At 67.5% G+C, this 111,265-nt stretch carries 109 protein-coding genes, 1 tRNA gene and 1 pseudogene (2 of these 111 running past the window's edge); 61 read left to right on the forward strand and 50 right to left on the reverse strand.

What is annotated here, in order from left to right:
- From MAA8898_RS03295 to MAA8898_RS03355, 13 genes are all read right to left on the reverse strand, one after another.
- Positions 1-47, reverse strand: partial view of an extracellular solute-binding protein gene (locus MAA8898_RS03295; protein WP_094019564.1) — the 5' end (the start) only. The gene continues 1,009 nt to the left of window position 1, outside the view; 47 of the gene's 1,056 nt are visible here — the first part of the coding sequence; its start codon is at positions 45-47; its stop codon lies off the left edge, out of view.
- A 198-nt stretch (positions 48-245) separates the two neighbouring features.
- A complete protein-coding gene (locus MAA8898_RS03300) occupies positions 246-653 on the reverse strand; it encodes a universal stress protein (protein WP_094019565.1) in 408 nt (135 codons plus the stop codon).
- 22 nt (positions 654-675) lie between these two features.
- Positions 676-1,722, reverse strand: a complete 1,047-nt coding sequence (locus MAA8898_RS03305; RefSeq protein ID WP_094019566.1) for a YeiH family protein — start codon at positions 1,720-1,722, stop codon at positions 676-678.
- A complete protein-coding gene (locus MAA8898_RS03310) occupies positions 1,715-2,719 on the reverse strand; it encodes an Ldh family oxidoreductase (protein WP_245853226.1) in 1,005 nt (334 codons plus the stop codon). Before MAA8898_RS03310 ends, MAA8898_RS03305 begins: the two co-directional genes overlap by 8 nt.
- 48 nt (positions 2,720-2,767) lie before the next feature.
- A complete protein-coding gene (locus tag MAA8898_RS03315; RefSeq protein ID WP_094019567.1) occupies positions 2,768-3,949 on the reverse strand; it encodes a UxaA family hydrolase in 1,182 nt (393 codons plus the stop codon).
- Positions 3,950-3,997: 48 nt separating this feature from the next.
- On the reverse strand, positions 3,998-4,288 hold the full coding sequence (locus MAA8898_RS03320; RefSeq protein WP_094019568.1) for a UxaA family hydrolase: 291 nt from the start codon (positions 4,286-4,288) through the stop codon (positions 3,998-4,000).
- Between the two features lie 9 nt (positions 4,289-4,297).
- Positions 4,298-5,266: an alcohol dehydrogenase catalytic domain-containing protein gene (locus MAA8898_RS03325; protein WP_094019569.1), complete on the reverse strand. Its 969-nt coding sequence runs from the start codon at positions 5,264-5,266 to the stop codon at positions 4,298-4,300.
- The gene (locus tag MAA8898_RS03330; protein WP_094019570.1) at positions 5,263-6,033 is read right to left on the reverse strand and encodes an SDR family NAD(P)-dependent oxidoreductase; all 771 of its coding nucleotides are present in this window, start codon (positions 6,031-6,033) and stop codon (positions 5,263-5,265) included. The genes MAA8898_RS03325 and MAA8898_RS03330 overlap by 4 nt, the downstream gene beginning before the upstream one ends.
- On the reverse strand, positions 6,026-7,333 hold the full coding sequence (gene hisD, locus MAA8898_RS03335; protein WP_094019571.1) for a histidinol dehydrogenase: 1,308 nt from the start codon (positions 7,331-7,333) through the stop codon (positions 6,026-6,028). Before hisD ends, MAA8898_RS03330 begins: the two co-directional genes overlap by 8 nt.
- Before the next feature lie 10 nt (positions 7,334-7,343).
- A complete protein-coding gene (locus tag MAA8898_RS03340; RefSeq protein ID WP_094019572.1) occupies positions 7,344-8,675 on the reverse strand; it encodes a TRAP transporter large permease in 1,332 nt (443 codons plus the stop codon).
- 10 nt (positions 8,676-8,685) lie between these two features.
- Positions 8,686-9,201, reverse strand: a complete 516-nt coding sequence (locus MAA8898_RS03345; protein ID WP_094019573.1) for a TRAP transporter small permease — start codon at positions 9,199-9,201, stop codon at positions 8,686-8,688.
- 113 nt (positions 9,202-9,314) lie between these two features.
- The gene (locus MAA8898_RS03350; protein WP_094019574.1) at positions 9,315-10,457 is read right to left on the reverse strand and encodes a TRAP transporter substrate-binding protein; all 1,143 of its coding nucleotides are present in this window, start codon (positions 10,455-10,457) and stop codon (positions 9,315-9,317) included.
- A 32-nt stretch (positions 10,458-10,489) separates the two neighbouring features.
- On the reverse strand, positions 10,490-10,663 hold the full coding sequence (locus tag MAA8898_RS03355; RefSeq protein ID WP_176445055.1) for a hypothetical protein: 174 nt from the start codon (positions 10,661-10,663) through the stop codon (positions 10,490-10,492).
- 152 nt (positions 10,664-10,815) lie between these two features.
- On the opposite strand from MAA8898_RS03355, the gene MAA8898_RS03360 reads away from it, so the two are divergent.
- Positions 10,816-11,856: a LacI family DNA-binding transcriptional regulator gene (locus MAA8898_RS03360; RefSeq protein ID WP_245853227.1), complete on the forward strand. Its 1,041-nt coding sequence runs from the start codon at positions 10,816-10,818 to the stop codon at positions 11,854-11,856.
- 5 nt (positions 11,857-11,861) lie between these two features.
- Here MAA8898_RS03360 and murJ read toward each other — a convergent pair whose 3' ends face one another.
- The 3 genes from murJ to MAA8898_RS03375 form a co-directional block, all read right to left on the reverse strand.
- Entirely contained in the window at positions 11,862-13,160 is a 1,299-nt protein-coding gene (gene murJ, locus MAA8898_RS03365) for a murein biosynthesis integral membrane protein MurJ (protein ID WP_176445056.1), read from the reverse strand.
- A gap of 2 nt (positions 13,161-13,162) precedes the next feature.
- Positions 13,163-14,941: an SLC13 family permease gene (locus MAA8898_RS03370; RefSeq protein WP_094019988.1), complete on the reverse strand. Its 1,779-nt coding sequence runs from the start codon at positions 14,939-14,941 to the stop codon at positions 13,163-13,165.
- A gap of 308 nt (positions 14,942-15,249) precedes the next feature.
- Positions 15,250-15,335, reverse strand: a tRNA-Leu gene (locus MAA8898_RS03375).
- A 204-nt stretch (positions 15,336-15,539) separates the two neighbouring features.
- Between MAA8898_RS03375 and MAA8898_RS03380 the strand changes: the two genes are divergently transcribed.
- From MAA8898_RS03380 to MAA8898_RS03415, 9 genes are all read left to right on the forward strand, one after another.
- Positions 15,540-16,118: a YqaA family protein gene (locus MAA8898_RS03380; protein WP_094019578.1), complete on the forward strand. Its 579-nt coding sequence runs from the start codon at positions 15,540-15,542 to the stop codon at positions 16,116-16,118.
- Positions 16,115-16,582: a disulfide bond formation protein B gene (locus tag MAA8898_RS03385; RefSeq protein WP_094019579.1), complete on the forward strand. Its 468-nt coding sequence runs from the start codon at positions 16,115-16,117 to the stop codon at positions 16,580-16,582. Before MAA8898_RS03380 ends, MAA8898_RS03385 begins: the two co-directional genes overlap by 4 nt.
- 194 nt (positions 16,583-16,776) lie before the next feature.
- The gene (locus tag MAA8898_RS03390) at positions 16,777-17,028 is read left to right on the forward strand and encodes a PepSY domain-containing protein (protein WP_094019580.1); all 252 of its coding nucleotides are present in this window, start codon (positions 16,777-16,779) and stop codon (positions 17,026-17,028) included.
- 60 nt (positions 17,029-17,088) lie between these two features.
- Positions 17,089-17,628, forward strand: coding sequence for a cytochrome b/b6 domain-containing protein (locus MAA8898_RS03395; protein ID WP_094019581.1), 540 nt, complete (start codon positions 17,089-17,091; stop codon positions 17,626-17,628).
- On the forward strand, positions 17,625-18,128 hold the full coding sequence (locus tag MAA8898_RS03400) for a helix-turn-helix transcriptional regulator (RefSeq protein ID WP_094019582.1): 504 nt from the start codon (positions 17,625-17,627) through the stop codon (positions 18,126-18,128). The genes MAA8898_RS03395 and MAA8898_RS03400 overlap by 4 nt, the downstream gene beginning before the upstream one ends.
- 108 nt (positions 18,129-18,236) lie before the next feature.
- Positions 18,237-18,380: a glyceraldehyde-3-phosphate dehydrogenase gene (locus tag MAA8898_RS03405; RefSeq protein WP_094019583.1), complete on the forward strand. Its 144-nt coding sequence runs from the start codon at positions 18,237-18,239 to the stop codon at positions 18,378-18,380.
- A gap of 165 nt (positions 18,381-18,545) precedes the next feature.
- The gene (gap, locus tag MAA8898_RS03410) at positions 18,546-19,547 is read left to right on the forward strand and encodes a type I glyceraldehyde-3-phosphate dehydrogenase (protein WP_094019584.1); all 1,002 of its coding nucleotides are present in this window, start codon (positions 18,546-18,548) and stop codon (positions 19,545-19,547) included.
- Positions 19,548-19,878: 331 nt separating this feature from the next.
- The gene (locus tag MAA8898_RS26150; RefSeq protein WP_176445057.1) at positions 19,879-20,037 is read left to right on the forward strand and encodes a hypothetical protein; all 159 of its coding nucleotides are present in this window, start codon (positions 19,879-19,881) and stop codon (positions 20,035-20,037) included.
- An 87-nt stretch (positions 20,038-20,124) separates the two neighbouring features.
- Complete coding sequence (locus tag MAA8898_RS03415) at positions 20,125-20,487, forward strand: hypothetical protein (protein WP_094019585.1); 363 nt, start codon at positions 20,125-20,127, stop codon at positions 20,485-20,487.
- A 319-nt stretch (positions 20,488-20,806) separates the two neighbouring features.
- Here the strand turns inward: MAA8898_RS03415 and MAA8898_RS03420 are convergent, their stop codons facing one another.
- The 4 genes from MAA8898_RS03420 to MAA8898_RS03435 form a co-directional block, all read right to left on the reverse strand.
- Positions 20,807-21,001 carry a hypothetical protein gene (locus MAA8898_RS03420; RefSeq protein WP_094019586.1) on the reverse strand — a complete coding sequence of 65 codons (195 nt, stop codon included), beginning with the start codon at positions 20,999-21,001 and terminating at the stop codon, positions 20,807-20,809.
- 65 nt (positions 21,002-21,066) lie between these two features.
- Positions 21,067-21,561, reverse strand: coding sequence for a pantetheine-phosphate adenylyltransferase (gene coaD, locus MAA8898_RS03425; protein WP_094019587.1), 495 nt, complete (start codon positions 21,559-21,561; stop codon positions 21,067-21,069).
- 88 nt (positions 21,562-21,649) lie between these two features.
- Entirely contained in the window at positions 21,650-22,087 is a 438-nt protein-coding gene (locus MAA8898_RS03430; RefSeq protein ID WP_094019588.1) for a CBS domain-containing protein, read from the reverse strand.
- Positions 22,088-22,146: 59 nt separating this feature from the next.
- Positions 22,147-23,067: a LysR family transcriptional regulator gene (locus MAA8898_RS03435; protein ID WP_245853228.1), complete on the reverse strand. Its 921-nt coding sequence runs from the start codon at positions 23,065-23,067 to the stop codon at positions 22,147-22,149.
- A 106-nt stretch (positions 23,068-23,173) separates the two neighbouring features.
- On the opposite strand from MAA8898_RS03435, the gene MAA8898_RS03440 reads away from it, so the two are divergent.
- Positions 23,174-24,673, forward strand: coding sequence for a CoA-acylating methylmalonate-semialdehyde dehydrogenase (locus MAA8898_RS03440; RefSeq protein WP_094019590.1), 1,500 nt, complete (start codon positions 23,174-23,176; stop codon positions 24,671-24,673).
- A gap of 75 nt (positions 24,674-24,748) precedes the next feature.
- On the opposite strand, the gene MAA8898_RS03445 is transcribed toward MAA8898_RS03440, so the two are convergent.
- Positions 24,749-25,396: a VPLPA-CTERM sorting domain-containing protein gene (locus tag MAA8898_RS03445; protein WP_094019591.1), complete on the reverse strand. Its 648-nt coding sequence runs from the start codon at positions 25,394-25,396 to the stop codon at positions 24,749-24,751.
- Between the two features lie 399 nt (positions 25,397-25,795).
- Here MAA8898_RS03445 and MAA8898_RS26155 point away from each other — a divergent pair, with 399 nt between their 5' ends.
- The 9 genes and pseudogenes from MAA8898_RS26155 to MAA8898_RS03480 all read left to right on the forward strand — a co-directional run bounded on the left by MAA8898_RS26155 (position 25,796) and on the right by MAA8898_RS03480 (position 33,332).
- Positions 25,796-25,963, forward strand: a complete 168-nt coding sequence (locus MAA8898_RS26155) for a hypothetical protein (protein WP_176445058.1) — start codon at positions 25,796-25,798, stop codon at positions 25,961-25,963.
- Between the two features lie 327 nt (positions 25,964-26,290).
- The gene (locus tag MAA8898_RS03450; RefSeq protein ID WP_094019592.1) at positions 26,291-26,728 is read left to right on the forward strand and encodes a hypothetical protein; all 438 of its coding nucleotides are present in this window, start codon (positions 26,291-26,293) and stop codon (positions 26,726-26,728) included.
- A gap of 74 nt (positions 26,729-26,802) precedes the next feature.
- A complete protein-coding gene (locus MAA8898_RS03455) occupies positions 26,803-27,930 on the forward strand; it encodes a carboxylate-amine ligase (RefSeq protein ID WP_094019593.1) in 1,128 nt (375 codons plus the stop codon).
- A 66-nt stretch (positions 27,931-27,996) separates the two neighbouring features.
- Complete coding sequence (locus MAA8898_RS03460) at positions 27,997-29,133, forward strand: glycosyltransferase (protein ID WP_094019594.1); 1,137 nt, start codon at positions 27,997-27,999, stop codon at positions 29,131-29,133.
- A 137-nt stretch (positions 29,134-29,270) separates the two neighbouring features.
- On the forward strand, positions 29,271-30,410 hold the full coding sequence (locus MAA8898_RS03465; RefSeq protein ID WP_094019595.1) for an acyl-CoA dehydrogenase family protein: 1,140 nt from the start codon (positions 29,271-29,273) through the stop codon (positions 30,408-30,410).
- A gap of 69 nt (positions 30,411-30,479) precedes the next feature.
- Positions 30,480-31,439, forward strand: a pseudogene (locus tag MAA8898_RS27180) (enoyl-CoA hydratase/isomerase family protein); the annotation flags it as partial.
- A gap of 78 nt (positions 31,440-31,517) precedes the next feature.
- The gene (gene mmsB / locus MAA8898_RS27185; RefSeq protein ID WP_306456383.1) at positions 31,518-32,390 is read left to right on the forward strand and encodes a 3-hydroxyisobutyrate dehydrogenase; all 873 of its coding nucleotides are present in this window, start codon (positions 31,518-31,520) and stop codon (positions 32,388-32,390) included.
- Positions 32,391-32,394: 4 nt separating this feature from the next.
- Positions 32,395-33,054 carry a Crp/Fnr family transcriptional regulator gene (locus MAA8898_RS03475; protein ID WP_245853229.1) on the forward strand — a complete coding sequence of 220 codons (660 nt, stop codon included), beginning with the start codon at positions 32,395-32,397 and terminating at the stop codon, positions 33,052-33,054.
- Between the two features lie 71 nt (positions 33,055-33,125).
- Positions 33,126-33,332 carry a YgaP family membrane protein gene (locus MAA8898_RS03480; RefSeq protein WP_094019598.1) on the forward strand — a complete coding sequence of 69 codons (207 nt, stop codon included), beginning with the start codon at positions 33,126-33,128 and terminating at the stop codon, positions 33,330-33,332.
- Positions 33,333-33,372: 40 nt separating this feature from the next.
- Here MAA8898_RS03480 and MAA8898_RS03485 read toward each other — a convergent pair whose 3' ends face one another.
- From MAA8898_RS03485 to MAA8898_RS03495, 3 genes are all read right to left on the reverse strand, one after another.
- Complete coding sequence (locus MAA8898_RS03485) at positions 33,373-34,263, reverse strand: patatin-like phospholipase family protein (RefSeq protein ID WP_094019599.1); 891 nt, start codon at positions 34,261-34,263, stop codon at positions 33,373-33,375.
- 108 nt (positions 34,264-34,371) lie between these two features.
- Positions 34,372-37,230: an excinuclease ABC subunit UvrA gene (gene uvrA / locus MAA8898_RS03490; protein ID WP_094019600.1), complete on the reverse strand. Its 2,859-nt coding sequence runs from the start codon at positions 37,228-37,230 to the stop codon at positions 34,372-34,374.
- Positions 37,231-37,377: 147 nt separating this feature from the next.
- Positions 37,378-38,010: a VPLPA-CTERM sorting domain-containing protein gene (locus tag MAA8898_RS03495; protein ID WP_094019601.1), complete on the reverse strand. Its 633-nt coding sequence runs from the start codon at positions 38,008-38,010 to the stop codon at positions 37,378-37,380.
- A 303-nt stretch (positions 38,011-38,313) separates the two neighbouring features.
- Here MAA8898_RS03495 and MAA8898_RS03500 point away from each other — a divergent pair, with 303 nt between their 5' ends.
- Positions 38,314-40,518: a vWA domain-containing protein gene (locus MAA8898_RS03500; protein ID WP_094019602.1), complete on the forward strand. Its 2,205-nt coding sequence runs from the start codon at positions 38,314-38,316 to the stop codon at positions 40,516-40,518.
- A 176-nt stretch (positions 40,519-40,694) separates the two neighbouring features.
- Here the strand turns inward: MAA8898_RS03500 and MAA8898_RS03505 are convergent, their stop codons facing one another.
- The 5 genes from MAA8898_RS03505 to MAA8898_RS03525 all read right to left on the reverse strand — a co-directional run bounded on the left by MAA8898_RS03505 (position 40,695) and on the right by MAA8898_RS03525 (position 47,124).
- A complete protein-coding gene (locus tag MAA8898_RS03505) occupies positions 40,695-41,783 on the reverse strand; it encodes an ABC transporter ATP-binding protein (RefSeq protein ID WP_094019603.1) in 1,089 nt (362 codons plus the stop codon).
- A gap of 22 nt (positions 41,784-41,805) precedes the next feature.
- Positions 41,806-43,458: a beta-galactosidase BglA gene (gene bglA / locus MAA8898_RS03510; RefSeq protein WP_094019604.1), complete on the reverse strand. Its 1,653-nt coding sequence runs from the start codon at positions 43,456-43,458 to the stop codon at positions 41,806-41,808.
- Positions 43,459-43,546: 88 nt separating this feature from the next.
- Complete coding sequence (locus MAA8898_RS03515) at positions 43,547-44,701, reverse strand: carbohydrate ABC transporter permease (RefSeq protein WP_094019605.1); 1,155 nt, start codon at positions 44,699-44,701, stop codon at positions 43,547-43,549.
- A 22-nt stretch (positions 44,702-44,723) separates the two neighbouring features.
- The gene (locus MAA8898_RS03520; protein WP_094019606.1) at positions 44,724-45,743 is read right to left on the reverse strand and encodes a carbohydrate ABC transporter permease; all 1,020 of its coding nucleotides are present in this window, start codon (positions 45,741-45,743) and stop codon (positions 44,724-44,726) included.
- Positions 45,744-45,855: 112 nt separating this feature from the next.
- The gene (locus MAA8898_RS03525) at positions 45,856-47,124 is read right to left on the reverse strand and encodes an ABC transporter substrate-binding protein (protein ID WP_094019607.1); all 1,269 of its coding nucleotides are present in this window, start codon (positions 47,122-47,124) and stop codon (positions 45,856-45,858) included.
- Positions 47,125-47,356: 232 nt separating this feature from the next.
- Between MAA8898_RS03525 and MAA8898_RS03530 the strand changes: the two genes are divergently transcribed.
- From MAA8898_RS03530 to MAA8898_RS03555, 6 genes are all read left to right on the forward strand, one after another.
- Positions 47,357-48,385 (forward strand): substrate-binding domain-containing protein, encoded by a 1,029-nt coding sequence (locus tag MAA8898_RS03530; protein WP_094019608.1) that lies wholly within the window; start codon positions 47,357-47,359, stop codon positions 48,383-48,385.
- Positions 48,386-48,394: 9 nt separating this feature from the next.
- Positions 48,395-49,717, forward strand: coding sequence for a GH1 family beta-glucosidase (locus MAA8898_RS03535; RefSeq protein ID WP_176445059.1), 1,323 nt, complete (start codon positions 48,395-48,397; stop codon positions 49,715-49,717).
- 27 nt (positions 49,718-49,744) lie between these two features.
- Complete coding sequence (locus MAA8898_RS03540) at positions 49,745-50,704, forward strand: glucokinase (protein ID WP_094019609.1); 960 nt, start codon at positions 49,745-49,747, stop codon at positions 50,702-50,704.
- A 105-nt stretch (positions 50,705-50,809) separates the two neighbouring features.
- Positions 50,810-51,676 (forward strand): DMT family transporter, encoded by an 867-nt coding sequence (locus MAA8898_RS03545; protein ID WP_094019610.1) that lies wholly within the window; start codon positions 50,810-50,812, stop codon positions 51,674-51,676.
- A 142-nt stretch (positions 51,677-51,818) separates the two neighbouring features.
- Positions 51,819-53,093 carry a phosphopyruvate hydratase gene (gene eno / locus MAA8898_RS03550; RefSeq protein ID WP_094019611.1) on the forward strand — a complete coding sequence of 425 codons (1,275 nt, stop codon included), beginning with the start codon at positions 51,819-51,821 and terminating at the stop codon, positions 53,091-53,093.
- A gap of 191 nt (positions 53,094-53,284) precedes the next feature.
- Positions 53,285-54,598 carry a sensor histidine kinase gene (locus MAA8898_RS03555; RefSeq protein ID WP_176445060.1) on the forward strand — a complete coding sequence of 438 codons (1,314 nt, stop codon included), beginning with the start codon at positions 53,285-53,287 and terminating at the stop codon, positions 54,596-54,598.
- Between the two features lie 4 nt (positions 54,599-54,602).
- Here the strand turns inward: MAA8898_RS03555 and ccmE are convergent, their stop codons facing one another.
- Positions 54,603-55,052 carry a cytochrome c maturation protein CcmE gene (gene ccmE / locus MAA8898_RS03560; protein ID WP_094019613.1) on the reverse strand — a complete coding sequence of 150 codons (450 nt, stop codon included), beginning with the start codon at positions 55,050-55,052 and terminating at the stop codon, positions 54,603-54,605.
- Between the two features lie 173 nt (positions 55,053-55,225).
- Complete coding sequence (gene argC / locus MAA8898_RS03565; protein WP_094019614.1) at positions 55,226-56,254, reverse strand: N-acetyl-gamma-glutamyl-phosphate reductase; 1,029 nt, start codon at positions 56,252-56,254, stop codon at positions 55,226-55,228.
- Positions 56,255-56,494: 240 nt separating this feature from the next.
- Between argC and MAA8898_RS03570 the strand changes: the two genes are divergently transcribed.
- The gene (locus MAA8898_RS03570; protein ID WP_176445061.1) at positions 56,495-57,232 is read left to right on the forward strand and encodes a DUF3592 domain-containing protein; all 738 of its coding nucleotides are present in this window, start codon (positions 56,495-56,497) and stop codon (positions 57,230-57,232) included.
- A gap of 24 nt (positions 57,233-57,256) precedes the next feature.
- Here MAA8898_RS03570 and murI read toward each other — a convergent pair whose 3' ends face one another.
- From murI to MAA8898_RS03585, 3 genes are all read right to left on the reverse strand, one after another.
- Positions 57,257-58,069, reverse strand: coding sequence for a glutamate racemase (murI, locus tag MAA8898_RS03575; RefSeq protein ID WP_094019616.1), 813 nt, complete (start codon positions 58,067-58,069; stop codon positions 57,257-57,259).
- Positions 58,070-58,100: 31 nt separating this feature from the next.
- The gene (locus MAA8898_RS03580; RefSeq protein ID WP_094019617.1) at positions 58,101-58,997 is read right to left on the reverse strand and encodes a lysophospholipid acyltransferase family protein; all 897 of its coding nucleotides are present in this window, start codon (positions 58,995-58,997) and stop codon (positions 58,101-58,103) included.
- Between the two features lie 106 nt (positions 58,998-59,103).
- A complete protein-coding gene (locus MAA8898_RS03585) occupies positions 59,104-62,520 on the reverse strand; it encodes an indolepyruvate ferredoxin oxidoreductase family protein (RefSeq protein ID WP_094019618.1) in 3,417 nt (1,138 codons plus the stop codon).
- A 165-nt stretch (positions 62,521-62,685) separates the two neighbouring features.
- Between MAA8898_RS03585 and MAA8898_RS03590 the strand changes: the two genes are divergently transcribed.
- The 3 genes from MAA8898_RS03590 (at position 62,686) to MAA8898_RS03600 (ending at position 67,173) form a co-directional block, all read left to right on the forward strand.
- Entirely contained in the window at positions 62,686-63,591 is a 906-nt protein-coding gene (locus MAA8898_RS03590) for a LysR family transcriptional regulator (protein ID WP_094019990.1), read from the forward strand.
- Positions 63,592-64,254: 663 nt separating this feature from the next.
- Positions 64,255-66,414, forward strand: a complete 2,160-nt coding sequence (gene purL, locus MAA8898_RS03595) for a phosphoribosylformylglycinamidine synthase subunit PurL (RefSeq protein WP_094019619.1) — start codon at positions 64,255-64,257, stop codon at positions 66,412-66,414.
- A 72-nt stretch (positions 66,415-66,486) separates the two neighbouring features.
- Positions 66,487-67,173, forward strand: coding sequence for a M48 family metalloprotease (locus MAA8898_RS03600; protein WP_094019620.1), 687 nt, complete (start codon positions 66,487-66,489; stop codon positions 67,171-67,173).
- Positions 67,174-67,253: 80 nt separating this feature from the next.
- Here the strand turns inward: MAA8898_RS03600 and MAA8898_RS03605 are convergent, their stop codons facing one another.
- Positions 67,254-68,399, reverse strand: a complete 1,146-nt coding sequence (locus tag MAA8898_RS03605) for a YhaZ family DNA alkylation repair protein (protein WP_094019991.1) — start codon at positions 68,397-68,399, stop codon at positions 67,254-67,256.
- Positions 68,400-68,485: 86 nt separating this feature from the next.
- Complete coding sequence (locus MAA8898_RS03610) at positions 68,486-69,265, reverse strand: SDR family oxidoreductase (protein ID WP_094019621.1); 780 nt, start codon at positions 69,263-69,265, stop codon at positions 68,486-68,488.
- A gap of 132 nt (positions 69,266-69,397) precedes the next feature.
- Between MAA8898_RS03610 and MAA8898_RS03615 the strand changes: the two genes are divergently transcribed.
- Complete coding sequence (locus MAA8898_RS03615) at positions 69,398-70,414, forward strand: Hint domain-containing protein (protein WP_094019622.1); 1,017 nt, start codon at positions 69,398-69,400, stop codon at positions 70,412-70,414.
- 45 nt (positions 70,415-70,459) lie between these two features.
- Here the strand turns inward: MAA8898_RS03615 and MAA8898_RS03620 are convergent, their stop codons facing one another.
- The gene (locus tag MAA8898_RS03620) at positions 70,460-70,825 is read right to left on the reverse strand and encodes a nuclear transport factor 2 family protein (RefSeq protein WP_094019623.1); all 366 of its coding nucleotides are present in this window, start codon (positions 70,823-70,825) and stop codon (positions 70,460-70,462) included.
- 139 nt (positions 70,826-70,964) lie between these two features.
- Here MAA8898_RS03620 and MAA8898_RS03625 point away from each other — a divergent pair, with 139 nt between their 5' ends.
- The 4 genes from MAA8898_RS03625 to MAA8898_RS03640 all read left to right on the forward strand — a co-directional run bounded on the left by MAA8898_RS03625 (position 70,965) and on the right by MAA8898_RS03640 (position 74,535).
- A complete protein-coding gene (locus tag MAA8898_RS03625; RefSeq protein ID WP_094019624.1) occupies positions 70,965-71,558 on the forward strand; it encodes a CHRD domain-containing protein in 594 nt (197 codons plus the stop codon).
- Between the two features lie 50 nt (positions 71,559-71,608).
- Positions 71,609-73,210, forward strand: a complete 1,602-nt coding sequence (locus MAA8898_RS03630) for a peptide chain release factor 3 (RefSeq protein WP_094019625.1) — start codon at positions 71,609-71,611, stop codon at positions 73,208-73,210.
- Positions 73,211-73,393: 183 nt separating this feature from the next.
- Positions 73,394-74,113 carry a VPLPA-CTERM sorting domain-containing protein gene (locus tag MAA8898_RS26660; RefSeq protein WP_094019626.1) on the forward strand — a complete coding sequence of 240 codons (720 nt, stop codon included), beginning with the start codon at positions 73,394-73,396 and terminating at the stop codon, positions 74,111-74,113.
- Between the two features lie 38 nt (positions 74,114-74,151).
- Positions 74,152-74,535: a hypothetical protein gene (locus tag MAA8898_RS03640; RefSeq protein WP_176445062.1), complete on the forward strand. Its 384-nt coding sequence runs from the start codon at positions 74,152-74,154 to the stop codon at positions 74,533-74,535.
- 62 nt (positions 74,536-74,597) lie between these two features.
- Here MAA8898_RS03640 and MAA8898_RS03645 read toward each other — a convergent pair whose 3' ends face one another.
- Together MAA8898_RS03645 and MAA8898_RS27040 are read right to left on the reverse strand one after the other, a co-directional pair.
- Positions 74,598-76,229, reverse strand: a complete 1,632-nt coding sequence (locus MAA8898_RS03645; RefSeq protein ID WP_094019628.1) for an OmpA family protein — start codon at positions 76,227-76,229, stop codon at positions 74,598-74,600.
- A gap of 160 nt (positions 76,230-76,389) precedes the next feature.
- Positions 76,390-77,997, reverse strand: coding sequence for an OmpA family protein (locus MAA8898_RS27040; protein WP_094019629.1), 1,608 nt, complete (start codon positions 77,995-77,997; stop codon positions 76,390-76,392).
- 317 nt (positions 77,998-78,314) lie between these two features.
- Here MAA8898_RS27040 and MAA8898_RS03655 point away from each other — a divergent pair, with 317 nt between their 5' ends.
- The 7 genes from MAA8898_RS03655 (at position 78,315) to pyrC (ending at position 86,553) form a co-directional block, all read left to right on the forward strand.
- Complete coding sequence (locus tag MAA8898_RS03655) at positions 78,315-79,382, forward strand: glycosyltransferase family 2 protein (protein WP_094019630.1); 1,068 nt, start codon at positions 78,315-78,317, stop codon at positions 79,380-79,382.
- Positions 79,379-80,122, forward strand: coding sequence for a sulfotransferase family protein (locus MAA8898_RS03660; protein WP_245853230.1), 744 nt, complete (start codon positions 79,379-79,381; stop codon positions 80,120-80,122). Before MAA8898_RS03655 ends, MAA8898_RS03660 begins: the two co-directional genes overlap by 4 nt.
- Positions 80,119-82,479: a glycosyltransferase family 2 protein gene (locus tag MAA8898_RS03665; protein WP_094019631.1), complete on the forward strand. Its 2,361-nt coding sequence runs from the start codon at positions 80,119-80,121 to the stop codon at positions 82,477-82,479. Before MAA8898_RS03660 ends, MAA8898_RS03665 begins: the two co-directional genes overlap by 4 nt.
- Positions 82,480-82,481: 2 nt before the next feature.
- Positions 82,482-83,183 carry an FkbM family methyltransferase gene (locus MAA8898_RS03670; protein WP_094019632.1) on the forward strand — a complete coding sequence of 234 codons (702 nt, stop codon included), beginning with the start codon at positions 82,482-82,484 and terminating at the stop codon, positions 83,181-83,183.
- Between the two features lie 121 nt (positions 83,184-83,304).
- The gene (locus MAA8898_RS03675; protein WP_094019633.1) at positions 83,305-84,360 is read left to right on the forward strand and encodes a glycosyltransferase family 2 protein; all 1,056 of its coding nucleotides are present in this window, start codon (positions 83,305-83,307) and stop codon (positions 84,358-84,360) included.
- A 180-nt stretch (positions 84,361-84,540) separates the two neighbouring features.
- The gene (locus MAA8898_RS03680) at positions 84,541-85,473 is read left to right on the forward strand and encodes a PLP-dependent aminotransferase family protein (RefSeq protein WP_094019634.1); all 933 of its coding nucleotides are present in this window, start codon (positions 84,541-84,543) and stop codon (positions 85,471-85,473) included.
- A 42-nt stretch (positions 85,474-85,515) separates the two neighbouring features.
- A complete protein-coding gene (pyrC, locus tag MAA8898_RS03685) occupies positions 85,516-86,553 on the forward strand; it encodes a dihydroorotase (protein ID WP_094019635.1) in 1,038 nt (345 codons plus the stop codon).
- Here pyrC and MAA8898_RS03690 read toward each other — a convergent pair.
- Positions 86,504-88,147, reverse strand: a complete 1,644-nt coding sequence (locus MAA8898_RS03690; protein ID WP_176445063.1) for a winged helix-turn-helix domain-containing tetratricopeptide repeat protein — start codon at positions 88,145-88,147, stop codon at positions 86,504-86,506. The genes pyrC and MAA8898_RS03690 overlap by 50 nt on opposite strands.
- Positions 88,148-88,303: 156 nt before the next feature.
- On the opposite strand from MAA8898_RS03690, the gene MAA8898_RS03695 reads away from it, so the two are divergent.
- From MAA8898_RS03695 to MAA8898_RS03705, 3 genes are all read left to right on the forward strand, one after another.
- Positions 88,304-88,774: a DUF6647 family protein gene (locus tag MAA8898_RS03695; protein ID WP_094019637.1), complete on the forward strand. Its 471-nt coding sequence runs from the start codon at positions 88,304-88,306 to the stop codon at positions 88,772-88,774.
- Positions 88,775-88,849: 75 nt separating this feature from the next.
- Positions 88,850-89,521, forward strand: a complete 672-nt coding sequence (locus MAA8898_RS03700) for an orotate phosphoribosyltransferase (protein ID WP_094019638.1) — start codon at positions 88,850-88,852, stop codon at positions 89,519-89,521.
- Positions 89,522-89,726: 205 nt separating this feature from the next.
- A complete protein-coding gene (locus MAA8898_RS03705; RefSeq protein WP_094019639.1) occupies positions 89,727-91,211 on the forward strand; it encodes a replicative DNA helicase in 1,485 nt (494 codons plus the stop codon).
- Positions 91,212-91,233: 22 nt separating this feature from the next.
- Here MAA8898_RS03705 and MAA8898_RS03710 read toward each other — a convergent pair whose 3' ends face one another.
- Complete coding sequence (locus MAA8898_RS03710) at positions 91,234-92,001, reverse strand: adenosylcobinamide-GDP ribazoletransferase (protein ID WP_094019640.1); 768 nt, start codon at positions 91,999-92,001, stop codon at positions 91,234-91,236.
- A 131-nt stretch (positions 92,002-92,132) separates the two neighbouring features.
- Here MAA8898_RS03710 and alr point away from each other — a divergent pair, with 131 nt between their 5' ends.
- The 9 genes from alr to MAA8898_RS03755 all read left to right on the forward strand — a co-directional run bounded on the left by alr (position 92,133) and on the right by MAA8898_RS03755 (position 100,010).
- Positions 92,133-93,170, forward strand: a complete 1,038-nt coding sequence (alr, locus tag MAA8898_RS03715; RefSeq protein WP_094019641.1) for an alanine racemase — start codon at positions 92,133-92,135, stop codon at positions 93,168-93,170.
- A gap of 47 nt (positions 93,171-93,217) precedes the next feature.
- Positions 93,218-93,949, forward strand: a complete 732-nt coding sequence (locus tag MAA8898_RS03720; RefSeq protein ID WP_370738611.1) for an MlaE family ABC transporter permease — start codon at positions 93,218-93,220, stop codon at positions 93,947-93,949.
- A 208-nt stretch (positions 93,950-94,157) separates the two neighbouring features.
- Positions 94,158-94,904, forward strand: a complete 747-nt coding sequence (locus MAA8898_RS03725; RefSeq protein ID WP_094019643.1) for an ABC transporter ATP-binding protein — start codon at positions 94,158-94,160, stop codon at positions 94,902-94,904.
- Positions 94,901-95,287, forward strand: a complete 387-nt coding sequence (locus tag MAA8898_RS03730) for a hypothetical protein (protein ID WP_245853231.1) — start codon at positions 94,901-94,903, stop codon at positions 95,285-95,287. The genes MAA8898_RS03725 and MAA8898_RS03730 overlap by 4 nt, the downstream gene beginning before the upstream one ends.
- Positions 95,275-95,748, forward strand: coding sequence for a paraquat-inducible protein A (locus tag MAA8898_RS03735; RefSeq protein ID WP_245853232.1), 474 nt, complete (start codon positions 95,275-95,277; stop codon positions 95,746-95,748). The genes MAA8898_RS03730 and MAA8898_RS03735 overlap by 13 nt, the downstream gene beginning before the upstream one ends.
- Before the next feature lie 148 nt (positions 95,749-95,896).
- Positions 95,897-97,264 carry a DNA repair protein RadA gene (radA, locus tag MAA8898_RS03740; protein ID WP_094019644.1) on the forward strand — a complete coding sequence of 456 codons (1,368 nt, stop codon included), beginning with the start codon at positions 95,897-95,899 and terminating at the stop codon, positions 97,262-97,264.
- 64 nt (positions 97,265-97,328) lie between these two features.
- A complete protein-coding gene (locus tag MAA8898_RS03745; protein ID WP_094019645.1) occupies positions 97,329-97,886 on the forward strand; it encodes a CvpA family protein in 558 nt (185 codons plus the stop codon).
- Positions 97,887-97,983: 97 nt separating this feature from the next.
- Positions 97,984-99,483 carry an amidophosphoribosyltransferase gene (gene purF / locus MAA8898_RS03750; RefSeq protein ID WP_094019646.1) on the forward strand — a complete coding sequence of 500 codons (1,500 nt, stop codon included), beginning with the start codon at positions 97,984-97,986 and terminating at the stop codon, positions 99,481-99,483.
- Positions 99,484-99,743: 260 nt separating this feature from the next.
- Complete coding sequence (locus MAA8898_RS03755; protein ID WP_094019647.1) at positions 99,744-100,010, forward strand: hypothetical protein; 267 nt, start codon at positions 99,744-99,746, stop codon at positions 100,008-100,010.
- Positions 100,011-100,022: 12 nt separating this feature from the next.
- On the opposite strand, the gene MAA8898_RS03760 is transcribed toward MAA8898_RS03755, so the two are convergent.
- A complete protein-coding gene (locus MAA8898_RS03760) occupies positions 100,023-100,334 on the reverse strand; it encodes a hypothetical protein (protein WP_094019648.1) in 312 nt (103 codons plus the stop codon).
- Between the two features lie 96 nt (positions 100,335-100,430).
- Here MAA8898_RS03760 and MAA8898_RS03765 point away from each other — a divergent pair, with 96 nt between their 5' ends.
- From MAA8898_RS03765 to MAA8898_RS03785, 5 genes are all read left to right on the forward strand, one after another.
- A complete protein-coding gene (locus MAA8898_RS03765) occupies positions 100,431-100,994 on the forward strand; it encodes a DUF2199 domain-containing protein (protein WP_176445064.1) in 564 nt (187 codons plus the stop codon).
- 51 nt (positions 100,995-101,045) lie between these two features.
- Positions 101,046-101,708 (forward strand): SDR family NAD(P)-dependent oxidoreductase, encoded by a 663-nt coding sequence (locus tag MAA8898_RS03770; RefSeq protein ID WP_094019650.1) that lies wholly within the window; start codon positions 101,046-101,048, stop codon positions 101,706-101,708.
- Between the two features lie 152 nt (positions 101,709-101,860).
- Entirely contained in the window at positions 101,861-102,646 is a 786-nt protein-coding gene (gene surE / locus MAA8898_RS03775) for a 5'/3'-nucleotidase SurE (RefSeq protein WP_094019651.1), read from the forward strand.
- Positions 102,643-103,284, forward strand: a complete 642-nt coding sequence (locus MAA8898_RS03780; RefSeq protein WP_094019652.1) for a protein-L-isoaspartate(D-aspartate) O-methyltransferase — start codon at positions 102,643-102,645, stop codon at positions 103,282-103,284. The genes surE and MAA8898_RS03780 overlap by 4 nt, the downstream gene beginning before the upstream one ends.
- Before the next feature lie 79 nt (positions 103,285-103,363).
- On the forward strand, positions 103,364-104,533 hold the full coding sequence (locus MAA8898_RS03785) for a peptidoglycan DD-metalloendopeptidase family protein (RefSeq protein WP_094019653.1): 1,170 nt from the start codon (positions 103,364-103,366) through the stop codon (positions 104,531-104,533).
- A gap of 19 nt (positions 104,534-104,552) precedes the next feature.
- Here MAA8898_RS03785 and MAA8898_RS03790 read toward each other — a convergent pair whose 3' ends face one another.
- From MAA8898_RS03790 to tatA, 4 genes are read right to left on the reverse strand one after another with little or no spacing between them, the layout of a single operon-like run.
- Positions 104,553-105,401, reverse strand: a complete 849-nt coding sequence (locus tag MAA8898_RS03790; RefSeq protein ID WP_094019654.1) for an ATP-binding protein — start codon at positions 105,399-105,401, stop codon at positions 104,553-104,555.
- Complete coding sequence (gene tatC, locus MAA8898_RS03795) at positions 105,398-106,342, reverse strand: twin-arginine translocase subunit TatC (RefSeq protein WP_094019655.1); 945 nt, start codon at positions 106,340-106,342, stop codon at positions 105,398-105,400. The genes MAA8898_RS03790 and tatC overlap by 4 nt, the downstream gene beginning before the upstream one ends.
- Positions 106,339-106,827, reverse strand: a complete 489-nt coding sequence (gene tatB, locus MAA8898_RS03800; RefSeq protein ID WP_094019656.1) for a Sec-independent protein translocase protein TatB — start codon at positions 106,825-106,827, stop codon at positions 106,339-106,341. Before tatB ends, tatC begins: the two co-directional genes overlap by 4 nt.
- A 6-nt stretch (positions 106,828-106,833) precedes the next feature.
- Entirely contained in the window at positions 106,834-107,058 is a 225-nt protein-coding gene (gene tatA, locus MAA8898_RS03805) for a twin-arginine translocase TatA/TatE family subunit (RefSeq protein ID WP_094019657.1), read from the reverse strand.
- 177 nt (positions 107,059-107,235) lie between these two features.
- On the opposite strand from tatA, the gene MAA8898_RS03810 reads away from it, so the two are divergent.
- A complete protein-coding gene (locus MAA8898_RS03810) occupies positions 107,236-107,895 on the forward strand; it encodes a helix-turn-helix transcriptional regulator (protein ID WP_094019658.1) in 660 nt (219 codons plus the stop codon).
- Between the two features lie 109 nt (positions 107,896-108,004).
- Here MAA8898_RS03810 and MAA8898_RS03815 read toward each other — a convergent pair whose 3' ends face one another.
- The 4 genes from MAA8898_RS03815 to MAA8898_RS03830 all read right to left on the reverse strand — a co-directional run.
- On the reverse strand, positions 108,005-108,481 hold the full coding sequence (locus tag MAA8898_RS03815) for a hypothetical protein (RefSeq protein ID WP_094019659.1): 477 nt from the start codon (positions 108,479-108,481) through the stop codon (positions 108,005-108,007).
- Between the two features lie 272 nt (positions 108,482-108,753).
- The gene (locus tag MAA8898_RS03820; RefSeq protein WP_094019660.1) at positions 108,754-109,656 is read right to left on the reverse strand and encodes a fructose bisphosphate aldolase; all 903 of its coding nucleotides are present in this window, start codon (positions 109,654-109,656) and stop codon (positions 108,754-108,756) included.
- Between the two features lie 128 nt (positions 109,657-109,784).
- A complete protein-coding gene (locus MAA8898_RS03825; protein WP_094019661.1) occupies positions 109,785-111,134 on the reverse strand; it encodes a cytochrome P450 in 1,350 nt (449 codons plus the stop codon).
- Positions 111,131-111,265: the final stretch of a hypothetical protein gene (locus MAA8898_RS03830; RefSeq protein ID WP_094019662.1), read on the reverse strand. The gene runs 1,107 nt beyond the window's last position; 135 of the gene's 1,242 nt are visible here — the last part of the coding sequence; its start codon lies off the right edge, out of view; the stop codon is at positions 111,131-111,133. The genes MAA8898_RS03825 and MAA8898_RS03830 overlap by 4 nt, the downstream gene beginning before the upstream one ends.

Genomic DNA, 111,265 nt, shown 5'->3' on the forward strand with positions numbered 1-111,265 from the left:
AGGGGCAGCACGGCCAGGCCGGTCAGCAGGTTTGTCGGTTTGGTCATCTCGTCTCTCCCGTTGTCAAAGCGCCGCCTGAAGGCGGTCTGTCCTCGCGGTGGGTGTAGCGGCCTGCCAGTGGCGGGCACTGCACCGCATCGGGCCAACTATCCCCCCGCAGGACCGGATTGACCAGAGCGGACGTGTCTGTGGCCGGACATGTCGGAAACGCGGGCGTCGGACGCCATCGCCCTGCCCGCCCCCGGTCAGCGCAGGATGTAGACCGAACAGGGCGCGCGCCGGGCCACGCGGGCGGCGGTGGAGCCCAGAAAATAGTCCTGGATCCCCGGCTGGTGCGATCCGATGATGATCAGGTCGATGCCGTTTTCCTCGGCATATTGCGCGAGGCGCACGCCGGCCTTTCCGGTGTCGACCACGATCCTGACGTCGGACGCACCGCCCGCCACCTCGATCAGCCTGTCGCGGATGCGGGTCACCAGGTGGTTCTCGGACTTGACGGTCACGAACTCGGCGACGAAACCGGGCACGCTTTCCAGCACGGTCATCAGCGTGATCGTGCCACCCGGCTCCAGCAGGTGCCGCGCCAGGGCCAGCTTGCGCGGCACCATCTTTTCATGGTCCAGCGCGACGGGGATCAGGATGTTGCGATGCACGGGCGGGCTCCTTTGCGACAGGTCAGGGGGTGGGTGTGGTCACGACCAGCGTGAGCCCCGCAAGGACAAACAGCGCCAGGAACACCGTCTCGGCCAGCACGAACAGCGCCGGGGCCAGGCCAAGGTTCAGGATGTCCTTGGGCAGGGTCTTGAGCCCGACCGAGGCGATGGCGATCAGCAGCAGCCAGCGCGACAGGACCGACGCGGTTTCGGTCACGACACCCGGCAGCAGGCCCGCCACCGACAGCCCCGCCAGCACGATGAAGCCCAGCACGAAGACCGGCACCAGCGGCGGCCGTTCCTGCGACGCCCCGGCGGCCCCGGCGGCGGCGCGGATCACCAGCGCGGCAATCAGCACCACCGGCGCCAGCAGCAGCACGCGCAACAGCTTGACCAGCGTGGCGACATTGCCGGTCTCCTCGGACACCGAAAAGCCCGCGCCGACCACCTGCGCCACGTCATGCACCGTGGCCCCGATGAAAATGCCGGTGGTGCGGTCGTCCATGCCCATCAGTTCCGCAAGGATCGGGTAAAGGATCATGGCGAGGGTGGACAGCAGCGTGACGCCCACCACGGTAAAGATCAGCCGCTGTTCGGATTTCTCGTCCTTGGGCAGGATCGCGGCGATGGCCATGGCGGCCGAGGCGCCGCAGATCGCCACCGCCCCGGAGGAGAGAAAGGCAAAGCGGTAGCGAAAGCCGAACAGGCGGCTGGTGGCAAAGCCGAACCCGATGGTCGCGGCGACCCCCAGCACGACCAGCCCGATCACGTCCCAGCCGAGGATGCTCATCATCTCGGCGCTGATCCGCACGCCCAGCAGCGCCACGCCAAAGCGCAGCACCTGGCGCGAGCCAAAGTCGATGCCGGGACGGCTGCGCGCCTCGCTGCCGAGAAAGTTCAGCGACATGCCGAACAGCAGCGCCAGCAGCATGGCCGGCGCGCCGTAATGCTCGGCGATGAACTGGCTGGCCAGCGCGATGATGACCGCCACCAGCAGGCCGGGGGCGACCTGCCGCGCCTTGTCCGTCACGGCGCCGGCCATGCCCTTCGGCCCTTTAAGATCAGCCATTGGCCAGCGCCTCGGCACCGTCGAGGTAGTGGACCGGCACGTCCAGCCCGTTCTGCTGCGCGCGCTCCAGCGCCTTCAGGCGGCGGTCGCCGGGCAGCCGCGCACCCTCGGCGGCAAGGATTTGGCCCACCAGCGCCTCCATCTGCATGGCGAAGCCTGCACCGCTTGCTGGCTTCAGCGCCAGCAGGAACTGCCCCGATCCGGGCGGCGGCCCGTCGGCGGTGAAATAGGACGGCATGTCCGCGCTCAGCGTCGCGCCGGTAAACACGGCGGCCAGGATCTCGACCATCAGCGCCAGCGCGGTGCCCTTGGCCTCGCCGATGGGCACCATGGAGCCTGACAGCGCGGCCTCCGGGTCCGTCGTCGGGCGGCCCTCGGCGTCCAGCGCCCAGCCCTCGGGGATCGGCTTGCCGGATTTCTTGGCGTTCATCACCTTGCCACGCGCCACGCGGCTCAGCGACAGGTCGATGACCAGCGGCGGGGCATCGGCGCGCGGCGCGGCAAAGGCGATGGGGTTGGTGCCGAACACCGGCGTCCGGGCGCCCCAGGGCGCCATGGCGGCGGGGGTGTTGGCGACCATCAGGCCGATCAGCCCGGCGCGCGCGATCCGGTCGACCTGCACCGACAGCGCGCCCGAATGATGCGAGCGGCTGACCGCCATCACCGCGCAGCCGGTCCGCTGCGCCAGCAGCACGCCGTTGCGCACCGCAAGGTCCAGCGCCGGAAAGGCAAAGCCGTTGCCCGCGTCGATCGCCAGCAGCGTTTCGGACACAGCGCGGCACACGGGCCGCGCCTGCGCGTCGATCTTGCCCGTGCGGACCTGGGCGACGTAATCGGCGAGCCGGGAAAACCCGTGCCCGACCTGGCCTTCGGCCTCGGCGGCGGCCAGCGCCCGGGCGACGGAAGCCGCGGTGCCCTGCGGCACGCCGTTGGCCACGAAGGCCCGTGTCAGCAGCTGTGTCGCGTCCGGCAGCGAGATGGTGCGGGTCTGTGTCACTGTGATCGTCCCGGCGGGCCGCACAGGGTGCGCGGCCCGCCCGTCTCCTTACGCGCTGCGATAGAGCTTGGTCATCGAGAATTCCCGATGCCCCAGCGCCTCGGCGGCGGTGTTGCGGCCGTTGGCGGTGCGGCAGATCATCTCGATCAGCGCGTCACCCGCCTCGTCGATGGTCATCTCGCGGCGCAGGATGCCGGAGACATCCACGTCGATGTGTTCGCCCATGGTGCGCACGGTGCGCGGGTTGGCGGTGATCTTGATCACCGGCACGATGGGGTTGCCCACCACGTTGCCCTGCCCGGTCGGGAAGGTGTGGATCACCGCCCCGCCCGCCGCCATCAGCGTGACGCATTCCGCCGCCGCCGAGGAGCTGTCCATGAAATACAGCCCGTTGCCCGCGTTCGGCGCCTCGGCCGGGCCGAGGATGTCGATGTATTGCGAGGTGCGGCCGATCTTTTCCAGGTTGCCCAGGGCCTTTTCCTCGATGGTGGTCAGGCCGCCCAGGATGTTGCCCTTGGTCGGCTGGCTGTCGGACAGGTCGTCGGTCTGGTGGGCAAAGATCACGTCGTCCTGGTAGGCCTTCCACATCTTGTACCAGCGCGCGCCGACCTCTTCGTTGATCGCGCGTTTCTGACAGATGTGCTCGGCGCCGGTGATTTCCGACGTCTCCCCGAAGAAGCCGGTGATGCCCTCTGGCAGCAGCTTGTCGTACATGTTGCCGACCGTCGGGCAGGAGCCGAGGCCTGTGGTGGTGTCGGACTCGCCGCACTTGGTGGACACCCACAGCTCGGAGATCGAACATTCCTCGCGCTGGAGCTCGGTCGCCCAGTGGACATACTCCTTGGCCGCCCAGCTGGCCGCGCGGATGGTCTCGAAGTCGCCGTTCTGCTCGATCGAGAACTCGGCCACCGGCTTGCCGGTGGCGCGGATGCCGTCGGCGATACGCCTGGTCCAGCCCGGTTCGATCCCGATCACCACCACGGCGGCGACGTTGGGGTTGGCCCCGGTGCCGATCATCGTGCGGAAGTGCAGGTCGAGGTCCTCGCCGAACTGCAACCGGCCATAGGCGTGCGGGATCGCCAGCGTGCCCTTGACGTTGTTGGCCACCGCCTCGCAGGCGGCGTTCGAGATGTCGTCGACCGGCAGGATGACGACGTGGTTGCGGACGCCGACGCGGCCGTTTTCACGCCGGAAGGCCTTGACCGTCATGTTGGAATATTTCGATGCCATGATCTGTGTCCCTGTTGGTTCGCTACCGCTGCGCTGCTTGAGCGCGGGTTACCAGCGCTTTGTCTTGACGTTGTGGGTGTGGACGTGGGCCCCCTTGGGGATGTCGGCGATCACCTTGCCGATGTCCTCGCCGTACTTGATCGCGGTGTCGCCGGCCTTGAGGTCCTTGAGCGCGATCTTGTGGCCGATCGGCACGTCCGCCCCGGCTTTCAGGCGAAAGGTCGAATTGTCGTGCGTCACGCAGCACAGCATGTCGGTGCCGGCGGTCAGCCCCTCGACGACGACAACGCCCACGTTGTCCGCATGGTCATGCACGAGAAGATGTGGAATTTCAGACATGGTCTTTCCTCAAGCGTCAGGTTTCAGGATGATCTTGGGCGCGGCGACGCGGCCGGCCCGGATATCGGCAAAGGCGCGGGCGCCTTCGCTCAGGGGTCTGGTCTCGGTCCAGTCGAGCGGGCCGAGACGCCCCTCGAACATGGCGGCGGCGCAGTCGCGGAAATCCTGCGCGGTGTAGGTGTAGGTCCCGATGAAGGTGATCTCCTGCAAGGTCATGCGCCGCACATCCAGCCCGCCGGTGTCTTCTCCCAGGCCAATGTGTACGATCACACCGCCCGGGGTCACAAGGCCGGATGCGACCTGGCGTGTCGCGGCATAGCCCACCGCGTCGATCACCAGCGGCCAGGCGCCCTGCGCCGTCTCGCGCGCGTCGATGCCGCAGCGGTCGGCCAGGTAGGCGCGGCGCGTGGCGTTGGGCTCGGCGATGACGACGTCCTCTGCCCCCATCGCCTTCAGCGCCAGCGCCGCCGCCAGGCCGATGGCCCCGCCGCCGATCACCAGCGCGCGCCGCGCGTCCGCCGGGTGCATCGCCGCCAGCCCCAGCCGCGCGGAATGCCAGCTGACCGACAGCGGTTCGGCCAGCGCGGCCTTGTCCAGCGCAAAGCCCTCCGGCACGGTGACCAGGTTGCGCTCGGGGATCACAACGGCCTGGGCAAAGGCGCCCTCGCGCGGCTGCATCGAGAGGATCTGCCGCGTCGGGCACAGGTTGTCGCGCCCCGTGGTGCAGGCCGGACAGGTGCCGCAGGTGACCAGCGGATTGAGCGTCACGCGGCGGCCGTCCTCCAGCGTGCCCGAAGCCTCGTGGCCGAGGATCAGCGGCGCCGGGCGGCGGTTGTCGTGGCCCAGGTAGGCGTGCATGTCGGACCCGCAGATGCCCGCGCTGTCGACCGTCACCAGCCGTTCGCCCGTGCCGGGGACCGGATCGGGAACCTCGCGGATCTCCATGTGTTCGGGATCGGTGTAGACCAAAGCCTTCATTTCGCGGTGAACCCCCCGTCCAGCATCAGGATCTGCCCCGTCACGTAACGCGACGCGTCCGAGCAGAGAAACAGCAGCGGCCCTTCCAGGTCCTCCGGCGCGCCGTTGCGGCCGATACAGGTCTGCGCCGCGTTGCGCGCCGCCCGCTCCGGATCGGCAAAGACCGCCGCCGTCAGTTCCGTCTCGAAAAAGCCGGGACCGATGGCGTTGGCCATGATCCCCGAGGGCGACCAGGCTTCGGCCATGGCGCGGGTCATCTGCGCCACACCGCCCTTGCTGGCGCCGTAGGCGATGCCGCCGGGAAAGGCGCGGAACGATTGCAGCGACGCAAAGTTGACGATCCGCCCCCAGCCCTTGGCCCGCATCGCCGGGACCAAAGCTTGCGCCAGGAAGAACGGCGCCGACAGGTTGACCGCCAGCGTCGCGTCCCAGCCTTCGGCGGTGACGGCGTCGGCGGGCTCGCGGGTGTTCAGCCCGGCGGCATTCACCAGGATGTCGGGCGGACCAAAGGGGGCTGCGATGCGCGCGCAGAGATCGGCCAGCCCTGCCCGGTCGGCCACGTCGCCCGCCACCGCCGCCCGCGCGCCGCCGTCCTCGGCGCACCAGCCCTCCAGCGCCTCGCGCCGCCGCGCCACGCCGACCACCCGCGCCCCGGCCCGCGCCAGGATCGACGCGGACCAGCGGCCCAGGCCGGAACTGGCCCCGGTCACGCAGGCCACCCGCCCCGCGACCGAAAAGACGCCGGTATCGTGTCCAGTCTCAGGCATCGGCGCTCAGGTCAAAGGTCTCATCGGGGAAATACTTGCGCAGCCGGATGTCGGCGGTGCGCGCGTGGCCCTCCATGCCTTCGAGGCGGGCAATCCGCGCGGTGGCCTCGGCAACCGGCTTGGCCCCTTCGCGGGTGGCGCGCTGCCAGGTGACGATCTTCATGTACTTGTGCACGCTGAGACCGCCGGTGTAGCTGGCCGCGCCCGAGGTCGGCAGCACGTGGTTGGTGCCCGACGCCTTGTCGCCAAAGGCCACGGTGGTTTCCTCACCCAGGAAGAGCGAGCCGTAGCAGCTGAGCCGGTCCAGCCACCAGTCGAGGTCCTGCGCCTGCACGGTCAGGTGCTCGGGCGCGTAGTCGTCCGAGGTGGCGGCCATCTCCTCGCGGTCGGCGCAGACGATCACCTCGGCATAGTCGCGCCAGGCGGCGGCGGCGTTCTCGCGGTTCACGTCCGGCAGGGCGTCGATCATCCTGGGCACCAGCCGCATGACCTCCTCGGCCAGCGCGCGGGTGTCGGTGACCAGCCAGACCGGCGAGTTGTAGCCATGTTCCGCCTGCCCCACCAGGTCGGTGGCGACGATCTCGGCATCCGCGGTGCCATCGGCCAGGATCAGGCTGTCGGTCGGGCCGGCGATCATGTCGATGCCGACACGGCCGAACAGCATGCGCTTGGCCTCGGCGACGAACTGGTTGCCGGGGCCGACCAGGATGTTGGCCTTGGGCAGGCCGAACAGGCCGAATGTCATCGCCGCAACGCCCTGCACGCCCCCCATCGCCAGGATCCTGTCGGCGCCGCAGACGTGGGCGGCGTAGATGATCGCGGGCGCGATGCCGACGTCGGGGCGCGGCGGCGAACAGGCGACGATGTGCTTGCAGCCCGCCACCTTGGCGGTGGTCACGGTCATGATCGCGCTGGCGATGTGGCTGTAGCGCCCGCCGGGCACGTAGCAGCCCGCCGCGTGCACCGGGATCGACTTCTGCCCGGCGACCAGGCCCGGCACGATCTCGGTCTCGAAGTCGCCCACCGTGGCCAGCTGCGCCTCGGCGAACTTGCGGACATTGGCGTGCGAGAACCGGATGTCCTGTTTCAGCTTTTCCGACACCTGGTCCGCCGCCGCCGCGATGGCGGCATCCGACAGCAGGATCTCGCCCTCGTACTTGTCGAACTTGCGGGCATATTCCAGCGCCTTCTCGTCCCGCCCGGCCTCGATGTCATCCAGGATGCCGCGCACGATCTTCTTGGTTTCGGCGGCGTCGCTCTTGTGGGTCAGCGTCGCTTTCTTGAGATACTCTCTCGTCATCGGCTTGGTCCTATTTGTAGATGTCGGGAAGCAGCGTGGTGGAGATCGCCGGCACGTAGGCGATGAAGACCGTGACCACGAGCATGAAGAACACGAAGGGGATGGCCCACCAGGCGATCTTGAGGATCGACTCGCCGGTCAGGCCCGAGACCACGAAGAGGTTCAGCCCCAGCGGCGGCGTGATGAAACCCACGCCCAGGGCAGTGATCATCATGATGCAGAACTGGATCTCGTTCATGCCGATGTTGTCGGCCAGCGGCTTCAGGATCGGCGCGAGGATCACGATGTTGGGCGTCGTCTCCATGACGCAGCCGGCGGCGATCAGGATGCCGATCATCATCAGTATCAGCACCCAGGTTTCATCGCTGACCGAGGTCGCGGCGGCGACAAAGCCCTGCGGCACGCCGAGGATCGCCAGCGCCTGCGCCAGCGGCAGCGAAAAGGCGATGATCGGCAGGATGACCCCATTGACCTTGGCCGAGCTGACCAGCATCGCCGGGAAATCGCTCAGCTTCAGCGTGCCGAGGATAAAGCCCATGATGATCGTCACGACGACGGCGGTGGCGCCCGCCTCGGTCGGGGTCATACGCCCGGAAAAGATGCCGTAGAAGATGATGCCCGGCACGATGAAGGCGTACCAGCCTGACTTCAGCGCCACGCCCAGCCGGCTGGCCCATTCCCCAAAACTGATGTTGCCGCCGCCCTCCCAGCCGTAGAGCCGGTTCATGATGATGTTGGTGGCCAGGATCGACAACAGGATCGCGATGCCGGGGATCAGCGCGGCCAGGAACAGGGTGGAGGCGGAGATGCCGAGGACGAGACCGATGATGATGTAGGCAATCGACGGCGGGATCAGGATGCCGGTACAGGCCCCCGCCGCGACCAGCGCGCAGGCATAGGGGCGCGGGTAGCCGGATTCCACGAGCCGGTCGATCGTCATGCGGCCCACGGCGGCGGCCCCCGCCGCGTCCGAGCCGGAGATCGCCGCGAACATGCCGCAGACCAGCACCGTGGCCGAGCCGAATCCGCCCTTGGCAAACTGGGTCAGCGCCTCGGCCACGTCCAGGAACTTGCGCGACAGGCCGGTGCGCACCAGCACGTCGCCGGTCAGGATGAACAGCGGCACGGCGGTCAGGGCAAAGTGGTCGATGCCGTGAAACAGGCTTTCGCCGACCAGCGACAGCGGCAGCGCGCCCGAGACATACAGCATCATGATCGCCGCCGCGCCGATGGCCGCCCAGACCGGCACCGCCAGCGCCACCAGCACCACGAACAGCAGCACCGGCCCGTAGAAATCCCAGCCCAGTTCGACGGTCTGTTCCTGCAATTGGTTCCAGAGCATGACCGTTTCCTCAGTCGAAGAGCTTGTCACCTTCGTAGACGGGGCGCCCGTTACGAAGATCGGTGACATCGCGGATGAAGGATTGGACCAGCCGGAAGACGACCAGCGCGAAACCGAAGGGCACCGCCGCCAGGAACCAGGCCTGGCTGATGCGCAACCCGTGGGTGACAGAGCCGAACTTGAGCGACACCAGCACCGTTTCGAACGAGTACCAGAGCGCCACGAGGGCGACGCCGAACATCACGATGTCGCCGAAGATGTAGAACAGCGCCTTGGCCCGCCGGCCGACGTACTGGAGGATGACGTCGATGCGGATGTGCCCGCGTTCACGTACCGCCGCCGCCGCGCCGACCCAGGCGAGGTAGATGAACGAATAGCGCACGATCTCCTCACCCCATATCGAGGAGTAGGAAAACACCTCGCGGCGCAGCACCTCGATGAACATCGTGCCGACCAGCATCACGTAAAACACCAGGAGCGCCCACCGCTCCGCGTTCCTGTTAAGGGCGTCGAGTACCTTGTGCATAAACCTCTCCCGTTGCCGGACCCGGGGCTGACCCTGTCCGTGCCGATTGGCTCTGGCGATGTCGTGAAACCGGGGTGCGGGCCGGCAGCGGGACTGCCGGCCCGACAGGTGGTTCAGGCGTCGTGGACGTAGTATTTGCCTTGGGTGCCTGCGGCCTCCTCGAGGCGGGCAAAGACATCCATGGACCCGGCCAGTTCGGTCTTGAACTGGTCCCAGTCGGGCAGCTGGTAGCCGCCTGTGGCCTGCCATTCGGCCAGCTGGTCATCGGTCAGCGAATGGAACTGCACGCCCGCCTTGGACAGTTCGGACATCGCGTAGGTCCGGGCCGAGGGCACCTTGGCCAGGTTCTGGTGCGCGGTCATCTCGCCTGCCCATTCGATGCCTTCCTGCACGTCGGCGGGCAGGCTGTTGAACCATTCCAGGTTCACCGAGTAGACCTGACTGTCCGGCACCGCCTGGGTAAAGGTGACGTGGCTCAGGATGTCCTTGAAGCCGAAGACGAACAGCGCGCCGACCGCCGGGTCCAGCGCATCGGCCACGCCCTGCTTGATCGCCGACGGCGTTTCGCCCCAGGCCACCGGCGTCGGGTTCGCGCCGACCATGCGGTAGTACTGCTGCAACATCGCCGAGCCGGGCACGCGGAACTTGACGCCCTTGAGGTCCGCCGGGGTGATCACCGCGTTGCCGCCCTGGCGCACCGCCACCACGCGCGGGTCGATCACGACATAGAACAGCGCCTTGAAGCCGGCCGCCTCGACCTTGGGGTGGACCTCGTTCTTCCAGGCGTCCGACGTCACCAGGTTGGTGAACCGCTGGTTGGAGCCGCAGAAATACGGCAGGTTGATGAGGTCGGCGGCGCTGGCGAAGGGGGCGAAATTGGCCAGCGAATGCTGGGCGCACTGGATCGTGCCGGTCTGCACCGCCTGCACCAGCGCACCGCCCGCGCCCAGCTGGCCGCCGGGGGCAAGCTTGACGTAGACCTTGCCGTTGGTGGCGTTCTGGATGTTCTCCTTGAGGTCCAGCTGCATGATCGGGTAGCTGCGCGACGCGCCCAGCACGTAGGCGGTGGCCAGCGTCATGACGTGCTCTGCCGCCTGCTCGCGCTCGCGCTCTTCCGCTTGGGTCTGTGCGGCCGCTTCCTGCGACCACAGCATGCCGGCCGCCCCCACGACCAGCGCCGCGGTAAAGCTGCCCCCCGCGGTCAGCTTGAGAAAGTTGCGGCGTTCCTCGGATACCAGATCCAGATCTTTCCTCATCGTAAGCTCCTCCCTGTTGAGCCAGTCCTTGTTTATTTTTTGGCCAGTCTTTCGCGTCGCAGGATGGCGACGACAAAGGCGATCGAGGCGCCGAACAGCATCAGCATCGACTGCACGTCGCTGAGGACCGGTTTGCCGGTCAATGCGCCCAGCACGACATCACCGACGAAACCCGCGAACAACAGTGCCGAAATCAGCAGCGCCACGATTCTTTCCTCCCCGAAAGACGTCGATTCGAGGGTGAATGTAAGCGCTTGCATGACTTCCTGCAAGCGCTTACATTGCTACCGGAACCAGCAAGACGATGGTATCGCGGTGGCGCCGGGACAGCCCGCGCGCCAGGAAAGGCAAACTCACCGTGACCGAAGGACAGAGCCCGCCCGACACAGCCCTGCCCACGCTCGAGGACGTGGCATCGCGGTCCGGCGTGTCCACGGCCACGGTCTCGCGCTGTCTCAACTCGCCTGACCGCGTGTCCGAAGAAACGCGCAAGCGGGTCATGGCGGCGGTGCGCGACCTCGGCTATGCGCCCAACTTCGGCGCGCGCACGCTGGCGGGCAAGCGGACCAACACCTTTGGCGCGATCATCCCGACGATGGAGAACGCCATCTTCGCCCGTGGCTTGCAGGCCTTCCAGGAAGAGCTGCACGCGCATGGCGTGACGCTGCTTGTGGCCAGTTCCTCCTACAAGCCCAGCGTGGAAGAGGAACAGATCCGCGCGCTGGTCGCCCGGGGCGCTGACGCGCTGCTGCTGATCGGCCATGACCGCACGCCCGAATCCTATGCCTTCCTCGCGAAACGCCAGATCCCGCACCTGATCGCCTGGGCCTACGATCCCGCGCTGGACCGCATGTCGATCGGTTTTGACAACCGGCAGGCGATGAAGGCGCTGGCGCTGGAGGTGATCGACCTTGGCCACCGCACCATCGGCTTCATCACCGCCGCGCGCGACGGCAACGACCGCGCCCGTGGCCGCTACGAGGGGCTGTGCGACGCGATGCGCTCGCGCGGCCTGGACCCGGAAAGCCTGGCCATCCGCGAAACCACCTACGGCATCGCCAGGGGCGGCGAGGCCTTTGCCGAGCTGATGGCGCTCACGCCCCGGCCCACCGCCGTCGTCTGCGGCAACGACGTTCTGGCCGTCGGCGCGGTGAAACGGGCGCAGCAGATGGGCCTGCGGGTGCCCCAGGACGTGTCGATCACCGGTTTCGACGACATCGACATCGCCGAGATCGTCTCGCCCGCGCTGACCACCGTCCACGTCCCGCACCGCGAGATGGGCCGCCGCGCGGCGCGGGCGCTGCTGGACATGCGCAACGGCGCGGGGCGCGGGCCGAACATCTGCCTCGACGCCACGCTGAAACGACGCGAGTCGCTGGGCCCGGTGCCGGTGGCCTGACAGGCTCAACCTTGCCGGCGCAGCGTCCAGCCCAGCAGCAGGACATAGGCCAGAGTCCCCGCCGAGGTCCCCAGCGCCAGTCCCACCGCCCCCAGTGCCGGCACCAGGGCCAGTTTGCAGCCCAGGTTGACCACCAGCGCCGCCAGCAGCAGCCGGAACGGCGTGGCGGTGTCGCCCAGCCCCTGGAACTGCACCACCAGCGGCCGCACGAACAGCGCCGGCACCACCCCCAGCGCATAGCCCGCCAGGATCTGCGCCGTGGCCGCGGTGTCCTCAGAGGTGAAACTGCCGCGCTGGAACAGCAGGGCGATGATCTCGGCCCCCCACAGCCCCATCACCAGCGCGATCGGCACGCCGATCCCGGCACAAACCGCCAGCGCCTGCCGCAGCGGCGCGCGCCCGTCGCCGCCTTCGGCGCTGCGCCGGGCGATCTCGGGCAGCAGGACCGTCCCCAGCGCGACCGAGATCAGGCCGATGGGCAACTGGTACAGCCGGTCGGCAAAGTAGAGATGCGCCAGTGCCCCGCCCGGCAGGAAGGAGGCCAGCACCGTGTCGATGAACACCGCCACCTGCGTCGCCCCGGCGCTCAGCACCGCCGGGCCGAGATTGCGAAAGAACCGCCGCGTGTGGCCGGACAGGCCCAGCCGGGGCCAGGGCTGCGCCAGCCCCGCGCGCTGCATCGCCCACCCCACCAGCGCCACCTGCGCCACCCCCGACACCAGCACCGCCAGCGCGGCGACATGGCCCGGCCAGTCGGACAGTCCGGCCAGCAGCAGACCGGCGATCAGCACCAGGTTCATCACGCTGGGCGCGGCGGCAAAGGCCCAGAACCGCCCCTGGCTGCCCAGCCGCGCGCCGAAATAGGCCACCAGCGAAATGCACAGCAGAAAGGGAAAGGTCAGCCGCAGCAGGTCGCGCGCCAGCAGGTGCACCGGATCATCGGGGCCAAAGCCGGGCGCCAGCAGGCGCAAGACCGCGCCCGGCACCGCCAGCACCACGACCAGCAGCACCAGGTTGCCCAGCAGCAGCCAGCCCAGCGTCTCCGCCCGGAACCTCTGCGCCTCAGCCGAGTCGGGCGGCAGCCGCGCGTCGATCGGCTGGAAGGCGGCGGTAAAGGCGCCTTCGGCCACCAGCGCGCGCAGCTGGTTCGACAGCCGGAACGCCAGCATGAAGGCCACCGCCACCGGCCCCGTGCCCAGCACCGCGGCCAGGATCAGGTCACGCCCGAACCCCAGCACCCGGCTGACCAGCGTCAGCCCCGCCACCGTCGCAAAGGCCCGGTGCCAGGCAGCCAGCCGGGGCACCCTCAGGGCACCAGCGGCCAGATCAGCGGCGCGACCAGCACCGTGACCAGACCGGCCAGCAGGTTCATCGGCAGGCCCAGCCGCAGGAAATCGCTGAAGCGGTAGCCGCCAGCGTTGTAGACCATGGTGTTGGTCTGGTAGCCGATGGGCGTGGCAAAGCTGGCGCTGGCGCCGAACATCACGGCGACGACAAAGGCGCGCGGATCGAGGCCCAGCTGCACCGCCACCCCCACCGCAATGGGCGTCATGATGACGGCGACGGCGTTGTTGGTCACAATCTCCGTCAAGATCGAGGTCACGGCGTAGATAAGCGCCAGCGCCAGCAGCGGGCTGAGGCTGGCCATCGGTGCCGACAGCCACGTCACGATCAGCGCCATGGCGCCGGATTTCTCCATTGCCGTGCCCAGCACCATCATGCTGACGATCAGCATCAGCAGGCGGCCGTCGATGGCGCCCAGCCCCTCGTCCGGCTCGACGCAGCGGGTGGCCAGCACGATACCCACGCCGATGATTGCCAGCGGCAGGATCGGCGCCAGGTTCAGCGCCGCGCCCGCCACCACCGCGCCCAGCACCGCCAGCGCGATGGGCGCCTTGCGCCGCACGAAGGCGCGCGCCGTCATTGGTGCCAGCAGGATCAGCCCCTCTTCGCGGACGAGGCGTTCGATGTTCTCGGGCGAACCGTCCAGCAGCACGGTGTCGCCCGGGATCAGGTGCAGGGCATTGTCGCGCAGGTCGACCGAGACGCCGCGCCGGTGCAGCGCGATGGGATAGACGCCGTAGCGCCGCCGCCAGCCCAGGTTGGCGACCGGCCCCTTGGCCGAGGTGACCAGCGCCTCGATCACCTGGTGACGCTTGGCCCCGGCCAGCTCCGCCCCGGCGATCTCCAGCCCCTGCGCCGCCATGGCGCGAAAGCCCATGACTTCGCTGTCGGAGGTGTGCAGCACCACCCGGTCGCCCGCCGCCAGCACCTCGCCCGCCAGGTCGTGGCGCAGGGACACGTCGGCGCGCACCAGGTCGATCACCCGGGTCGAACTGCGCCGGAAATCCGGCACCTCGGGGATGCGGCGGCCGATCAGGCTGGACCCCGGCGGCACGAACAGCTCCACCGTCCAGGACTTGCGCGCGCCCAGCACCGGCGCATCGCTCAGCGCGGTGCGGTGCGGCAGCAGGCGCGGCCCCGCCAGCGCCAGGAACCCGCCGCCCACAATCGCCAGCACCAGGCCCAGCGGCGCGATCTCGAACAGCGAGAACGGCGCCATACCGATGTCGCGCGCCACCCCGTCGACCAGCAGGTTGGTCGAGGTGCCGATCAGCGTGGTGGTCCCGCCCAGGATGACGATGAAACTGAGCGGCATCAGCAGGCGCGAGGCGCTGGTGTTCAGCTGCCGCGCCATGCCAAAGACCACCGGGATCAGCACCATCACCACCGGCGTGTTGTTCATGAAGGCCGAAGCCAGCGCCGCCAACCCGAAGAACCCGGCAACCGTCAGCCTGGGGTGGGTCAGCAGGCTGCGGCCCAGACCCTCGGCCACGGCCTCCAGCACGCCGGTCCGTACCAGCGCCGCGCTGATGACGAACATCGCGCCGATGGTGGCGGGCGCCGGGTTGCTCAGCGCCTTGAGCACGTCGTCGACCCCGACCAGCCCGATCGCCAGCGCGACCGACACGCCGCACAGCGCCACCACCTCGGTGGCGATCCGCTCGCTCAGGAAAAAGCCAAAGATCGCGAGCACCAGCAGCATCGCCCCGTAGGGAGCAAGGGCACCAAGGTCGAAGAGCATGCCGACCACCCGACATCATCCGTGCTGAAAGGCGCCGACGGCAAAGCGCGCTACAGGGTCCGACCCGGTCCCGCGAAACGTCGCCGCTGCGCTGGTCCTTGGCGCGCAGGCCAGCCTGTGCGCGCGGTACGGGTCAGTGGTCCTGCACCAGATCGGGCTGATAGCCGTTCCGCGCGGACACGACAATCGGAGTCGTACCGCGCAACGCGCACCCGGCGGCGGACGACCATCGCACGGCCGCCAGCGCCCGGAAACCCGGCAGGTGTAGGCGCCGGCATCTGCGCCGAGAAAAGAAAGGAAAGTTCCGGTGGTACCCAAGGTCGGACTCGAACCGACATGACCGTAAGGCCGGGGGATTTTGAATCCCCTGCGTCTACCATTCCGCCACTTGGGCACAGCGCGCACTGGATAACGGCCCATCCGGCCTGCGTAAAGGGGCGAAATGCGCGGCGCGTCCCGCGACGGCGGGCCAAATACCGCCCGCCGCCGCCCGTCATGCGGGCACCGGCGTCACGCGCGGCGCCTCGTGGGCGCCCGCTGGCTTGACGCTCCGTGCCCTGCGTGCTCTGAGAGCCGCGACGCCACGCGAGGGACCCGAATGCTGCGCCGCCTCTACGACTGGACCATGGCCCAGGCCGAACGCAAGAACGCCCTCTGGGTGCTGGCCGCCGTCGCCTTCATCGAAAGCTCGGTCTTCCCGATTCCGCCCGATGTGCTGATGATCCCGATGGTGCTGGCCGCGCCGCACCGCGCCTGGCTGATCGCGCTGGTGGCCACCGTGTCCTCGGTGCTGGGCGGCATGCTGGGCTACGGCATCGGCTATTTCTTCTACGAAAGCATCGGCCAGCCGATCCTGGAAAGCCTGGGCAAGGCCGACTCGATGGCCGCCTTCAACGACAGGTTCAACGGCGTCGGCTTCTGGGCGGTGCTGATCGCGGGGGTCACGCCCTTTCCCTACAAGGTGATCACCATCATGTCGGGCTGGACGGCGATGCCGCTGGGCACCTTCATCGTCACCTCGATCATCGCGCGGGCGCTGCGGTTCTTCGTGGTGGCGGGCCTGCTGCGCATGTTCGGCGCGCCGATCCGCGTGTTCATCGAGAAATACCTCGGTTGGGTCTTCACCGCCTTCGTGGTATTGCTCGTCGGAGGTTTCGTGCTGGTGAAATACCTATGACCCTGACCCGCAAGCAACTGACGCTGCTCGCCCTGCTCGGCTCGGCCGGGCTGCTGCTGGGCGCGCTCTACTTCCAGTATGTCCGCGATCTTGCCCCGTGCAAGCTGTGCTACTGGCAGCGCTACGGCCATGTCGGCGCGCTGGTGTTCGGCGCGCTGGCGCTGGCGCTGCCGTCGCGCGCGCTGCTGGCGCTCGGCGGGCTGGCGGCGGCATCCAGTTCTGCCGTCGCGGTCTACCACAGCGGGGTGGAACGCCACTGGTGGGAGGGGCTGCAAAGCTGCTCGGCCCCGTCGCTGACCGGGCTGACGCCGGAACAGGCGCTGGAGGCGATCATGAACGCGCCGCTGGTGGCCTGCGATTCGATCCCCTGGTCGCTGTTCGGCCTGTCGATGGCGAATTACAACATCGCCGCCTCGGCCGCCGTCGCGGCGCTGTTCGTGCTGGCCATCCGCGCCACGCGCTGACCCCGCCTGACCCGGCACGCGCCGCCCCCCGGCGGCGTCGGCCCAGGCGCGTCCAAACGCCCGGACCCGGGCCCTAAACCAAAGTCATAGCCGCCCGAAACCGCGCTTTCGGCCAATACCCCTGCCGCGCCCTCCGCGCCATGTGTCGTGTCACGGCCCGCATCCCGCGGCGCCGCCAAACCCGGAGACACGACATGAAACGCACCCTTCTCGCCGCCACCCTGGCCGCCTTCACCGCCCTGCCCGCGCTGGCTTCGGACGGTCCCGCGATCGACGACGCCCGCAAGGCCGAGATCACCACGCTGCTGACGGCCCAGGGCTACGAGGTCCGCAAGATCGACAGCGAAGACGGCATGATCGAGGTCTACGCCCTCAAGGACGGCAAGCGCTACGAGCTGTATCTCGACGCCGCCCTCCAGATCGTCCGCACCAAGATCGACGACTGAGCCCCCGGCCGGACCCCCGCCCCGGGGTCCGGCCCTACCCTTCGCCACAGGAGCCCCGCCATGACCGACCATCGCATCTGGGACCCGGTGCTGCGCCTCTTTCACTGGAGCGTCGCGGTCCTGTTCTTCGCCAACGCCGTGCTGACCGATCCCGACGGCGACCTGCACGAAACCCTGGGCTACATCATCGGCGGGCTGCTGCTGCTGCGCCTGGTCTGGGGCCTGATCGGCCCCCGCGCCGCCCGCTTTGCCAGCTTTGCCCCCACACCGGCCGGCGTCACCGCGCAGCTGACCGACATGGCCGGCGGCCGCAAATCCGCGCACCTGGGCCATTCGCCGCTGGGCGCGCTGATGATCTTCAACCTGCTGTTCGCCCTGGCCGGCATCGTCGTCACCGGCTGGCTCATGACCACCAATGCCTTCTGGGGCGTCGACTGGGTCGAGGAGGTGCACGAGGTGCTGGTCACCTGGGCCGAGATCTCGGTCGTGGTGCATATCGCCGCCGTGCTCTGGGAAAGCCGCCGCACCGGCATCAACCTGCCCCGCGCCATGGTGACCGGTGTGAAACGCGTGCCCGACACGGTACGTCTGGAGCCATGAGTTTCAAGACCCCGATTCCCCTTGTCCTGCTGATCGCCGCGCAGCTGCTCTGCGCGGCCTTCTTCCTGGTCGACGTGCTCAGCGATGGCATCGAACTGGGCTGGCCCCCTTTCACGCATTGGCATTTCGTGGTCGAATCCGCCGCCGTGCTGGCGCTGATCGCCGGGGTCGTGTTCGAAACGCGCGCCCTGATGGCGCTGCTGCGGCGCAAGGCGCACCTGGAACGGCAGCTGAGCCTCGCCGCCGGGGCCTTTCACGACATTGTCCTGCAACACTTCGAAAGCTGGGGCCTGACCCCGTCCGAACAGGACGTGGCGCTGTTCACCCTCAAGGGCATGGCCATCCCCGAGATCGCCAGGCTGCGCGGCACCGCCGAAGGCACGGTCAAGGCGCACCTGGGCGCGATCTACCGCAAGGCCGGGGTGACCGGGCGCGGCGCCTTTGTCGCCCTGTTCATCGAGGAACTGATGACCGGGGCCGAAGCGCCCGCCGCGGCCTGACCCCGGCGCCACGCTCTGGCTCCACGCTCTGGCTTCCGGCTCCACGCTCTGGCTTCCGGCTCCACGCTCTGGCATGAGGAGAGATGTACCGCAGCAGAGGCCCCGCCCATGACCAACCGGCTTGCCATCCTTCTCGGGCTCATCATCCTTGGCGCCATCGCGGCCGATCTCGTGCTGAACGGCGGCGCGGCGCTGCTGTTCCTGGGGCGCAAGCTGTTCGTGCTGATCGACTGGCTGGCTTTCTGGCGCTGACCCCCCGCATCCCCCGAGACAGCCCGGTGTTTTCTGCTATTCTCATCCTGCCGCCCGGCGCCCATCACCCGCTGGTGGCTTGACATTGCCTGTCCCGGGTGATTGTTAGCGTTAACAGGAAAGCACTCATTTTCACATGACCCAGCCACGGAAGGGACCCTCCCAATGACCGTCAAAGTCGCCATCAACGGTTTCGGACGCATCGGCCGCAACGTGCTGCGCGCCATCGTCGAATCCGGCCGCACCGATATCGAGGTGATCGCCATCAACGACCTGGGGCCGGTGGAAACCAACGCGCACCTGCTGCAATACGACAGCGTGCACGGCCGCTTTCCCCAGAAGGTCAGCCACACCGACGACAGCATCGACGTCGGCCGCGGCCCGATCCGCGTGACCGCGATCCGCAACCCGGGCGACCTGCCCTGGGGCGATGTCGACGTGATCATGGAATGCACCGGCATCTTCACCTCCAAGGAGAAATGCCAGCCGCACCTGTCGACCGGCGCCAAGCGGGTGCTGATCTCGGCCCCCGGCACCGACGCGGACAAGACCATCGTCTTTGGCGTCAACCACGACACGCTGACCGCGAATGACGTCATCGTGTCGAACGCCTCGTGCACGACCAACTGCCTGGCCCCGGTGGCCAAGGTGCTGAACGACACCATCGGGCTCAAGCGTGGCTTCATGACCACGGTGCATTCCTACACCGGCGACCAGCCGACGCTGGACACCATGCACAAGGACCTCTACCGCGCCCGCGCCGCGGCGATGTCGATGATCCCGACCTCGACCGGCGCCGCCAAGGCGGTGGGCCTGGTGCTGCCCGAACTCAAGGGCAAGCTGGACGGCGTGGCGATCCGCGTGCCGACGCCCAACGTGTCGGTCGTCGACCTGACCTTTGAATCGTCGCGCGCGACCAGCGTCGACGAGATCAACGCCGCGATCCGCGCGGCCGCCGATGGCCCGATGAAGGGCGTGCTGGGCTACACCGACGCCAAACTGGTGTCGATGGACTTCAACCACGACCCGCATTCCTCGATCTTCCACACCGACCAGACCAAGGTCATGGACAGCACCCTGTGCCGGGTGCTGACCTGGTACGACAACGAATGGGGCTTCTCCAACCGGATGAGCGACACCGCCGTCGCGATGGGCAAGTTCCTCTGACCTGACACGCTGCCAGGACTGTGAAAGGCCGCCGTTCCGGCGGCCTTTTCCTTTTCCAAGGGCCGGATCGCCGCGCGATCCGGCCCAGGGGGCTCTGCCCCCGCTTGCCGGCGGCAAGCTCCCCCGGGATATTTTCGGCCAGAAGAAACGGCAACCCGGTGCACCCCCGCAGGCCCGCGAAACCCGAACCAGGGCGGGCCAGGTCGCGGCGGCCGCACCGGAGCCGAGCCTTGCAAGGAACGCAAGGCGCCCTGCCGATCACGGCGGTTGTGCTGCAGTGCAGCAAGCATATGTTTGCGATAACGGAAACACAGACAGAAAGGGCCAAACCATGAGCCTCGTTACAGAAATCCGTTCTACCCTGAAGAAACGCGCCATGTACCGGGCGACCGTTCGCGAACTGCAAAAGCTTGACGGCGCCGTCGCACGCGACCTCGACATCGCGCCCTCGGACGTCCGGCGCATCGCCCGCCAAGCGGTCTATGGCTGAGCCGGTGGCCCTGTCGCGCAGGATGGCTTGAATCCTTGCGCGACAGGGTCTAAGCCCCGCCCCTGTAAGGGTAAATGGGAGCCGGGTATGCATCGAATCGTTGGTCTGTTGGCAAGTTTCGGCCTGTTGGCCGGATGCCTCGCGCCACTGTATGGCGATGGCGCCCAAGTCGGCTCGCTGAACGGACAGCCGCTCTACGAGGCGCGCTGCACCGTCGACCTCAGCACCGCGGGCCAGAAAGGCCTGTTCGGGACGGGCACCGTCCCGCTGCATGGCACCTGCGACATCGCCGCGGAAAACCGCTGCGGCAACAAGACGGCCTACACAACCGTGTCGGTGGACCGGTCGAACCGCCGCCGCGTCACCGATACCTTCGACAATGGCCCCTACAGGCAGACCCGGACCTATACGGCCGAAGACCAGGTCCTGCGCTTCACCTGCAAGGGCTGACCGGGGTCACCCGAATTTCGGGAACAGCACGCATGGGATTTCCTGAGCCCCACCAGCGTCGCCTATGCAGCCTCGAGGTCGCCATCGCGCGCCGCCTGTTCGAACCGCGCGACCGAGGCGCCGAACTCCGCCAGAAACGGGCCGAGACGACCTCGCGGATGCCCCCCAGCGTCTCATGCGCCCCGGCGTGGGTGCCGGCACCCAACTCGGCCCGCGCCTGGGCCAGCAGGGTGTCGATCTTGTCCAGCGCGGCCGGCCACAACGGTTCGCCCGCGCAGTGCAGCGGCGGTGCCGTGCGATCGGTCTGCGCAAGAGCGCCTCAGCCCTGTCCAAAGGCCGCGAGACTTGTCTCGGACTTTTGGGCGTTGCCTGAGTTGGTCATGAGCAGCGCCGTGTGGTAGCTGACATCGACCTTGCCAAAGGCGACAACGAACCCGGTGACCGGCCCGGCCCCGGCCGACCCGGCGATCGGCGCGGCGGCGATGACCGCGCCAAGCCTCTGCGTCGCAGCCAATACTCCCGTTCTGCAATGCAGGCAGAAGGATCAGTCCCCGCGCCGTGCGAGGCACAGGATGAAGTTCAACCGGAGAACCGCGCCACCAGCGCCGCCTTGACGTCCGGCGTCACGAACTTGGTCACGTCGCCGCCCAGCCGGGCAATCTCCTTGACCAGTTTCGAGGCAATCGCCTGGTGCCGCGCCTCGGCCATCAGGAAAACCGTCTCGACGCTGTTGTCCAGCGCGCGGTTCATGCCCACCATCTGGAATTCGTACTCGAAATCCGCCACCGCGCGCAGGCCGCGGATGATGATCTGCGCGCCCACGTCGCGGGCGCAGTCGATCAGCAGCTTTTCAAACGGATGCACGACGATCTCGGTGCCGGTCTGTTCCGACAAGAGACGGCATTCCGTCTCGATCATCGTCACCCGCTCCTCGAGCGAGAACAGCGGACCCTTGTCGCGGTTGATCGCAACCCCGATCACCAGGCGGTCGACCAGTGTCGCGCCCCGGCGGATGATGTCCAGGTGGCCGTGCGTGATCGGATCGAAGGTTCCGGGGTATAGGCCGATGCGCATGGCGACATCCCTTCTCGTCAGTCTGCGCGCACGCAACAATATTGCCCGGCGGAATGCAAGGCCGAACCGCCGCGCTGCGGCGACGGTGTCACCAGGGGTTGGCGATCATGCCTTCCAGCGCGTCCTTCTCGGCCGCCAGTTCGGTCAGCCGCGCCTTGACCACGTCGCCCAGCGTCACCAGCCCGACCATCTCGCCGTTTTCGACCACGGGCATGTGGCGGAACCGGCCTTCGGTCATGCGCGCCAGGATGTCGTCGGCGGACTGGTCGCGGGTGCAGGTATAGGGATCGGGGGTCATGTAGGTCTCGACCGCGCCATCGAGGCAGGCGCCGCCATGCTTGGCCAGTTCGCGCACGATGTCGCGTTCGGACAGGATCCCCAGCGCGGTCTTGCCGTCGTTCGAGATGACCACCGTGCCGATCCGCTTGTCGGCCAGGATCCGCGCCGCCTCGGCCAGCTTGGTGTCCGGGGTGACGGTGTAGACGCCATCGGTGCCCTTGCTCTTCAGAATCTGATGGACCTGCATCCGGTGTACTCCCTCAAACACGGTGTTCCCCCCAGCGTGACGCCACCGGAGCCGACCTGTCAAGTGCCTGAAAGTCTTGAATCGCCTTGCGCCAGCGCCTCCAGCCGGGCCAGTTCCCCGCGCATGCCGCTCACCAGCGCCTCGGCAAAGCGGGTCTGGCGTTCCAGCCGCCGGTCGTCGGCGTGCCGCACCAGGTAAAAGCTGCGGCTGAGCGAGATCACCTCGGGCAGCACCCGCCGCAGCCCTGGTGCTGCGGGCAGCGCGAAATCATGGACGATGCCCAGCCCAGCCCCCTGCCGCAGCCAGTGGAACTGCACCGCGACCGAGTTCGACGCCAGCGGCACCCGGTCCAGGCCCAGTTCGGCCAGGTAGTCCAGTTCCTTGTCAAAGATCATGTCGGGGATATAGCCGACGATGCGGTGGCCGCGCAGGTCCTGCGGGCCGCGGATCGGCGGATGGCCGGCCAGGTAATCGGCGCTGGCCGCCAGATGCAGGCGGTAGTCGGTGATCTTCTGCACCACCAGCCGCCCGGCCGAGGGCGGCGAGACGGCAATGGCCATGTCGGCCTCGCGCCGGCTGAGGTTGACCACGCGCGGCAGCGCCACGATCTGCACGTCCAGATCCGGGTTGCCCTCGGCGATGGCGGCGCAGACCTGCGGCAGCAGGAAATTGGCGCAGCCGTCCGGCGCGCCGATGCGGATCTGCCCCGACAGCCCTTCTGCCCTGCCCTGCAAGGCCTCCGCCGCCTGGCTGGCGGCCTGCTCGGCCTCTTCGGCAAAGGTGACAAGCCGGGTGCCCGCCTCGGTCAGCGCATAGCCCTGCGGCGACTTGGCGAACAGCGGCGCGCCCAGCGATTCCTCCAGCCGCGCCACCCGGCGGCCCACGGTCGCCGCGTCCATCCGCAGCCGCCGCCCCGCCGCCGACAGGCTTTCATCCCGCGCCACCGCGAGGAAGACCCGCAGGTCGTCCCAGTTGTCCACTGCGCCATCCCTTTGCAGAATTGCAAAACGCTTTTGCCACATTGTCCCTGTTCAGGGCATTTTTGCAAGAGTAGGGTCGGCACCAAGGGAAAATGGAGGGAATCCGATGACCGAACTCACCAACTGGATCAACGGCCAGCGCGTCAAGAGCACGTCCGGCCGCTTTGCCGATGTCTACAACCCGGCCACCGGCGAAGTGCAGGCGAAAACGCCGCTGTCCACCGCGGCCGAGCTGAACGACGCCGTGGCCAAGGCCGCCGAGGCGCAAAAGGCCTGGGGTGCCACCAACCCGCAGCGCCGCGCCCGCGTGATGATGGCCTTTGGTGCGCTCATCAACAAGCACATGGACGAACTGGCCGAGATGCTGTCGCGCGAGCACGGCAAGACCCTGCCCGACGCGCGCGGCGACGTGCAGCGCGGGCTGGAGGTGGTCGAGGTCTGCATGGGCGCGCCCAGCCTGCTCAAGGGCGAGTTCACCGACGATGGCGGCCCGGGGATCGACCTCTATTCCATGCGCCAGCCGCTGGGCGTGGTGGCCGGCATCACGCCGTTCAACTTCCCCGCCATGATCCCGCTGTGGAAGATGGCCCCGGCGCTGGCCTGCGGCAACGCCATGATCCTCAAGCCGTCCGAGCGCGTGCCCTCGACCGCGCTGCGCCTGGCCGAACTGATCCAGGAGGCCGGCCTGCCCGACGGCGTGCTCCAGGTCGTCAACGGCGACAAGGAAGTGGTCGACGCGATCCTCGACAACGAAACCATCGCCGGTGTCGGCTTTGTCGGCTCGACCCCGATCGCGCAGTACATCTATGGCCGCGCCGCAACCAACGGCAAGCGCGCGCAGTGCTTTGGCGGCGCCAAGAACCACATGATCATCATGCCCGACGCCGACCTCGACAAGGCGGCCGATGCGCTGGTGGGGGCCGGTTACGGTGCGGCGGGCGAACGCTGCATGGCCATCTCGGTCGCGGTTCCGGTCGGCCAGAAGACCGCCGATGCGCTGATCGAAAAGCTGGTGCCGCGGATCGAAAAGCTGAAGGTCGGCCCCTACACCGCCGGCGAGGACGTGGACTATGGCCCGGTCATCACCGCCACCGCCAAGTCGCGCATCGAAGGGCTGATCGACAGCGGCGTGAACCAGGGCGCCAAGCTGGTCATCGACGGCCGCGGCTTTGAAATGCAGGGCTATGAAAACGGCTTCTTCGTCGGTCCGTCGCTGTTCGACAACGTCACGCCGGACATGGACATCTACCGCGAAGAGATCTTTGGCCCGGTGCTGTCCCAGGTCCGCGCCGACAGCTACGAAGAGGCGCTGAACCTCGTCATCGACAACCCCTATGGCAACGGAACCGCGATCTACACCGCCGATGGCGACACCGCGCGCGACTTTGCCCACCGGGTGAATGTCGGCATGGTCGGCATCAACTTCCCGATCCCGGTGCCGCTGAGCTACCACACCTTCGGCGGCTGGAAGAAATCGGCCTTCGGCGACCTGAACCAGTACGGCCCCGACGCCTTCCGCTTTTACACCAAGACCAAGACCGTCACGGCGCGCTGGTTCTCGGGCATCAAGGACGGCGCGGCGTTCAATTTCAAGGCGATGGACTGACCGTCACGCGCCTGCGGAAATGAGAAAGGGCGGCATGAAGCCGCCCTTTTTCGTCGTCAGGACCGGACCCGTGGGTCAGGCCGATTTCTTCCGGCGCCGGATGACACCCAGCCCGCCAAGACCGGCAATCAGCATCCAGCCTGCGGCCGGAAGCGGGATCGTCGGCATGTCGGGAATGCTGCCGAACTCGGTGTAGTGGCTGAAGCCGCCACCGGATTGACCGTTCTTGTCGTAGATCAGCGTGATCGGTCCGGGCCCGAACAGTTTCAGGAAGAACCATTTCTGGTCGGTTCCCACCGGGTTGCCCGTCTTGACCGCCAGGTACTGCGCCGAACTGTTGAACTGCAGGTAAGCGTCGTCTGCGGCCGCAACCTGCGTCTGGACACCGCCGGTGATGTCACCGTCAAGCGATCCATCCAGCAGCACGTCGATCGCGGCGCCTTCCTGGGCAGGATTGCTCTTTTTCAGAGCATACAGATCGGCCGCCGTGGTGGACAGGCTGCCGGCCGTACCGCCGTTGACATTGTCCTTGTCCGGGTTCGACGCGTTGAAGGTCAGCGACCCACCGATGAACCCGTTGCACTCCGAGGACGCCAGGGGCCCGGAGCAACTGACGGTAATGGCCGTGCCGGACACGGTGACGACCGTCGCCGCCGATGCGGGCGCGGCAATGCCAAACGCCAGCGCGACAACAGCCATAGTCTTGGTAATGCTTTGTTTCATGTGATACCCCTCTGGGTTGAATACCCATCAATAACCAACTCCACGCTGAAGTTTGTCATGATTTGACCCCAATTCACAGAGAAAATTAACGATTGCCGGGTCTCCGGATTGGCCAGCGGACGTCCTGGAGTTCGACAAATAACTGGCGAAATTCCCGATTTCGGAAAATCACTTTTGGCCTGTGCTCTTTAATCCCCGGAAATGCCTGACGTTTGGGCACAGGATGAACAACAGTTCGGCAAATTCTGCCGAATCAACACCACCTATAGGTCTGCGACCCGCGCGGAAATTCTGTTTCCAAAATCGAAATAGTCTTTTCAGGCATGGCATCCGGGAGCGATCGACGCCAAAACATCAACCGTTCCCGCGCCACGCAGGCCATAAAAATGCGCCTATTTGATGGCCAACCCGGCCGCGATCCGGGAGAAACCGTCCGCCAGTCCCAGGGTATTGCGAATCGGTCCGATCAAGACGCTCAACCCGCGGATGATTGGCGTGCAAGGCAAAACCATCGACGCCGCGCCCCGACGCCACAGCCTTCGCCTGTCGGTCCTGACCGGCCCGTGACACCCGCAGCACGATGCATCGGCAGACCGAACCGCCACCCCTTCCGACCTGCCTGCATGGTCCGCACATCCGGGGGTCGCAGGGGCAGCCGCGGTGGCCCATCCCGGCGCATCCCCGCATCCGTCACACAGGCCCCGGATCCGCGAGAAGGTTCAATCCTTTCCTGCTCTTGTCGCCGATTGACTGGGCCCGCCACGCGTGCCAGCTTAAGGTCATTCGGTTCGGGCTCCGCAGGTTTCCGGACGTGACCTGCTGGACGCAACACATGACACAGCCCCCCGCCGCGCCCGGCCTCGCCCGGGCAAGCCACTGGTCGGCCCGGCCGTAATGGGGTTCCGGCTTTCCCTGCACCCCGCGCGCGGACTCGCCTATTTCCGCATGGTCGGCGATGTCGCGTTGCAGGAGTGCATCGACACCTTCGTCAGCTACGTCGATCACCCGCTGTTCGACCCGGCCTTTGTCATGCTGACCGACACCCGCGACCTGGTGCATGTCGATGCCGATTTCCGGCGAATCCTCTGGGCGGTTGAACGCACGCGCAAGCTGTTCGACCGCTTCCCCAAGGGCACGCTCTGCGTGATCCACGCGCCGCGCGACGTGAACTTTGGCCTGGCGCGCATCCTTCAGCAGGTGGCCGAGCCGTTCAGCCCCTTCCGCATCGCGATCGAACGGGACGAGGCCGCCGCGCTGGCCCTTGCCGGGCAGGCCGAGACCGGCTTTGACGCGCTGGAAACCGCGCTTGCGGCCGGGGCCGGCCCCGGCTGAGCCGCGCATTACCGGCTTTCTTTTCGCCGCCCCCTCTGCTTTGCTCGCCGGAACGATCCGCGGGAGTGTAGACCATGGCAGACCCAGCCTTCAGCATCGGCATCGAAGAGGAATACCTGCTGGTCGACCGCGAGACCTGCGCGCTGGTCGAGGCGCCCGAAGGCCTGATGCAGGCCTGCGCCGCCGAACTCGAAGGCCAGGTCAGCCCCGAATTCCTGCAATGCCAGATCGAGATCGGCACCCGCCCCTGCGCCGGCGTGGCCGAGGCGCGCGAGGACCTGCGCCGCCTGCGCGCCGCGGTGTCGCGCCACGCCGCGACCCACGGCCTGTCGCCGATCGCCGCCTCCTGCCACCCGCTGGCCGACTGGAAACAGCAGCACCACACCGACAAGCAGCGCTACAACGACCTCAGCCGCGATCTGGGCGGCGTGGTCCGGCGCATGCTGATCTGCGGCATGCACGTCCATGTCGGGCTGGACGACGACCCGCTGCGCGCCGACCTGATGGCGCAGGCCAGCTACTTCCTGCCGCACCTGCTGGCGCTCTCGACTTCCTCGCCGTTCTGGCAGGGCGAGGATACGGGGCTGGCCAGCTACCGCATCTCGGTCTTTGACAACCTGCCGCGCACCGGCCTGCCGCCGCAGTTCGACAGCTGGCAGGACTACGAACGCTCCACCCAGGTGCTGATCGACACCGGCGTGATCGAGGACCGCACCCGCATCTGGTGGGACCTGCGCCCCTCGGACAAGTTCCCCACGCTGGAATCGCGCATCATGGACGTGCAGCCCCGGCTGGAACACGCGCTGACGCTGGCGGCGCTGATCCAGTGCGTGATGCGGATGCTGTGGCGGCTGCGCATCCGCAACCAGCGCTGGCGGCTCTATGACCGCTTCCTGATCGGCGAAAACCGCTGGCGCGCGCAGCGCTACGGCGTGACCGAAGGGCTGATCGACTTTGGCGCCGCCCGTGTGGTGCCCTTTGACGACCTCGTGACCGAACTGCTCGAGCTGATCGAGGAGGATGCCGCCGCGCTGAAATGCCTGACCGAGGCCGCCCGCGCGCATGAGATCGTGTCAGGCGGCACCTCCGCCGACCGCCAGCGCCACGCCTATTCGCAGGCCGAGACGGCAGGCGCCGACCACGAAGGCCGGATGCGCGCCATCGTCAGCCACCTGATCGAGGAATTCCACGCCGATCTCTGAGACCGGCCCGCCCTTGGCACCCCCAGCGCCGCGCGCTAGGAGACGGGGGCCAGACCGGAGCCGCTTATGAGAACCGCCATCGCCACCTCCGATTACTTCGTGACGGGCGAGACCTTCATCAACCGCCACGTCGAACACCTGTTCGGCGGCGACACCTGCATTCTCTGCGGCCGGCACAACGGGCAGGATCCCTTGGGCAAGCCGCTGTTCGTCCGCCGCGCGCCGCTGACGCTGGCCGACAAGCTGCGCGCGCCCTTCGCCGCCCTGTCCGGCGCGGTGCTCTACGGCACCTCGCGCCTGCCCTTCGGTGACAACCGCCGGAAATTGATCGCCTTCTTGCAGGAGCAGAGGGTCGAGGTGATCCTGGCCGAATTCGGCACCCAGGCGCTGGTGGTGGCCAAGCTGGGCAATGACCTCGGGATCCCGGTCTTCACCTACTGGCGCGGCACCGATGCCTCCGCCGCGCTGCGCTCGCGCCAGCGGGTGCGCTCCTACCGGCTGATGATGACGCGCCTTGCGGGCATGTTCTCGGTCAGCCAGTTCCTGCTGGATACCCTCGCCGCCCACGGCGTGTCGCATCCCAACGCCCATGTCGTGCCCTCCGGTGTCGACATCCGCCGCTTCACCCCCGGTGAAAAACGCCCCGGCAGCTTTCTCGCCGTGGGCCGCATGGTGGCCAAGAAAGCCCCCCAGGTGACCCTGCGCGCCTTTGCCAAGGCCGCCCAGGGGCGCGACGCGCAGCTGACCTTCATCGGCGACGGCCCCTTGCTGGAGGACAGCCGTGCCATGGCGCGGCAGCTGGGCATCGCCGGGCAGGTCACATTCACCGGCGCCCTGCCCCACGATCAGGTGCGCCGCCACCTGCAAACGACCGAGGTCTTTCTTCAGCACTCCGTCACCGCGCCCGATGGCAACACCGAGGGCCTGCCCACCGCCATCCAGGAGGCGCTGGCCTGCGGCTGCATCACGCTGTCCACCCGCCACGCCGGCATCCCCGAGGCGGTGACCGATGGTGTCAACGGCCTGTTGGTCGACGAATGGGACGAGGACGGCTTTGCCGAACGCATCACCCGTATCCTCGACATGCCCGACCGCAGCGCGCTGGCCCGTGCCGCGCGCGCCACCGCCGAGGCGAAATTCGACAACACCATCGGTCTTGCCAGGGTCGAAGAGGTCATCCGCGACACCTGCGCGCGGCGCTGACGCAAGACACCCCAGCAAATCTGCCCGAACGCTTTGCAGAATCGCAAAGCCGGATTGCACCACGCCCACTTGCGCCGCGCCCCCCTTCGCGCGACAATCTGAACAAGCGTTCATTTCACCCCGGGGGGAGGTCGACCATGGATTTCGCGCTTTCAGAGGAACAGACCGCCATTTTCGACATGGCCCACGCCTTCGGGCAAGAGCGCATCGCGCCCCACGCCCGCACCTGGGAGGCGCAGGGCACCATCCCCAAGGATCTCTGGCCCGAGATCGCGCAACTGGGCTTTGGCGGCCTGTATGTCAGCGAAGAGTCCGGCGGCTCCGGCCTGTCGCGGCTCGACGCGACGCTGGTGTTCGAGGCGCTCAGCATGGCCTGCCCCTCGGTCGCGGCCTTCCTGTCGATCCACAACATGTGCGCCCGGATGATCGACAGCTTTGCCAGCGCGGAGTTCAAGGCCCGCGTCCTGCCCAGGGCGCTGACCATGGAAACGGTGCTGTCCTACTGCCTGACCGAACCGGGCTCCGGCTCGGATGCCGCGGCGCTCAAGACCCGCGCGGAAAAGACCAACGAAGGCTACCGCCTGACGGGGACCAAGGCCTTCATCTCCGGTGGTGGCTACTCGGATGCCTACGTGGTCATGGTCCGCACCGGCGGCGACGGGCCCAAGGGCATCTCGACCGTCTACGTCGAGGACGGCGCGCCGGGGCTGTCCTTTGGCGGGCTCGAGGACAAGATGGGCTGGAAATCGCAGCCCACCCGGCAGGTGCAGTTCGACGATTGCCTCGTGCCGCATGACAACCTGATCGGCGAGGAGGGGCGCGGCTTCAGCTACGCCATGGCCGGGCTGGACGGCGGGCGGCTGAACATCTCGGCCTGCTCGCTGGGCGCAGCGCAGACCGCGCTGACCCTGACGCTGCAATACATGTCCGAACGCCAGGCCTTCGGCAAACCGATCGACCAGTTCCAGGCGCTGCAATTCCGCCTCGCCGACATGGAGATCGAATTGCAGGCCGCCCGGACCTTCCTGCGCCAGGCGGCGTGGAAGCTCGACACCGGCGCGCCGGACGCGACCAAGTTCTGCGCCATGGCCAAGAAGTTCGTGACCGAGGCCGGCAGCCAGGTCGTCGACCAATGCCTGCAACTGCACGGCGGCTACGGCTACCTCGCCGACTACGGCATCGAGAAACTGGTCCGCGACCTGCGGGTACACCAGATCCTCGAAGGCACCAACGAGATCATGCGCCTGATCACCGCGCGCCATCTCCTCGCGCGGTGAGCAAATTTCACCCCTGAAATTTGCAAATTCCGCCCCCGGAATTTGCGCCCAGCCCGACCGGACCCGCCCATGCCCGACATCCAGATCCGCACCGAAGGCCACGCCGGCCGCATCACCCTGACCCGCCCCAAGGCGCTGAACGCGCTGACCTGGGAGATGTGCCTGGCCACCGAAGCGGCGCTCGACGCCTGGCGCGCCGATGACCGGGTCAGGCTGATCCTCCTGGACGCCGAGGGCGACCGCGCCTTCTGCGCCGGCGGCGACATCGCCGAGATGTACCGCACCGGCACCGCCGGCGATTTCGACTACGGCCGCGCCTTCTGGCGCGACGAGTACCGCATGAACGCCAAGCTGGCGGAATTCCCCAAGCCCATTGTCAGCTTCCTGCACGGCTTTGTCATGGGTGGCGGGGTCGGCCTGGGGGGCCATTGCTCGCACCGCATCGTGGGCGGGTCGACGCAGATCTCCATGCCCGAATGCAGCATCGGCTTTGTCCCCGACGTGGGCGGCAGCTACAGCCTCGCCCGCGCGCCCGGGCGGCTGGGCGAATACCTCGGGTTGACCGCCACCCGCATGGGGCCCGGCGACGCGATCCACGCCGGTTTCGCCGACCGCTTTTACCCCGAGGCGGACTGGCCCGCGCTGAAACAGGCGCTGATCGACACCGGCGACATTGCCGCGCTCGGCGACGCCCCTGCGCCACCGGACAGCCCGCTGGCCGCGCAGCAGCCCGAGATCGACGCGCTGTTTGCCGGTGAGGGCCTCGGCGACGTGCTCAACCTTCTGCGCGCCAGCGACAGCGCCATCGCCGCCAGCGCGCTCAAGGCCATGGCGCGCAACGCCCCCCTGTCGATGGCCGTCACGCTGGAGATGATCCACCGCCTGCGCGGCCCCTCGCTCACCATTCGCAAGGCGCTGGAACTGGAATACCGCGTCTCGCACCGGATCATGCAACATGGGGACTTCCTCGAAGGCATCCGGGCGGCCATCATCGACAAGGACAGATCGCCAAAGTGGCGCCACGCGCTCGACGCCGTCCCCGCCGTGGACGTCTCGAGGATGCTGCTGCCGCTCGGCGCCGACACGCTCGACTTCAAGGAGAGAACCATGCAGATCGGTTTCATCGGACTGGGCAACATGGGCGCGCCCATGGCCGCCAACCTTGCCCGCGCGGGCCACAGCGTCAAAGGCTTCGACACCGCCGGCACCACGGCCGAGGGCGTGACCCCCGTCCCCTCCGCCGCCGAAGCGGCCGAAGGCGCCGACGTGGTCATCACCATGCTGCCCAACGGCGAGATCCTGCGCCGGGTCGCCGCCGAGGTGCTGACCGCCATGGACAAGGGCGCCGTGCTGCTCGACTGCTCGACCGTCGATGTCGCCTCGGCCCGCGCCGTGGCGCAGCAGGCCGAGGACCACGGCCTCCAGGCGCTCGACGCGCCGGTGTCCGGCGGCGTCGGCGGTGCTGCGGCCGGCACGCTGACCTTCATGGTGGGCGGCCCCGACGCGGCCTTTGCCAAGGCCAAGCCGCTGTTCGAGATCATGGGCCAGAAGGCCGTGCACTGCGGCCCCGCCGGCAACGGCCAGGCCGCCAAGATCTGCAACAACATGATCCTCGGCGTCACCATGATCGCCACCTGCGAGGCCTTCGCCCTGGCCGACAAGCTGGGCCTGTCGCGCGAGGCGATGTTCGACGTGGTCTCGACCTCCTCGGGCTACTCCTGGTCGATGAACGCCTATTGCCCCGCCCCCGGCGTCGGGCCCAAGTCCCCCGCCGACAACGATTACAAGCCCGGCTTCGCCGCCGAACTCATGCTCAAGGACCTGCGCCTGTCGCAGCAGGCCGCGACCGAGGCCGACGCCGACACGCCGATGGGACAGGCCGCCCTGGACCTCTACCGCCGCTTTGTCGAGGACGAGGATGGCAAGGGGCGCGACTTTTCTGCCATGCTGCCGCGCTTCGAAAAACGCGGCCGGGGCTGACCCGGTGACCGACTGGACCGGCGACGCCAGCCTGCCCGCGCTCGCCCCGGCGACGCGGGCGCGGCTGCGCACCCTGCACCCGATGCAGGTGCCCAAGGGCACATCGCTGTTCCACCCGGGCGACGCGGTGCAGGGGTTCGTCGTGGTGCTCGACGGCCGGGTCGATGTCTTCCTCACCGGCCCCACCGGGCGCGACATCCTGCTCTACGCGGTCGAACCGGGGCAAAGCTGCGTGCAGTCCACCCTCGGCCTGCTGGGCGGCGAGGATTATTCGGGCGAGGCGATCACCCGCAGCGACTCGCGCCTGGTGCTGATCCCGCGCGACCTGTTCCTGGGGCTGATGGACAGCGACGCGGGGTTTCGCGCCTTTGTCTTCCAGGCCTTCGCCACCCGGATGCAGTCCATGATGCACCTGCTGGAACGGGTCGCCTTTACTCGGGTCGAGGCGCGGCTGGCACAATGCCTGCTGGAGCGCGCCACCGAGGGCCGGGTCGAGGCGACGCACGCCGAACTCGCCGTGATGATCGGCTCGGCGCGCGAGGTCGTGTCGCGCCGGCTGGACGCGCTGGCGCGGCGCGGATTGGTGCGGCTGGAGCGCGGCACCGTCCTGCTCTGCGACGAGGCGACGCTGCGCAGCCTCGCCGAAAGCGACGGCGCTATGTGACCATGTCACCGACAGCGGGCAGGGACTCGCGTTAACCTTCTGTCACACCGAATCAACCGGAGGGTTACACCATGATTTCCAAGAACGTCGGCTCCACCGACCGCCTGATCCGCGGCCTCGTCGGCATCGTCGCGCTGATCCTCTTCTTCACCGTCCTGACCGGCGTGCTGAAATGGATCGCGCTGATCGTCGGCATCATGATGCTGGCCACCGCCGCACTGGGCACCTGCCCGCCCTACGCCCTGCTCGGCATCAACACCTGCAAGATGAAGCGCTGACAGCGCCCACCGAAAGGCCCCCGCGGGGGCCTTTCGCCCCTCACGCGGTGATCAGCGCGGCGATCCGCCCCGCCGCCGCCTGCGCGATGCGCGCGCCCTCGTCGATGGCCTCCGCCGCGCGGAACAGTTCCATCACCGACAGTTCCAACAGGTCCGCCTCCAGCATCACGTCCGCCGGGTCCACCGCCTCGCGCGCCTTGCGCAGGAACTCGGTCAGGATGTCGATCGACACCGACACCACCTCCATGTAGGCCGGCACCGCCTCGCGCCGCCCCTCCGGCAGCATCGCCCGCAGCGGCTCGGGCAGACCGGCGCGCCAGTCCTCGACCCCGAACCGCTGCCAGACATCCTGCGGCGGCTGCCCCTCCCACAGCTTGCGCCCGTGCTTGGCGTTGGGATTGACCGCGATGGTCCGGCGCGCCCCCAGGGCGCGCACCGCCGAGGTCGGCACCGGGTTGATCAGCCCCCCGTCCAGCAGCCAGCGGCCGTCCAGCCGCTGCGGTGCAAAGACCCCGGGAATCGAGATCGAGGCGCGCACCGCCGGGATCAGCGGCCCTTCCCGCAGCCAGACCTCGCGCCCCGTCGCCATGTCGGTCGCCACCACGAGCAGGGGTTTCGGCAAATCCTCGATCCGCTCGGGCAGGCCCAGTTCCTGCAAGACGCGCGTCACCGCCGCCCCGGCGATCAGCCCGCCGCGGTCCATCCTCGGATCGAGGTAGTGCAGCAGCCGCGCCTGCGTCAGCCCCCGCGCCCAGGTCTCCAGCCCGTCCAGCTTGCCCGCCGCCCAGGCGGCGCCGACCAGCGCCCCCATGGAACAGCCGGCGACACAGTCCGGCACGGCGCCCTGCGCGGCGAGGCTTCGCAGCACGCCGATATGGCACCAGCCGCGCGCACCGCCCGATCCCAGCGCGATCCCCAGAGTCGCCGTCATGCCCTCTCCCCGACGCGCCTTCGCCGCGCCTCGGCACCCCTGCGCGGCAACTTGTACAAAACGACAGAAAAGGCGTACAGGACGTACCTTTTGTACAAAACCCGCGCGCTACTCGGCCGCCACCTTTCGCGCCTGCAACATCGGCTTGAGATACCGCCCGGTGTGCGACCGCTCGATCTCGGCCACCTGCTCCGGCGTGCCCTCGGCCACGATCTCGCCGCCGCCGTCACCGCCCTCGGGGCCGATGTCGATCAGCCAGTCGGCGGTCTTGATGACGTCCAGGTTGTGCTCGATCACCACCACCGTGTTGCCCTGCTCCACCAGTTCGTGCAGCACTTCCAACAGCTTGCGCACGTCCTCGAAATGCAGGCCGGTGGTCGGCTCGTCGAGGATGTAGAGCGTGCGGCCGGTCGACCGCCGGGCCAGTTCCTTGGACAGCTTGACGCGCTGTGCCTCACCGCCCGACAGGGTCGTCGCCTGCTGGCCCACCTTGATGTAGCTCAGGCCCACGCGCATCAGCGCATCCATCTTTTCACGGATCGCCGGCACCGCCTTGAAGAACTCCTGCGCGTCCTCAACCGTCATGTCAAGAACGTCCGCTATGCTCTTGCCCTTGAACAGTATTTCCAGGGTCTCGCGGTTGTAGCGCTTGCCCTTGCAGGTCTCGCAGGTGACGTAGACATCGGGCAGGAAGTGCATCTCGATCTTGATGACACCGTCGCCCTGGCAGGCCTCGCAGCGCCCGCCCTTGACGTTGAAGCTGAAGCGCCCCGGCTTGTAGCCGCGCGCCTTGGCCTCGGGCAGACCGGCAAACCAGTCCCGGATCGGGGTAAAGGCGCCGGTATAGGTCGCCGGGTTCGACCGCGGCGTGCGGCCGATCGGGCGCTGGTCGATGTCGATCACCTTGTCGAGGTGTTCGAACCCCTTGATCGTCTCGCAGGGCGCAGGTGTCTCGCGCGCGCCATTCAGCGCCATGGCGGCGTTCTTGTACAGCGTTTCGATGGTCAGCGTGGACTTGCCACCGCCCGAAACGCCCGTCACGCAGACGAACTTGCCCAAGGGGAAATCGGCGGTCACGTCCTTGAGGTTGTTGCCCGTCGCCTTGACCACGCGCAGCTTTTTCTTGCTGCCCTTGCGGCGCTCTGACGGCACGGGGATTTCGCGCGTGCCCGACAGGTATTGTCCGGTCAGGCTGGCCGGATCGGCGGCGACCTCCTCCGGCGTGCCCTGGGCCACCACCTGGCCGCCGTGCACCCCCGCACCGGGCCCGATGTCAAAGACGTAATCGGCCTCGCGGATCGCCTCTTCGTCGTGTTCGACCACCAGCACGGTGTTGCCCTGGTCGCGCAGGTTCTTGAGCGTCTCCAGCAGGCGCGAGTTGTCGCGCTGGTGCAGCCCGATCGAAGGTTCGTCCAGCACGTAGAGCACGCCCGTCAGGCCGGACCCGATCTGCGAGGCCAGCCGAATACGCTGACTCTCGCCGCCGGAAAGCGTTCCGGCAGAACGACTTAGCGTGAGATATTCAAGTCCCACGTTATTCAGGAACCCCAGCCGCTCGCGGATTTCCTTGAGGATGGCGCGGGCGATCTCGTTCTTCTGCTTGGACAGCTGGGCGGGCACCGTCTCGCACCAGTCGAAGGCCTGCTTGATCGACATCTGGACCACCTGGCCCACGTGCAGACCGGCGATGCGCACCGCCAGCGCCTCGGGCTTGAGCCGGTAGCCGCCGCAGGCACCGCAGGGGCGGTTGTTCTGGTAACGCTCGAACTCCTCGCGGATCCAGCTGCTGTCCGTCTCGCGGTAGCGCCGTTCCATGTTGGGGATCACCCCCTCGAAAACGCGGCTGACCTGGTAGATGCGGCCGCCCTCGTCATAACGGAACTGGATTTCCTCGTCGCCGGAGCCATGCAGGAACACCTGCTGCACATGCGCCGGCAGGTCCTTCCAGCGGGCCTTCTTGTCGAACTCGTAATGCTTGGCGATGGCCTCGATGGTTTGCAGGAAATATGGGCTCTTGCCCTTGCGCCAGGGCGCCAGCGCGCCGTCGCTGATCTTCAGCGTCTGGTCCGGCACCACCAGCCGTTCGTCAAAGAACAGCTCGACCCCCAGGCCATCGCACTCCGGGCAGGCACCGAAGGGCGCGTTGAACGAGAACAGCCGCGGCTCGATCTCGGAAATGGTGAAGCCGCTGACCGGGCAGGCGAATTTCTCGGAGAAGGTGATCCGCTCGGGCTCTCCCTCGCTCGGTGCAGTCTCCAGCACGGCGATGCCGTCGGCCAGGTCCAGCGCGGTGCGGAAGGAATCCGCCAGCCGCGTCTCCATCCCTTCGCGCACGACGATGCGGTCCACCACCACGTCGATGTCGTGGCGAAATTTCTTGTCCAGCGTCGGCGGGCTGTCCAATTCGTGGAACTCGCCGTTGACCTTGACCCGCTGGAACCCCTGCTTACGCAGTTCCAGGAATTCCTTGCGGTACTCGCCCTTGCGGTCGCGCACGATGGGGGCCAGCAGGTAAGCGCGCGTGCCCTCCTCCATCGTCATGACGCGGTCGACCATGTCCTGCACTTGCTGCGCCTCGATCGGCAGGCCGGTGGCGGGCGAATAGGGCGTGCCGACGCGGGCAAACAGCAGCCGCATGTAGTCGTAGATCTCGGTCACGGTGCCGACGGTCGAACGGGGGTTCTTGGACGTCGTCTTCTGCTCGATGGAAATGGCCGGCGACAACCCGCTGATGTGGTCGACGTCAGGCTTCTCCATCATGTTCAGGAACTGCCGCGCATAGGCGCTGAGCGACTCGACGTAGCGGCGCTGTCCCTCGGCATAGATCGTGTCAAAGGCGAGGCTGGACTTGCCCGACCCCGACAGCCCGGTGATGACAACCAGTTGATCGCGCGGGATATCCACGTCGATGTTCTTGAGGTTGTGCTCGCGCGCGCCGCGGACTTCGATACTTTTCAACTCTGGCATGCTGACCTCTTTGTCAGCGGTTAGACATAGGGGATTGTCGCCCTATCGCCAATGGTAAACTTGAACATACCGCGAACATCCACAGAAAAAGAAAAGGGCGTGGAAAACCCCACGCCCTTGTCTGCGATCCGTTGCTTGTCCGGCGCGTCAAGTGTTCCGACGGCGCAACGCTCCCAGGGCGCCAAGCCCACCCAGCAGCAGCAGCACGGAGGCCGGCAGCGGAACTGCGGAAATACCATCACCCGAAACGGAGAAGTTGAGGTTGTTCAGGCCCACGTCCCATGCGTCTGAGCCCCATTGCAGGATCAGCCCGTCCAGCGCAGAAATCGCCGGCAGCACATCGAGGTGTGCACCGGCGTCCGGTGCGATACCGCTCCCTGAGCCAAGCAGGTTAAAGGCCAGATCGAAAATATACCACTCAGCGGCTTCGTCTGCGATCCAGCCACCCAATTCGAAGCTGTTCAACGTCACCGTTTCGCCTGCCACGCGAGAATTGATCCTCACTTCGGCGTGGCTGGGATTGGGGGTTCCCCAGAGAGCATATGTCAGATCGCCATAACCCGTTCCCCATCCCGCGAGACTGCCCGTCGTTGTTACATTGCCAAACGCAGTCGCATCAATTGCGCGATAAGACAGATCTGTGTGCGCATTGTCTCCGTAGGTGCTGTTCGCGATTGCCGCGCTCGCGACTGAAGGGAACTGGAGATTGAATGTTGCCGCCTGCGCGTCTCCGGCAGCATGAAAACCAATGAGCGCAACCGCAGCGAGAACAACTTTCATTTTTGCCTCTTTACACAAGACTCAGTTAATTTCGTGTTAACGATTTCAGTACCCTAGTCAAGTCGGAAGCGCCGAAAGAGGCCCAGTGAGGCATCGCCCGCTGGATGCAGAAAAACGCCGCGCCAAGTTCCGGACCAGACAAGCTGCCACGCCGCGCTGCACCGGCGCCGGGGCTTCCTCTGCGGACCGTGCCGCGGCCGCGGCGGCGGGTCGGGTATTCCTGACCTGACGCCAATTCTCTCGTTGCCCCGGCATCGGACCCGTTGCAGGGTATGGCATTGCCGCTGAAAACGGGGTTTGATCATGTCCAATATTCGCAGCGCCGCCCTCGCGCTTTGCCTGCTGCCCGGTTTCGCCGCCGCGCAGGAGGATGCCCGCTCGATTCTCGTGCTCGATGCCTCCGGCTCCATGTGGGGGCAGATCGACGGGCTGACCAAGATCGAGATCGCGCAGGGCGTCGTTGCCGACCTGCTGCGCGCCCTGCCCGAGACGCAGGAACTGGGCCTCACCGCCTATGGCCACCGCACCAAGGGCGACTGCACCGACATCCAGACCATCGTCGCCCCCGGCCCCGGCACCCGCGACGAGATCGCCGCCCAGGTGGGCAAGCTGCGCCCGCGCGGCAAGACACCGATGACCGATGCCGTGGTGCAGGCCGCCGAGGCGCTGAGATACACCGACGAACCCGCCACCGTGATCCTCGTTTCCGACGGCATCGAGACCTGCAACCCGGACCCCTGCGCCGCCGCCCGCGCGCTGGAAGCCGCCGGCGTGGCGCTGACCGTGCATGTGGTCGGCTTCGACGTCAGCGAACCCGAGGCGCTGCGCCAGATGCAATGCATCGCCGACGAGACCGGCGGCAGGTTCCTTATGGCCTCGAACGCCACCGAACTGGGCAGCGCCCTCAGCGAAGTGACCCAGACCCAGCCGGCGGCCACCTATCCGACCGTGCTGGTCGCACAGGACGGCGAGAACGGCGGCCAGATCGACTCCGCGCTGATCTGGAACCTCAGCCGGGGTGAGGAGGTGCTGGTCGACTTCCAGCGCGACCCGACCATCGCGCTGGACCTGACCGCCGGGACCTACACCGTCTCGGTGCTGCGCCCCGCGGACGAGGCCAGCGTCGAGAAAACCTTTGACGTGGTCGATGCCGGGCAGACCGTCACCCTGGTCCTGCCCAGCTCGCTGCCCCTCGCCGCCGTCAGCGGCCCCGAAAGCGCCGTCGCCGGCGCCACCGTCCCGATCACCTGGGAAGGTCCGGACGCCAAGGGCGATTACATTGCCGTGTCGGTCCCCGACGACACCGGCTACCTGAACTACGTCTACACGCGCGAAGGCAGCCCCGGCCCGCTGGTCATGCCACCGGAACCCGGCACCTACGAATTGCGCTACGTCCTGGCCGACGGCCGCGTCACCCTCGCCACCCAGACCATCGCCGTGACCGAGGCGCTGGCCAGCCTCGAGGCCGCCGCCGAGGCGCCCGCCGGGGCGACCATCCCGGTCACCTGGGACGGCCCGGACTACCAGGGCGACTACATCACCGTCTCCGTCCCGGGCGACGATGGTTATGTCAATTACACCTACACCCGCGATGGCGCGCCGCTCGACCTGCAAATGCCGCCGGAACCGGGCGATTACGAACTGCGCTACGTCATGGCGCAGGACCGCACCGTGCTGGCCACCCGGCCGATCACCGTCGCCGAGGTCAGCGCCACGCTGGACGCGCCCGCCAGCGCCGCCGCCGGTGCCGGCATCCCCGTCGGCTGGTCCGGCCCAGACTACCAGGGCGACTACATCACCGTCTCCGTCCCCGGCGACGAGGGCTATGTCACCTACACCTACACCCGCGAGGGCACGCCGCTGACGCTGACCATGCCGGCCGAGCCGGGCACCTTCGAGGTGCGCTACGTCATGGGGCAGAAGAAACGGGTGCTGGCCACGCAGACCATCGAGGTGACCAGCGTCAGCGCCACGCTGGACGCCCCCGACGAGGCCCGCGCCGGCGCGCCGGTGCTGGTGGGCTGGGACGGCCCCGGCTACCAGCCCGACTACATCTCGGTGGCCGAACCGGGCATGGAACCGGGCAAGTACCTCGCCTACACCTATGTCCGCGAAGGCACGCCGCTGATCCTCGAGATGCCGGTGGAGCCCGGCACCTACGAGATCCGTTACGTCGCCGCCAGCGACGGGCGCACCGTGATCGGCACGCGCCCGATCACCCTGACCGAGGTCACCGCGACCCTCGACGCCCCCGACAGCATCCCGGCGGGCGGCGTTCTGGGCGTCAACTGGGACGGGCCGGACTACAAGAACGACTACATCGCCCTGGCCCGCGAAGGCGATCCGGACAACACCCACGCGGTCTACGCCTACACGCGCGAAGACAGCCCGGTCGTTCTGAAACTGCCCGAAGGACCCGGCCGCTACGAGCTGCGCTACGTGCTGGGCCAGGACCGCAAGGTCATCGCCCGCAAGCCGGTCGAACTGACCTACAAGCCGGCGCAGTAGGCGAGGGAAAGACCGGGGCGGCCTCCCTGCCCCGGTTCAAGCCCCCGCCGCCATCCGTCCCGGACGCACCACGTCCCGGTCAATCACCACACCCAAGGTTTCTTCTGGCCCGAAATATCTCGGGGGAGTCGCCGGAGGCGACGGGGGCAGCGCCCCCATCCCGCCTCGCAACCGGCTCAACGATAGAGCAGTGACACCCCGTCGGCGAACAGGTGCACCTTTTCCGGCGCAGCCCCCAGCGATACCGTGCGGCCGCGCATCTCGCGGTGGATGCCGGGCAGCTTGGCGGTGACCTGCGCGGTCGCCCCTTCGCCGCCGAAGTACAGCAGTGTCACCTCGCCCAGGGCCTCGGTGATCCCGACCTTGCCGGTGTAGATCGCCTCGCCCTCGGTGGCGAGGAAATCCTCGGGCCGCACGCCCACGTTCACCCGCAGCCCCTTGTCCGCGGCCGTCGTCGGATACTGCGACACCGCGATACCGCCGCCCTCCATCCGGACCGTGGTGCGCTCGCCGGTCTCGACCACCTCGCCGGGCAGCAGGTTCATCGCCGGAGAGCCGATGAACTGTGCCACAAACTCACTGTTCGGCCGTTCATACAGCTCCAGCGGCGAGCCCACCTGGGCGATCCCCTTGTTGGCCAGCACCACAATCCGGGTGGCCAGCGTCATCGCCTCCACCTGGTCGTGGGTGACGTAGATCATGGTGCGGTCGGGCATAGACTCCTTCAGCTGCGCGATCTCGATCCGCGTCGCCACGCGCAGCGCCGCGTCGAGGTTCGACAGCGGTTCGTCGAAGAGATAGACCTTGGGGTCGCGCACGATGGACCGGCCGATCGCCACCCGCTGCCGCTGCCCGCCCGACAGCGCCTTGGGCAGGCGGTCGAGATAGGGCTCCAGTTGCAGCATCTTCGACGCGCGCGTCACCGCCGCGTCGATCTCGGAGGCGGACTTGCCCGCCAGCTTGAGCGCAAAGCTCATGTTCTCGCGCACCGTCATGTGCGGGTAGAGCGCATAGGACTGGAACACCATGGCGATGCCGCGCTGCGCCGGCGGCACGTCGTTGACCACCTGGCCGTCGATCTCCAGCGTGCCGCCGGTGATCTTTTCCAGCCCGGCGATCATCCGCAGCAGCGTGGACTTGCCGCAGCCCGACGGCCCGACAAAGACGATCAGCTCGCCCTGCTTGATGTCGAGGTCGATGTCGCGCAGCACCTGCACGGTGCCGCCATAGGTCTTTTCGACCCCGGTCAGTTTCAGGTTCGCCATGGTCCCGTCCTCCCCCTCGTTCCTATGCCTTGCGCCGCGCCAGGGCGGGCTGCCAGGGCCCGAGGTGCAGCTTGCCGTCGGGCGCGACCGTCGCGCTGCCCAGTTCCTGACCCACCTGCATCCAGTCGCCCGCCGGCATCTCCATCACCGCCGGGTCATGGCCCAGGTTGACGGCGACAAAGACTTCCTCGCCGTCGTACATGCGGGTGAAATGCACGATGGAGCCGGTGGCCTGCACCTTGTCGTGCGCGCCCTTGACCAGCGCGGGATGCGCGGCGCGAAAGGCGATGGCCTTGCGGTAATGGTGAATCAGCGCGCCCGGGTCGGCCTCCTGCACCGCGACCGCGTGGTCGAGATGGACATGGCTGACCGGCAGCCAGGGATGGCCGGTGGTAAAGCCGCCGTTCTGGTTCGACTTCTCCCAGACCATCGGCGTGCGGCAGCCGTCGCGGCCCTTGAACTCGGGCCAGAATTCGATGCCGTAGGGGTCCTGGAGATCCTCAAAGGCGACGTCGGCCTCGGGCAGGCCCAGTTCCTCGCCCTGGTAGATGCAGACCGAGCCGCGCAGGCACATCAGCAGCGTCGTCAGCGCCTTCTGCGCCGGCAGGCCGAGGTCCCAGCGCGAGGCATGGCGCACCACGTCGTGGTTGGAAAAGGCCCAGCAGGCCCAGCCCTCGGAGACCACGTCATCCACCCGCGCCATCACGTCGGCAAAGCGCTGTGCGTCGGGCTGGGTGCCGGACAGGAACTCGAACGAATAGCACATGTGAACCCGGTCATCGCCGGCGGTGTATTCGCCCATGATCTCCAGCCCCTTCTGGGCGTCCCCCACCTCGCCCACGGCGGTGGCGGCGGGGTATTCGTCCAGCAGCGCGCGAAAGCGTTCCAAGAAGGCCAGGTTTTCCGGCTGGTTCTTGTCGTAGAGGTGCAGCTGGTGATTGTAGGGGTTCACCCGCGGCGCGATGGAGGCGTCCCGCAGCTCGGGCGGCAGCGGCGGGTTGTCCCGCAACAGCTTGTCATGAATGTAGAAGTTGATCGTGTCGAGGCGAAAGCCGTCGACGCCGCGGTCCAGCCAGAAGCGCACCACGTCCAGCAGCGCGTCCTGCACGTCCGGGTTGTGGAAGTTGAGGTCCGGCTGTTCGGTCAGGAAGTTGTGCAGGTAATACTGCTCGCGCCGCGCATCCCACTGCCAGGCCGGGCCGCCGAAGATCGACAGCCAGTTGTTCGGCGGGTTGCCATCGGGCTTGGGGTCGGCCCAGACGTACCAGTCGGCCTTGGGGTTGTCGCGGCTGGCGCGGCTCTGCTTGAACCAGGGGTGCTGGTCCGAGGTGTGCGACAGCACCAGGTCGATCATCACCCGCACGCCGAGGCGGTGCGCGGTGTCCACCAGCACGTCGAAGTCCGACAGCGTGCCGAACATCGGGTCGACGTCGCAGTAGTCCGACACGTCATAGCCGAAGTCCTTCATCGGCGAGGCGAAGAAGGGCGAGATCCAGATGGCGTCGACACCCAGCGAGGCGACGTAAGGAAGCCGCGCGGTGATGCCGTTCAGGTCGCCGATGCCGTCGCCGTTGCTGTCCTGGTAGCTGCGGGGATAGATCTGGTAGATCACCGCGCCACGCCACCAATCCTTGTCGGCGGCCAGGTCAGGTCTGCTTTGGGTCTGTGCGTTCATGGGTTCCGATGTCCTGTCGAAGGCCGGGCGTCATGCCCCGCGGCCCGCTTGGGTAGAGGCCCCGGGTCAGCCCCGGGGCGCGTTTCACTTACTTGACCGAGCCGGCCAGCAGGCCGCGCACGAGGTAGCGCTGCATGGCGAAGAACACCGCCAGCGGCACCGAGATCGAGACAAAGGCCGCGGTGGCGAGGATCTCCCAGTTGCCCCCTCTCGTGCCCAGCATCTCGACGATCTGGTTGGTCATCACCGTGGTCTGCCCGGTCGCGTCGATCAGGAAGACCTTGGCCACCAGCAGGTCGTTCCAGGTCCACAGGAACTGGAAGATCGCGAAACTGGCCAGCGCCGGAAAGGACAGCGGCAGGATGATCTTGGTGAAGATCTGGAACTCGGTCGCGCCGTCCACCCGGGCATTCTCGATGATGTCGCGCGGCAGGCCGACCATATAGTTGCGCAACAAGTAGATCGCCAGCGGCAGGCCAAAGCCGGTATGCGCCAGCCAGACGCCCAGGTAGCCCTTGCCGATGCCGATGCCGAGGTGCAGCTTCAGCAGCGGGATCAGCGCCAGTTGCAGCGGCACCACCAGCAGCCCGACGACGCAGGCGATCAGCAGCGCGCGGCCGGGGAAATCCATCCAGGCCAGCGCATAGGCGGCAAAGGCGGCGATCACGATCGGGATGATGGTGGCCGGGATTGTCACCGTCAGCGTGTTGAAGAAGGCCTTGCCCATGCTGTCGCTGGTGCCCTCGGACATCAGCACCGTGCGGTAGTTCTCCAGCGTGAATTCCGGTGCGATCTCGGCCACGACAAAGACCCGCTCGCCGCGCGATCCGGTCATCTGGGTGGCCGACTCCAGCCGGTAGTCGCCGTTCTCTTCCACGGTGATGGTCATGCCATCGCCCATGTCGGCGCTGTCGCCGGGTCCGTAGGCGTCCAGCGCGCGGGACGAGGTGCCCCAGGTGGCGATCGACGCCTCCGGCGCGCCGCCTTCGACAAAGAGATTGCCCTCGATCACCCAAAGCGCGCCGTCCTGCACCTGGGTCTCTGGCGCGGCGGTGCGCAGAGTCAGGTTCTGTTCGGTCGGGAACAGCGCCTTCCACCAGCCCGAGCTGGCGATCTGGTCCGCCGTCCGAAAGGACGACACGAACAGCCCCACCGTTGGAAAGAGCCACAGCGCCACCAGGAGCACGACCGAGATGTGCACCAGCCAGGTGAGCGAGGACTTGCTGCCTGCGATATTGTCCATGATCTGTCTCCCTGCCGTTTCTTCAGCGCATCTCGCGGCGCGCGTTGCGCACGTTCCAGACCAGGATCGGCATCACCAGGAGCATGATCACCATGGCGCTGGCCGATCCCACCCCCCAATCGCGCGCGACAAAGAGCTGGTTGAACATGTAGTTGGCCAGCACCTGCGTGCCCCATTGCCCGTTGGTCATGGCAAAGACGATGTCGAAGATCTTGAGCACCACCAGCGTGATCGTGGTCCAGACCACGACGATGGTGCCCATGATCTGCGGCACCTTGATCTTGAAGAAAATCTGGAACGGGTTCGCGCCGTCGACGATGGCGGCCTCGATCGTTTCCTCGGGGATGCCGCGCAGCGCGGCCGAGAGGATCACCATGGCAAAGCCGGTCTGGATCCAGATCAGCACGATCATCAGGAAGAAGTTGTTCCAGAACGGCACCGTCAGCAGCTGCACCGGGTCGTTGCCGCTGAGCGCGGTGTAGATCGCGTTGACCACGCCGATCTGCTCGGCGTTGGCGGGGCGGGCGTCGTAGATCAGCTTCCAGATCACGCCGGCGCCGACAAAGGAAATCGCCATCGGCATGAAGATCAGCGACTTGGCGATATTGCCCCACCTGATCCGGTCGGTCAGCTGCGCGGCCAGCAGGCCGAAAGCGGTCGACAGCGCCGGCACCACGATCAGCCACCACATGTTGTTGTAGAGCGCCTCCCAGAACTTGGGATCGGCGGCCATCTGGGCGTAGTTGTCCAGACCGACGAACTGGTAGACGGTCGTGCCGTCGGGCTGGGTGATCCGCTCGGTCAGCGACAGGCGGATGGTCTCGACCACCGGGTAGGCCAGGTACAGCGACAGCGCGAACAGCGCCGGGAACAGGAACAGCCAGGGCCGGACCATGTTGGCGCGGTTGATGTTGCGCCCCGCGTTGGGGCCGCGCGCCGGGAACAGGACCCTGTCCAGGAACTGGTTCGACAGCCAGAAATAGGCGAGGCACCCGCCCACGCCGATGACGATGGTCACGAGACCCGCGAAAGCCGGATGCATCGCGTGTTCCTCCCCCGGTTTCTGTGTCGTGTATGGGCCCTCGGCGTCCGCCCAGGCCCGTGACCCCTGCCCCGGACCAGGTCCGGGACAGGGAAGGCACGTCAGTCGTGGCTTACTTCAGTGCGTCCCAGCTTTGCTGGATCGCGGTGGTCACGTCTTCGGCCGACTTGCCGCCGGTGTAGTCGACCATCCCGGTCCAGAACGACCCTGCGCCGACGCCGCCGGGCATCAGGTCCGAGCCGTCAAAGCGGAAGGTGGTCGCGCCCAGCAGGATTTCGTTCATGCCGCGGCCGGTGTCGTTGGCGAACTTGGACAGGTCCACGCCCTTGTGCGGGGTCAAAAAGCCGCCCTTGGACATCCAGATCTCATGCGCCTCGGGATCCTGCAGGAAGGCGATCAGCTCATGCGCCGCATCCGACGGGTTGGTGATGGCGAACAGCGTGCCCGCACCCAGAACCGGGCTGCCCAGGTCCTTTTCGGCGTAGGCGGGGAAGTAGAAGAAGTCCGCATCCTCGCCCACCACGGTGCCCTCGGGGAAGAAGGCCGGGATGAACGACGCCTGGCGGTGCATGTAGCACTGCGGCGGCGTGTCGAAGAGACCCTTGGGGCTGTCGCGGAAATCGGTGGTGGCCACCGCACCCGCGCCGCCCGCCACGTAGGCGTCGTTGCGCGCGAACCAGCCGAATTCCTCGATCGCGGTGATCACGGCGGGATCGTTGAACGGGATCTCGTTGCGGACCCACTGGTCATAGGTCTCGGGCGAGGCGGTGCGCAGCATCATGTCCTCGACCCAGTCGGTCGCCGGCCAGCCAGTGGCGGCGCCGGATCCCAGGCCGATGCACCAGGGCGTCTCGCCGTCGGCGGCGATCTGTTCGGTCAGGGCCTTGAGCTCTTCCATGGTGGTGGGGATCTCGTAGCCCGCATCCTCGAAGTTCTCGGGCGAGTACCAGACCAGCGATTTCAGGTCGACGCGGAAGAACATGCCGAAGTGCTGCGTCGCACCGGCGGCGTCCTTGTAGCTGCCCAGGTCCACCCAGGACTGGCCGGCGGCGTAGTTTTCCTTGACCCACTCGGCCACTTCCGGCTTGAGCGGCGTCAGAAATCCGCGCGCCGCCATGTCGGAGGCCAGGCCCGGCTGCGGGAAGACCGCGATGTTGGGGGCCGATCCGGCCTCGGCATCGACGACGACCTGCTGCTCGAAACTGTCCGAGCCGACGTAGCTGACGGTGTGGCCGGTCCGTGCCTCGAAGACGTCAAAGATCTCGGCAATGATCTCGGCCTCGGGCGACAGCCATGGGCCGAATACGGTGATCTCGTCCGCGCTGGCCTGCCCGGCGCACAGCGCCGCAGTCGCCACCCCGATCAGATAGGTCTTCTTCATGTCAGTCCTCCCGAAGATATTTCGCACCGGCCCGATGGCCGCCATTGTACTCGCCCGCAAATCCAAAGCGCTTTGGGTGGGGTCACTATCGGCGAGTCGCGCGCCCCTGTCAACAGTGACCGGCTTTCACCACGATATTTCAATGCTGCACCGCAGCCAAGCGCGCCGACGCCGGACAGCGCGGATATCCGCGACCCCTTGACAAATCCGAAGCGCTTTGAACGATAGGTGCATGAACCTCAAAGAACTCGCCGAACACCTCAGCCTGTCCCAGACAACCGTCAGCCGCGCGCTGAACGGCTACCCCGAGGTCAGCGAAAAGACCCGCGAGCGGGTGCTGCGCGCGGCGCAGAAGCTGAACTACAGCCCGAACGCCCGCGCCAAGGGGCTGGCGACGGGGCGCGCCCAGGCGATCGGGCACGTGCTGCCGATCTCCGACCGGCACCAGCACGATATGGTGAACCCGATCTTCGGCGACTTCATCGCCGGTGCGGGCTCGACCTATGCCAGGGCGGGCTACGAGGTGGTGATTTCGCTCGTGGATGACAAGGACGAGGAGCAGGCCTACCGCTCGATCCGCAGCCGGGGCAACGTCGACGGGATCATCGTGCACGGCCCGCGCATGGCGGATTCGCGGATCGCCCTGCTGACGGAACTGGGCCTGCCCTTCGTGGTGCATGGCCGCGCCTCGCAGGTCAACCTCCCCTACAGCTGGCTCGACACCAACAACGCCCGCGCCTTTCACCGTGCGACCGGCTTTCTGCTGGACCTCGGCCATCGCCGCATCGCGCTGGTCAACGGGCTGGAGTTCATGGACTTCGCCTTTCGCCGCCGCGGCGCCTATGTCAAGGCGCTGGCCGAGCGCGGGATCACGGCCGACCCGGCGCTGATGCGCTCCGAGGAAATGACCGAGATCTACGGCTACCGCTCGGCGCGCGAGATGCTGGCCATGGACAACCCGCCCACCGCCTTTCTCGTGTCGTCGATGATCACCGCCATCGGCGTCCGCCGGGCGATCCATGAGGCCGGGCTGGAGATGGGGCGCGACGTGTCGGTCATCACCCACGACGACGACCTGGGCTACCTCGGCAACGGGCACGAGGTGCCGATCTTCACCGCCACGCGCTCTTCCGTGCGGGCCGCCGGGGCGCGCGCAGCCGAGATGCTGCTGGACCTGATCCGCACACCGGACCGCCCGCCCCTCACCCACCTGATGGAGGCCGAACTGATCATCGGCAATTCCACCGGTCCTGCACATTGAAGGCATGACATGATGTTCAATCGCTCCGATTTCCCTGACGGCTTCCAGTTTGGCTGCGCCACCTCGAGTTACCAGATCGAGGGGCACGGCTTTGGCGGCGCGGGCCGCACGCAGTGGGATGATTTCGCCGCCACCCCCGGCAACGTGGTGCGGTTCGAAAACGGCGACCGCGCCTGCGACCACTACCACCGCTACGCCGCGGATTTCGACCTGGTGGCTGCGGCGGGGTTCGACTGCTACCGCTTTTCGCTCAGCTGGGCGCGGGTGCTGCCCGAGGGGCGCGGCGCGGTCAACACCGAGGGGCTGGACTACTACGACCGGCTGACCGACGCGCTGCTGGAACGCGGGATCAAGCCCTGCGCCACGCTCTACCACTGGGAGCTGCCCTCGCCGCTGCTGGACCTCGGCGGCTGGCGCAACCGTGACATCGCCGAGTGGTTCGCCGACTACACCGAGGTCATCATGCGCCGGATCGGCGACCGGATGTTTTCCGTCGCCCCGATCAACGAGCCGTGGTGCGTCGCCTGGCTGAGCCATTTCGAAGGCCACCACGCCCCCGGCGTGCGCGACATCCGCGCCGCCGCCCGCGCGATGCACCATGTCCTGCTGGCGCATGGCCGCGCCATCGAGGTCATGCGCAGCCTCGGCATGGGCAACCTGGGCGGCGTGTTCAACATGGAATGGGCCGACCCCGCCGACGACACGCACGAGGCGCAGGCCGCCGCCGAACGCTATGACGCGCTCTACAACCGCTGGTATCTGGGCGGTGTGTTCAAGCAGGAATACCCCGCCCTGGCACTCGAAGGGCTGGAGCCGCACCTGCCCAAGGGCTGGCAGGACGATTTCCCCACCATCGGCGCGCCGCTCGACTGGTGCGGGTTGAACTATTACACGCGCAAGCTGATCGCCCCCGCCGGCCGACCCTGGCCCGACTACCGCGAAGTCGAGGGCCCGCTGCCCAAGACCTTCATGAACTGGGAGATCTTTCCCGACGGGCTCTACAACTTCCTCAAACGCACCGCGCAAGACTACACCGGCGACCTGCCGATCTACGTCACGGAAAACGGCATGGCCTCGGCCGACGTGATCACCGATGGCGCGGTCGACGATCCCGAGCGCCTGCGCTATCTTGAGGCGCACCTGTCGCGGGTCCGCAAGGCGATCGACGAAGGCGTCCCGGTGAAGGGCTATTTCACCTGGTCCCTGCTGGACAATTTCGAATGGGCACTGGGCTACGAAAAGCGCTTTGGCCTGGTCCACGTCGATTTCGACACGCTGGAACGGACGCCCAAGGCGTCGTATCACGCGCTTGCCGAGGCCCTGACCCGCTGAAGACCTCAAGACCGAAAGGCCCACGCCATGACGCATGACCTCTCTGTTGTCGCGGACATCGGCGGCACCAACACCCGCGTTGCGCTGTGCCGCGACGGCAAGGTGCTGGAGGACACGATCCGCCGCTACCGCAACGCCGAGAACGCCGGCATCGCCCCGGTGCTGCGCAACTACCTGTCCGAACGGGATGTGACGCCCATTGGCGTCTGCGTCGACATGGCCGGCCCGGTCAAGGACGGGGTCGGCACGCTGACCAACCTCGACTGGACCGTCGACAGCGCCGAGCTGCGGGCCGAAACAGGCGCGCGGCAGGTCGCGGTGATCAACGACCTCCAGGCGCAGGGCTATGCCGTGGCGCACCTGGGCCATGACAGCCTGCACCCGGTGCTGACCGGGCGGCCCGCGCCCCAAGGCGCGGTGCGGCTGGTGATCAACGTGGGCACCGGGCTGAACGCTGTGCCGGTCTACACCCAAGGGACACGCACGCTGGTGCCTCCGGCCGAGGCAGGTCATGTGTCGCTGCTGGCGCGAACGGTCGACGAATTGCGGCTGATCGACTGGCTGGCGGACCAGCACCCCCAGCCGGGGCTGGAGGACGTGCTGTCGGGCCGCGGGCTGGAGCGGCTCTACGCCTGGGTCTGCCACGACGAAGGCGACGGCGCGCCGCTGAGCGCGGCCGAGATCATGGCCGGGTTCGAGGCGGGCGATGCCCGCGCGCAACGCGCCGCGCGGCTCTTCGTGCAGTTCCTGGGGCGCTATGCCGGGGACCTGGCGCTGATCACCTTGCCCTTTGGCGGCATCTACCTCGTGGGCGGCGTCATCCGGCACCTGGGTCCGCACCTGCTGCCGCTGGGCTTTGCCGAGGCTTTTGCCGCCAAGGGCCGGTTCAACGCCTACATGACGCAATTTCCGGTGGACCTCGTCACCGACGATTACGCCGCGCTGCGTGGCTGTGCCGCGCACCTGGCGGAGTTGATGCACGGCTGAGGCGGCTTGGGTCTTGCCCCGCCCCTCCATGCGGGCGATACGCAGGGAAAGCCCCTGACCGGGAGTTCCCCAGATGCCCCCCATCCGCCGCGCGCAGGCGCCCGCATGATCCTGCGCGCCATATCCCTGATGGTCCTGTCCATGGCCCTGCTGGCCGGGGCGGATGCGTTTTTCAAGCTGGCCACCAACGCCGCGCCCATCGGGCAGGTGATGGTGCTGGTCAGCCTTGGCGGAACGGCGCTGTTCCTGGTGCTGGCCCGCGTGCTGGGCGTGCGGATCTGGACGCGCATGGCGCTGCACCGGATGATCATGCTGCGCAACCTGTTCGAGATCATCGGCGCGGTGGGCATGGTGATCGGGTTGCGCCATGTGTCGCTCCCGGTCTTCGCCGCGATCATCCAGACCGGGCCGCTGGTGGTCACGCTGGGCGCGGCGATCTTTCTCAAGGAGCAAGTCGGCTGGCGCCGCTGGACGGCGGTGGCCGTCGGGATTGTCGGGATGCTGATGGTGATACGCCCCTTTGGCGCGTCCTTCAGCGGGTGGGAACTGTTCGCCGTCCTCGGCATCACGGCGCTGTCGGCGCGTGACCTGGTGACCCGCCTCTCGCCGCCACAGATCCCGGCGCTGGCGATCTCGACCTGGGGCTTTGCCGCGACGCTGCTGCCCGGGCTGCTGCTCTGGGGGCTGACCTCGGAGGCGTCGAACTACACCGGCGCGGCGCTCTGGCCGATCCTCGGGGCGATCGTCGTGACCACCTCGGGCTATCTCGCCATCACCTCGGCCATGCGCATGGCGCCCGCGTCGATCGTGGCGCCGTTCCGCTATTCGCGACTGGTGTTCACCACCGGGCTGGGCATGATCGTCTTCGGCAACCGGCCGGATGCCTGGACCCTGGCCGGTGCGGCGCTGATCCTGGTGGCGGGGCTCTACACCTTTCTGCGCGAACGCCGTCTGGCGCGCGCGGCCGCCTGACCCGGGAGGGGTTTCGCCCCCTCCCCTGCGGCCTTGGCGCAACCGCCTGCGGCAAATGACCGTTAGCGCTATCGGTCGCGTTTACTTTTGCGCCGCGCCTGCTATGACAGCGCCGAACGGACAGCCTGGAGGAACAGGACCCATGAGCACCATCATCGACATCCACGCCCGCGAGATCCTTGACAGCCGCGGCAACCCGACCGTCGAGGTCGACGTCACCCTCGAGGACGGCTCCATGGGCCGCGCCGCGGTGCCGTCGGGCGCGTCGACCGGCGTCCACGAGGCGGTGGAAAAGCGCGACGGCGACAAGAGCCGCTACATGGGCAAGGGTGTGCTCGAGGCCGTGGCCAGCGTGAACGGCGAGTTGGCCGAGGCGATCCTGGGTTTCGACGCGACCGAACAGGTCGCCATCGACATGACCATGATCGAACTCGACGGCACCGCAAACAAGGGCCGGCTGGGCGCCAACGCCATCCTCGGTGTCAGCCTGGCCGTGGCCAAGGCCGCGGCCGAATTCACCGGCCAGCCGCTCTATCGCTACGTCGGCGGCACCTCGGCGCGCACCCTGCCCGTGCCGATGATGAACATCATCAACGGCGGCGAACACGCCGACAACCCGATCGACATCCAGGAATTCATGATCATGCCGGTCGCCGCGGACAACATCCGCGACGCGGTGCGCATGGGCTCCGAGGTGTTCCACACCCTGAAAAAGGAACTGTCGGCGGCGGGCATGTCCACCGGCCTGGGCGACGAGGGCGGCTTTGCGCCTGAGCTGAAATCGACCCGCGACGCGCTGGATTTCATCCTCAAGTCGATCGAAAAGGCCGGCTACAAGCCGGGCCAGGACATCTACCTTGCGATGGATTGCGCCGCGACCGAATATTTTCGGGATGGCAAGTACGAGATGAAGGGCGAAGGCAAATCGCTCAGCATCGCCGAAAACGTCGACTACCTGGCCGCACTCTGCGCCGACTACCCGATCATCTCGATCGAGGACGGCTGTTCCGAGGACGACTGGGAAGGCTGGAAGCTGCTGACCGACAAGCTGGGCAACAAGATCCAGCTGGTCGGCGACGACCTCTTCGTCACCAACCCGGCACGCCTGGCCATGGGGATCGAGCGCGGCTGCGCCAACTCGATGCTGGTCAAGGTCAACCAGATCGGCACCCTGACCGAAACGCTGCAAGCCGTCGACATGGCGCACCGCGCCCGCATGACCAACGTGATGTCGCACCGGTCCGGCGAAACCGAGGACGCCACCATTGCCGATCTGGCCGTCGCCACCAACTGCGGACAGATCAAGACCGGCTCGCTGGCGCGCTCCGACCGGCTGGCGAAATACAATCAGCTGATCCGCATCGAGGAGATGCTGGAAGACACCGCAACCTATGCGGGACGCAGCATCCTTCGCTGACAACCCATTGGAATAAAAACAGGATCGGGCCGCCCAAATCGCTCGGGCGGCCCTATTCTTTGGAGTAGACCGGGGCTTTGACCAAGTGACGGGCGGTCCGCGAACGGCTATCAAAACGATATATGAAATTAAAATTTGCCCGAGGGTCCGCACCGTGCCGTGATCCAGAGGTTGGAATACAGCACTCGAAAATGCCCCGTCATGCCTACGATATCCGGCTCGAGGAAATGCGCCGCGCGGAATACGGATCGCGCGGGGAACTGCTGATCCGTTACGGCATCATGGCAGCCGCCGTTCTGGTCCTGACGCTGACACTGGACCCCCGCGTCACGCTGGGCTGGGCCGCCGCCTACGGCACGCTCGAAGCGAGCCTTGCCGCGGTGCTGATTCTGGGCTCCGGCGGCAACGCCCGGCTGCGTTACGGGCTGGCGCTGGGCATCTACCTGATGTCGGGCCTGTGTTTCATGACCTTGCCGATCTACCTGATCGTGCCGCCCGTGCAGACCGCCCATGCCTTTGCCGGGGCCACCGGAATCGTCGGCCTACTGCTCTACTCGCTGCAACGCTCACAGCGCGAACCGGGGCTGATGGCGGTGGACTGCGTGCTGGTCTGCATTCTGGGCGGAGCGCTGGCAATCGTGCTGATGCCGCAGCTGGACAGCTGGGCGGACCGCCTGACTGTGATCCTGCTGATCATCGCGCTAGGGGTCTACTATGTCGGCTCGCTGATCTCGGGCTGGCGGCAGGAACGCAGCCTGCGCGACGCGCAGCAACGCTATGCCACCTCGCAGAAGGCCCGCGCCCTGGGCCAGTTCGTCGGCGGCGTGGCGCATGACTTCAACAACCAGCTGACCGCGATCCTCGGCTTTCTCGACCTGTTCGAAACGCTCGACAGCCCGGCCGAACGCAGCGCCGCCCTGAACGAGATCCGCTCGGCCGCCGAACGCGCGGCGCGCACGGTGCAGCAACTGCTGGCCTCGAGCGGCCGCACGCGGCTCAATCCGGCGCCGATCCAGATGGGCGATTTCCTGTACGGACTGGGCGAAGTGCTGACCGACCTGCTGGACCCGGGCATGACCGTCGAAGTGGTGCCGCTCGAGGATCCGCTGGCCGTGCTGGCTGATGCCGACATGCTGGAGACCTGCGTCATCCAGCTGTGCCTGAACGCGCAGGACGCCACGGGCGGGCACGGCCTTATCCGGCTGTCCTGCGAAAGGCGCACCTCGATCCAGGCCCTGGCGCCGATGGAGATCACCGCCCCGTCCTGCATTGCCCTGATCGTCGAGGACGACGGCCCCGGCGTCGCCCCAGAGGCGCTGCCGCTGCTGGCCGAGCCGTTCTACACCACGAAATCCGCCAGCGAAGGACGCGGGCTGGGCCTGTCGGCGGTGGCCGGCTTTGCCCGCCAGTCCGGTGGCGGTCTCAGGCTGGAATCCGCCATCCAGGGCGGGCTGCGCGCGGTGCTGTTCCTGCCCGAAGCGCCGACGAGTCAGCAGTTGCCGTGACGGCTCAGCTGCCCGGCTCCTTGTAGACGCCCTGCTCCTTGAGCGCGTCCACCACTTCCTTGGGCATGTAGGTCTCGTCGTGCTTGGCGAGGATCTCGCTGGCCTCGAAAACCCCGTCGACATAGCGTCCGGTGCCGACCATGCCCTGGTTCTCTTCGAACAGGTCGGGCAACACGCCGGTATAGACCACCGGCACCGTCGCGCCGCCGTCGGTCACGCTGAACCGGACCTGCTCGCCCTCGCCGCGCACCAGCGTGCCCTCGGCGACCAGGCCGCCGATGCGGAACACCTCTGCCGGTGTCGGCGGCTCGGCCATGACCTGGCTCGGAGAGCGGAAAAAGTTGATCCCGTCGCGCATGGCGGTGCCGATCAGCCCGGTCGAGACGATCAGCGCCACGATGGCCAGCGCCACCACCTGGATGCGTCGTTGTTTCTTGAGCGATTTCAGAGCCATTCCATCCTCCCGGCGCGCCACGCTGTTCGTGGTCAATATAGACACCGCGACGCGGCTTGGGGAGAGGCCCGATCACTTTGCCGCGCCCCCCGGTTTCTTCTGGCCGGAAATATCCTGGGGGCGCGCGCGCAGCGCGCGGGGGCAAAGCCCCCTCCGCCCCACCCGCCCGCGCCTCAGGGGAAACAGGGCGCCAGCATCAGCCCGGCGGTCTCGTCCTCGCCCAGCATCAGGTTGGCGTTCTGCAACGCCTGGCCCGAGCTGCCCTTGGTCAGGTTGTCCAGCGTCGCCACCACGATGGCCCGCCCGGGCCGGCGGTCGCCGGTCATGCCGATGTGGCAAAAGTTCGAGCCGCGCACATGGTGGGTCGACGGCGTCTCGCCAAAGGGCAGCACCTCGATGAAGGGCTCATCGGCATAGGCCGCCTTCAGCGCGGCATGGATCGCCTGCGGGTCGCCCTTGAGGTAGGCGGTGGCCAGGATGCCCCGGTTGAACGGGCCGAGGTGCGGGGTGAACTGCACCTGCACCGGGCGGCCGGCCAGCAGGCTGAACTCCTGGTCGAACTCGCCCAGGTGGCGGTGCGTGCCGCCGACGGAATAGGCGTTGGTGCCCTCGCTCAGCTCGGCATGCAGCAGGTTCTCCTTGAGCGACCGCCCCGCCCCGCTGACCCCGCATTGCAGGTCCAGAATGATCTCGTCGAGGTCGATGACACCGGCGGTGATCAGCGGGCGCAGGATGTATTGCCCGGTGGCCGCGTTGCAGCCGGTCCCGGCGACAACCCGCGCGCCGCGGATCTCGTCGCGGTAGAACTCGGTCAACCCGTAGACCGCCTCGGCCTGCACCTCCAGCGCAGCATGGTCGTTGCCGTACCACTGCTTGTAGGCCGCCGGGTCGCGCAGCCGGAAATCGGCCGACAGGTCGACGATCTTCAGCGACTTCGGCAGCTTCGATATGACCTCCTGCGAGGTCTTGTGCGGCAGGGCGCAGAAACACAGATCGATGCCGGTGAAGTCGATCTCTTCCCAGGTCACCAGGTCCGGCAGCGACAGGTGGCGCAGGTGCGGAAAGGCCTGCGCCAGGCTCTGCCCGGCCTTGGAGTTGGCCGCCAGCGCCTTGATTTCGCAGGACGGATGGGTGGCGATCAAGCGGATCAGTTCCGCGCCGGTATAGCCGGAGGCGCCAATGATGGCGATCGAATGGGTCATAGGGTCACCTTTTGAAGGGGGCACGCCCGGCGGTCCGGGGCGCGGGATGACGGAAGGGGAAAGGAAAGCCGCGGCAGGCACTGCCGCAGGGCGGGTTCATCGTCGCAGGTGCAGGGCAAGGGATGCGAACATGACGGCTCCTCCGGAGCTTGGTGATAACGGCCCCACGCCCTGCAATCAATGCAGAAATCCCCGTCAGGCCCGCTTGATCGCGGCACACCGCAGCGCCATGATGCCGCCATGGCAAAGGTGGCAGGCAGCGATCCGGTTCCGGTCTGGCGGCTCTTCTGGCGGATGGGCGGCTGGGTCATGCTGATCTTTGTGGTGATCGTCCTGGTCCTGACGATGGTCAGCCAGAGCACGCTGTCGCTGGCCCAGCGGTTTGACGTCGAGGGGCGCGAAACCACCGCCGAGGTGACCGACAAGTACGAGCGCGTCAGCACCGACAGCGACGGCGACCGCGAGGTGACTTATTACTTCGAGCTGCGCTTTGACACCCAGCGCGGCGATACGGTGGGGGTCACCCGCTCGGTCGGTTCGAGCACCTACAATGACGCCGCCGTGGGGGACCGCGTGCCGATCTGGTACCTGAACAGCGAACCCGGGACGATCGAACTGTCACGCGGCGAAAACCGCACCACCTCGATCGTCACCCGCTGGATTGCGCTGGGGTTCGGCGCGCTGATGCTGGCGGCGCTGTGGGTCCCGGGGCGCAAGGCGGTGGCCGCCGCGCGTGCCCGGCGCTATGGTCGGCGCGAAACGGCCGTGGTGACCGGCCTCAAGCAGACCAGCTACCGGGTGAACAACCGCCATCGCTACCGCCTGACCTGGCGCGAGGACAGCGGCCGCATCGGCGAAAGCCTAGCCTACAAGGAAGACGCGCTGGACGGCTACAAACCCGGGGACAAGATCACGATCTACCAGGGCATCCAACGCGCTTGGTGGAGCGGTGACGTGGGCGAACGGGACGAATCCTGACCGCCCTGCCCCCGCGCGCCCGACTCAAGCCGAGGTAAAGCTGATCTTGCGCCGCAGGAACTGGGTCGCGTGCTGCGAGACCTTGACCGGGTTGCCGGTGGTCAGGAACCCGCCCTGCGTCCCGGTGCCGTACATTGTGGGGTGCCGCGTCAGGTAATCGGCCAGCGACTCGGCCACCAGGTTGGCCTGGGAATAGACCGTCACCTCCGGCCCCAGCGCATCCTGGAACACCTCCTGCATCAGCGGGTAATGCGTGCAACCCAGGATCGCCGCCTCGGGGTGCGGCATCTTGCGTTTCAGCGCATCGACGTGGCTGCGCACCAGCGCCTCGGCCAGGATCATGTCGCCCTCTTCGATGGCGTCGACCAGGCCGCCGCAGGCCTGCGCCTCGACATCGACGCCGATGGCGCGGAACGCCAGTTCGCGCTGAAAGGCGCGGCTGCGCACCGTGGCCGGGGTGGCGAACAGCGCCACATGTTTGACCGCCACTTCGCGCGGCGGCGAGTTGTCGCCCCACTGTCTTTCGGTCAGCGCCTCGATCAGCGGCACAAAGACGCCCAGCACCCGCTTGTCGCGCGGGATCCAGCTTTCCTGCATCCGGCGCAGCGCGGCAGCAGAGGCGGTGTTGCAGGCCAGGATCACCAGGTTGCAGCCCTCGTCCCACAGCCGTTCGGTGGCGGCGCAGGTCAGGTTGAAGATGTCATCGGCATCGCGCACGCCGTAGGGCGCGTGCTTGTTGTCGCCGAAATAGACAAAGGGCACCTCGGGCAGCCGGCGCGACACCGCGTCCAGCACCGTCAGCCCGCCCAGGCCGCTGTCGAAAACCCCTACCGCCATGCGCTCTGCCTCCGGCCGCGGCGCGCGTCTGTCAGTGGCGCGCCTTCGGCTTGTCCTTGTGTTTGTCCTCGAACTCGAACCCGTAGTCGTAGGACTGCAGGGGAGTCGGTGAGAGGTCATACGTCGCTTTGCGCAGGAAATCCATCAGCACGCGCGCGTCCTTGGCCCGCGCGGCGATTTCCGCCTGCGGGATCGGTTTGCCGATGGCGATGCGGACCGGCGTGTCCACCCGCTTGCGGAATTCCTTGAGCAGCAGGCCCATGCGCAGCGTCGTGTGCAGGTGGCTGGCCAGCTGGAACAGCCGCGAGGTGTGGCCGTCAAAGTAGATCGGCACCACGGTGGCGTTCGACTTGGCGATCATGCGGGCGGTAAAGGTGCGCCAGCCCGGGTCCATCGGCCGGCCAAAGGGCCGCTCGGCGGTGGCCACGGTGCCGCCGGGAAAGATGCCGATGCAGCCGCCACCCGCGAGGTAGTCCAGCGCCACCTTGCGGGTGTTCAGGTTCAGCTGCACCGCCTCCCTGGTCTCGTCAAAACTGACCGGCAGGATGATGCGGTCCAACTCCTGCGCCTTGCGGAACACGCTGTTGGCCAGGATGCGGAAATCGCCGCGCACGACGGACAGGATATGACCCAGGATCAGCCCGTCGAGGATGCCGTAGGGGTGATTGGCGATGACGATCAGCGGGCCGTCCTTGGGCAGGTTGTCCAGCGCGCCGCCGATCACCTCCAGACCCAGGCCGTAGCGTTCCACCATGACCTGCCAGAAATCACGCCCCTGCGCGACCTCGTGTTCATAGCCTTCGGCCCGCCGGATCAGGCTGATGCGCCCGGTGGCGTTTTCCATCAGGCGGATGAGGGCGCGGCCGCCACGGGTGGTGGCGGAGTAGCTGTATGAGATGTCTCGGGCGATATGACGCCTGTTTGGCATCGGTGACGGATCCTTTTCTGACTCGACCTGCGGGTCCTGTCGGTCCGATTATCTGACCGGGTTTTGTGACAATGTCATGAAGGTTTCGTGACGCAGGCCGCGGCGGTCATTCCGCCGCCGCCCGCATCCCCGCGCCGCCTTGGCGCAACACCGCCAGCAATTCCTCGCGCCGCTTGGCGGCCTTGGCCTCGTTCGCCGCCTTGACCGGGCCGAATCCGCGGATCTGGAGCGGCAGTTCCGCCAGCGCCACCAGCGCGTCCATCGTCGCCGGCGCGGCCTTGGGCAGCCATTCGGCCATGTCGGCCTCGTACTGCTTGATCAGGGCACGCTCCATCCGCCGCTCCTCGGTCCGGCCGAAGGGGTCAAAGGGCGTGCCGCGTAGCGCCTTCAGCCGCGCCAGCAGCCGGAACCAGCGTAGCATGCCCTCGCCATAGGTTTTCTTGACCGGGCGGCCGTCGGCGCCGGTCCTGGACAGGATCGGCGGGGCGAGGTGAAAATTCATCTCGAACGCGCCGTCAAAACTCTCGGACGCCTTGGCGCGGGTCTCCAGCAGCAGGCGGGCGACCTCGTATTCATCCTTGTAGGCCAACAGCTTGTGATAGCCTTTTGCCACCGCTTCGCGCAGGCGCGGATCGGCGATGCCGTCCACCAATTTGCGGTAGCGCTTGGCCAGCCGCGCGCCCTGGTAGCGGGTCAGGTGGTCGGCGCGATAGGCGATCCGGTCCTCCAGCGACTTGGGCAGGCTGACCACCTTGGGGGCGATCAGCTTTGCGGCGTCGGCGGGATGCAGCACGGCCCAGCGGCCGATCTCGAAGGCGCGCAGGTTGCCGTCGACGGCGGCACCGTTCAGCTTGACCGCTTCGGCGATGGCCTCGTGCGACAGCGGCACCAGCCCCTGCTGCCAGGCCGCGCCGAGGATCATCATGTTGGAAAAGATCGAATCCCCCAGCGTCACCCGCGCCAGTTCCGAGGCGTCGAAGAACGCCACCCGGTCCTTCATCCGCGCCTCAAGAGCGACGCGCAAACGGTCAGTAGGCAGAGAGAATTCGGTATTGCGGGTGAACTCGCCGGTGATGATCTCGTGGCTGTTGACCACAGCCCCCGTGCGTCCCGTGCGGGTCAGGCCCAGCGTCTTGGCCCCCGCCGACACCACCAGGTCGCCACCGATCAGCGCATCCGCCTCGCCGGTGGCGACGCGCACGGCCGAGATATCCGACGGTTTCTCGGCCAGCCGCAGGTGGATGTGCACCGCGCCGCCCTTTTGCGCGAGTCCCGCCATTTCCATCATCGCCGCGCCCTTGCCATCCAGCTGCGCGGCCTGCGCCAGCACCGCGCCGATGGTTACCACGCCGGTGCCGCCGACCCCGGTGATGACCAGGTTATGCGTGCCCTTGATCGCGGGCAGCTGCGGGTCAGGCAGGTGCGGCAGGTCCAGCGACGCGGTCTGTGCCTTTTTCACCTGCGCACCTTTCAAGGTCACGAACGAGGGGCAAAACCCCTTGAGGCAAGAGAAATCCTTGTTGCAGGCGCTCTGGTCGATGGCCCGCTTGCGGCCCAGCTCGGTCTCGGCGGGCACGATGGCCACGCAGTTCGACTGCACGCCGCAGTCGCCGCAACCCTCGCAGACGTCGGTATTGATGAACACGCGCTGGTCCGGGTCGGGGAACTGGCCACGCTTGCGGCGGCGGCGTTTCTCGGCGGCGCAGGTCTGCACGTAGACGATGACCGACACGCCCTCCTTGGTGGCCATGTCCTTTTGCACGGTCTCCAGCTCGGCCCGTTCGAACATCGGAACCCCGGCCGGAAAGGCCGCCTTGTCGACGTCTTCCTTGGCGTCGTAGACCACGGCGAGGTTCTTGACCCCCATCGCCTTGACCTCGGCGGCGATCTGCTGCGGTGTCAGCCCACCGTCGTTCTTTTGTCCGCCGGTCATGGCGACGGCGTCATTGAACAGGATCTTGTAGGTGATGTTGACGCCTGACAGCAGCGCCGCGCGGATCGCCTGCACGCCCGAATGGTTGTAAGTGCCGTCGCCCAGGTTCTGAAAGACATGCGGCCGTTTCGAGAACGGCGCCTCGCCGATCCAGTTCGCGCCCTCGGCCCCCATGTGGGTAAAGCCCAGCGTCGAACGGTCCATCCACTGCACCATGTAGTGACAGCCGATGCCGGCATAGGCGCGGCTGCCCTCGGGCACCTTGGTCGACGAATTGTGCGGGCAGCCGGCGCAGAAATAGGGCACGCGGGCGGCGATCTCGGGGGCGTTGTCGGCGCGGGCGGCCTCTTCGATCCGGGTCAGGCCGGCCTTGATCCGGTCGGTGCCGCGGCCTTCCTCGACCAGGATGTCGCCCAGTTTGCGGGCGATCCAGGTGGGGTCCAGCGCGCCGCGCGTCGGGAACAGCTCTTCGCGGTGCATGCCGCCGGCACCGCCCTTGTACCAACCGTAGACGCGGTAGCGGTTGTCGTCGAACAGCGCCTCCTTGACCTGGATCTCGATCAGCTTGCGCTTTTCCTCGACGATGACGATCAGGTCCAGCCCCTCGGCCCAGTCGTGGAACCCCTGCATGTCCAGGGGGAACACCTGCCCCACCTTGTAGGTGGTGATGCCCAGCCGCTCGGCCTCGCTCTCGTCGATGCCCAGCAGTGACAGCGCGTGCACCAGGTCGAGCCAGTTCTTGCCCGCCGAAACGAAACCGATCTTCGCCCCCGGCTTGCCCCAGACCCGCTTGTCCATGCCGTTGGCGCGGCTGAACGCCTCTGCCGCGAAACGCTTGTGGTCGATCATCCGCGCCTCCTGCGCGTGCGGCGTGTCCTGGAGTCGGATGTTCAGCCCGCCCTCGGGCAAGGGGAAATCGGGCAAGATCAGCTGCATGCGGTCCAGGCTGCCGTCGACCACGGCCGTCGCCTCGACCGTGTCCTTCATCGTCTTGAGGCCCACCCAGAGCCCGGAAAACCGCGACAGCGCGTAGCCGTACAGGCCATAATCCAGGATCTCCTGCACGCCCGCCGGAGAGACGACGGGCATGTAGGCATCCACCAGCGCCCATTCGGACTGGTGCAGCACGGTCGAGGATTCGCCGGTGTGGTCGTCGCCCATCGCCATCAGCACGCCGCCGTGCTTCGAGGTGCCCGCCATGTTGGCATGGCGCATCGCGTCGCCGGACCGGTCGATCCCCGGCCCCTTGCCGTACCACAGGCCAAAGACCCCGTCGAAGCGCCCTTCGCCGCGCAACTCGGCCTGTTGCGCGCCCCACAGCGCGGTGACAGCCAGATCCTCGTTCAGGCCCTCCTTGAACAGGATATCGCTCTGGGTCAGCAGCTTTTCGGCGCGGCGCATCTGCATGTCCACCGCCCCCAGCGGCGAGCCGCGATAGCCGGTGACGTAGCCGGCGGTGTTCAGGCCGGCGGCCCTGTCACGCGCCTTCTGCATCAGCATCAGCCGGACCAGCGCCTGCGTGCCGTTCAGCAGGACGGAGGTCTTTTCGAGGTCGAACCGGTCACTCAAGGAAATCTGGTGCTTGCTCATGGCGCGCCTCCCAACGCTAAAGATATGGGCATGATACACTCATTATAGGTCACAACTACTGACCCGAACAGCGAAAATGTTGCAGGAATGTCGTGTTCCGAAAGGATACGGTATCAACGACGCTTTCAGTCTTATATGGAACAGGAAGCAAAACAGCGTGACGCCATGGACTGGGACAAGCTAAGAATATTTCACGCCGTCGCCGACGCGGGCAGCCTGACCCATGCCGGGGATGCGCTGCACCTGTCGCAATCGGCGGTGTCGCGGCAGATTCGCGCGCTCGAGGAATCACTGAACACCACGCTGTTCCACCGCCACGCGCGCGGCCTGATTCTGACCGAACAGGGCGAACTGCTGTTCGACGCGACCAGTTCGATGATCAAGCGCATCGACGCCGCCACCGCGCGCATCCGCGACAGCGAGGAAGAGGTCTTTGGCAAGCTGCGGGTCACCACGACGCACGGCTTTGGCGCGCTGTGGCTGGCGCCCCGCCTGACCAAGCTCTACGAGAAGTACCCGGAACTGAACATCGACCTGATGCTGGAGGAACGGGTGCTGGACCTGCCCATGCGCGAGGCCGACGTGGCGATCCGCATGAAGGAGCCCAGCCAGGCCGACCTGATCCGCAAGCGGCTGATGAGCGTGCGGATGCGCCTCTATGCCTCGCCCGAGTACCTGAACGCGCATGGCGAGCCCAAGCGGCTCGAGGACATGACGAAGCACCGGCTGATCTGCCAGAATCCCACCTCGGCGCAGGTCGGCGCGGGCAAGGACCTGGTCCAGCACCTGCTGACCTACGAGATGCCGGCGACGCTGACCGTGAACAACTATTTCGGTGTGTTGCAGGCCGTGATCTCGAACCTCGGAATCGGCGTGCTGCCCGATTACATCATCGAGGACTTTCCGCGCGTGGTCCGGGTGCTGCCCGAGGTCGAGTCGGTCGAGGTTCCGGTATTCCTTGCATATCCAGAAGAATTGAGGCAATCCAAGCGCGTAGCTGCCTTCCGCGACTTCGTTCAGGAAGAGATCATCGCTCACCGCCGCCTCATCCGGTCGTTGGCCGACGACTGAAATCCGCGACCCGCGCGCCTGCAAGACTGTGGTATGCGCACAACGCATGGCGGGAATGCTGCACCTGCGGCGTGAAATGGCTTGATCGAACGCAGACTGATGACATATTCGGCATATGAACGATGAAATGCTTAATCGCGGCTCATCTTTCATACCTCCCTGTTGGACTTCGGCCGAGCTTTGTGCTCGGCCTTTTTTTTGGCCGAACTGCGCGTCAGGGCCAGCCGCCCCAGATATCGCGTTTTCGCCCACTCCGGCCCCAATACCTGCATGCGACGGAGACGGGGGTGACCGGGTGCCGCCGCACCGACAGCGACCGCCCGGGTGGCAGCCGGGGGGTGCCAGCGGCCATGATCGGTGCGCCGGCACGTGGAACGAATCCCGCCTGACCTGTCTTGCCTATCAGGCACTCTCCTTTGGAGTGAAAAACGGCGCGCCCACTGGCGCCGGGCGCAGGCCGGAACGGGTGCTTTATTTCGCAAGCGCAGAAACCCGCCTCGCACATGCCGCATCGCAGCATCGCCGCGACAGGGATCAGCCGCGTGCGGCCCCCCGTCCGGCATGGCCCGTCAAGGACACACCTTGCCCCGGCAGGCAGGCGCCCCCTTTTCCTGCCCCGGGCCATGGCGTAAAGACCCCTCGACACGCCAGACGGGGGACGACATGCAGGAACCGGCCATCACCGAGGAACTGATCGCGGCGCACGGCATCAAGCCGGACGAATACGCCGAGATCCTGCGCATCCTGAACCGCGAGCCCACGTTCACCGAACTGGGCATCTTTTCGGCCATGTGGAACGAGCACTGTTCCTACAAGTCGTCCAAGATCCACCTGCGCAAGCTGCCCACCACCGGCCCGCAGGTCATCTGCGGCCCGGGCGAGAACGCCGGCGTGGTGGACATCGGCGACGGGCAGGCCGTGGTCTTCAAGATGGAAAGCCACAACCACCCCTCCTACATCGAACCCTACCAGGGCGCGGCAACCGGCGTCGGCGGCATCCTGCGAGACGTCTTCACCATGGGCGCGCGGCCCATCGCGGCGATGAACGCGCTCAGCTTTGGCGAAAAGGCGCACCCAAAGACGCGCCGCCTGGTGCATGGCGTGGTCGAGGGGATCGGCGGCTACGGCAATGCCTTCGGCGTGCCCACCGTGGGCGGCGAGGTGCGGTTTCACCCCGCCTACAACGGCAACTGCCTGGTCAACGCCTTCGCGGCGGGCCTCGCCGATGCCGACAAGATCTTTTACTCGGCCGCCAGCGGCGTCGGCCGTCCGGTGGTCTACCTGGGCGCCAAGACGGGGCGCGACGGCGTCGGCGGCGCGACCATGGCCAGCGCCGAGTTCGACGAGTCGATCGAGGAAAAGCGCCCCACCGTGCAGGTCGGCGACCCCTTCACCGAAAAGCGCCTGATGGAGGCCTGCCTGGAGCTGATGCAAACCGGCGCGGTCATTTCCATTCAGGACATGGGCGCGGCGGGGCTGACCTGCTCGGCGGTCGAGATGGGCGACAAGGGCGGCCTGGGCATCCGGCTGGATCTGGAAAAGGTGCCGCAGCGCGAAACCCACATGACCGCCTACGAGATGATGCTGTCGGAGTCGCAGGAACGGATGCTGATGGTGCTCGACCCCGCCAGGGAGGCCGAGGCCAAGGCCGTCTTCGACAAGTGGGACCTCGACTTTGCCATCGTCGGCGAAACGATCCCCGAGGATCGTTTCCTGATCATGCACAATGGCGAGTGCAAGGCCGACCTGCCGCTGTCCAAGCTCTCCTCCTCCGCGCCCGAGTATGACCGCCCCTGGCAGCCCACCGCCCCCGCCGCGCCGCTCGAGGACGTGCCGCAGGTCGACCCCATCGACGCGTTGCAGATCCTGCTGCAAAGCCCCAACTATGGCTCGCGCGCCTGGATCTACGACCAGTACGACAGCCAGGTCATGGCCGACACCGTGCGCGTGCCGGGCTTTGGCGCCGGGGTGATCCGCGTGCACGGCACCGGCAAGATGCTGGCCTTCACCAGCGACGTGACCCCGCGCTACGTCAAGGCGAACCCCGTCGAGGGCGGCAAGCAGGCGGTGGCCGAGGCTTTCCGCAACCTTTGCGCCGTGGGGGCACGGCCGCTGGCCACAACCGACAACCTGAACTTCGGCAACCCCGAAAAGCCCGAGATCATGGGCCAGTTCGTCGGCGCGCTGGAGGGCATCGGCCAGGCCTGCCTCGCGCTCGACATGCCGATCGTGTCGGGCAACGTCTCGCTCTACAACGAGACCGACGGTGTTGGCATCCTGCCGACGCCGACCATCGGCGCCGTGGGCCTGATCGCCGCCGGCGAGGAACCGATCCTGGGCTACGCCCGCGACGGTCACGTGGCGCTGCTGCTGGGCGAGACGAAAGGCCACCTGGGCCAGTCCGCCCTGCTGGCGGAGGTCTTTCACCGCGAAGAAGGCGATGCGCCGCCCGTGGACCTGGCCGCCGAACGCGCGGCCGGCGATTTCGTCCGCGCGCACCGTGACTGGATCCGCAGCTGCACCGACCTGTCGGATGGCGGCCTGGCGCTGGCGGTCTTCGAGATGGCCGCCGCCTCGGGCGTGGGCGCACAGATCGACACCGACGACACCGCCACGCTGTTTGGCGAAGACCAGGGCCGCTACCTGATCGCCTGCAACTTCGACCAGGCCGAGGCGCTGATGGGCGCGGCCCTGCGCGCGGGCGTCCACCTGACCAGCATCGGCCGTTTCACCGGCGACACCCTGCGCTTTGGCAACGCGCAGGCGCCGCTGGCCGAGCTCAAGGCGCTGTCGGACACCACGCTGCCGCAGCTTTTCGGCTGATCCGATCCGCCAGCCGCGGCATTTGACGCGCGCCCCCTTTTCCCGGGGCGCGCACCGAACCATATTCCCCTCATGTTGAAGCTGACCCCGATCCTGCTTGCCGTGGCCTACGGTTTGGTCTTCTACCGCTTCTCCGCCTGGCGGACGGCGAAGGAGCTGGACGCCCGCTCGACCGAACTGGCCGATGCCAAGCTCAAAAAGCTCACTGACCGCCTGGCCGCGGCGCTGGACCTGCCCCGCATCCGCGTCAACATCTACGAGATCGAGCCGATCAACGGCCTCGCCGCGCCGGACGGGCGCATCTTCATCACCCGCGGCTTCTACGCCAAGTACCGCGCCGGCGAAGTCACCGCCGAGGAACTGGCCAGCGTGATCGCGCACGAGCTGGGACACGTGGCGCTGGGCCACACCCGGCGGCGAATGATCGACTTTTCCGGCCAGAACGCGCTGCGCACCGCGCTGGCGCTGGTGCTCAGCCGCTTTCTGCCGGGGGTCGGCGTCATGATCGCCAACGCCCTGACCTCACTGCTGGCCGCCCGGCTGTCGCGCGCCGACGAATACGAGGCCGACGCCTATGCCGCCGCCCTGTTGACCAAGGCCGGGATCGGCGTTCAGCCGCAAAAGACATTGTTCGCCAAGCTCGAAGACCTGACCCAGTCCCGCTCCGGCGCGATGCCCGCCTGGCTGATGTCGCACCCCAAGACCGAAGAGCGCATTCGCGCCCTCGAGGCGCTGGAGGCGCGCTGGGAAAAGGCCTGACACAGGGCCCCGGCACCAGAACACCTTTGGTCCGGAAGTATCCCGGGGAGTCGCGCATCGCGCGTCGGGGCCGGCGCCCCCTATTCCGCATCCAGCAGTTCGAACGCCGCCTCGGCCACGTCCTGCCCGTTCACCTGCACCGTGATGCCGTGTCGCCCGGGAAACAGCGAATACGTCGTTGCGTCCCCCTTCAGAACATGCCGCTTGCGCAGCACCAGCGGCGTGCCCGGGGTCGTCTTCGCGGTCTTCAGCTTGAACACCTTCTCGGCGTCGCCGCGCGGCCGGGCAAAGCGCAGACGGTAATCCACCAGCACCGGCAGGGCCTCGTCCGCCTCCAGCACCACGTCAAAGGTCAGCGTTTCGCCGATCCGCAGCCGCTGCGGCAGCCCTTCGATCCGCGCCCGCACCGCGCCGGGGCGATAGCCCAACAGGTCCAGCGCGCCGCGCTCGCCGCGCTTGACCGCCGTGCGCAGGGCGTGCCGCGTGATCCAGTCCATCTCGCGCGGGTCCTGCCTGCCCTGCGCCCGCCAGCGCCGCAGGTGGTCCACCACGGTGTCAGCCATCAGTTTGGACAGGTCGTTCATGTGGTTGGCCACCGATCGGGTGACATAGCGCGTCGGGTCCGCGTGCAGCACATCGAGAAAGCGCAGCGGCACCCTGGGGTCCAGCGTGATGTTCGCCGCCCAGGGCAGGCGCGGCCTGGTGCCTTCGCTGACCAGGCGGCGGACGTGGTAGTTGTCGTCCGTCACCCAGGCGTCGAGCCGTGCCACGGTCTCGTCCGGCCAGCGGTTCAGGAAGGGGCGGATGTAGAACTCCATCGAAAAACGCTGCGTGGCCGCATACAGCAGGTCGAGCGCGCGGTCGCGATGGTCCTCCAGCCCGTGGCGCACGGCCAGGATGCCGGGCACCGCGTGGATGAAGCGGCCGAAATCATCGTCCGACAGGCTGTGGTCCAGCGGCGGCGGCAAGGCCGCCTCCAGCGCCTCGGCCATGGCGGGAAAACCGCGCGGCAGTTGCGCCTCGACGCAGGTGGCGATCCAGTCGAGCCGCTCCAGCAGCCCGCGCCCTTGCAGGCCACCAAGCGCCTCTGCGTGGAAGCGGCCCGCGTCGAACCCCGGCAGCACCGCATACTCGCGCGCGAGATCGGCCAGCGTGGCTGCGTTGAACAGCTGATCGGCCAGGGAAAACCCCGCCCCGCCGCCCTGCCCGTCCGGTCCGCGCGCCATGATGTCAGGCCCGACGCCCGCCACGGGCGCCGCAAATTCCACACATGGAATTTGCAAAATTCATGTGTGAATTTTGCCCGCCCCGTTCAGATCGTCGCAAGGGTGGCTCCGCCATCCAGCAGGATGTTCTGTCCCACGATGAAGCCCGCGTGCTGCGAGCAGAGAAAGGCGCAGGTCTTGCCGAATTCCTCGGCCGTACCGTAGCGGCGCGCCGGGATCGCCGCGGCACGCCGCGCCCGCGCCTCGTCCAGCGTGATCCCCTCGGCCTTGACCACGCCGCCGTCCAGCGCCACGGCGCGGTCGGTGTCATGGATGCCGGGCAGCAGGTTGTTGACGATCACGCCGTAGGGCGCCACCTGCCGCGAGGTGCCCGCGACATAGCCGGTCAGCCCGGTGCGCGCCGCGTTCGACAGGCCCAGCACCGCGATCGGCGCCTTGACCGACTGCGAGGTGATGTTGACCACCCGTCCCCAGCCCTTGTCGATCATCTTCGGCATCAGCGCGGTCATCAGCGCGATCGGCGTCAGCATGTTTCCGTCCAGCGCCTTGAGGAAATCCTCGCGCGTCCAGTCCGACCACATGCCCGGCGGCGGACCGCCCGCGTTGGTCACCAGGATGTCCACGTCCCCGGCCGCCTCCAGCACCCGCGCGCGCCCCTCCTCGGCCACGATGTCCGCCGCCACCGTCGTCACCGAGACCTGGAATCGGTCGCGGAGCGCCTGCGCGGTCGCCTCCAGCGCTTCGCTGCCGCGTGCGTTCATCACCAGGTCGACCCCGGCTTCGGCCAGCGCCTCGGCGCAACCGCGCCCCAGCCCTTTCGACGAGGCGCAGACCAGTGCCCGTTTGCCGCGAATTCCCAGATCCATCTTGCGCTCCCTGTTGTTCCAACGTGCCTGTACCGGCAAAACACCGGCTCTGCGACCATTTGAAGACACATTCTTCTGGCATACAATGGGGGGCGCCGTGTAATGCCTGACCCTGTTCCAGTTGATCGCCTCATGCCCCAGACAGATCCCTCGCGCGCCACGCACAGCCTCCAGGTCTACCGCGCCGATGCGCTGCGGGTGGTCAATGGTGCCAACCAGGGCGACCCGATCAGCTTTGCCGAGGAGCTGGTGCATGACGATGTCTACCGCCTGTCGCCGCTGGCCGCGCTGTCTCCGCTGGGCGTGGTGACGGGGGCCGCGCCACCGTTCCGCATCGCACCGGGCAGCGCGCTCGGCACGCCCGGGGCCGACCTGCACCTCGATTGCTGCGTGACCTTCATGTCGGGCGACGGCCAGACCACCGAGGCGCTGGTGCTGGTCGAGACGGACGCCGAGGGCGACGCAGCACAGGTCTTCCTGCAACCGCTGGCGCCGATGCACGCGCGGGCGGACTATGTCCTTGTCGGCGTCGACACCGAGAGCGCGCTGCAACGCTACGCACAGGTCGCCTGCGTGTCCTTCACCGCCGGCACCATGATCACCCTGGCCAGCGGCGCGCAGCGCGCGGTCGAGGAACTGTCCGTCGGCGACCGTATCCTGACCCGCGACGACGGCCCGCAGCCGATCCGCTGGATCGGCCACCAGACGCTGCGCGCGGTCGGCGCCTTTGCCCCGATCTGCATCCGCGAAGGCGTGCTGAACAACACCCGTGACCTGCTGGTGTCGCCCGACCACCGGCTGTTCATCTACCAGCGGCGCGACCACCTGGGCGCCGGCCGGTCCGAACTGCTGGTCCGCGCGCGCCACCTGGTGAACGGCGACAGCGTGGCGCGGCGCGAGGGCGGATTTGTCGACTACTACCAGATGCTCTTTGACACGCACCAGATCATCTACGCCGAAGGCATCGCCGCCGAGTCGATGCTGGTGGACACCCGCACCCGCGCCGCCCTGCCCAAGGAACTGGACTCCGAACTGGCCGACCTGCTGCCCGGGCATCGCCGCAGCGACCCCAGCGCGCTGGAAGTCGAGGAACACCTGCTGTCGCGCCCCGACGCGGCCGACCTGCTGCGCAAGTCCTCGGGCGGCTGACGCCCCGGCCGGGGTCCGGACCGCCGCAGCGGTCCGGGGCCCAAATCACATCGCGTAAAAGAACTCCTCGCGCACGATCCGGCCGTCGCGCACGTGGTAGACCGCGACCTCCTTCATCGAGAAATCCTTGCCGCTGTTCTTGTCGCGGCCTTCGGCCTCGAACACCACGGCAAAGCGGTCATCGCCATGCAGCATCGGATCGCTGACCGTGCCGCCGGTCATCTCCATGTTCTCGTTCCACCAGGCATGCTTGGCGCGGATCGCCTCGCGGCCGCGCGCCTCGCGCCCGCCGCCCTGGTCGGTCGCCTCGACCGACACCGCGTCCTCGGCATAGAGCTTGTCCAGGTTCTCGACCTCGCGCCCCTCGCGGCAGCCCGCGACCAGTTCCTTCGCAACTTTTTCAAGTGACATGATGTTCCCCCGCTATTTGTTCACTTAATGTTCTTACATTGCCACATTTGTCCGAAAGCAGCAACGGCGAAGATTTCGCAACTGCCCGAACACGTCCCGTGATACGTTGGCTGATTGGTTATTCCATGGAGCGACTCAGATGAGATACCTGCGTACCTTGGCACTGGCCGGCGCGATGGTGGTGGCCGCGTCCGCATCCCAGGCGGCCACCCTCAGATACAGCGCGCTCCTGACCGGGGCCGCAGAAGCTCCGCCCGTCGCGACCACCGGCAGCGGCACGGCCTTGGTCGTGTACGACGATCAGCTCCGGACGCTCCGGGTGATGTTCAGCTTTGCCGACCTGTCGGGGACCCTCACGGCCGCGCATATCCATGGCCCCACGACAACCCCAGGCTTAGGCACTGCCGGCGTGATGACCTCGACCCCGACTTTCCCGGGATCCCCCTTGGGAGTGACGTCGGGCAGCTTCGACGCCACCTTCGACCTTACCTTGGCCAGCAGTTACAGCGCGTCGTTCATCACCAACTTCGGCGGCGGCACGGTGGCGGGCGCCGAGCTTGCGCTGGCAAAGTCGCTGGCCGACGGCAAGGCGTATCTCAACCTGCACTCCACAACCTTTGGCGGTGGCGAGATCCGCGGGTTCCTGACCCCGGCAATCCCCTTGCCCGCGACGCTGCCTTTGCTTGTCATCGGCCTTGCAGGTTTCAGCTTGTTCCGCCGCCGCGGCGCTTGACCGCAGGCGCGCTATTGCGGGGCCCTGGGCGGCGGGTTAAGTGACCCGCCATGCTGGACACCAATCGCCCCCCCCTGCCGCCCGAGATTGCCCGCCGCCGGACCTTTGCGATCATCTCGCACCCGGACGCCGGCAAGACGACGCTGACGGAAAAGTTCCTGCTGTATGGCGGCGCCATCCAGATGGCCGGACAGGTGCGCGCCAAGGGCGAGGCGCGGCGCACGCGGTCGGACTTCATGCAGATGGAAAAGGACCGGGGGATTTCGGTCTCGGCCTCGGCGATGTCCTTCGATTACAAGGCGTTCCGCTTCAACCTGGTGGACACGCCCGGCCACTCGGACTTTTCCGAAGACACCTACCGCACGCTGACGGCGGTGGACGCGGCGGTCATGGTGATCGACGGCGCCAAGGGCGTGGAAAGCCAGACGCAGAAGCTGTTCGAGGTCTGCCGCCTGCGCGACCTGCCGATCCTGACCTTCTGCAACAAGATGGACCGCGAGGCGCGCGACACCTTCGAGATCATCGACGAGATCCAGGAAAACCTGGCCATCGACGTCACCCCGGCCAGCTGGCCGATCGGCATGGGGCGCGATTTCCTCGGCTGCTACGACATGCTGAACGACCGGCTGGAACTGATGGACCGCGCCGACCGCAACAAGGTGGCGGAATCGATCCGGCTGGAGGGTCTGGACGATCCGCGGATGGAAAAACACGTCCCCGCGCATCTGCTGGAGCGTCTGCGCGAAGAGGTGGCGATGGCGCGCGAGCTGCTGCCCACGCTGGACCCGCAGTCGGTGCTGGAGGGGCACATGACGCCGATCTGGTTCGGCTCGGCGATTAACTCCTTCGGCGTCAAGGAACTGATGGACGGCATCGGCACCTACGGCCCCGAGCCGCAGGTCCAGAGGGCCACCCCGCGCGCGATCGCGCCCGAAGAGGACAAGGTCACCGGCTTCGTCTTCAAGGTGCAGGCCAACATGGACCCCAAGCACCGCGACCGGGTGGCCTTTGTCCGGCTTGCCTCGGGGCATTTCGAACGCGGCATGAAGCTGACGCACGTGCGCAGCAAGAAGCCGATGGCGATCACCAACCCGGTGCTGTTCCTCGCCGCCGACCGCGAGCTGGCGGAAGAGGCCTGGGCCGGCGACATCATCGGCATCCCCAACCACGGCCAGCTGCGCATCGGCGACACGCTGACCGAGGGCGAGGCGCTGAAGGTGACGGGCATCCCGTCCTTTGCGCCGGAACTGCTGCAGAGCGTCCGCGCGGGCGACCCGATGAAGGCCAAGCACCTGGAAAAGGCGCTGATGCAGTTCGCCGAGGAGGGCGCCGCCAAGGTGTTCAAGCCGATGATCGGCTCTGGCTTCATCGTCGGCGTCGTGGGCGCCTTGCAGTTCGAGGTGCTGGGCAGCCGGATCGAGCTGGAATACGGCCTGCCGGTGCGCTTCGAGGCGTCGCAGTTCACCTCGGCGCGCTGGGTCTCCGGCGACAAGGCGGCGATGGAGAAATTCGTCAACGCCAATAAGCAGCACATCGGCTACGACAACGACGGCGACGTCGTCTACCTGACGCGGCTGCAATGGGACATCGACCGCGTGGTGCGCGACTACCCGGACGTCAAGCTGACCGCGACCAAGGAGATGATGGTCTGAACTCCCACCGCGCTTCCGGGGGAGGAAGACGCACCAAACTCGGAAGACCGCTGGATTGGATCGGCTGACCAGGGCGGTTCGGGCGCCAAACCAGCGGTGGACTGCGCGCCACCAAGGACAACATTGACCGAACGGCGAATTTCCGATACCGTTTTGAAGTTAAACCCTTTTCCAGGAATCATCATGATCACCAGGCGTCTGGCCTCCGCTGCCTTGGCAGCGGGTTTGTTTGCTACGGCGGCACAGTCCGGAACGATCTCCACCGTCTATACGCCACCGTCGTCAACCGCCGGCTTTACCGGCTCCGTGCTGGTCACGGAAAAAAGCGTGCTGGACGGTTTCGTCTACGATGTCGACAACGCCACCAACGGGGATCTCATCGGCCTCGGCGTGTCGAACAACGGAACCTACCCCTACCTCTTCGGCCCGGAGTCCAACGGTTACTACGGCTGCACCACCATTCCGGGCAGCCCCAGGGCGTGCTTCATCGGGATCAAGCTGGAAGCCGCGACATGGACCACGACGCTGGTCAACGGCTACATCCGGCTGCCGACAGGAACCGACCTCAGCTTTGCCAACATCTTCGGCGACTTTCTGACCGCCTCGGGCGGCAATGACACGATCAACTGGTTCTGGGCCGTCGAAGGCACGATCCCGAGCCTGACCAAGGTCTACGACTTTTTCGGCTTTGTCGGCTACCAACCCGAGTCTTCGATCATTGGCGCCCTGAGCAACGCCGACGGCGTCGCGTTCTTCACCGCCGGGCGGGCTGGCGTCGCACCTCCCCCCGTGCCGCTGCCGGGCGCCGGCTGGCTGATGATCGCCGGCCTCGGCGGGATTGCCGCGCTGCGGCGCCGCGCCTCTTGGCGCGCGGATCGCGCTGCACCATATTGCGGGGCATGATCCAGCGCCTCCTTGCCCCCGCCCTGCTTGCCTGTGCCATGGCCACACCGGCCCTGGCCGATCCCTGGGACCTGATCACCGCGATCGAATACTCGGAGACCGAGACCGAGACATCGTGGTCGGTCAAAAAGACCGTGCCCGACGCCTTGCGCGCCATGGCGGGGGATTTCGAGATCACCGGCTACTACGTCCCGGTCGAGGCGCAGGCCTATGTCTCGACCTACCTGCTGGTGCCCGACCCGGCGGATTGCCCGTTCTGCGGCACGAATGGTTATGGCCCGGCGCTGGAGGTGGCCATGAAACGCCCGATGCCCGACGTGCCCGAGGCGACCCGGATCACCGTGCGCGGTACGCTGAATTTCGACGACAGCCCGGAAACCTATCGCGCCGTCTTTCTGACTGACGGCGTGCTGGTCGACTGACCGGCAGGCCATCGGCCCCCGGCAGGCGGTAGTGGGGAGGCCGGGCGGCCTCCCCTAGTGGCTTACCAGCCGTTCAGCAGCGGCGTGATGCGGCGCACGGCGGCGCGGCGGTTGGCGCGTTCGGCCTCTTGCGTCGGGATCAGCAGGTCACTTTCGCCGTACCCCTGCAACACCATGTTCTCCGGCGGCACGTCGAAATACTCGGTCAGCGCCAGTGCCACCGACTCGGCCCGCCGGTCCGACAGGGCCAGGTTGTAGGCATAACCCCCGGCGGCATCGGTGTGGCCCTCGATCAGAAAGACCTCGCCGGGGTTGCGCAGGATCGCGTTGCGCAGGGCGTTGCCCAGCGTGGCCAGTTGTTCGGCCTGCTCGGCCCGGATCGCGGCCGAGTTCGTCTCGAAGGTAATGGTGTCGACCGTGATCTCGGGCACCAGGTGGCGCACCGCGTCGATGTTGCGGATCTGCGCCAGCGAAAAGGTCCGGTTCACCCCGGTGACGTTGCGCGCCTGCAAAGCGCGGGCCAGCTCTTCGGCCTCCGCGTTGCGATAGTCCACGCGGCTGCGGTCAGGGGCCGCGGGAAGCAGGTCGACCTGCACCGGGGCGCTGGTCTGCGTGTCGTCGAACAGCACGACCTCGTCGCCCCCCGGCAGCAGGCGGCTGCGGCGCAGCACGCGGCCATCGGCGGCGCGGATGGTCTCGACCACGGTGCCGTCCTCGTAGGTGACGATGTTGCGAGTCGAGCCGTCGTCAAAGCGGATGGTCGACACCTCCGCCCCCGGACGGCGCAGCAGCACGTCGTCGTTGCGCAGCACGCGGACCTGGCCTTGCGGGTCCTCGACGACCACGCGGTCGCCGCTGTTGCTGACCACCTTGCCGCCATCCGACAGGACATGGTCCAGCACCAGCGCGCCAAGACCCAGCAGCGCGACACCGGCCAGCGGGTCGATGCCGCCGTCGTCCTTGTCCGCCTTCTTCTTCTTTTTGTCCTTCTTCTTCACTTCGCCGGTGAGCGTGGTGTCGAAATCCTCGCTGGAGCGACGCACGTCGTCCCTGTCGACCGTCTCCTCGACCTTTTCACCGTCCCCACGCCCGGCGGCCGCGGCGGCGGCCGGGGCCTGCAACAGGCGCTGAAGCGCGTCGGCCTGCGCCTGCGGGTCCAGCGCCTCGGGTTCGGGCGCGGCGGGCAGAACGGCGGTCGGCTGCGGATCGGGCGCCTCGGTCACCGGCGGATTGGCGGCCACGTCCGGCTGGGGCGCCTCGGCCGGCGGCGACACCGGGGTCTCGGCCACATCCGGCTTGGGCGTCTCGGCGGGGGGCCGGGCCGGGATCTCGGCGGTGGGCTCCGGATCGAGCGCCTCGACGGGCGGCGTCAGCTTGTCGCGCAGGTCGTCTGCGGTGATCTCGTCGGCCTTGGGCTCGCCGTCCTTCTTCTTCTTGTCCTTCTTCTTGTTCTTGTCCTTGGTCTTGGCGCCCAGATCGGTCCCGGCGTCCTCACCGGCCGCCTCAAGCGCGCGCGCGATGGCGTCGCAGTCCATGTCGGTCGGCGGCGTGCCACCAACTGCGCAGACCTGCTGGAAAAGGCGCAACTGTTGCAGCTGTTCGGCGTCCAGAGCGCCGGCCTCCTGCGCGGTCGCCTGGCCACCAAGCACGAGGCTCATGACCCCGGCCGAAATCATCAATCTGCTGGGTTTCATCGCGGTTTCCTTTCGCTCTGCCCGTAATCGAGTCACGATGATAACGTCTTGCGCGCCGAGAGGTTGCAGCACCTGCAAGCCCGGCCGCCCCGCTCGGCGAAACACCGCCTGCCCCGGTGCGGGACAGGCGGTTTGTGGCGGGTTGCCGCTGGGGACAGGATCACAACTCGGTCAGCAGGGGCGTGATGCGGCGCACCGCAGCGCGGCGGTTGGCCTGTTCGTCCGCCTCGGTCGGGATCAGCAGCGCGTCTTCGCCATAGCCTTGCAGAACCATGTTCTGCGGCGGCACGCCGAAATATTCGATCAGCGCCAGTGCCACCGATTCCGCGCGCCGGTCGGACAGGCCCATGTTGTAGGCCCGATCGCCCACCGCGTCGGTGTGGCCCTCGACCAGGAACATCTCGCGCGGGTTCTTCGAGATCGCCTCGATCATCGCGTAGCCAAGCGCGGCCAGCTCCTCGGCCTCCTCGGGGCGGATCGCGGCGGAACCGCTGGCGAAATGGATGTTGTCGATGTTGATCTCGGGCACCAGCTGGCGCACCGCGTCGATGTCGCGGATCTGCGCCAGCGAAAAGGTCCGCCCCGCCTCGACCGAGGCCTGCATCGCCATCGCCTCGGACATGTCGCTGTCGCTGCGGTAGGTCACCACCTGCCGGGCGGGAGCCGGCGGCAGTTCGTTGACCATGACCGTCTGGCTGGGGCTGGTGTCGTCGAACAGCACGACCTCGGACCCGTCCGACATGATCATGGAACGGCGCATGACCGTGCCATCGGGCGCGACGATGGTTTCGACCTGGGTGCCGTCCTGGTACATCATCATGTTGCGGGTCGAGCCGTCCTGGAACTGAAAGCTCTGCACCTGCGTGCCCGGTCGCGCCATCAGCACGTCGTCGTTGCGCAGCACGCGCAGCACGCCGTTGTTCTCGACCACCATGCGGTCGCCAAAGTTGCTCACGACGCTGTCGCCCGGGCTCAGCACCTTGCCCAGGTCGACGCGCTTGTAGTCGATCGCACCGGGACCGCCGGCGACCCGCCCGGCAAAGTCTTGCGACGACAGGCGGACATCGGCCTCGGTCAGGGTCTGGTCGATCACCTTGACCGCGCCGTCGCCCAGCCCGGCCGCGCTGGCGGCGGCAACGGCGACATCGCGCAGCGCCACGAGGTCGGCCTGCGCCTGCCCCGGATCGAGGCGGACCACCGGACCGGCGGGCAGGCGTCCCGGGTTGGCCGGCAAGAGCACCACGTCGGCACCGGGGGCGACCGTATTCAGCTCTGCCGCCAGCTTCTTGCGCAGGTCGTCCACGCTGACGGCACCGGCGGGCGGATTCGGCCCGGTCGACGGGGTAACCACCACGCGCGGCCCGGTGGTGGTGCCCGGGTTGACCACGATGCGCGGCGGCGCGATCTTGATGCCCGGGCTGGGCGTGGGCGTCACGACCCGCACGTCCGGCACGTCAACACGCGGTGTCACCTGTTTCGGAACAATCACTTGGGCGGGCACGGTGATCCGGGGCGTGGTGACCTGGACATCGGGCTTGATGACCTGCACCTGCGGCGCCACCCGGACCGTCGGGGTCGGGCTGACCTGCGGTGCGATCTTGACGGCGGGCGCAGTCTGGATGGTTCTTGAGGGGGCGTCGGTGTCGCACTTGATGCCAAGCGCGGGACCGCACAGCACCCGCAGGTCGATGCTCTGGGCCGAGAGGGCGGCGGGAAGCGTGGCCGACAGGACGCCAAGAGCGGCCGTGGCAAGCAGGAAGCGTTTCATGGACTGGTCCTTTCCATCAGGCAGGGACGGCGTTCCGAATATGTCGCGCGGAGGGCAAGGCGGCCGGCTTCCTTGTCGTGACCCGGCCTTGGGGACCGGGGACGCCGGGCGGGATACGTCCCTTTCCGCAACGTCATCAAACCCCGATCACCGAGTCCCGGCAACGGAGGTATTCCTCACCTGCCGCGCCAAGGCGGACGGAAAGACACGGCCGGACACCCTTGACCTGCCCGCGGATTGACGGGGTGCTCACCAAATGTCATGATTCGCGGTATAAAAGTCGGGAGCATACCCGGCGTATGGGCAGACGAGCAGAGATGTCACCGACCGAAGCGGGCGCCGGAAGGCGCATAACCGCTGTCACTTGCGTCAAGAACGAAGGCCCGTTCCTGCTGGAATGGATCGCCTTCCACCGTCTGCTGGGCGTGACGGATTTCCTGTTCTATTCCAACGACTGCACCGATGGCACCGACCGGCTGCTGGACGCGCTGGCCGCCCGCCCGCGCCACGAGGCCGGCCGCGTGATGCACCTGCCCAACCCCGCCGAGGGGCGCAACTACCAGATGGAGGCGCTCAAGGATGCGGGCCGGCAACCGCTGGTGCGCGAGGCGGACTGGGTCTGGATCGCCGATGTCGACGAGTTCCTGAACATCCACGTCGGCGATCACGGCATTTCCGCGCTGATCGACGCCTGCGGCGATCCGCAGGCCATCTCGATCCCGTTCCAGTTCTTCGCCAACGATGGCGTGCGCGACTTCGTCGACCGCCCGGTGATCGCGCAGTTCACCCGCTCGCACAATCCCGACATCTGGTGCGCCGAGACGGCGATCGAGGTCAAGTCGCTGGTCCGGCGCGACTTTCCGCTGCAATACTACGGCGCGCACCGGCCGTTCTTTCGCAAGAAGCTGGCGCCCGATAGGCACCCGGTCTGGACCGATGCCTCCGGGCGCAAGGTCCCGCCGAAGTTCCTGACCGCCGACAACCCGCGCCGCATCCGCAAGTTTCCCGCCGCCGGTGCCCGCGAGTTTGCCACGCTGAACCACTACGCCCTGCGCTCGCTCGACAGCTACCTCGTCAAGAACGACCGGGGCGACGTCAACCGCGAGGGGCGCGTGTTCGATGACACCTACTGGCGCGAACGCAACGACGCCGCCTGGCAGGACGACAGCATCCTGCGTCACCTGCCCGCGCTGACCCGGGCGCTGGAGGCGCTGAAGCAGGACCCCGAGATCGCCCGCCTGCACGGCGACTGCGTGCGCCTGCACCGCGAACGGCGCGATGCGCTGATGTTGCAGCCCGAGTTCGCGCAGATGTACGCGCATCTCTCCGCCCTGCCCGCCCTGCCGCCCGGCGAGGCCGAATTGATCGAGGCGCTGGGGCTATGAGCGATCTCCGGGTCAAGCTGGTCAACCTCGGGCTGCCCAAGACGGGCACCACCACGCTGCATCATGCGCTGGTGCAGGCCGGCTGGCGCGCCGCCGATCACAAGGTGCGCCGCATCCACGCGCGCGACCCCGGGCTGGGCGGCACCGCCATCGCGCGGCAGCTCTACAACGGCTACTTTGAGAACGGCGATCCCTTTGCCCATCTCGACGGGCTCTACGACGCGCTGACCGAGATCAGCGTGCTGAACCCGACCGCCTCGCTCTGGCCGCAGTGCGACTACGCGCTGATCAAGGCGATGCGCCTGGCCCGCCCCGGCATGCTGTTCGTCGCCACCTGGCGCCCGGCGGCCGAGATTTCCGACAGCATGCGCCGCTGGGGCAACCTGGGCACCGACCGGCTGCCCGCCGGGGCGATCCCCGGCCTGCCCGAAGGCTACGGCGACACCGATGCGCAGCGCATCCGCTGGATCGAAGGGCATTACGCCATGCTGCGTGACCTCTTTGGCGAGGACCCGCGCTACCTGGAATTGCCGGTCGGCGCGGACGACGCGCGCGACCTTCTGGCCGCGCACACCGGGCTGGACCTGCCGTGGTGGGGCAAACTCAACGAGAACACCGGCGAGACGCCGCAAGAACGACCAAAGACCAAGAGCAAGACCGGGGACCGGCCCAAGGACGGGCCGCACCGCAGGCGGAAGAGCACAAAGAACAAGGCCGAAAAGGCACGAGGGGCAGCGTGACACGGATCATCCTACACATCGGGCCCGACGGCCCGTCCAGCGACCGGATACAGCGTATCCTCGAGGCAAAACGCGACCGCCTGGCCGAGGAGGGCGTCCTGTATGCCCGCAGCCCCGGGTCGCGCAACCACACGCGCCTGTTCATGGCGGTCAGCGACCCGGACAACGCCGATGCCCTGCGCTTCAACCGCGGCGTCTATCTGCCGGAAAAACAGGCCGAACTGCGTGACGAAGTCGCCCGCCAACTGGCGCAGGAGGTCGAGCGCGCGCAGCCGCAGACGCTGATCCTGTCGGCGCACCAACTGGGCACCGCGCTGGCCTCGCGCGACGAGCTGGAGCGGCTGAAGGCGCTGCTGGCACCGATCTCTCAGGACATCCGCATCTTGGGCTGGCTGGACGAACCGGCCCGCGCCCTGGTCGCGCGCTACGGCGCGCAGGTGCTGGACGGGCGCGCCCGCGCGCTGGACCTGGAACTGGGATTGCTGGAGGCGCGTGATTTCTGGGAGGCGGCGCTGGACACCCGCCCCGCCAGCGCGCCGCTGGCAGGCCTGTTCCCCGAGGTGCAGGGCGCGAACTTCTGGCTGGATTACAGACGGTTGCAGGCGGAATGGGAGGTAGTCTTTGGCCCCGGCAGCGTTGCCTACCGGTCCGTCAACCGCGATGTGCTGTGGTCCGAGGACGCGACGGACGAGCTGCGCGCCGCCTTCGGCATCGACGCCCAGATCGGCAAGGCCGAACCCGAGGACCCGCCCCTGCTGCCCTCCGCCGCCTGGCTGACCCGCTGCCGCCAGTTCAACGACGCCGTGCTGCGGCTGCTGGACCGGCAGGACATCCTGTTGCCGCGCCCGCTCTGGCGCAAGCTGCTGGGTGAGATCAAGGTGCCCGGCGGCCCGATCCTCGCGGGCGCGCTGTCGGCGCTGTCGATGCGCTTCGAGGACGACATCGCCGCGCTCTGCGCCGAACATGACGGCATGACCCCCGAGGACATGGAGGCCGACCCGATCTGCGGCGACTGGACAGAGGCCGACCCGACGCGCGGCTTCCGCGCGACGCAGTACCTGATGGCCTTCCGCTGGCGCATCGCCGCCGCCGACAAGGAAGAACGCGCCGCCAAACCGGCCGAGATCGCCGACCTGACCGGCACCGAGCCGCCCGAGCAGGACACGGTCGAGCTGACCGAGGCCGCGCAAGAGACCCTGCCACCGCAAGCGCAGAAGAACTTTGTCCGCCTGCAAGGCTCTCCCTACGCGCCGCACAACAAGCTGGGTCGCGTGAACGAGGAAGAACTGGCCGCCGCCTTCCCGCCCGTCCCGCGCCGCGTGCTGCCCGAAGGCGCCACCGGCAATGTCATCGTCGGCTGCATGAAGAACGAAGGCCCCTACATCCTGGAATGGATCGCCTATCACCGCTGTGTCGGCTTTGACAATTTCCTGATCTACACCAACGACTGTTCCGACGGCACGGTCGAGATCCTGGAGCGGTTGCAGGCGTTGGGCGTGCTGCAACACCGCGATAACAGCAAGTGGACGGGCAAGTCGCCGCAGCAACACGCGCTGGACGCAGCCCTGGAAGAGGACGTGATCCGCAACGCCGACTGGATCGCGCACATCGACGTGGACGAATTCGTCAACATCCGCTGCGGCAACGGCACGCTGGCCGATGTCTTTGACCGGGTGCCGGAGGCCACCAACATCGCCATGACCTGGCGGCTGTTCGGCCACAACGGCGTGCGCCGGTTGCAGGACCGTTTCGTCATCGAGCAATTTGACACCTGCGCGCCTAAATACTGCCCCAAGCCGCACACCGTCTGGGGCTTCAAGACGCTGTTCCGCAACATCGGCGCCTACGAAAAGATCAGCTGCCACCGGCCGAACAAGCTGGCCGAGGGCTATGAGGACCGGGTGAAATGGGTCAACGGCTCGGGCAAGGACATGACCTCGGCCGCGCTCAAGAACGGCTGGCGCAGTTCCAAGCGGACCATCGGCTATGACCTGATCCAGCTCAACCATTACGCGCTGCGTTCGGCCGAGAGTTTCCTGATCAAGCGGCAGCGGGGCCGCGCCCTGCACGTCGACCGCAACATCGGGCTGAACTACTGGATCCGCATGGACTGGTCGGTCCACCGCGACATCACCATCAAGCGCAACATCCCCCGCGTCCGCGCCGAGGTCGACCGGCTGATGAAGGACGAGGCCCTGCGCGCCGCGCATCACCGGGCGCTGGAATGGCACCGCGCCAAGGCCGCCGAACTGCACGGCATGCCCGAGTTCGCCGATCTCTACCGCCAGGCGCTGGCGCTGGAACTGACCGAAACCGAGCGCGTGGCCTATGCCCTGGCGCTGGACATGGAGACCTGACGATGGACGGCAGCGAAACCCCGGAGCGCGATCCCTACCTCCATTCGCGCGGGATGAAGATCCCCAAGCACCCGCAGATCACCCGCGGCCGCACCCGCGCCGCGCTGAAACAAGACGGCTACGAGCGCAAGGAATGCGACGCCGTGCTGCGCGTGGTGCGCGAGGGCGACCGCGTGCTCGAACTGGGCGGCGGCATCGGCTACATGTCGACGCTGCTGTCGGTCAAGAAGAAGGTGGCCAGCGTGGTCTCCTACGAGGCCAACCCGGCGCTGATCCCCTACATCCGCTCGATGCATGCGGCCAACGGGGTCGAGAACGTCGATCTGCGCAACGCGCTGCTGTCGCCCGAGCTGGGCGACCCGGTGCCGTTCTACGTGCGCAGGAACTTCCTCGCCTCCTCGATGGACCGCGACGCCGATCCCGACACGGTGACCGAAGAGGTGCAGATCATGCGGCACGCCATCGGCCCGGTGCTGGAGGATGTGCGCCCCGACGTGCTGGTCTGCGACATCGAGGGCGCCGAGGCGCATCTGCTGCCGGCGGGCGACTGGTCTTCGCTACGGGTGGCGGTGATCGAACTGCACCCGCAGTGGATCGGCCAGAGCGGGGTGCAGGCGGTGTTCGACGCCATGCAGCGCGCCGGGCTGACCTATTTCCCCAGGGCGTCCGAGGCCAAGGTCGTCACCTTCCGCAAGGACTGGTGATGGGGCGCGACGGGTCGCATCGGTTTCCAGACGGCGGCAAGACGGGGGCGCTGCCCCCGCCGCTCCTGCGGAGCGGCCCCCCCGGAGGTATTTGGACAGAAAAGAAGCAGGGGCGCGGCGCGTGAAGATCACCGCCGTGCTCTGCGTCCGCAACGAGGGCGCCTTCCTGCTCGACTGGCTGGCGCATCACCTGGCCTGCGGCGTGACCCATGTGGTCGCCCTGTCGAACGACTGCCAGGACGGCACCGACGCGATGCTCGACCGGCTGGCACGGGTGGCGCCGGTCACGCACATCCGCAACGACGGCCCCTATGACAAGGCCGGCATCCAGTTCACCGGGCTGAAGCTGGCCGACCAGACGGAGGCGGTGCAGGCGGCGGACTGGCTGGTCGCGCTCGACATCGACGAATTTGTCAATGTCCATGTCGGGGATCGCAGCCTGCCGGCGCTGATCGCCGCCCTGCCCGAGGCCACGGCGATCACCCTGACCTGGCGCCTGTTCGGCAATGCCGGCGTCGTGCGCTACGAGGACCAGCCGGTCGCCGCGCAGTTCACCCGCGCCGCCCCCGTCATCCTGAACTGGCCCTGGCGTGCGGCGATGTTCAAGACGCTGTATCGCAACGACGGGATCTATTGCAAACTGGGCGTGCACCGCCCGCGCGACCCGGACATGGCCCGGCTGGATCAGGCCCGCTGGTTCGACGGCGAGGGCCGCGCGCTGGATGCGCAATTCCGCACCCGCCGCATCTTTTCCCCCTACGGTCGGTCGAACTACGCGCTGGCGCAGCTGAACCACTACGCGCTCGGGTCGATGGAAAGCTACGTGCTCAAGGCCGACCGTGGCCGCGCCGTGCACGCCGACCACGCGCTTGGCATGGATTACTGGGTCGAGCGCAACTGGTGCCAGGAGGAGGACCGCAGCCTCCTCACCCTGTCCGGCGTCGCCGCGCGGCGCGCCGACTTTGCCGCCGATCCGGAGCTGGCGCGCCTGCATGCGGCCGCCGTCACCTGGCGCAAGGCGCGGTTTGATGCCCTGATGGCCCGCGAACCGTTCCGCGCCCTCTTTGCCCGCCTGCTGATGGCGCCGCCCTCGCAGCCGGTGCCGCTGTCCGCCGCCAGGTTCCTGGCCGCCCACGCCACCCGCGCCCGCGACACGACAGGCGACACCGACACCTGACGCCCGCGCTTATTCTGACACAACTACCTCGGAGAGAATGGCGCCACGGGCGACAGGGGGGGCCGCGCCCCCTGGCCCGCCCACCGTATTGTCATCCGTTGACCACAATCCTGCCGGAAATACCGGCCATTGTTTCCATCAAATCCGCTTCAAGTTCGCGGCTTACGAGGAATGCCCGGTATGGACCCGCAGTCAGAGACCTTTGGCCCCGATCTCAGCAGCTATTCGCGCGGCGAATGGCTGGGCGCGTTGCGCAAGATCGGCGAGGAGTACGGTTTCGCCGAACCCATGGGCAAGAGCCACGCTGCCGTCTTCGTCGAGGAGGGCGACACGCTGCTGGTCGCCTTCGAGACCATGTCGGGAATCGAGACGCTGTCCGAGACGCGCACCCCCATCGGGTTCGACATGGTGGCGGCCAACGGCTGGTCGTCACTCTCCATGCTCAGCCACGGCGACACCTGGTTTCGCGATCCCAAGGTCTATGAATTCTTCGATCAGATGCTGGACGACGGGTTCTTTGACGAGTTCGAGAACGTCATTTTCTACGGCGCCGGGTCCTGCGGCTATGCCGCCGGGGCCTATTCCGTGACCTCGCCCGGCGCGCGCGTGCTGATGCTGCAACCGCAGGCCACGCTGGACCCGCGGGTGGCCGAATGGGACGACCGCTTTACCGAGGAACGGCGCCGCGATTTCACCTCGCGCTATGGCTTTGCCCCCGAGATGCTGGAGGCGGCTGAGCGCGCCTGCCTGATCTACGACCCGCGCGAACGGCTGGACGCGATGCATTCGGCGCTGTTCGCCCGGCCCAACGTGACGCGGTTCCGCGCACCCTTCATGGGCGGCGCGTTGCAGGCCGAGTTCCGGGCGCTGGACCTCTTGCCCGGTTTGCTCACGGCGGCGGCCGAGAACCGGCTGGATACCGCCCTGTTCGCCGCCATGCTGCGGGCGCGGCGGGATCATCCGCCCTACCTGCGCCGCCTGCTGGCGCGGGTGGACACGCCCAACCACCGGGACCTGACGCGCATGCTGTGCCAGAACGTCGTCGCGCGGATGCAGGCGCCGCGCTTTCGCCGCCGCCTGACCCAGCTTGAGGCCGGCGACGACGAGGCGTGATCCGTCTGGCGCGGGGGCCCGCGCCATGCTAATCGCGCGGCCATGGATACGCTGACCCTCCGCCGCCCCGACGACTGGCACCTGCACCTGCGCGATGGCGCCATGCTGGCCGGTATCGCCCCCGAAAGCGCGCGCCACTTTGCCCGCGCCATCATCATGCCGAACCTCGTGCCCCCCGTCGTGATCGGCGCACAGGCCGCGGCCTACCGCGACCGCATCCGCGCCGCCCTGCCCGAGGGCAGCGCCTTCACCCCGCTGATGACGCTCTACCTGACCGAGCAGACCGATCCCGCCGACGTGGTGCGCGCGCACCGCGAGGGGATCATCACGGCGGTTAAGCTGTACCCGGCGGGCGCCACGACCAACTCCGCCTCCGGCGTGCGCGACTTCGACAAGGTGCGCGGCGTGCTCGAGGCGATGGCCGAGGCCGGCATCCCGCTCTGCGTGCATGGTGAGGTGGTGGACAGCGACATCGACATCTTTGACCGCGAGGCGGTGTTCATCGACCGCGTGCTCGATCCCCTGCGGCGCCGGACCCCGGGGCTGCGCGTGGTGATGGAGCATATCACCACCCGGCAGGGCGTGGATTACGCGGCCTCGGGCGGGCCGGACCTGGGCGCCACGATCACCACGCATCACCTAGTGATCAACCGCAACGCCATCCTGGTGGGCGGGATCAAGCCGCATTACTACTGCCTGCCGGTGGCCAAGCGCGAGGAGCACCGCCTGGCCCTGCGCAAGGCCGCGACCTCGGGCAACCCGAGCTATTTCCTGGGCACCGACAGCGCACCGCACATCGACCCGCTGAAGGAAAACGCCTGCGGTTGCGCGGGATGCTTCACCGCCACCAACACCCTGTCGATCCTCGCCGAGGTGTTCGAGCTGGAGGCCGCGCTGGACCGGCTCGAGGCCTTCGCCTCGCTCAACGGCCCCGCCTTCTACCGCCTGCCGCCGAACGAGGCGCGGATCACCCTGACCCGGGGCGCGCCCGTCAGCTATCCGGCCAAGATCGCCACCGGCGACGGCCCGGTCACGGTGTTCGATCCGATGATGCCGCTGCACTGGCGGGTGGCGGACTGATCCGGCCCGCGACCTCGGCCAACCTGATCGGGATATCCAGCCTGCGCGCCGGCTCGGTAAGCGGCGCCAGCGCGTCCGAGCCGGGCGGGATCGGCCCGTGCAGCGCCTCCAGCGAGAAATCCGGCGCCAGCACCAGCAGCGCGTGCCGGACCGGCCGCGCCTCGTCCACCCGGCCAAGCTGGGCCAGGGCAAGGGCGCGGTAAAGCAGCGTCTCGACGCTTTCCGGAGCCTCGGCAAGGATTTCCAGGCTGCGGGCATACTGGCCCGAGGCAAAGGCGGCGACGCCATGCCCGATGGTATGCCAGGCGGGGGCGGATGGGTTCAGCACCGCCGACCGGTCCGCCCAGGCCAGCGGCTCGGGGCCAAAGATCCCGACGGTGGGCGCTATCCACCCGGCAATCAACAGAACGTCGGCATCGTTCGGCGCCAGGTCCAGCGCGCGCCGCAGGTGGCGCGCACCGCGCGCCCGGTCGCCCTGGGCCAATGTCACGGCCAGCGCCATGCCCCAGTTGACCGAAGCATCGTCAGGGTCCAATGCGTAGGCTTTCAGCGCTGTAGTCATCTGCCGGTCGCGCAGGCCGACGGCCACCTCGGGCGAGGCCATGTCCGCCTGAAAGCCCAGCACCAATGACAGGGTGATCCAGGCCTGCGCATAATTCGGGTCGAGGACGACTGCCCGCCGCAAGTAAACCAGGGCGTTGTCATACCCTTCCTCGGTGAACTTGTGCTTTTCGTCCGAGCCCAGCAGGAAATAGTCGAAGGCGTCGAGGTCGCTGGTCGGCCGCTTGCGCGCCCGCGCCTTGCCGTATTCTGCCAGCGTGCCGCTGTAGACCGAGCTGAACTGCGCGTCGATCGCGGTGACGATCTCGTCCTGGATGTCGAACAGGTGGTCCGCCGGACGGTCCCACCGCCTGGTCCACACCACCCGCGCGGTCGCATCGTCGCGCAGGGTGGCGTGAACCCGCAGCGCGTCGCCCTCGGTCTGGATGCTCCCGTCCAGCACGAAACGCACGCCCAGGTGCCGGCCCACCTGCGCTTCGGGCAGGTCCCGCGCCGTCTCGGCAGTGGCGGGCGCGGTCACGTAAAGCCATGAGTTCCGCGCGAGGGTGCCGGCGATCTCGGCCGACAGCCCGGTTCCCAGCCGTGTCCATTTCGGATCGTCATCCATCGCCTCGAACGGAATCACCGCAATCGACGGCGGGATCGACAGCACCTCGGGGCGCGGCCGGGCCAGGACCAGGGCAACCCCGGCCAGGACGGCCATGACGACGAGAGCCGCCGCGACGACCCGCAGCCCGCGCCGATGCACATCCGGGAACCACCCCCACGGCGCGCCCCGAACCGTCCCATGCGACCGCACCAGCCGGTAGCCCCGGCGCGGCACGGTCTTCAGTTCCAGCCCGGGCCGATCCGCCAGCGCGCGGCGCAGTTCGGACACCACCTGATACAGCGAATTCTCGGTGACATGGGTGTCGGGCCAGAGGGCGTCCATCAGGTCAGACTTGCTGACGGTCTCACCCATGCGCGTCTCAAGATAGGCCAGCAGCGCCGCCGTTGTCGGCCGCAGCTCTGCACCCGCGCCGGGCGCCGTCACTGACTCCTCTCCTGTAGAAATGACTTCGCGCAATGGTTCGCTCCCACGGGGATCATACCAGAGTTCCCGTCCATTTCAGAGATTTTTCAGACCGGTTTCAGGACTTGGGCCTCCGCGGCGCACAGGATTTCTGCATTCAAACCGGAGACTTTGATCATGGACATCCTGATAGACGCCCTGCTGGCCTGGATCGGCGACAACACCGACTATGACGTCGCGGACATCCCGCCCCCCATCGTCCTGCAGGTCAGCCCCGCCGAGCTGACGCGCGAATTCTACACCGACCTCGCGCACCTGATCCCCGACGACGGCGTCGACGAACGCCTGAACGGGCTCTATGCCTTCAACAACGGCCCACACGGCACGATCTACCTGGTGCGCGCCGCCGACATCTTCGGCGCCGAGGACTTCGACGACCCGACCGAGAACCCGCTGTTCCGCGAGATCCTGCTGCACGAGCTGGTGCACCACGTCCAGCGCAAGAGCGGCGCCTTCGAGAACTGGCCATGCCCCGCCATCGGCGAGACCGAGGCCTACCGGCTGGGCGGGCGCTACCTGCGCCAGACACGCACCACCGATCCGCTGGGCAACCGCAATTTCTGGGCGGCGATCTACGCGCGATGCTGAGGCGCGGCGCGCGCGGCCTTCAAACCCCGCGCAAAACCGGCTAAGGCGGCGCAAACCCAGACAGGAGCGCCGCCCATGATCCCCTCGACCTACCCCACCGCCGAAGAAATGGCCCGCCTGACCGCGCGCATGCTGTGGGAGATCGAGGCCGTGAACTTCATGAAGGACGAGCCGTTCACCTTTGCCTCGGGGCAAAAGGCGCCGGTCTACATCGACTGCCGCAAGCTGATCTCCTACCCGCGCATCCGCTCGACCCTGATGGATTTCCTGACCGTCACGGTGATGCGCAACGCAGGATACGAGGCCTTCGACAACATCGCCGGGGGCGAAACCGCCGGCATCCCCTTTGCCGCGCTGGTGGCCGAACGCATGGCCCTGCCGATGACCTACGTCCGCAAAAAGCCCAAGGGCTATGGCCGCAACGCCCGGATCGAGGGCGCGATGACCGAAGGCCAGCGCGTGCTGCTGGTCGAGGACCTGACCACCGACGGCGGATCGAAACTGTCCTTTGTCGACGCCATCCGCGACACCGGCGCCACCTGCGGCCACACGGCGGTGATCTTTTACTACGGCATCTTCCCGGAAACGATCCCCACGCTGCGCGACCACGGCGTCGAGCTGCACCACCTCTGCACCTGGTGGGAGGTGCTGGCCGAGGCCCCGGCGAAACACGCGGGGGTTCTGTCGGAGGTCGAGTCGTTCCTGCACGACCCGCACGGCTGGCGCGCCGCCCGCGCCGGGACCTGACGCAGCGGCAGCGCCAACATTCGCCAGCTTGCATGTTGCACTTGCAGCACAGACCCGAGTCGCGACGTCAAGATGTTGACGAAAGCCCCCTCGGGATGGCAGGATGTTGTGGTCACAGGCGCTCACAGCTTATCAACAGAGATATACATTTTGCGCCCCGCCCAAGCGGCTTGGTAAGCCGCCGGCCTGAGCAGAGGGGGAGAAAATGAACGAGATCACGACGATCAATCCGACCGGAATCGAGATCCAGGCCGCAGAGACGATGCCGCATTCGATCGAGGCCGAGCAGCAGTTGCTGGGCGCGATCCTGACCGACAACGACATCTACGACCGCGTCGCCGCGATCATCGGCGGGCACCATTTCTACGACCCTGTCCACGCCCGCATCTTCGAGATCGCCAGCGCGCGCATCTCCAAGAACGCGCTCGCCTCGCCGGTCACGCTCAAGGCCTTCATGGAGGACGACGACGGGCTGAAGGAACTGGGCGGCCCGGCCTACCTCGCCCGTCTTGCCGCCTCGGCGGTGTCGACCTTTGCCGTGCGCGACTACGCGCAGATGATCTATGACCTCGCGGTGCGCCGCGACCTGATCCGGCTGGGGCGCAACATCAGCGCCAAGGCCGCGCAGGTCGACGTCAAGAACGAGCCGCGCGAACAGATCGTCGAGGCCGAGCAGGCGCTGTACAAGCTGGCCGAGCAGGGCAAGACCGACAAGGGTTTTGTCTCCTTCCTGCGCGCCGTGACCGATGCCGTGAACGTCGCCAACGCCGCCTACCAGCGCGAAGGCGGGCTGGCCGGCGTCTCCACCGGCCTGATCGACATGGACAAGAAGCTGGGCGGCCTGCACAAGTCCGACCTCTTGATCCTCGCCGGGCGCCCGTCGATGGGCAAGACCTCGCTGGCCACCAACCTCGCCTTCAACATCGCCAAGGCCTATCGCAAGGGGCAGCGCCCCGACGGCTCCACCGGCGCGATCGAGGGCGGTGTCGTGGGCTTTTTCAGCCTCGAGATGAGCGCCGAACAGTTGGCCAGCCGGATCCTCGCCGAGGCCTCGGAGATCTCCAGCCACAAGATCCGCCAGGGCGACATGGACGAGGGCGAGTTCCGCCGCTTCGTGCAGGCGGCCAAGGATCTCGAAGCCTGCCCGCTGTTCATCGACGACACCCCGGCGCTGCCGATCTCCCAGGTCGCGGCGCGGGCGCGGCGGCTGAAGCGGACGCACGGGCTGGACCTGCTGATCGTCGACTACCTCCAGCTGCTGCGCGGCACCGCCGAAAACCGGGTGCAGGAGATCGGCGAAATCTCGATGGGTCTCAAGGCCATCGCCAAGGAGCTGAACATCCCCGTGCTCGCCCTGTCGCAGCTGTCGCGCCAGGTGGAAAGCCGCGAGGACAAGCGCCCGCAGCTGTCGGACCTGCGGGAATCGGGATCCATCGAGCAGGACGCCGACGTGGTCATGTTCGTGTTCCGCGAAGAGTATTACGTCGAGCGCGAGAAACCGTCCGAAGAGCGGCTGGACGAGATGGCCGCCTGGCAGGACCGCATGAGCCGCCTGCACGGCAAGGCCGAGGTCATCATCGGCAAGCAGCGCCACGGCCCCATCGGCACGGTCGAGCTGTCGTTCGAAAGCCAGTTCACCCGCTTCGGCAACCTCGTCAAACCCTGGCAGCAGGGCGATTACGACGACTGATGCGCGCCCCCGGGCGCCGGCGTCAGACCCAGAGCGCCACGCCCAGGTACAGCCCCAGTTCGCCCAGCTGCATCACCCCGCCCAGGCAATCACCAGTATAGCCGCCGATCCGCGCCGCCACGTAGGCGCGGAAGATCTGCGCCAGCACGATGGCGCCGACAAAGCCGCTGATCACCGCCATCGGCCCGGCGACGAACATGGCCGCAGCCATCACCACCAGGGTGGTGGACAGCGCCACGCGGTAGCCGTCCAGCGTCACTTTGGGCACGACCTTCTGCAACCCCTCGCTGCGGGCATGGACCGTCGACCAGGTGACGTGGATGTAGGCCATCCGCCCGACCACGTGGCCAGTCACCAGCACCGCCGCCGCCAGCGCCGGCGACAGGTCCGCCAGAACGGCGAGTTTCAGCGCGATCACCAGGCCGAGCGCCAGCGCGCCATAGGTGCCGGGCTTGCGCCCGTCCATGACGCGCAGCACCTCTGTCCGGTTGCGGCCCACCGCCAGCCCCTCGGCGGCATCGGCCAGGCCCGCCTCGTGGAATCCCGCCGTGATCAGCACCGTCGTGGACAGCGACAGGATCACCGCCACGGTCCAGGGCAACACCTGCGCGCAGGACAGCAGCACCAGCGCGCCGATCGCGCCCACCAGCAGGCCGACCATCGGGTGATACTTGACCGCGCGCACCATCAGGTCATCCGAGCTGGGCAGGTTGCGCGGCACCGGCAGGCGCGTCAGGTATTGCACCGCCAGCAGGAACAGTTCGCCCTCCAGCCGCAGCGCCGCCTGCATCACCCGTCCCTCCCTTGCCCGTGACTGCCCGTGGTCGTGCCAGCATAGGCGGCAATGTGGCGCCGACAAGGGCAGCCTCGTGGCGATTTGGCGCTTGACGCCTGCCGCCACTCTGAAAAAAGACAGGACTCATGGCACAGGCAAAACTCACCATCGATCTCGCGGCGCTGCGCGCCAACTGGCGCGCCCTGGCGCACATGGGGCAGGCCGAGGCCGGCGCCGTGGTCAAGGCGGACGCCTATGGCCTCGGCATCGACGCCGTCGCCCCGGCGCTGGCCGCCGAGGGCGCGCGACGGTTCTTTGTCGCCATCGCCGAAGAAGGTGCCCGGCTGCGCGGCATCCTGGGCCCGGCGCCGGAGATCTGCGTGTTCTCCGGCCACATGGCGGGCGATGCCACGCTGATCCGCGACGCCCAGCTGACGCCGATGCTGAATTCCATCGACCAGATGCTGCGCCATGTCGAGGCGCTGCCCGGTCATGCCTTCGGCATCCAGCTGGACAGCGGCATGAACCGGCTGGGGATGGAGCCCGCCGAATGGCGCGCCCTGCGCGAGATCGCCCTGGCGCAGCGCCCCAGCCTGGTGATGAGCCACCTGGCCTGCGCCGACGAGCCGGGCCACCCGATGAACGATCACCAGCTGCGTGTCTTCCGCGAGATGACCGACGGCATCGCCGCGCCGCGCTCGCTCGCGGCCACCGGCGGCGTGCTGCTGGGGTCGGACTACCACTTCGACGTCACCCGCCCCGGCATCGGCATCTACGGCGGGTTGCCCTTCCTCGACGCGCTGCCCGTCGCCTTTGTCGACATCCCGGTGATCCAGCTGCGCGATGTGCTGCCCGGCGAAACCGTGGGCTACGGCAACACCTGGACCGCCGAGCGCCCCACCCGCGTCGCCACCATCGCCGGCGGTTATGCCGACGGCATCCTGCGCAGCATGAGCCACAAGGCCTTTCTCTGGGCGGGCGAGACGCGCTGCCCGGTGCTGGGCCGCATCTCGATGGACCTGATCGGTGTCGACGTGAGCGCGGTCGAGGGTGAGCCGGAAAGCCTCGAACTGCTCGGCAGGCATCAGAGCGTCGATACGCTGGCCGACTGGGCCGGCAGCATCGGCTACGAGATCCTGACCTCGCTCGGGACGCGCTACGCGCGCGCCTATACCGGCGCGTGACCCTCCTTGCCCCTCTTGGCGCGCTGGGACGGGCCACGCTGGCGCTGATGGCCGCCGTGGGACGGGTGGCGCTGTTTGGCCTCGAAGCGCTGAGCCACGTGCTGCGCCCGCCTTTCTACGCCCGCGAATTCGGCATCGCGCTGATGCAGATCGGCTGGCTGTCGCTGCCGGTGGTCGGCATGACGGCGATCTTCACCGGCGGCGCGCTGGCCTTGCAGATCTACTCCGGCGGCGCGCGCTTCAACGCCGAGGCGGTGGTGCCGCAGATCGTCGCCATCGGCATGGTGCGCGAGTTGGGGCCGGTGCTGGTGGGCCTGATGATCGCCGCGCGCGTGACCTCGAGCATCGCCGCCGAGATCGCCACCATGAAGGTGACCGAGCAGATCGACGCGCTGGTGACGCTGTCCACCCACCCGATGAAATACCTGGTGGCGCCGCGCGTGCTGGCGGCGCTGATCGTGGTGCCGCTGCTGGTGGCGGTGGGCGACGTGATCGGCGTCTTCGGCGGCTACGCGGTGGGGACCGGATCGCTCGGGTTCAACCCGGCCGCCTACCTCAAGAACACGGTCGATTTCCTCGAACCGCTGGACGTGGTGTCCTCGCTGGTCAAGGGCTGCGTGTTCGGCGGGCTGGCGGCGCTGATGGGCTGCTATTTCGGCATGACCTCGGGGCGCGGCGCGCAGGGCGTGGGCCGCGCGACCAAAGGCTCGGTCGAGGCGGCCGCGGTGCTGATCCTCGCGGCGAACTTCCTGCTGACGGGGGCGTTTTTCTCGCTATGAGCCTGTGCGTGCCCTCAAGTTCCGCGCCGCCAAGCGTCTTCGAAGACGCTTTCAAAGCGCGTTCGAACGCGCTTTTGGCGCGAACCGCCGACGCCGGGCAGACGTTGCCCGCCGGCGCACGTCCGTCGGGTTCGCGGCCAAGCGTCTTCAAAGACGCTTGCCAAGCGCGTTCGAACGCGCTTGCGCCCTTGCCGGGGGGCTGTCCAGGATGATCGGTCTTTCGCACGTCTCCAAGGCCTTTGGCGACAACCGCGTGTTGCGCGACGTCGATCTGACGATCGACAAGGGCAGTTCGATGGTCATCATCGGCGGTTCGGGCACCGGCAAATCCGTGCTGCTGAAATGCATCCTCGGGCTTGTCCGCCCCGACGGCGGCACCATCACGCTGGATGGCGAGGATGTAACCAAGGCCGACCGCGACGCCTTTCTCGCGCGCTTTGGCATGCTGTTCCAGGGCGGCGCGCTGTTCGACAGCCTGCCGGTCTGGCAGAACGTCGCCTTTCGGCTGCTTCAGGGACACGACCCTCTGCCCAAGGCGGAAGCGAAGGCGCGGGCTATCGAAAAGCTGCGCCGCGTCGGCCTGAAGCCCGAGGTCGCCGACCGCCTTCCGGCCGAGCTGTCGGGCGGCATGCAGAAACGCGTGGGCCTCGCCCGCGCCATCGCCGCCGAGCCGGAGATCATCTTTTTCGACGAGCCCACCACCGGTCTTGACCCGATCATGGCCGGCGTCATCAACGAGCTGATCCGCAAGATCGTGACCGAGATGGGCGTCACCGCCATAACCATCACCCATGACATGACCAGCGTGCGCGCCATCGCCGACCGGGTGGCGATGCTGCATGATGGCGTCATCCAGTGGACCGGCCCGATCGGCGACCTCGACCAGAGCGGCGACCCTTGCGTCGACCAGTTCATCGCCGGCCGGGCCGAAGGGCCGATCGAGGCCGTGCGATGATGCCGCTCTTTCAGCCCGACCTGGTGGTGCTGGGCTTTCTCATCGCCAAGAAGTTCGTCTACCTCGAAGTGTTGGCGGTGCTGGCCGCGATCCGCGTGCTTGCCGCGCGGGGCGCGGCGCGCGGGTTCGCGCTGCTGGCGCTGCTGGCGGCGCTGGCGGGGGTGGCCACCATCCTCGCCCCCGCCGCGGGGCTGACTTCGGGGCCGCTCTACGTCTCGGCCGCGCGTTTCATGTCGCTGGGCTCGGGCATGGTGCCGCTGCTGACGGCTTCGGCGCTGTTGCTGCTCAGCGCGCTCGCCCCGGGCGCGCGCTGGCGCTGGATCGACAGGGTGCACGTCGCCATGCTGCTGGTCTTCCTCGGCCTGTGGTGGTGGACCACGTGACCCTCGACCGGACTGCCCTGCGGCGCCACCTGCGCTGGCTCAACCTGACGCTGCTGGTGCTCTACCCGGTGTCCTGGTTCGCGCCGCTGCTGCGCGCGGGCTTCCTGCCGCTGTTCGGGATGAGCGAGATCAGCGTGATCTCGGGGCTTCAGGCGCTGTGGGAATCGGACGTGGTGCTGGCGCTGGTGGTGACGCTGCTGGCGCTGTTTGCGCCGCTGATCAAGACGCTGGGGCTGGCCTTGGTGCAGTTCGACCTCTTGGACCGCCGCACCCTGCCCGCGCTGGAGATCACCGGCAAGCTGGCGATGGCGGACATCTTCCTCGTGGCGCTCTACATCACCGTGTTCAAGGGCATGGGCGTGGGTCGGATCGACGTGGCCTGGGGGTTCTACCTGTTCACCGCCTGCATCCTGGCCTCGGTCGTGCTGGGGATCGCCGAGAAACGCACGCCCTCGGCCTGACGGCTGGAAAGTCGGGGGCGCTGCCCCCCTGGCGCCTGCGGCGCCATTCCCCCCGGGAGTATTTGCGCAGAGAAGAAACGCGCGCGCGCCATTGGCCCGGGCGGCGCGATGCGGCATAAGCCCGTCACCCGATGTTCGCGGAGAGACCATGGCCAAAGCCACCACCCGTTTCGTCTGCCAGTCCTGCGGCGCCGTCGGCACCAAGTGGGCCGGCCGCTGCGAGACCTGCGGCGAATGGAACTGCATCGTCGAGGAGGCGCCGCTGAGCCAGGGGCCCGCGGGCAAGTCGCTGGGCGGCGCGCGCGGGCGCAAGCTGGCGCTGAGCGCGCTGTCGGCGCGCGAGGCGCCGCCGCCGCGCACCGCCTGCGGGATGGACGAGTTCGACCGGGTGCTGGGCGGCGGTCTGGTGCCCGCCAGCGCGGTGCTGGTGGGCGGTGATCCCGGCATCGGCAAATCCACCCTGTTGTTGCAGGCGGCGGCCGCCTTTGCCCGCGCGGGGCTCAAGACGGTCTACATCTCGGGCGAGGAGGCCAGCGCCCAGGTGCGGCTGCGCGCGCAGCGGCTGGGCCTGTCGGACGCGCCGGTGAAGCTCGCGACCGAGACCAACCTGCGCGACATCCTGACCACGCTGGACGAGGAACGCCCCGACCTGACCATCATCGATTCGATCCAGACCATGTGGGCCGACACGGTGGACAGCGCGCCGGGATCGGTCAGCCAGGTGCGCGGCGCCGCGCACGAGCTGACCACCTTTGCCAAGCGCAGCGGCGGCAGCGTCATGCTGGTGGGCCATGTCACCAAGGACGGCCAGATCGCAGGACCCCGCGTGGTCGAGCACATGGTCGACACCGTGCTCTATTTCGAGGGCGAGCGCGGCCACCAGTTCCGCATCCTGCGCAGCGTCAAGAACCGTTTCGGCCCGACCGACGAGATCGGCGTGTTCGAGATGACCGGCGGCGGGCTGTCGGAGGTGGCCAACCCCTCGGCGCTGTTCCTGTCCGAGCGCGGCCAGCCGGCGCCTGGATCGGTCGTCTTTGCCGGGATCGAGGGCACGCGGCCGGTGCTGGTGGAGTTCCAGGCGCTGGTCGCCCCCTCGCCGCACAGTCAGCCGCGGCGCTCGGTCGTGGGCTGGGACGGCGGGCGGCTGGCTATGATCCTCGCCGTGCTCGAATCGCGCTGCGGCATCCCCTTTGCCGGGCTCGATGTCTATCTCAACGTCGCCGGCGGGCTGCGCGTGACCGAGCCGGCGGCCGATCTGGCTGTGGCGGCTGCGCTACTTTCCGCCCGCGAGGACGCGGCGCTGCCCCCCGATACTGTCGTTTTCGGCGAAATCAGCCTATCAGGGAGCCTGCGTCCGGTCGGCCAGTCCGAAAACCGATTGAAAGAGGCGCGCAAACTTGGTTTCTCCACGGCGATCCTGCCGCAAGGGGGAAAGGCCACGGCTGCGGACGGCATGACGCTGTCGGTGATGCCGGACCTGGCCACCTTCACCGGCGCGATCTTCGGCGCCGGGTGAGACCGGGGAACGACAGGCACCAGGACGGCCCCCGCGGCCGGTTTGAAAGAGGCGAGCGAGGCTGATGGAAGGATTTACGATCGTCGACGGCGTGGTGGGGGTCATCATCCTGCTCTCGGCGCTGCTGGCCTATGCCCGCGGCCTGGTCCGCGAGGCCATGGCCATCCTTGGCTGGATCGCGGCGGCCATCGTCGCCTTCCTGTTCGCCGGACAGGTGCAACCGCTGGTCAAGGAGATCCCGGTGATCGGCGATTTCCTGGCCGACAGCTGCGAATTGTCGGTGATCGCCAGCTTTGCCGCGATCTTCACCGTGGCCCTGGTGGTGGTGTCGCTGTTCACGCCGCTGTTCTCCTCGATCATCAAGCGTTCGGCGCTGGGCGGGCTCGACCAGGCGCTGGGCTTTCTCTTTGGCGTGGCGCGCGGCGTGCTGCTGGTGGCGATCGCCTTCTTCGTCTACCAGACGGTGATCACCGCGCAGGACATCCCGATGATCAACGACTCGCGCTCGGCGGCGGTCTTTGCCCGCTTCACCACCCGCATCGAGGAACAGAACCCCGAACAGGCGCTGGGCTGGATCACCGCGCAATACGAACAACTTGTGAGCATCTGCGACGCACCGTGACGCGGCCCGACGCCGCGCTCATGGAATCGTTTCGTGACAAGCGGGCCTCGCCGCACTAGACCTTGCTGCACCTGCACAGCGGATTCGGAGCTGCCTCTTGTCCGACCTCCATTTCCCTCCCGCCCATCCGTTCGACTTCGACGCGGTCCGTGATCCGGACAGCGACGACAAGCTGAAGGAAGAGTGCGGCATCTTCGGCGTGGTCGGCATGACCGACGCCGCCAATTTCGTCGCCCTCGGCCTGCATGCGCTCCAGCATCGCGGCCAGGAGGCGGGCGGCATCGTGTCCTACCACGCCGACCACGGATTCACATCGGCGCGGCGCTTTGGCTACGTGCGCGACAACTTCACCAAGCAGTCGCTGATGGAAACGCTGCCCGGCGGCATCGCCATCGGCCACGTGCGCTATTCCACCGCCGGATCGAAGGGCCAGACCCAGATCCGCGACGTGCAACCCTTCTTTGGCGAATTCAGCATGGGCGGCGCGGCCATCGCGCACAACGGCAACATAACGAATGCCGAGGCGCTGCGCCGCGAGTTGATCGAGCGGGGCTCGATCTTTCAGTCCTCCTCGGACAGCGAATGCATCATCCACCTGATGGCCCGCTCGCTGCAGCGCGACATTCCCGCCCGGATGGAGGACGCGCTGCGCCGGGTCGAGGGCGCGTTTTCCGTCGTCGCCATGACACGGACCAAGCTGATCGGGGTGCGCGACCCGCTGGGCGTGCGCCCGCTGGTGCTGGGCAAGCTGGGCGATGGCTGGGTGCTGTCGTCGGAAACCTGCGCGCTGGACATCATCGGCGCCGACTTCGTGCGCGAGATCGAACCGGGCGAGATGGTGGTGATCACCGCCGACAAGGGCGTCGAATCGATCCGCCCCTTCCGGCCGCAGAAACCGCGCTTCTGCATCTTTGAACACGTCTATTTCTCGCGCCCCGATTCGATCATCGGCGGCCGCTCGGTCTATGAGACCCGCCGCCAGATCGGCGTGGAACTGGCGCGCGAGGCGCCGGTCGAGGCCGACCTGGTGTGCCCGGTGCCCGACAGCGGCACCCCCGCCGCCATCGGCTTTGCCCACGAATCGGGCATCCCCTACGGCATGGGCATCATCCGCAACCAGTACATGGGCCGCACCTTCATCGAGCCGACCGAGCAGATCCGCAACATGGGCGTGCGGCTCAAGCTAAACGTCAACCGCGCGCTGATCCAGGGCAAGAAGGTGATCCTGGTCGACGATTCGGTCGTGCGCGGCACCACCAGCCGCAAGATCAAGGAGATGATCCTCGATGCCGGCGCGGCCGAGGTGCATTTCCGCATCGCCAGCCCGCCCACCGCCTGGCCCTGTTTCTACGGTGTCGACACGCCGCAGCGGGAAAAGCTGCTGGCCGCCACCATGTCCGAGGACGAGATGCGCGAGCATCTCGGCGTCGACAGCCTCAAGTTCATCTCGCTCGACGGGCTCTACCGCGCCGTGGGCGAGGCCTCGGGCCGCGACGCCAAGTGCCCGCAATACTGCGACGCCTGCTTCTCGGGCGAATACCCGGTGGAACCCGCCGACATGATCGAAAAGGGTTTCCAGATGAAGGCGGCAGAGTAGGCACCGGAACCGCCCGCGCTTCCTGATCCACCCGGCCTGACCGGCGCCTTCTTGCGCAGGGGTCGGCGGGTGGGCGCCTTCGGCCGTCAGGCCGAACAGAGCCACCCGACGACCAAACCGGAAAACCGGCGGACACCTGCCCGCCACCCCCTGCTTTCGGCAATCCGCCGCAGACGCCCCGGCCCGCGCGCCTGCCCCCGCTTTCCCTCAATGCTGCAGCGCAGTATCGCCCGCGCTCCAGTCACAGAGGCAGAGAATCCATGGCCCAGGAAACCGAAACACCGGCGGAAGTCACCGCCGCCGCGACAATGACCGCAACCGGCAGGCTCGACACGCTCATCCTGCTCGGCACCTTCGGCTCGGGCGAAGCGCCCAGGGCGCTGATCCGCACCGCCAAGGGCGAGGTCGTGGCGCTCAAGGTCGGCGACAAGATCGGCCGCGAGCCCGTGGTCGCGATCGAGGAAGGCCGCATCGGCCTTGTCCGCAACGGCGAGACGCGCTGGCTCAGCCAGCCGCTGGCCAATTGAGACGGCCCTGCGTCAGCTGGTGACCGCGCGACAGCGCGACCAGCTGACCGGCGTGCCGCCGTCAAAGCTGACCAGCACCTCTTCGTCCGACAGCTGCTGCACCACCACCGCCTGCCCCGCGTCGCGCCCACCTTCGGGCATCGTGAATTCATAGCGGTGGCGGCTGTACTGCCCGTCCGTCTCGATCCCCGAAGGCGCCAGCACCCGGGCGCCGCGGATCGTCAGGCTCTGCCCGTCGGGCCCGCACCATTCGCCGCTGATCTCGTCCGCCGCCGCCAGCCCCGGCAGCAGCGCCAGGCAGATCGCCAATACCCGTACCCACATTGCAGACCCTCCCCGCCAAGGCCCCCATCCTGCCGCATCGCCCCGCGCCTGCCCAGCCCCCTTGACCGCAGGCGCATGGCCCGGCACACCGCGCGCATGAGCCTTCTTGCCCTCGACAGCCGCTGGCGGCGCTTCAACGATCCCGACCGCGCCTGCCCCTGCTGCGGGCGGCGCTTTCCCGGCATTTTCGACATCGGCTTTGACGCGCCCGACGCCTGGCCCCACAGCCCCCGCCCGGAAGGCGGCGAGGTCGAGACCGATGGCGACCGCCTCGCCTCCGAGTTTGCCCGCGTGCAGGGCCGCTATTTCCTGCGCGGCGGGCTGCTGCTGCCCCTGCGCGGCAGCGACGAGCACTTCGCCTTCGGTCCCTGGGCCGAGGTGCCTGAAGCGGCATTCCGCGCCTGCCTCGCCAGCATCGAGGACCCGACGCAGCCCTTTGCCCCGGCCGACGCAATGCTGGCCAACACCCTGCCCGGGTTCGACGACAGCGCCGACACCCCGCTGACTGTCACCCTGCCCGACCCGGCGCAGCGCCCGCTGTTCACCGCCACCGACGGCCCGCTGGCCGAGGCGCAGGCGCAGGGCCTCAGTTTCGACGATCTCCTGGACCTCTACGCCGCCTTCGGCGACGACATCCGCCCGCATCTTGTCGCAGACTGACACCGCGCGCGCCGCTTGACCGCGCCGCGAAAGCCCGGCACATCAGCCGCCATGACCCAGCTTGCCCTCATCACCGGCGCCTCCCGCGGCCTCGGCTTCGCCCTGGCCGAGGCGCTTGCGCCCTCGCATCACGTCATCGCCGTCGCCCGCACCGTGGGTGGTCTCGAGGAACTCGACGACCGCATCCAGGCCAAGGGCGGCAGCGCCACGCTGGCGCCGATGGATGTCTGCGACCGCGACGCCATGGCCCATCTCTGCCGCTCGATCCATGACCGCTGGTCGCCCGAGATCGCCGCCGGCGACGCCGTCCTGTCGCTCTGGGCGCATACTGCCGTTCATGCCAGCGCGCTGACCCCCGCGCCGCACATCGAGCCCAAGGAATGGCGCAAGGCGCTGGCCACCAACGTCGATGCCATGGGCCACCTGATCCCCTTCATCGCCCCGCTTCTGGGCGAGACCGGCACCGCGCTGTTCTTCGACGATCCGCGCGGCGGAGAAAAGTTCTACGGCTACTACGGCACGACCAAGGCCGCGCAGATCGCGCTGGCGCACAGCTGGGCCGCCGAAAGCGCGCGCACCGGCCCCCGGGTCCGCGTCCTGACGCCGAACCCCATGGCCACCGCCACCCGCGCGCGCTTTCACCCCGGCGAAAACCGCGACCGGCTCGCCACGCCCGAGGCCGAGGCGCAGAGGCTGCTGGCCACCCTCGCCTGAGACCGGGACACACACCGCCCACACGATCCACCGCCGCCGAACGCGCCCGCCCTGCCCGGCGCAACGGGGCCGTGCCCGGCAGGGCGTGCCCGCCGCTTGCCCCGGTGTCCCCCTTTGACTAGAGAGGGAGAAACAACATCAGGCGGCTGTCCATGCGCATCCTCATCACCAACGACGACGGCATCAACGCGCCAGGCCTCAAGGTGCTCGCGCGGATCGCGCGCGACCTGGTCGGGCCGGACGGCGAGGTCTGGACCGTCGCCCCCGCCTTTGAGCAGTCCGGCGTCGGGCATTGCATCTCCTACACCCACCCGACGATGATCGCCAAGCTCGACGATCACACCTTCGCCGCCGAGGGCAGCCCGGCCGACTGCGTCCTTGCCGGGCTGCATGACGTGCTCAAGGACACCCCGCCCGACCTCGTGCTGTCGGGCGTCAACCGGGGCAACAACTCGGCCGAGAACGCGCTCTATTCCGGCACGCTGGGCGGTGCGCTCGAGGCCGCGCTCCAGGGCCTGCCCGCCGTGGCGCTGTCGCAATATTACGGGCCGGACAACGCGCTGGCCGACAATCCCTTTGACGCGGCCGAACGCCACGGCGCCGCAGTGGTCCGCCGCATCCTCGCCGCCGAACCGCCGCGCCAGACCGGCTACCGGCTGTTCTACAACGTGAATTTCCCCCCCGTTTCGGCCGCAGCCGTGCGTGGCCTGGTGGCAGCACCCCAGGGCCTGCGCCGCAACACGCGCTTTTCGGTCGAAGTCACCCATTCCCCCTCGGGCCGCCGCTTTCTCTGGGTCCAGGGCGGCGACCAGCGCGCCGAGACCGAGGCAGGCTGCGACGCCGACATGAACCTCAAGGGCTACATCACCGTCACGCCGATGCGCGCCGACCTGACCGACCACGCCGCGTTGACAGCCCTGAGGGACGCGCTTGGATGAGCTTCGACGCCGAAGCCAAGATGCAGTTCGTCTATGCGTTGCGGTCCAAGGGCGTGACAGACAAGACCGTGCTCGGCGCGATGGAGCGGATCGACCGCGGCCTGTTCATCCAGGGCTATTTCGCCGAACGCGCCTATGATGACATGCCCCTGCCGATCGCCTGCGGCCAGACCATTTCGCAGCCCTCGGTCGTCGGGCTGATGACCCAGGCGCTGAAGGTCGGGCCGCGCGACAAGGTGCTCGAGGTGGGCACCGGCTCGGGCTACCAGGCGGCGATCCTGTCGCTGCTGGCCCGCCGGGTCTACACGGTGGACCGTCACCGCCGGCTGGTGATGGCGGCGCGCGCCATCTTCGACCAGCTGGAACTGGCCAACATCACCGCCTTCACCGCCGACGGATCGTTCGGATTGCCCGATCAGGCGCCGTTTGACCGCATCCTTGTGACCGCCGCCGCCGAAGATCCCCCCGGCCCCCTATTGGCGCAACTGAAGATTGGCGGTATCATGGTCGTGCCGGTGGGACAGTCCGATGCCGTGCAGCACCTGATCCGCGTCACGCGGACCGAAGACGGGTTCGAATACGACGAACTGCGGCCCGTACGCTTCGTTCCGCTGGTCGAAGGACTGGGCAAGGATTGACCCATGGGCGTGGCGTCGATCTGCGCGCCGCCCACCCAGTGAAGCCCCGGACACAAGGGGCGCATGCGAGGATATCGAGATGAACTCAGTCTTCCGCCCCATGACGGCCCTTGCCCTTGTCTCGCTGCTGTCGGCCTGCGCCGGCGGGCTTGACCTGGACCTTCGCAACGACATCGGCGGCACCGTCGACACTTCGGACGCAGCGCTGAAGGCCACCGCCGATCGGCCCGCGCCGGACACCCGCGGCATCATCTCCTACCCCAGTTACCAGGTCGCCGTGGCGCGGCGCGGCGACACGCTGGCCGATGTCGCCTCGCGCATCGGCCTGCCGGCGAACGAGCTGGGCCGCTACAACGGCATCGCCCCGAACGACCCGCTGCGCCAGGGCGAGATCGTCGCCCTGCCCCGCCGCGTGGCCGAACCCTCGCCCGCCACCGGCGCCGCCGTCACCGGCCCGATCCGCCCGGCGTCTTCGGTCGACGTGACCACGCTGGCCTCCAACGCCATCGACAGCGCCCCCGACAGCATCCGCCGCGACGCCAGCCGCGCGCCCCAGACCGGGGTCGAACCGGTCCGGCACAAGGTGGCGCGGGGCGAAACCGCCTTTACCATCGCCCGGCTCTACAACGTCTCGCCGCGCGCCCTGGCGGACTGGAACGGCCTCGACAGCAGCTTCAAGATCCGCGAAGGACAGTACCTGCTGATCCCGGCGGCCGACGAAACCGCGCGCCGCACTGCCGCCGTGGTGCCCGCGCCGGGCGCCGGATCACCCACGCCGGTGCCGCCCTCCGCCGCGACGCCGCTGCCCGACCAGACCCCGCCGCCGCGCACCGCCGCCGTGGAGAAACCCGCGGCCCCCGTTGTCGACATCGGCCAGAGCGCGGCCAAGGCCAAGGGCAGCATGTCGATGCCCGTTTCCGGCCCGATCATCCGCGAATACAGCCCCGGCTCGAACCCCGGCATCGACATTGGCGGATCGCCAGGCACGCCTGTCGTGGCCGCAGCGGATGGCACAGTAATTAAAGTAAGCAAACGAACAGACGGCCAGAGCTTTCTGTTCATTCAGCATCCCAGCCAAAAAGTCTTTTCCGTGTACCAGAATATTGCGGACATCAGCGTCGAGGACGGCCAAGCTGTCCGCAAAGGCGATCAGATTGCCCGTATTGCTCCCGGGTCCTCGGCGTACTTGCACTTCAGAGTATATAAAGACGCCAACACAAGTGTCGACCCTTTGGAATACCTGCAATAACCCGGCAAGAGGGGCGTGGTCAGCGCAGCGCCACGCCCTTGCGGCCGGCCAGATCGGTAAAGAACTGCCAGGCCACCCGGCCCGACCGCGCGCCGCGCGTCGCCTGCCACTCGATCGCCCCGGCGCGCAGCTCCTCGTCGCTCACCTTGACGCCCCAGGCGTCGCAATAGCCGCGGATCATCGCCAGGTATTCGTCCTGCGTGCAGGCGTGGAACCCCAGCCACAGCCCGAACCGATCGGACAGAGAGACCTTTTCCTCGACCGCCTCGGAGGGGTTGATGGCGCTGGAGCGCTCGTTCTCGATCATGTCGCGCGGCATCAGGTGGCGGCGGTTGGAGGTGGCGTAAAAGATCACATTCTCCGGCCGCCCCTCGATGCCGCCGTCCAGCACCGCCTTGAGACTCTTGTAATGCTGGTCGTCGTGGCTGAACGACAGGTCGTCGCAGAACAGAACAAAGCGGCTGTCCGACCCGCGCAGCACGTTCAGCAGCCGCGCCACCGACGGCAGGTCCTCGCGCTGCAACTCGACCAGCTTCAGCTCCAGACCCTCTGCCTGAATTGCGGCGTGTACCGCCTTGACCACGCTGGATTTTCCCATGCCGCGCGCACCCCAGAGCAGGGCATTGTTGGCGGGCAATCCGCGGGCGAACTGCCGGGTGTTCTCCAGCAGCGTGTCGCGCGCGCGGTCGATCCCCACCAGCAGGCCCAGGTCCACCCGGCTCACCTGCGGCACGGGTTCCAGCCGGTCCGGCTCGACGTGCCAGACAAAGGCCTCGGCGGTGTCGAACCTCGGGGCCGCCTGCGGCGCCGGAGCCATCCGCTCCAGCGCCCCGGCGATGCGCTCCAGCGCAGCCAGCCGTCGCTTCATTTCCTGTCGTCCTCGTCGAACTCGGCCAGCAGCGGATCGTTGGTCATGTCCGGTTCGTCCTCGAACCACAGGCCCTGCGCGCGCAACTCTTTTTCACGCTTCGTCTCGACCCGGCGCACCAGGAAGATCGAGATCTCGTAAAGGCCATAGACCACGACAAACAGGATCACCTGCGTGATGACGTCGGGCGGCGTGACCACCGCCGCCAGCACCAGGATGCCGACGATGGCGTATTTGCGGACGTTGCCCAGCCCCTCGGCCGACACCAGCCCGGCCTTGCCCATCAGCGTCAGCAGCACCGGCAGCTGGAAACACAGGCCAAAGGCCATGATGAAGACCAGCGTGATGTGCAGCGATTCGTTGACCTTGCCAAAGAAGGTGATGCGCAGGCCGCTGTCCGTCGCCGGCACCATGGCCGCCGTGGTCCCGTCCGCCGCCGGCACGTCGACCGCGCCGGTCAGCAGGTTGGCAAAGATCGAACTGACGTCGGCAAAACCCAGGAAGAACTGCATCGCCAGCGGCGTCACCACGAAATGGGCAAAGCTGGCGCCCAGAATGAACATCACCGGCGACGCGATCATGAACGGCAGGAAGGCGTTCTTTTCCGACCGGTACAGCCCCGGCGCGACAAAGCGCCAGAGCTGGTAGGAGATCACCGGGAACGCCAGGCCAAAGCCGAACACCATCGAGATGCGGAACAGCACGAACAGGTATTCCTGCGGGCTGGTGTATTGCAGCGTCGGCGACGGGTCGCCCAGGTTGCGCAGCGTTTCCTCGATCGGGTGCAGCAGGAATTGCAGGATCGGCTCGGCCACCAGAAAGGCCAGGATCACCCCCACAAGGAAGGCGATCACCGAATGGATCAGCCGCGTGCGCAGCTCGGCCAGGTGCTCGATCAGCGGCGCCGAGCTGTCCTCGATCTCGTCGTTGGCATCGCTCATGCCTTGTCCTGTCCTTCTGCACTGGCCCCGGGCGCGGGTTCGGGCGCCGGCTCGGCCTCCGCCTTCATCGCGGCCTCAAGCGCGTCGGCGCGGCGCAGCGCCTCGTCGGCCTCGCGCTTCTTGCGCTCGGCGGCGGCGCGGGCGGCGTTGGCCTCGATCTTCTTCTTGGCGTCCTCGCGTTCCTTGGCCAGCTTGCCGGTCTCGCTCTTGGGGTCGAGGTTGGTCATCGACCGCGCCGCATCGCGGACGCCGTCCATGGCACTGTTGACCGGGTTGGCCGCGTTCTTGATCGTCTTGGCGACATCCCGCACGCCGGATTCGTCCGCGGCCTCGTTCATGGCCCGGCTGAATTCACGGGCCATGCCGCGCGCCTTGCCCATGAACCGGCCCACGTTGCGGAACAGCACCGGCAGCTCCTTGGGACCGACGACAATCAGCGCCACGATCCCGATCAGCAGCAGCTCGCCGAAGCCGAAATCGAACATGATGTGTTACACCTTGTCCGTGTCTTTTTCTTTGGACGGCGACACGTCCTTGGCCTCTTCGGCCTTCTGGTCTTCCAGTTCCTGCGTGCTCTCGCTCACGCCCTTCTTGAAGGCGGTGATGCCCTTGCCCACTTCGCCCATCAGCGACGAGATCTTGCCGCGTCCGAACAGGACCAGCACGACGACGGCGATCAGCAGGAGGCCGGGAAGGCCGATGTTTCCGATACCCATGGTGTCTCTCCTCAGGGGGGCGGCGCCCGGATGGGCCCGCGCGATGTATGCCACTGGGGCTATCTATAGGCTCTCCGCAGCGCGGAAAAGGACCGAAAGCACCTGAATTCCGACTGGATTTGTCATGAGGTTGTCAGTTGTCAGGTTTTTGTCAGTATGATGGGCAAAGGAGCGCTCATGAATCGCAAGGACCGCCTTTACGCCCTGATGCAGCGGCTGCGCGACGGCAAGCTGCACACCGCCGAGGCGATGGCCCAGGACCTGGGCGTTTCGGTGCGCACGATCTACCGCGACATGGAAGTGCTGGCCGCCTCCGGCGTCCCGGTCGAGGGCGCGCGCGGCTACGGCTACACGGTCCAGGCGGCGATCACCCTGCCGCCGCTGAACCTGACCGAGGCCGAGCTTGAGGCGCTGCACCTGGCGCTGGCGGCGCTGGGGGCGTCGGACCTGCCGGAACAGGCGCGCGCCGCGCGCAGCCTCGCGGCCAAGATCGAGGCGGTGCTGCCCGAGGACGCCGGCCCTGCGCCTGCGCCCTTCGGCTTTGCCACGGATGCCTTTGCCGAGGCGGCGCGCGGCTTTGCCCACATGCCGGTGATCCGCGCCGCGATCCGCGCCCGCCAGCGCCTGCGCATCGGCATTTCGGGACGCAGCCACGACATAAGACCGCTGCACATCGACTATTTCGGGCGGGTCTGGACCTGCGTCGCCTGGGACGAAACCGATGCGGCGTTCCTCAGCCTGCGCATCGACCGGATCGAGACGCTGTCGCCCCTGCCCGGCCTGTTTGTCGACGAGCCGGGCAAGACACTGGCCGACTGGCGGCGGCAGTCCGGCTGACGGAATCGAGGCGACCCCGGCGCCGGGAGAAGGCGCCGGGGTCTATCGGGACAACGCGCGGCCCCGGGATGGATCATGGGGACGGGACCGCGCGTGGGGCTGCCCGAATTCAGTACTTGGACACGTAGCCGGAGGTGTGACCCGAATTCTTGTAGATCGGCGCCCGGTGGACGGGGGCCGGGGCCGGCTGGTAGGCGGGCGCCTTGTAGTCAGGCGTGATGTACTGTTGTCCGGTGTAGCCGGTGTCGTATCCGGTCCGGACGTCCTGGTAGCCGCTCACGATGCAGGACCAGGGCGCGTTCTGGTCGCCGCCGACCTTGATCACCTCGCGCGACAGCGTCGAGTACTGCGAGGTCGCGGCGGCGTAATTCTGGATGCATTCCATGTGGCCGATATAGGCGGTGTTCCAGTCGGCGTAGCCGTAGGCATCGTTCGCCGCCACGGTCCAGGTCTGGATGGTGATGATCTTGGCCTGCTGCTGGGTGTGGCCATAGCCCAGGGCGGTGATCTTGTCCCCCTGTTCGGCGGCGGCGGCGCCGGCGGTCAGGGCAAGGGCGATGGCGGTGATTTTTGCAAAGGTGTTCATGGGTCTGTTCCTTGGGTTGAATGGGGTCGTCGGGGTCTGCCTGTCGTCCTGGTAAATCCGGTCTGGCGATTCCTTTGGTGCGTTGGCCGACAGTCAAATCTCTGACGCCAGATAGCCCTGAATCCTTGGACCGCGCAGGTGAGGAAAACCGCCAGTCCGGCGTAACCCCTTGGACTGGCGTCAGATAAATCTTGAATCAGCTGCGAAAAACGTGAAAAGGCCCCGCGTCCGTCAGGAAAGCGGGGCCCGGTAGCCTGCGGAATCGCGGGATGTCAGGCCGAGGCCTGGTAGATCTTGTCGATGTTGGCACCCAGGGCCGCATTGAACTCGGCGTCCGACTGCTGCTTGGTCAGGCCCTCGGCCAGCGCCCGGCTGAACGACGCGATCATCTTGGGCTGGCGCGCCAGCCGTTCGCAGGCCTCGTCGGTGGAATAACCACCCGACAGCGCCACCACGCGGATCACCCGCGGATGGTCGGCCAGCGCGTCGTACAGCCCGTCGACGGTGGGAATGGTCAGCTTCAGCATGATGTCCTGCCCTTCGGCCAGCTGGTCGAGATGGGCGAGGATCTCGGCCTTGAGGATTTCCTCGGCCTCGGCCTTGGTGGCTGACTTGATGTCGACCTCGGGTTCCAGGATCGGCACCAGCCCGGCCTTCAGCACCGTCTTGCCCAGCTCGAACTGCTGCGCGACGATGGCCTTGATGCCCTTGGGGTTGGCATCGAAGATGACCGAGCGTTCCTTGGTGCCGAAGATGCCGAACTCGGCGGCTTCCTTCAGCAGTTCCTCGACGCCCGGGATCGGCTTCATCAGCTGCACGCCGTCGGCCTTGGCCTCCAGACCCTTGTCGATCTTCAGAAAGGGCACGATGCCGCGATCTTCCCACAGCGCCTGCGCGGTGGGCTTGCCCTCGACCTGGCCACGCATGGTGCGTTCGAACAGGATCGCGCCGATCACCTTCTTGCTGGTGAAATCGGGGGCGGTGATGATCCGCGTGCGCATCTCGTGGATCTCGGCGAACATGGCGTCCTCGCCCTCGTACATGTCCTCGGTCACGCCGTAGAGGCGCAGCGCCTTGGGCGTCGAGCCGCCGGACTGGTCCAGCGCGGCGATGAAACCCGCGCCGGTGCGCATCTGTTCGGCTTGCTTGGCAAAGGTGGCGGCATCCAGTCCCATGTGACCCTCGTGTGTTGCGATGAAATGGCGGTTGCGACCTTCGATAGCGCAGCAAACGGCCCCGGTATAGGGCGCCTTGCGGCTGTTAACGCTAAATGTGACGCAGGGGCCGGTGGCCCGGCAAGGTCTTACCGTTGCTCCACCTTCAGCCAGATGCCGTCCCGCGCCCGCACCGTCAGATGCGCCTCTGGCACCGGCACCCGGCCTTCGACCGGCGACACCCGCAGGTCGCGCAGCAGCAGCGACAGCAGCAGCACGCCTTCGACCATGGCAAACCCCGCCCCGGTGCAGACGCGCGGCCCGGCGGAAAAGGGAATGTAGGCCTCGCGCCCGCAGGTCTTGCCGTTCTCGGTCTGCCAGCGCGCGGGGTCAAAGCCGTCGGGGTTGTCCCACAGCCCTTCGTGGCGGTGCAGGTGCCAGGGGCTGAGCACCATCTGCGAGCCCTTGGGAATGTCGCGGTCGCGCAGCCGCTCCGGGCAGGCGCTTTCGCGCACCATCATCGGCACCGGCGGGTACAACCGCAGCGCCTCGCGGAACACGTCGCGGCTGACGCGCAGTTTCGACACCAGGGCAAAATCGCCGCTCTCCAGCAGCTGCGCCTCAGACGCCACCTTGTCCTGCCACTCGGGATGCGTCGCCAGCAGGTACAGCGCCCAACCCAGGGCCGAGGCGCTGGTTTCGTGCCCGGCCAGGAAAAAGATCGCCACCTGGTCGACCATCTCCTGCGCGCTGAACCGCTCCCCGGTCTGCGGGTCGCGCGTGGTCATGATCTTGGTGGCCAGGTCGTCCGGCGCGGTGCCCGCCGCGATGGCGGCCTGCCGGTCCTCGGTCAGCCTTGTGATCAGGGCGCGGATGCGGGCGGCGGCGGCACGGGTGTCGCGGCGAAAGAATCGCGGCATCCAGCGCGGCAAAGGGATGAAGGCGGCCAGGTTCAGGATCGGCTGGGTCCGCTGGTAGGCGCGGAACTCGTGAAACACCGCCTGCGCGATCTCGTCCTCGATCGGGATGGAAAACAGCGTGCGAAAGATCACGTCCGCCGCCGCGTGGCTGGTGACTTCCTCGATCTCGACCGCCGCGCCTACCCGCGCCGCCAGACGCGCCCGCGCCGCCTGTGCAGCCTGCCACATGGCCGGGTAGGTCTCGCGCAGCCGCCCACCTTCAAACGCGGGGTCGATGATCCGCCGCTGGCGCTGCCATTGCGCCCCGTTGGTCAGAAAGACCGAAGAGCCCAGCAGCGGCCGCAATCCTTCGCTGATGCGGGCCGACTTGGGGAAATCCATCGGCCGGTCCTTCAGCACCAGCTTCACCAGCTCGGGCTGGTTCAGCAGGTAGGAACGGAAGAAGGGCGTGCGGAACTCGGCCATCTTGGCGCGGTACAGGCGCGCGGGCTGGGCCGAAAGGATGTCCTGCCGGAACAGCTTGACGTAGCGCCACAGCGACACCCGGTCCGGCCGCGCCGCCGGTTTCGGCGGGATCATGCGGCGATGCTCGTGTATTTCGACACCGCCACGTCGATCCGGCTGGCCGAGGCCGGACGGCCGGCATAGCGCGCCGCCAGGCTGATCGGCCCGGCGGTGATCTGGAAATAGTCGTAGTCCAGCGGCCGGTC

The sequence above is a fragment of the Antarctobacter aquimaris genome (assembly GCF_900184945.1).
Taxonomy (GTDB): domain Bacteria; phylum Pseudomonadota; class Alphaproteobacteria; order Rhodobacterales; family Rhodobacteraceae; genus Maliponia; species Maliponia aquimaris.

What these genes read in the sequence shown, in the direction of transcription:
- MAA8898_RS03790 (WP_094019654.1), bottom strand. Translation starts at nt 105,401, where the DNA reads ATGAAGCGACGGCTGGCTGCGCTGGAGCGCATCGCCGGGGCGCTGGAG.
- MAA8898_RS03625 (WP_094019624.1), top strand. Translation starts at nt 70,965, where the DNA reads ATGAGATACCTGCGTACCTTGGCACTGGCCGGCGCGATGGTGGTGGCC.
- uvrA (WP_094019600.1), bottom strand. Translation starts at nt 37,230, where the DNA reads ATGCCAGAGTTGAAAAGTATCGAAGTCCGCGGCGCGCGCGAGCACAAC.
- MAA8898_RS03765 (WP_176445064.1), top strand. Translation starts at nt 100,431, where the DNA reads ATGAGCCTTCTTGCCCTCGACAGCCGCTGGCGGCGCTTCAACGATCCC.
- MAA8898_RS03630 (WP_094019625.1), top strand. Translation starts at nt 71,609, where the DNA reads ATGCTGGACACCAATCGCCCCCCCCTGCCGCCCGAGATTGCCCGCCGC.
- MAA8898_RS03780 (WP_094019652.1), top strand. Translation starts at nt 102,643, where the DNA reads ATGAGCTTCGACGCCGAAGCCAAGATGCAGTTCGTCTATGCGTTGCGG.
- MAA8898_RS03680 (WP_094019634.1), top strand. Translation starts at nt 84,541, where the DNA reads ATGGACCCGCAGTCAGAGACCTTTGGCCCCGATCTCAGCAGCTATTCG.
- gap (WP_094019584.1), top strand. Translation starts at nt 18,546, where the DNA reads ATGACCGTCAAAGTCGCCATCAACGGTTTCGGACGCATCGGCCGCAAC.
- MAA8898_RS03320 (WP_094019568.1), bottom strand. Translation starts at nt 4,288, where the DNA reads ATGTCTGAAATTCCACATCTTCTCGTGCATGACCATGCGGACAACGTG.
- surE (WP_094019651.1), top strand. Translation starts at nt 101,861, where the DNA reads ATGCGCATCCTCATCACCAACGACGACGGCATCAACGCGCCAGGCCTC.
- MAA8898_RS03400 (WP_094019582.1), top strand. Translation starts at nt 17,625, where the DNA reads ATGAGTTTCAAGACCCCGATTCCCCTTGTCCTGCTGATCGCCGCGCAG.
- MAA8898_RS03315 (WP_094019567.1), bottom strand. Translation starts at nt 3,949, where the DNA reads ATGGCATCGAAATATTCCAACATGACGGTCAAGGCCTTCCGGCGTGAA.
- MAA8898_RS03720 (WP_370738611.1), top strand. Translation starts at nt 93,218, where the DNA reads ATGGCCGCCGTGGGACGGGTGGCGCTGTTTGGCCTCGAAGCGCTGAGC.
- MAA8898_RS03590 (WP_094019990.1), top strand. Translation starts at nt 62,686, where the DNA reads ATGGACTGGGACAAGCTAAGAATATTTCACGCCGTCGCCGACGCGGGC.
- pyrC (WP_094019635.1), top strand. Translation starts at nt 85,516, where the DNA reads ATGGATACGCTGACCCTCCGCCGCCCCGACGACTGGCACCTGCACCTG.
- bglA (WP_094019604.1), bottom strand. Translation starts at nt 43,458, where the DNA reads ATGAACGCACAGACCCAAAGCAGACCTGACCTGGCCGCCGACAAGGAT.
- MAA8898_RS03325 (WP_094019569.1), bottom strand. Translation starts at nt 5,266, where the DNA reads ATGAAGGCTTTGGTCTACACCGATCCCGAACACATGGAGATCCGCGAG.
- MAA8898_RS03815 (WP_094019659.1), bottom strand. Translation starts at nt 108,481, where the DNA reads ATGAACACCTTTGCAAAAATCACCGCCATCGCCCTTGCCCTGACCGCC.
- MAA8898_RS03640 (WP_176445062.1), top strand. Translation starts at nt 74,152, where the DNA reads ATGGCCACACCGGCCCTGGCCGATCCCTGGGACCTGATCACCGCGATC.
- MAA8898_RS03345 (WP_094019573.1), bottom strand. Translation starts at nt 9,201, where the DNA reads ATGCACAAGGTACTCGACGCCCTTAACAGGAACGCGGAGCGGTGGGCG.
- MAA8898_RS03405 (WP_094019583.1), top strand. Translation starts at nt 18,237, where the DNA reads ATGACCAACCGGCTTGCCATCCTTCTCGGGCTCATCATCCTTGGCGCC.
- MAA8898_RS03570 (WP_176445061.1), top strand. Translation starts at nt 56,495, where the DNA reads ATGGCAAAGGTGGCAGGCAGCGATCCGGTTCCGGTCTGGCGGCTCTTC.
- MAA8898_RS03770 (WP_094019650.1), top strand. Translation starts at nt 101,046, where the DNA reads ATGACCCAGCTTGCCCTCATCACCGGCGCCTCCCGCGGCCTCGGCTTC.
- MAA8898_RS03645 (WP_094019628.1), bottom strand. Translation starts at nt 76,229, where the DNA reads ATGAAACCCAGCAGATTGATGATTTCGGCCGGGGTCATGAGCCTCGTG.
- MAA8898_RS03370 (WP_094019988.1), bottom strand. Translation starts at nt 14,941, where the DNA reads ATGCTCTTCGACCTTGGTGCCCTTGCTCCCTACGGGGCGATGCTGCTG.
- MAA8898_RS03540 (WP_094019609.1), top strand. Translation starts at nt 49,745, where the DNA reads ATGACGCATGACCTCTCTGTTGTCGCGGACATCGGCGGCACCAACACC.
- MAA8898_RS03455 (WP_094019593.1), top strand. Translation starts at nt 26,803, where the DNA reads ATGGCAGACCCAGCCTTCAGCATCGGCATCGAAGAGGAATACCTGCTG.
- MAA8898_RS03695 (WP_094019637.1), top strand. Translation starts at nt 88,304, where the DNA reads ATGGACATCCTGATAGACGCCCTGCTGGCCTGGATCGGCGACAACACC.
- MAA8898_RS03730 (WP_245853231.1), top strand. Translation starts at nt 94,901, where the DNA reads ATGATGCCGCTCTTTCAGCCCGACCTGGTGGTGCTGGGCTTTCTCATC.
- mmsB (WP_306456383.1), top strand. Translation starts at nt 31,518, where the DNA reads ATGCAGATCGGTTTCATCGGACTGGGCAACATGGGCGCGCCCATGGCC.
- MAA8898_RS27040 (WP_094019629.1), bottom strand. Translation starts at nt 77,997, where the DNA reads ATGAAACGCTTCCTGCTTGCCACGGCCGCTCTTGGCGTCCTGTCGGCC.
- MAA8898_RS03440 (WP_094019590.1), top strand. Translation starts at nt 23,174, where the DNA reads ATGACCGAACTCACCAACTGGATCAACGGCCAGCGCGTCAAGAGCACG.
- murI (WP_094019616.1), bottom strand. Translation starts at nt 58,069, where the DNA reads ATGGCGGTAGGGGTTTTCGACAGCGGCCTGGGCGGGCTGACGGTGCTG.
- argC (WP_094019614.1), bottom strand. Translation starts at nt 56,254, where the DNA reads ATGACCCATTCGATCGCCATCATTGGCGCCTCCGGCTATACCGGCGCG.
- MAA8898_RS03380 (WP_094019578.1), top strand. Translation starts at nt 15,540, where the DNA reads ATGCTGCGCCGCCTCTACGACTGGACCATGGCCCAGGCCGAACGCAAG.
- MAA8898_RS03330 (WP_094019570.1), bottom strand. Translation starts at nt 6,033, where the DNA reads ATGCCTGAGACTGGACACGATACCGGCGTCTTTTCGGTCGCGGGGCGG.
- MAA8898_RS03545 (WP_094019610.1), top strand. Translation starts at nt 50,810, where the DNA reads ATGATCCTGCGCGCCATATCCCTGATGGTCCTGTCCATGGCCCTGCTG.
- MAA8898_RS03390 (WP_094019580.1), top strand. Translation starts at nt 16,777, where the DNA reads ATGAAACGCACCCTTCTCGCCGCCACCCTGGCCGCCTTCACCGCCCTG.
- MAA8898_RS03580 (WP_094019617.1), bottom strand. Translation starts at nt 58,997, where the DNA reads ATGCCAAACAGGCGTCATATCGCCCGAGACATCTCATACAGCTACTCC.
- hisD (WP_094019571.1), bottom strand. Translation starts at nt 7,333, where the DNA reads ATGACGAGAGAGTATCTCAAGAAAGCGACGCTGACCCACAAGAGCGAC.
- MAA8898_RS26660 (WP_094019626.1), top strand. Translation starts at nt 73,394, where the DNA reads ATGATCACCAGGCGTCTGGCCTCCGCTGCCTTGGCAGCGGGTTTGTTT.
- MAA8898_RS03500 (WP_094019602.1), top strand. Translation starts at nt 38,314, where the DNA reads ATGTCCAATATTCGCAGCGCCGCCCTCGCGCTTTGCCTGCTGCCCGGT.
- MAA8898_RS03535 (WP_176445059.1), top strand. Translation starts at nt 48,395, where the DNA reads ATGATGTTCAATCGCTCCGATTTCCCTGACGGCTTCCAGTTTGGCTGC.
- tatC (WP_094019655.1), bottom strand. Translation starts at nt 106,342, where the DNA reads ATGAGCGATGCCAACGACGAGATCGAGGACAGCTCGGCGCCGCTGATC.
- MAA8898_RS03725 (WP_094019643.1), top strand. Translation starts at nt 94,158, where the DNA reads ATGATCGGTCTTTCGCACGTCTCCAAGGCCTTTGGCGACAACCGCGTG.
- MAA8898_RS03515 (WP_094019605.1), bottom strand. Translation starts at nt 44,701, where the DNA reads ATGGACAATATCGCAGGCAGCAAGTCCTCGCTCACCTGGCTGGTGCAC.
- purL (WP_094019619.1), top strand. Translation starts at nt 64,255, where the DNA reads ATGCAGGAACCGGCCATCACCGAGGAACTGATCGCGGCGCACGGCATC.
- radA (WP_094019644.1), top strand. Translation starts at nt 95,897, where the DNA reads ATGGCCAAAGCCACCACCCGTTTCGTCTGCCAGTCCTGCGGCGCCGTC.
- MAA8898_RS03525 (WP_094019607.1), bottom strand. Translation starts at nt 47,124, where the DNA reads ATGAAGAAGACCTATCTGATCGGGGTGGCGACTGCGGCGCTGTGCGCC.
- MAA8898_RS03585 (WP_094019618.1), bottom strand. Translation starts at nt 62,520, where the DNA reads ATGAGCAAGCACCAGATTTCCTTGAGTGACCGGTTCGACCTCGAAAAG.
- MAA8898_RS03530 (WP_094019608.1), top strand. Translation starts at nt 47,357, where the DNA reads ATGAACCTCAAAGAACTCGCCGAACACCTCAGCCTGTCCCAGACAACC.
- MAA8898_RS03495 (WP_094019601.1), bottom strand. Translation starts at nt 38,010, where the DNA reads ATGAAAGTTGTTCTCGCTGCGGTTGCGCTCATTGGTTTTCATGCTGCC.
- MAA8898_RS03415 (WP_094019585.1), top strand. Translation starts at nt 20,125, where the DNA reads ATGCATCGAATCGTTGGTCTGTTGGCAAGTTTCGGCCTGTTGGCCGGA.
- MAA8898_RS03820 (WP_094019660.1), bottom strand. Translation starts at nt 109,656, where the DNA reads ATGGGACTGGATGCCGCCACCTTTGCCAAGCAAGCCGAACAGATGCGC.
- alr (WP_094019641.1), top strand. Translation starts at nt 92,133, where the DNA reads ATGGCACAGGCAAAACTCACCATCGATCTCGCGGCGCTGCGCGCCAAC.
- MAA8898_RS03615 (WP_094019622.1), top strand. Translation starts at nt 69,398, where the DNA reads ATGCCCCAGACAGATCCCTCGCGCGCCACGCACAGCCTCCAGGTCTAC.
- MAA8898_RS03705 (WP_094019639.1), top strand. Translation starts at nt 89,727, where the DNA reads ATGAACGAGATCACGACGATCAATCCGACCGGAATCGAGATCCAGGCC.
- MAA8898_RS03340 (WP_094019572.1), bottom strand. Translation starts at nt 8,675, where the DNA reads ATGCTCTGGAACCAATTGCAGGAACAGACCGTCGAACTGGGCTGGGAT.
- tatB (WP_094019656.1), bottom strand. Translation starts at nt 106,827, where the DNA reads ATGTTCGATTTCGGCTTCGGCGAGCTGCTGCTGATCGGGATCGTGGCG.
- MAA8898_RS03305 (WP_094019566.1), bottom strand. Translation starts at nt 1,722, where the DNA reads ATGGCTGATCTTAAAGGGCCGAAGGGCATGGCCGGCGCCGTGACGGAC.
- coaD (WP_094019587.1), bottom strand. Translation starts at nt 21,561, where the DNA reads ATGCGCATCGGCCTATACCCCGGAACCTTCGATCCGATCACGCACGGC.
- MAA8898_RS03520 (WP_094019606.1), bottom strand. Translation starts at nt 45,743, where the DNA reads ATGCATCCGGCTTTCGCGGGTCTCGTGACCATCGTCATCGGCGTGGGC.
- MAA8898_RS26155 (WP_176445058.1), top strand. Translation starts at nt 25,796, where the DNA reads ATGGCCAACCCGGCCGCGATCCGGGAGAAACCGTCCGCCAGTCCCAGG.
- eno (WP_094019611.1), top strand. Translation starts at nt 51,819, where the DNA reads ATGAGCACCATCATCGACATCCACGCCCGCGAGATCCTTGACAGCCGC.
- MAA8898_RS03760 (WP_094019648.1), bottom strand. Translation starts at nt 100,334, where the DNA reads ATGTGGGTACGGGTATTGGCGATCTGCCTGGCGCTGCTGCCGGGGCTG.
- MAA8898_RS03460 (WP_094019594.1), top strand. Translation starts at nt 27,997, where the DNA reads ATGAGAACCGCCATCGCCACCTCCGATTACTTCGTGACGGGCGAGACC.
- MAA8898_RS03745 (WP_094019645.1), top strand. Translation starts at nt 97,329, where the DNA reads ATGGAAGGATTTACGATCGTCGACGGCGTGGTGGGGGTCATCATCCTG.
- MAA8898_RS03700 (WP_094019638.1), top strand. Translation starts at nt 88,850, where the DNA reads ATGATCCCCTCGACCTACCCCACCGCCGAAGAAATGGCCCGCCTGACC.
- MAA8898_RS03610 (WP_094019621.1), bottom strand. Translation starts at nt 69,265, where the DNA reads ATGGATCTGGGAATTCGCGGCAAACGGGCACTGGTCTGCGCCTCGTCG.
- MAA8898_RS03670 (WP_094019632.1), top strand. Translation starts at nt 82,482, where the DNA reads ATGGACGGCAGCGAAACCCCGGAGCGCGATCCCTACCTCCATTCGCGC.
- MAA8898_RS03485 (WP_094019599.1), bottom strand. Translation starts at nt 34,263, where the DNA reads ATGACGGCGACTCTGGGGATCGCGCTGGGATCGGGCGGTGCGCGCGGC.
- MAA8898_RS03385 (WP_094019579.1), top strand. Translation starts at nt 16,115, where the DNA reads ATGACCCTGACCCGCAAGCAACTGACGCTGCTCGCCCTGCTCGGCTCG.
- tatA (WP_094019657.1), bottom strand. Translation starts at nt 107,058, where the DNA reads ATGGGTATCGGAAACATCGGCCTTCCCGGCCTCCTGCTGATCGCCGTC.
- MAA8898_RS26150 (WP_176445057.1), top strand. Translation starts at nt 19,879, where the DNA reads ATGAGCCTCGTTACAGAAATCCGTTCTACCCTGAAGAAACGCGCCATG.
- ccmE (WP_094019613.1), bottom strand. Translation starts at nt 55,052, where the DNA reads ATGGCTCTGAAATCGCTCAAGAAACAACGACGCATCCAGGTGGTGGCG.
- MAA8898_RS03465 (WP_094019595.1), top strand. Translation starts at nt 29,271, where the DNA reads ATGGATTTCGCGCTTTCAGAGGAACAGACCGCCATTTTCGACATGGCC.
- MAA8898_RS03825 (WP_094019661.1), bottom strand. Translation starts at nt 111,134, where the DNA reads ATGATCCCGCCGAAACCGGCGGCGCGGCCGGACCGGGTGTCGCTGTGG.
- MAA8898_RS03620 (WP_094019623.1), bottom strand. Translation starts at nt 70,825, where the DNA reads ATGTCACTTGAAAAAGTTGCGAAGGAACTGGTCGCGGGCTGCCGCGAG.
- MAA8898_RS03505 (WP_094019603.1), bottom strand. Translation starts at nt 41,783, where the DNA reads ATGGCGAACCTGAAACTGACCGGGGTCGAAAAGACCTATGGCGGCACC.
- MAA8898_RS03785 (WP_094019653.1), top strand. Translation starts at nt 103,364, where the DNA reads ATGAACTCAGTCTTCCGCCCCATGACGGCCCTTGCCCTTGTCTCGCTG.
- MAA8898_RS03710 (WP_094019640.1), bottom strand. Translation starts at nt 92,001, where the DNA reads ATGCAGGCGGCGCTGCGGCTGGAGGGCGAACTGTTCCTGCTGGCGGTG.
- MAA8898_RS03605 (WP_094019991.1), bottom strand. Translation starts at nt 68,399, where the DNA reads ATGGCGCGCGGACCGGACGGGCAGGGCGGCGGGGCGGGGTTTTCCCTG.
- MAA8898_RS03480 (WP_094019598.1), top strand. Translation starts at nt 33,126, where the DNA reads ATGATTTCCAAGAACGTCGGCTCCACCGACCGCCTGATCCGCGGCCTC.
- MAA8898_RS03810 (WP_094019658.1), top strand. Translation starts at nt 107,236, where the DNA reads ATGAATCGCAAGGACCGCCTTTACGCCCTGATGCAGCGGCTGCGCGAC.
- MAA8898_RS03350 (WP_094019574.1), bottom strand. Translation starts at nt 10,457, where the DNA reads ATGAGGAAAGATCTGGATCTGGTATCCGAGGAACGCCGCAACTTTCTC.
- MAA8898_RS03655 (WP_094019630.1), top strand. Translation starts at nt 78,315, where the DNA reads ATGTCACCGACCGAAGCGGGCGCCGGAAGGCGCATAACCGCTGTCACT.
- MAA8898_RS03660 (WP_245853230.1), top strand. Translation starts at nt 79,379, where the DNA reads ATGAGCGATCTCCGGGTCAAGCTGGTCAACCTCGGGCTGCCCAAGACG.
- MAA8898_RS03755 (WP_094019647.1), top strand. Translation starts at nt 99,744, where the DNA reads ATGGCCCAGGAAACCGAAACACCGGCGGAAGTCACCGCCGCCGCGACA.
- MAA8898_RS03445 (WP_094019591.1), bottom strand. Translation starts at nt 25,396, where the DNA reads ATGAAACAAAGCATTACCAAGACTATGGCTGTTGTCGCGCTGGCGTTT.
- MAA8898_RS03430 (WP_094019588.1), bottom strand. Translation starts at nt 22,087, where the DNA reads ATGCAGGTCCATCAGATTCTGAAGAGCAAGGGCACCGATGGCGTCTAC.
- MAA8898_RS03600 (WP_094019620.1), top strand. Translation starts at nt 66,487, where the DNA reads ATGTTGAAGCTGACCCCGATCCTGCTTGCCGTGGCCTACGGTTTGGTC.
- MAA8898_RS03395 (WP_094019581.1), top strand. Translation starts at nt 17,089, where the DNA reads ATGACCGACCATCGCATCTGGGACCCGGTGCTGCGCCTCTTTCACTGG.
- MAA8898_RS03450 (WP_094019592.1), top strand. Translation starts at nt 26,291, where the DNA reads ATGGGGTTCCGGCTTTCCCTGCACCCCGCGCGCGGACTCGCCTATTTC.
- MAA8898_RS03555 (WP_176445060.1), top strand. Translation starts at nt 53,285, where the DNA reads ATGCCCCGTCATGCCTACGATATCCGGCTCGAGGAAATGCGCCGCGCG.